This is a genomic window from Pantoea sp. GM_Pan_4 (assembly GCF_026541005.1).
Lineage (GTDB): Bacteria > Pseudomonadota > Gammaproteobacteria > Enterobacterales > Enterobacteriaceae > Pantoea > Pantoea dispersa.
Genome location: NZ_JALNUZ010000002.1, coordinates 56,740 through 172,082, shown reverse-complemented (window position 1 = coordinate 172,082; position 115,343 = coordinate 56,740). Strand labels below are relative to the sequence as shown.

Here is a 115,343-nt window from a genome sequence, read left to right as displayed (position 1 = left end):
GCTCTGCGAGAGCTGGGGAGAGAGACGCTGCCATTTGTGATTTTTTGTGCCGGTATTTTCCTGGACGGGGTCAGGTGGCCAGTAGCCCGGCGAACGCTGCCCGGTGAGCGGGCTGTAGACATGCAGCTGTCCCTGTCGGGTGATAATGTCAGCCACGCGCTGTACCACAACGGCCGCCGACTTGTAGCTGTCGGTCTGAGTGACAAAGCCGCTTCGGGGGTAGACATTCCCCCACATGTTGCCGCTGGCCGTGCTGCCAATCTCACGCTGTCCCGGGATTAACGCCTCCGGGTAGAGCGATTCCGGTACGCCGGTGCGCCAGGCAAGCGCATCGAGGCTGCTTGTGAAGTACGGCATAAAAGGCGTGGCGGCACTGTCACAGGAATAACCCGGCACCATTCCGCCGATGAGTCTGGTAGCTGGATGGCCATACGCATCGCCGTAGTAAAAGTGCAGGTTCTGCTTACGATCGCCGGGTGCCTTCATTTCCTGCCGTCCGCCACCGGTCGCCACACCTGCAGCGCCTCCCAGGAGCGCACTCTCGGCGCCATCAGCCAGGCTGCTGACGGCCGACATCTCCGTCCAGGGATTGGCTCCAGGGCTCAGGTAGGCTGAAACCACGGCTTCCGGAATGAAATGAGTGACCTTCACGGAGGTTTTAACGGAGCAGCCGAAAGGCGTGCAGAATAGCCAGTAACAGATACCGCTGATGCGCCAGCTGATACAGTCAGGACTGGCGGCGCTTGAGAGCAGGCTCGCGGTATTGACGCTGGCCATCGTGCCGGTGCAGGCCATTAACGTGGCGAGTGCCAGCCGGCGCGGGCGGGAGAAAGACATTTTCACTGTGCGGACTCCTTCCGGGCGTTCAGCTGCTGCGTTGCCACGCCGACGTCCGTGGTGCCGTAGACCACCCACTTATCGTCAAACACCACCGCGGGGTATTTCTCAAGACCCAGCGACCAGGCGTGCGTGAGACCAGCATAGGTTCCGGCAAGGTCCTGCTGACGCTGCTTAAACGCAGGCGAACTGATGACAGCCCGCGCCTGCTGTTCAGCCTGTGCCGGGTCTGCCGGCAGCGGGCCGAAGAGATCCGCCTGCAGCCGGTCAGGCGCATCCAGCATAATGACAGTCACGTCAGGCCTGGGGTTACCCGTTACGGGGTGGGCGCTGTCGGTATAAATAACGGTGCCGGCATGGGCGCCGGCGGTAAGTAACAGTGCTGCGAGGCAGCAAAATGAAAATTTCATGGAGAACACTCCCTGAGTGAGTAACCTGCTCAGGGTGCGTTCAATAACAGGGGCCGGTCAGTAATTAACTCTGAGCCCGGCGCTGATAATTTCTCAGCGCGCAGGCTGGTTGAGAAAACCGTGATTCCGCATGATCAGGATGCCCCGCCGACGGTGCTGTCGCGGCGCCACTCCAGATAATCCATTTTACGGACAAAACCTGCTGCAGCTGCGTTACGCTCTATGCTCCATCGGGTTTCGCCCTCCACGATAAATGGAAGCCACTCTGCAGGAAGGCTTTGTTCAGGAGGGTGTTCAGCATCCTGTTCATGGAGGTCTTCCGCTTCAATGCTGGCTGGAGTATTTCTGGCAAACCAGAGGTCGCTGTTTTCCCAGGCACGCATGGCCCACGCAGCACGTGCTTCCTCATCTGAATCGGTCGCAATGGTAAGGAATTCAACCACCAAGTCTTATTTTTTATTACAAAAAACCAGGTGCACTTTGATTTTTGTTAAGACTTAAATATTTACCTTTAAACAAGCTTGGAAGTTTATGTACTTCAAAAAAATTAGACATCAATGTTAATTTAAAAGCTCTGAATTTATATTCATAGTAAACATCTTTACTTATCTCTCTAAAGTCATTCACTAAAACATCTCGGTTGATATATCTTATGAGATCATTCACAGTGAAATATTCCCCCTTCCATGTTCTGTAAATGCCGTCATCCATAACCACTTCACCTGCTTTTATAAAATTAATCAGTTCGTTGGCATGAAAGACGCTGATGTTATCCTCTGTTAGTCCACACAAAACACGATTGGCATTTATTACGCCATAGTGTACTTCTTTAATGCTCTCATGTTCAAATTTGGCCTTGTGCAATAACTGCCTCAAGGATTGCTTGTCTTTAAGGATGTCTTTAATTTTTTTTATCTGATCAAAGCCCTTTATTATTTGATTATAAGTATTTCTTAACTCAAAGGGGTTGACTGGATGATAAGGATTTTTGCATTCAAAAACGAATAGGTGGCCGTCTAGGTAAGCTAAAATATCAATTTCAACTTTTCCATATTGCAGGTCATTCACTACGGAAAAGCCTGATTTAAGAAGTTGATTCTTGATGGAGTTGACCATTGCATCTTTTTTTTCAATAATTGACAGGTGGACTTTTTCATTGAGTGCAAAGGCTCTGATAAGATTAGAACTAGAGAAGATGGTTGGTAGTATGAGGCTGGCATTCCCCATTTTAACAATAGCGGAATATTGAAGATCGATGACACTTTTAGGATCATCAAAATTAACACTTATTCTATGAATAAAACTTGTACAATCCTCAATGGAGTGCCCTGTTATTCTGTGTAAAGCATCAGCTAAATCCTCAGTTTTCATCACCGGCAAGAGTGACCTTTTTCTCAGAACTTTAGCTTTAGTGGCATCTATTTTTGAAATGTTTTCATAAGCCTTTTTATATACATGACTAATGTAACTGAAAAATCTTTGTATTTTTAGTATATCTAAAGCCGTGAATTCTTTATAAAGATTTATGTTGGCGAAATCACTGGTATAATTTTCATTTGATAAAGTCCATAGCATCAATATTTCTTCAAAGAAAAGCGTATCTGTACAAAATAGATCTTTATTCTCCTCGTAATTCAAGAATAGTGCTTTAGCCACGATTCTTTCAATTGGTTCCTCCTTTATTTCATAAAGAAACCTTTCAGCAACTTCATTATTGAATAAATCATCCATTATGATCTCAAGCTTAGGGAAATCCTTAACTTCTTCATTGTTGTAAAACTGAGAGAACAATGATGACCATCTTAACTCTGACTTGGCATATCCCGAACGAACATAATACTCAAACTCACGGTTTTCAATTATTAAATTATTGTTATCTATGAGAGTGGCATCGTAATGGAAGAAATCAACATTAATCTCTGACTCTTTAAATATTTGTATCAGATAAGCATCACGAAAAATATTCAGATACGCTTTATCCATACTAGTGCTCTCGACATAAATACTATCGCTGCTTAAAATTTCATTTTTAACCTCCTTGTACAACTGTAAAGTGTAAGATATAGAGGACAAGAATGTTTCTCTGCTTAAGGAATAAAGATGATCTTCAACATTATCTGCTCTATTGCTATTCCTTAAGCCCATGTCGATAAATTCAGTTTCAGCTATAGCAAGAGAGTTCTTTAGAAAGTGAGGTCTGGATTTTATAAAGGCCTGTATTTTCGTCTTTAAACACAATACCTCGGGGGAAAACTTAACTAATGCCAGTACATTATTAATATACTTTTTATCTTCATCAATGAATGTTGTGATTTTGCATAAATCTTTTATAACAAGTTTAAGTAAACTGGTTTTGTAACCATACTTTGAGGGTCGGAAGGCGCCTAACTCTTTAATGGTTTTTAATGGCGTATCTAAGCCAGACAAAAAAATGAATCTCGCGACACCGATAGACAAATCATGATTACTATCCTTAATGCTTATCATCATCATTTCAACTGCTGATTTCAAAAGCACTAACTTTTCTTTTTTTGAAAGCTTGCTTACTTTTTTACTAGCATCCTTTAATATTTCATTTTGCAAAATATCGCTTTGCTTGATACCTGAGATAATTGAAGCACAGTCCAGTAATTCATCCATAAAAATACTCTTTTGGCGAGGGTAGGTTTCGTTTGTGTGAATGTTTAATAAGAACACCTAAGTCATTATATATTTAGCTTGGTCTTAATAACTCAAATGTAACTTTGTTGGCTATAACTGAATGACTAGAGGGCATTAATTAAAAACTAAAATAAAATCTAATGCAAACTTAATCGCGGGCTCTATGCCGCCCGCACCCGCAGCCTGCCTGTTTGTCAGACAGCTTGAAACCGCTGACTGACAAACAGGCAGGGCCGATTTAACTGAACACCTCGCCGTCTGTAACTCTTTCGATCTCCTTCAGCACCCATAACATATCGGTGGCATCCGGCACGCAGATATTCCAGCGCAGACTGCTTTCGAACTCAGCTTCACCAGGCCACAGCGTGTTACCGGTTACCGTGATGAGAATATCCAGTTTTTTCCCGCCGGCATCTGTCAAATGTACCGCCACGCAACTGCGGCGCCCAACGCGGTGAGGGAAGGCTGAAATCAGAACCGGCTTATCAAGCCGACTTGTGATCTCGCGCTGCAGTATTTCCAGTGAGACACTGTCGGACTGACCAATTGATGCCGTCCCCTGCGGTGGTACGGTAAAAATGACAGACGCAATCAGCGCCTTATCCGCTACGACCACTGGCGGTGCCATAGTCAGTTTTTTCATGGGTTCCCCTGTCAGATACTCAGTCCGCGATTTTCATCAAGCCGGCGCGCAACGTGAAACGCAGCCTCAAGTTCACTGCAATTTAATTCGTTCATGATTTGTCGTCTCTCGGCTTTCTCTGGTTTTTCAGTCATCCCCAGCGCCAGGTAGAGACTAGGGGGAACCGCACGAAAGAGCGCCTGCACCTTCTCTGAAATAATGACGCCTTCAGTATATTTCCGGGGGACCTTCGTCGCTGAAAGCAGCATTTCCCGTTGTTCTGCTGTCAGCGTCTTGAAGCGGGCAATCTGCTCGACCTCCTGCGGAGGCATTACCAGACAGATCCACCACTCCGCCATGTTCAGCATTTTTTTAGCGGTATCAGGGAAATCCTCGAGGTTCTGGGTGAAAATCCAGAGCCAGGTGCCCAGCTTACGCCACATTTTGGCAATTTTTGTCGCGTAAGGTCCGAGCAGCGGGTTAGTCGTTACGATATGTCCTTCATCAATGGGCACAATAATATCCCTGTCGCTGTACTGATCGCGCTCAGCGATATTGTTGATTGAGTTAAGCAGAGAAATGACCGCAACGGCCATCTGCGCCTCATAGCCCTCACGGGCCAGCGTACCCAGGTCAACGATCGTGACATCCGCCTCTGGCCAGGGGGTTCCTGGACGGTTGAAGAGTTCGCCTTCGAAGCCTTCAGTGAACATCCGCAGCGCCTCGGACATTTCTTCCGCGCGTGAACGACGTGCCGCAGTTCGCTTTTCCCGGCCGTCTTCTCCCTGGCTGCTATCCCGGGCAATATTCTGCAACGCAAACATCAGGTCTTCAGGCATCATCTGCCGGCTTTCCTCAAAAGCCGTGCGGGCGGCGATCATGATGGCCTCACGGATCATGCCACGGTCTGCGCGTGTTAATCGTGATTCTTCTGCAGCTTCTCCGCCAGTGATCATCAGGCGGGCGGCAATTTCCATTTCACCGAGTACGTCACGCTCTTCATCCTTATCTTCATCGTCATCAATATCCGGAAGAGCGTCTTCACTGATGATCAGTTCATCCGGTTTTGCCTGCATCAGCAGATGTGAGTCACCGAACGGTGCGAGAGAAATAACTTTACCGGGTTTGATACTGACCCGATGTACGCTCAGTCCCAGGGAGGCGCAGTAATCACCAAACAGGCCGAAGCTGTTGCCTGCTTCTATCAGGAAAATACGTGGGCGATAGATGGCCATCATCTGAGCAAGCTTGACCAGCGCGGTTGCGGACTTGCCGGCACCGGTTGGCCCAAACAGCATTAGATGCGCGTTCTGCGTGCGGTCATTTCTGTTAAGCGGATCGACCGAGAGAGGGCCACCGCCCCGGTTAAAGAAGGTGAAGCCCGGGTTGCCGGTGCCGGTATCACGACCATAGACCGGTGCCAGGCAGGCAAAATGCTGCACGAACATCAGGCGCGTATACCAGTTATGCCGGTCCTGTGCCGGATTAAAGCACATGGGTAATGCGCGCATATAGGTGCTGAGCGGACCGATATCATGCTCCGGGTTAACCGGCTCAAGGCCGCAGTTGAGCAGCTTGCTGCTGAGATCGAGATAGCGCTTATCCAGCGATGGAAGGTCCCGGGCTTTAATCAGCAGGGTAATGGCAGCCCGATACAGTTTATGTTTATTACCCAGGTAAGTGCGGGCTGTGGCGGCATCCTCGCGCGCGCGCAGGGAGTCCACGTTTTCACCCATTGAATCGCGGCTCAGGCGGGCAAAGTTTTCCTCCAGCTTATCCTGAGGGTGAATGACCAGCGTCAGGGCAAGCACGGTGCCTTCAGGCAGCAGGTCCATAATGGCATTAATATGTTCACCGCGTTTGACCTCTCCCGTCAGGTGACCTGTTGAGGGCGCATTACGCAGACGCGCCACGGGAACAGCTTTATGCGCCACATCATCAAACCACCAGACACCTTTCTCCCCGTCGCTGCGCGGGCGGGTGAACCACAGGCTTTCACTGAAATCGTTCAGCAGAGGTAATTCACCCGGCGCATCGTCAGTGTGTTTTGCACAACGATAAAGTGTCGCTTTATCCACCCATTTCGGATCGGGATTGAACCAGCGCAGCAGCCAGCTGTGGATCTGCTCTCCGTTCTGACGCCGGCACTGGATACCCGCACCACTCATTGCAGAGGTCAGACGATCGCAAACCTGTTTAAGCAACACCTCGGGCGCCATCGGGTCGCGATACGGTGATTCAACCCAGCGGTAAATCACCATACGTGTGCGTCTGATCTGGCCGCGCCAGGGCGCACCGGTAACAGCCTCATCCAGAAACAGGCCTTTTTCGCTGGCCACGTTCTGCAGATGCCGCTCCTGCTCAGTCAGCCAGGCTTCCGTAAAAGCCGTTCCCTGAGCATTGGGCTTCACATACCCCCTGATTCCGTCCATGTAGACTGTCAGATCTGACTCGTCCTGGCAGTAAAACTGCACCACCCACTGGTGAGCATCCAGCTCCGGGAGACTGTCCTGCAGGGCGTTTTCCACCACGTCACGAATTTCATCGAGCCGTGTGTCAGGTCGTCCCTCGGTCCCAACCGGGATCACTTCGTAAACGGCGCCGACCGACACGCCATCATCAAGCAGAATGCACTGTTGCTCAGGAAGATACTCGCCCCAAGGGATGTGGTCGATAATGGAAGGCGCAGTATCATACAGCTTAGCTTCATCACGGCGGGTAAGCCGCCCCTCCCGCGTCAGCGGTTCATGCCCGTTAATCGAAAACGGGCCATCTCCAAACTGATGCGGCGCCTGCGCGTCGGCCCGACGGCGAAAAAGAGAAAAAGCCATTACAGATCCTCCGTGCGCTCACCAGGCAGCGCATACTGCACCTGGCTGTAAAATGGGAAAACGCTGCTGTAGCCGGGCACCGGCGTATTGCCGTCGGCCAGGTGCGGGAAAACGTACATGACCATGTCGGGATTAGGCAGGCGCGGAAACGTCTGCTGTATTTCATTTTCCTGCGTGCGGCTGTAGCTTTCGCGCGTCTGTTGAGAAATCACGCGTTCGCTGTCCGTAACCGGGCGGCGCAGTGTCGTGCGGCTTTCGCCGGTTGCATGTGTCGCAGAGGCGCCATCATTCCAGAGCTCAAACATGCTGCTGTCTCCGGGCGGCAGCATCTCGTCTTTGGACGTGCTGCAGCCGGCCAGTGATAACGAGAGCATCAGTGTCAGAGGCAACACCAGGCGGGGTTTAGCGCTGTGCATTCGCGTCCTCCATTGATTCAGGGTCTGTAATGACTGCAGACACACGCATTACCCGACCGTCAGGCAGGGGAAACAGCATATCGGTCTCTTCCCGGGCCAGTTTCTGGCCAACCGCAAACATGGCCCAGTCGGTCACCTCATGGGGTGATCCCTCCCACTTTCCATTATCTTTCCGGACATAACCGGCATACAGGCGTCCACTGAGTGGGGTATACCCCACCCGATACTCAAGGTTGGTGTTTTGCATTGAAATCCCCGTCAGTCCATGCCTGTGCCATTGCCGGCCAGGCTGAAGTCATATTTAACCTTGCGGCCTTTTTCTTCGTAATCGATGGCCAGCTGTCGCGTGATATGCAGCGCCACCTTTTTACCCGGCGGTACATAAATGGCGTCGAATGTCTGTCCGTAGCGGGCTTTTACCCAGTCGATCGTTTCCCGCATGCCGCCGGAAAGCGCCTTGCCCAGCACGGCCTGACCGGCATCACCCGTGAGAGTTGAAGTCACGCCACCGTAGGCGTTGGTCTGGCCGGTATTCTGATTTTCCGCCACGGCATCACCCGCCGCACCGGCGGCCGCAAGTGTGGTGATGGTCGGCAGGTAGGTTGAGGCGTTGCTTTTACGCGTGCCTGAAATGCAGGGAATGCCGTTGTCGTCTGACAGCCAGCCAATGCTGCTGTTATTACCGTTCGCGTTGCCGCTGTTCTGATTGCCGCCACTGTTCTGGCCATCCGGAGAAGGCAGCGTCCTGACGGTGCCGTCGGTAAAGACAAACGTGATGCTGGTAATTGACCCGCGCACGCACGACAGCGTCCAGTCCCCCGTAGCGGTACCGGACACGATTGCCCCCTGAACATCGGGAAGCTCGATGCCGTTCGCCGTCAGGTTATCCCTGCCGATCATGACCTTGAAAGGATAGGGATCAGTGACTTTACCATCGATGGGAATACGCCCCAGTAAGGCGGTCATCGCCTGACTGCCTACAAGCGTGGAGTTTTCCGGAAGCGTAAATACCGGGACGGTCGCCTTCTGCGCATCCGTAAGCTGAGTCTGAACCATTGCGGTTGCTTTTCCTGCCGCCTGTTTTCCTGCTTCACCCGCTTCGGAAAACGAAGTGGCAAAGGAGAAACCGGTCGCGTTGTTTCTGTTGCTGTCGGTCACCGGCCGGCCGCTGGCATCAACGGATACCCCGTCTCTGGGCTCAACCCACTGCAGGCCATCAGAAGAAGACGATACGCCGGAAGCGCCGCTGTTCAGCCCGCTGTCGTAGCCCAGCCCGATCGGAATATCACTGCCGGGGCTGCTGGTTTTTCCGGAATCCGTGCCGGCACCGCCATTCTGCAGCTGATCCATCAGCCGTTTGACCTGTGAGCTGAGATCCGTGACCTGAGCGCTGAGCTGCTGGCGTTTCTGCGCTTCCTCATTGCGGGCATTGCTCACCGCCTGGCTGATCTGTGCGTCCACGTTGCTGTTGGTGGTTTTCAGGGCTTTATTTTCGTCAGTGAGTTTTTTGTTATCGTCCGCGAGCGAATCAAGACGGTCCTGAACTTTGCGGAAATTTCCCACCACCGTGCGAAGCGTGTCCTGCGGCGTGTCACCCTCGATCCCCGCAGCCTTGAGGTCTTCCGGCGACAGGTCTTTCAGCGCGGAACTGGCTGCGCTGCCTGTCATCGCCGGATGATTTCCGCCCCCTGAGCAGGATTTCATGCCGACGACAATGGCACCGGCCAGCACCACGGGCACGGCAATTTTAACGATGAGATTAGAGGCAGGTGCTTTCATTATTTTTTTCTCCGCTTACGGCTGTCAGCAGGCTGCTGCGACGGCGGTTCGGCAATGAATGCCCCCTCCGGGCGCCCGGACGTAACCAGATAAAGAACCGTTGTATCCTCGGGCGTACCTGCACGGCCGAGCCAGCGGTGCTGGAAGGTGGCCGTAATAAACTGCCCCTCCAGCGCGCGCGGATCGAGAATCACTTTGCCGGCTGAACGGTTACGGACCTGCAGCGCAACCACGCTGCTGCCCTGCAGGCTCCATCCTGCCATCGGCGTAACGCTGACGGGTTCTGAGGGCATCAGTGTGGTAACAGCGGACGGCAGCTTCAGTGAAACCGGACTGATACCCGGCACCGGCTCAACTGTTCGCAGCGGGCCGTACATGTTCTGAGCCGCATAGCGGGTCAGAACAACAGGCAGAGGGGCATTGAGTTTAGCGGGCTTACGATCCTGCTGGGGAGCATCCACATCCGATTGCTTCGCCTGACGCCCGGTGATGTCCCCGTCGCTGCTGACGGACTGCCTGTCACTGGCTGATACGGTGGCCACTTCACCGTCATAGACAATTTTCACGGGTTCACGCGTGGTTTTACCGGGTGCCGCAGAGACATCCAGCAGGATAATCTCACCGTTCTCTTTGTTCTGCAGCTCAAGTCGCGTCACCGGAAACGCTTCGCTGGCATCAAGATAGACCACGCCGCCGTTGCTCTGGATACGCAGCTTGTTGTTGAGCGAGGGCGGAAAGCCAACACGCACGTTTTTATTCACAAAAACGATACGCTCCTGGCCCACCGTCAGGGGGACCTGCAGCGGGATACGCTCCCATTTCATCAGCTCAACGGCGTTCGCCACACAGGGAAAACATAGGCTGACGAGAAAAATGAGTGAATACTTTTTCATCCGGTTTCCCATCACTTTTTCTCCGGCTCAGGCAGGGTGACAGCTTCAAGCCGCTGAGGCGTAGCCGCATAGCAATCCAGCGCCAGCCCAAAGGGATTGCGCTCCGGATCGCCTTCCCAGCGCACCACTTTCAGGGGATACCGGACCAGCGCGCGCTTGACCGACTCGGTGTGGTAATACTCGTCTGCCACTAAATCCAGCTGCGCGATCCAGTTATCCTGATCGAGAATGGTGACGCTGCGGCTGCTGTAGCCACGGCGGGGAATTTCATACACTACGCGTACGCGGTCCCGGAGTTCATCGCTGTTTTTACGCATCTCTGCGTCTTTATTCAGAAAGTCCTGGCAGGACGGCGTCAGATAAGGGCTCATCTGGGCAATTTTGGCCGGATAATCCACCTCACCATTTTTGGGCCATGAGTTCAGCTGCTGAAAGATATAGAACGCAAAGCTGTATACGGTGGACGGCGGAACCTCCCACCATTTTCGCGTGCTGCCCGATCGCAGGTCCGGTGGGTTATGGATGGTGAGTTCGGAAGGCGCGCGCATCCAGCCAATCCCCGTGACCAGCAGGCCGGCGAACAGCAGCACACAGGCGATGCGAAGCGAAATGATGTGATTATCACGCGCGGTCATACCGTTACGAAACCGGCTCATCGCTCACCTCTCTGCGGCATGGCCCGGGTTCGCTTCATCTCCCACGCCCGGCTGTCGAGTACCAGTGAACGTGAAAGGCGGGCCCGGCAGCGGATTTCCTCCAGCCGCTGCCAGATGTAATTTTCCGGCTTGCCACGTTTATAGCCGGCAATCCAGCCGCCACCCAGGAAGATGACAATGAGCGGCATCAGCAGCATGCAGGTGGGAAATGCCAGCCAGCCGATAAATGGCACCAGCGCCAGCGGCACCGCCAGGGGAATGCCGGCGACGACGCCAATGATGGCCGCCAGAAGAAACTCACCAGACGTGAAGCCTTTCCACACCACGGGCGGATTGTTCAGACGATCAGGAAGGAAGTCGATGACGGCCATGCTGGCTCCTTACAAAATGTCAGAGGCTTTAGTGGCCAGATAGATGACGGCGAGGATGAGAATGATGCCAACCACCCCGTAAAGCAGGAATTCCGTCCAAGAGCCTTTACCCTTACGGATGTCGTGGAAAGAGGTAATGACGGCATGGGCGACCGCGAGGAAGGCCCCAACGCTAATCAACAGCCCCAGTGCCAGCCCGCCCATTTTGGCGTACCCCATCATGGTGTTATAGGTGCCACCGCCACCGCCGGTCGTGGGCTGCTCAACCGGCGGCAGATCAGCAAGCGCCTGACCACTGATGAGAAAACCCATCAGCAACAGCCCGGCGCGTGCGAATGCAGAATGGTAAAGCCTGAGTAATGTGGATTTCATTGAGGTGTCCTTTTAGTGGAAAAACAGAAACAGCGTTGCTAGGTAAAGCACGATTAGCCTTACCGCAAGTTCATTGAACTGACGAAACGTCACGGATTTGGAAGCAATCCCGCGATAGGCCTGAACCAGCGCCCAGGCGCAGAACAGAAGAATGACGACGGCCAGCACCCCCAGAATGAGGGTGTTAAGTTGTCCGGGCGTTAAGCTGCTGCCGGTGCCGGCGCTCCACCCGTTCAGTTGCGCGCCGTTCATCGCCATGCGGGTTCCTCAGCACGATACTGGCCGGTAACAGCGAACTGCCGGGACGCGGGTTGTGCCCTGGAGGGTTCCAGATAGGCGGAAATACCCTGCTTCATGGTGGTGATATCGCGTGTCGCCTGCAGATAGTCGAAATAAAAGCGGGCATCCTGAGTCTGGTTTGCCGCGACACGGGCCCGGTCAAGCCCGGCCTGCACCTGATCCAGCTGACGCATGACAAGCGCCAGCTCGTCTTTCTCGGAGGCGTGACACTGCAGGACGGGAAGTGTGGTTATCAGCAGGGCAATGAGGTTTCTGGTGTGGCGCATGAGGCTCTCCCGGTTATCTGGTCGTCGGGAGAGTGACGCAAAGCAGCGATGCTTACAGCAGGAAATTCTTTATGTACTGTCGAAAATTTAGGTGTAACTGCCCGGGTGCTCAATTTACTCAACGTGCACGTCTTAACATTCAGCTTAGTATATAGACCGTATCATCGGTCACTAAGAGATGTACCAGCTCAGACTTAAACAAACAGTCTGCTTTGAGCGAAAAGCGGACATAACCCCCTTTTACTAACACGCCTGTTTAGCCGAGCACTATTTTCTTTGTAGTCACGATCGTACCAGCAGGCTACAGACTGGCACAATTAGGGGATGTTCAATGCCTATGCTCTGCAACGCATGTAGGTGTTGTTTACGTTCTTTTTCAAGGAACCATGTCGCTGTCCAGGTCGAATTAGGCTGCACGTGTTGTTTAATGGCAGCGAAGTAAGGCATGTCGACCGCCGATAAAGAGTGTCCAACAATGATCACCTCGTTTACCGCGTTGAGTTGAGAGAAAAATGCTTGGCCTGCATACATCACTTCCTCTGTATTTTTGAATGAATGTGTAAAGTACCGATTCAGAGTCTGTTTTCCGCTTTCATATGCAAAATCGTAATTATCAGACATGTGCTGATACCACTGTTCCAGCTCCTCATCCGTTACGTCCGTGGGCGGTTCTTGAGGATGTTCTTTGAAATTTTCTGGATCAATACCATGTCCCAGAATAAGCCTATCCCCAGGTAAGGATGCATTGCCGTGGATGTAAAGAATCTGGCTACTTTTTATGCCGTAATAGCACTCAATAGTTCTGGTATAATTAAAATTTATAAATAGAGCGTTGTTGCATAGTTGCAGTGTTTTATCAGCGGTAAGCTCTGGATATTTAACCTGGGAAATAAACGACGTAAACTGGGTGAAAAGACCATCAGTCAAATTTTCAAGGATTCGCTGCATTTCAATATCAAATGCATGCCAGTCCCTATCACGAAAATCTGGGTCACCCAGATTTGGGAGATAATCGGTAAATGCATCCAGTAAGGCCTGAGAATCTAACCTTGCCAGATTGCTTTCAAATTCACACCACAGAGGATGTTCATCCTTATTCAGTTTATCCATATTTTCAGGCAGGTCCGTGAAACCAACAAACTCAACTAAGTTGTTGTATGAATCCCTCTGGCGCGAACGCAGAAAATAGGCAAAAGAAAAATAGCTGGTATCAAGACCATGGTGTAAATCAAACCCGTTTCCAGTTACGTAAAGCTTCATGGTGCGATGATCCTCTCTGTAATTTGGGGCTCCACCATTTATTATTACTTCTTTTGTATATTAACAGATCTTTGTATTTCTGATGGTATCTTATTTATGCGGATTGACGCTACACTACTACTCGGTATAACCAGAAAAGATGTATCTTATGTCCGCTCCTGGCCCGACGCTGGCTTATTCACGGAGCAGAAGGTCTGCTCTGAGCGATCTGCGTACAATCACTTCCGCTAATTAGCCACTACTTAATTAAAATTCACATTGAAAGCCTGAACTTTTCTATTTTTTGGCCAATAATGTCAGTGGTTGTTCCAGTTGAAGAAGCAATCAGCATATTTTCAACATCTTCATCATCGAAAACTAAAATTAATTTCCCATGTAATATCCATTGTTCTCTTAATGTGGTTTCGCATCCACGGCTATCTCCGCCTTTGCGAGTAAATATCATTCCAAACATTCCTGCACCATGAGGTTTCAAATAATTCGCTATCTGAAGCACCTCATCCTTTTTGATTTTATTAGAATAATTTTTTGCGTCGACCACAATGTAATCAGCTTTGTAATTACTGCGAAGAAATTCCCAGAATCCATCTTTGGCATAGTTTGATAATATAAAATCCCTTCTATTTGTCTTTAAGTAATCGCTGTTTTCAGGCATAGGGGATTGCAGTGGAGGACAAAAGATCTCAGCCAGAATTTCACCTATCAGTTTTTGATATATAGACCATTCTTTCTTTCCAGGTGAGCATTTTTTAAGCCTGTTACTTAGATTTCGAATCTTAAGATTAGATTTACTTTGGCCAACACTCCCAATCAGTAAGTTTAGATATGGGTTGTTCGATTTTCCTATTTCATCACTAAATTCATTAAGTATATAATCAATATCCCAAGCAAAAATATCATGTCTTACAAGTATTTCTTTTATTTTTTCTGGAATTCTTGAAGGGGTTGCAAATATTATTTTCGCGCTAGGGTATATGCTGTTTATTGTTTCAAGTTCATCAATGACCTTATCTATATAAAATTCTGAAATGGCTCTTAAGGATTTGCATTCTACAATTATTTCCTTTTTATCCTCACGAGTCTCCGTAAATTCTGCGTAAATATCAACCTCGATCTTAATCTGATTACCTAGCTGTTTGTTTGTTTCAATGTTCTTATATTTATGGGAGTTCTTTAAAAGATCAATAAGTGCAGTTATGAACTCTCTTTCGTTGAGGATGGACTGATACAATTTAAAATGACAGTTTGGGCAAACTAGAATTAAATTTTCTTCTGTGCTTTCCCCACCAAAAGATTTAGGATAAATATGACTAATTTCCAGTCGTACGTCTTCGTTTGATATGCCACATATTGCACATTTGCCGCTATATTTACTAAAAATCATTTTTTTAAGATTATTATTTATGTTCCTTCTTTCCATTATCTTTTCCTTGTGAGCTTTTTATTCATTTATGTAACATAATCAATGATTACTAAATGAACTTTACACTTAGGTAAATTATCATGCAAGATTCTTTAATCCACATTTTCATCAGCACATAAGTGATAAAGCTACGGTTAAGCCGAAGTTATTGGACAGCGCTAACTGGCCAACTCCTCTTTAGCCAATGGAAGGCGGACTTAACAATGTCCGCTTCTGGCACAAAGCGGACAGACGCGGAGCAAGGTCCGCTATGAGCGAGAAGCGGACACTCGCAGTTATCCGACAGCAGATAAACAATCTGTAAATGAAGCCATGCATTCATTTACAGAGGGCATGTCAAGCTACTGCCTAAACATTTCGATAAACATGTTTACTGCAGGATTGCGTCTGACGCTAGACCAGGCTACAGCGGTTGTGATGACCTTAATATCATTGTCAAGCGGCAGAGTAACGACGTTTGCAGGTGACAGTCTCTCAAGCGAAGAAGGAACGAGCGCAATGCCCTGTCCACAGCTTACAAAGGCAATCTGTGATGCAACCGAGCGCACCTCATGAATGATTCGGGGCGAAAATCCGTGCGCATGGCAGGCGGCAGTAATGCTGTCGAAAAATACAGGGCTCAGCCGTCGTGCAAACATTACCCATTCTTCATCGCATAATGCGTCAAGTGAAACACTGTTCTTTCCGGCGAGATGATGGTCATAGGGCAACGCAACGACCAGGTTATCGCTGGCCAGCGGCAGGGACTCAATATCACTGCCGAGCTCGCCGGTAAGACGCGCAAAGGCCAAATCTATGTCCCCGCTTTGCAATAAAGGTATGGCCTCAGCGCTGTCTATCTCTTTTACCGAAATGGTCAGTTCAGGCACCGCCTTTTTCATTCTTTCCAGGTAAGCCGGCAGCACGTCAAGCATGGCTGTACTGATAGCCCCTACAGTAAGAACGCCCGTATGACCGGCAATAGCTTCGCGAATGGCCATATCGAGGCGTTCAACCTGCTCAGCGAATTTTTTTACTGCAGGAAGGATCGCCTGCCCTGCAGGCGTCAACTGAATCCCTTTCCTCGATCGGTCAAACAGCTGAGTTTTTAGTGAATTCTCCAGCACCTGAATTTGCTGCGTCAGCGGAGGCTGGGTCATACCGAGCCGTTTAGCCGCGCGCCCAAAATGCTTCTCTTCTGCCACAGCCAGAAACAGCCACATGTGCCGTAATATGCGGAAATTAATCATACGCCTCCGATATTTTTTTAATATTAAAACCATCTTCTTTAAATATTTTACCTATCACGATAGTCGTTCAATAGTGTTGTTAAATCAAACACCACAATGGATAGCGTCATGTCATCTCATTCCCTGCTAGACAGACTTGCCCGCCTTGATACCAATACCGTTTCCGACGCGCTCGATTTCCTGGAGCTTCCGGGGGCGACCTACGGACTGCGACCGCTCTGGAATTGTCCCAAAATCGCTGGACGCGCCAGCACCATTCAGCTTGGCCCCAAGACTGATACCAGACCTACTGTTCATCTCATTACACCTGTCATCGATGCGATTTCGACCGACGATCGCGTGCTGGTGATTGCCGGGGGTAAGGAAGGCATCTCCTGCTGGGGAGACATCATTGCTAACGCGGCAAAGGTTAAAAACGTACGTGGTTCAGTTCTGGATGGCATGAGCCGGGACATTGAAGGCAGCGAGGAGATTGGCTATCCGGTGTATGGCCGTGGCATCACCATGATCAGCGCCCGTAACCGCGTCATTCAGGTCGACGCCGGCAATCCGGTCAGCATGGCGGGCGTCACGGTGAAAGAAAATGACTACGTGATAGCTGACCGCTGCGGAACGGTCTTTATTCCGGCTGAACGTGTTGAAGACGTTATTACGCTGGCTGAAAAAATCGCGCAACGTCAGAGCGGCATGGTAGCAGCCGTACGCGCAGGCCGTTCAGTCGCGGAAGTCATGCATGACAGTCAGTTTGAAGCGATTAACCGGGATGACAAGTCATGAACGAAACAGAAAAGCAGCTCCTCGAACTGTTCAGAGGACTTGATACCGCAGGTGTTTCTGACGCGCTCGATAAACTCGGGCTAAGCGGACAGTGTTTCGGCGTCATGCCGCTTGATAACTACAAGCAAGCTGTCGTGGGTTTTGCCTATACCGTACGCTACGAGCCCGCCAGCAATCCTCCCGGGACAGTGGGCGATTTTATCGACGATGTGCCCGCCGGGTATATGGTTGTCATTGATAATAACGGCCGCACTGACTGTACGGTCTGGGGCGATATCATGACGCAGCTTGCCGGCAGCAAAGGCATAAGCGGCACCGTCATTGATGGCGTATGCCGTGACGTGCATAAAGCGTTAGGTGACGGATATCCAGTCTTCTCCAAAGGCCGCTTCATGCGCACCGGTAAAGACCGCGTGCAGGTCAGTGCCATTAACCAGCCCGTATCGATTGGCACGGCGCGCGTGGAAGCGAACGACATCGTAGTAGCGGACGCCAGCGGCGTGGTGATAGTCCCGCGCGGCAGGGCTGAAGAGGTCGCCCGCGTGGCGCATGAGATAGAAAAAACGGAGTCAGCCATTCGTCAGGCACTTACCGAGGGTAAATCACTGCGCCAGGCGCGTTCAGAGCTGGGCTATCACCTGCTGCAGAGGAAAGCATAATGTCATTTTATACAGAAGAGCAGGCACAACGCGCGCTGGATCTGGGCAGCTCAACGCTGTTTGAAGCTTCCGGCCTGAATTGTGCCGCAGACCCGGCAATCAGGGCGGTCTGGCGTGGCATGGGCGTCGCGGCACCTGCTTATCCGCTTGCCTGTTCACCGGGTGATAATCTCGCGCTCCATCTGGCGCTGGAAAAAGTGCCGGAGGGCAGCGTGATGGTTGTGACAACAGATAACTTCATCGCAGGCTACTGGGGGGAAGTACTGACGGTCGCCGCGCAGGCGGCTGGAGTTAAAGGCCTCATTATTGATGGTGGCGTGCGGGATATCGTCGCCGTACAGAAACGCGGCTTTCCGATTTACTCACGCGGTGTCGCGGTACGCGGCACGATTAAAGCGAGCTACAAATCGGTTGGCGAACCCGTCAGCTTTACCGGCATTCCCGTTGTGGCCGGGGATTTAGTGGTTGCCGATGATGACGGCATTGTCGTTATTCCAGCGCAGGAGGTGGTGCGCGTGCTTGAGGCTTCAGAGCAACGTGAGGCAAAAGAGCGGGATATGATGCAGAAACTGGAAGCAGGCAGCACCACGGTTGACCTGATGGGCCTGGCGCACTGGAGAACATAATGACAGCATTGAAGCAGCTTAATCGCTACCTTGAGCGTAGCAATCCGTCCGCCACTTATCGCATCATGGACAAGGTAGCAGAACTAAGGGCGCAGGGACGCGATGTCATTTCACTGAGCGCCGGCGAGCCTGATTTTCCGACGCCAAAACATATATGTGCCGCGGCGATGATGGCGATTCAGAATGGCCATACACGCTATACGCAGGTAGCCGGGCTGAGGGCATTACGCGAGGCCGTGGTGAGCAAATTCCGGCTGGAAAACGGGCTTGACGTCAGCTGGCAGGAAACCCTTATCAGTAATGGCGGAAAGCAGGCTATTTACAACGCTCTGGCCGCCACGCTGAATGATCATGATGAAGTCATTATTCCGGCGCCTTACTGGGTAAGCTATCCGGAAATGGTTCAGTTGTGCGGCGGAACGCCCGTTACGGTAGCCTGCGGACAGGAAAGCGGTTTTAAAATCACGCCTGACTTGCTGGAGGCCGCAATATCGCCGCGTACGCGCTGGATTATTCTGAACTCGCCCTCCAATCCAACCGGTGCGGTTTACAGCAGGGATGAACTGGTGGCGCTTGGAAACGTTTTGCTCAGACATCCGCAGGTTCTCATCCTGTCGGATGATATTTATGAGCATCTCATCTTTGATGACATTGAGTTTGCCACAATGGCGGCGGTTGTGCCCGCGCTCAGGGATCGCACTCTGACGATGAACGGCGTATCGAAAGCGTGGGCCATGACCGGCTGGCGTATCGGGTTCTGCGCAGGACCGCGCTGGCTTATCAGCGCTATGGAGAAGTTGCAGGGGCAACAAACCTCCGGTGCCAGCTCCATTTCTCAGCATGCCGCGCTGGCAGCGCTGACAGGTCCGCGAGATTTCCTTACAACTTCCCGGCAGGCATTCTCAGCACGCCGCGATTTGATGGTCCGCATGCTGAACAGTGCTCCGGGACTGCACTGTGGCATGCCACAGGGCGCGTTTTATGCCTTTGCAGACTGTAGTGGTCTCATCGGTAAAACATCTGAAGCTGGCAGGTACCTCGCTACGGATGAAGATGTGGCAACCGCATTGCTGGAGGAAAAAGGCGTATCCGTCGTCCATGGTAGTGCATTTGGCCTTGGGCCTTATATTCGTATCGCCTATGCCATTGACGACGCTATGCTGAGCCAGGCCTGTCAGCACATCATTGATTTTTGCACAGAAGCATACTGAGAGGCTGCGCTGCAGCAATGCCGCAAGGTTTTGAGGATAATAAAATATGAACAGTGAGTTTCAGAGTCAAACATACACGTTTACTGTCGGCAAAACCGCCCTGGAGGTAGCCGCTATCCAGCGTGCGGGTCAGGGGGAACCAATAGTTTTTCTGCACGGATTTGGATCTACTAAAGAAGATTATGCAGATATTGTTCACTACAGTGAGTTTAACGGGAGGCCTTTCCTGGCCTTTGATGCACCGGGTTGTGGTGAAACGAAGTGTAGTGACCTGACTGCCATTTCTATTCCTTTTCTGGTTGAAACCGCTATTGAGATGATCAACAAGCTCGGCTTTGAACGCTTTCATCTTGTCGGCCATTCGATGGGAGGGCTGACAGCCCTGATTCTTGCTCATCGCTATCCTGAGAGAGTGTTGAGTTTTGTAGATATCGAAGGAAATATCGCCCCTGAAGACTGTTTTTTGAGCCGACAGGTCATTAATTATCCGGCAGGCAGCGACGAAGAGTTTTTTGATAACTTTATTGAGCGCACCCGGCACGCTCCTGCCTGGGCAAGTGCACTTTATTCCGCAAGTCTGCGCTATAAAGTCCGCTCAGGAGCTGTAAGGTATATTTTCAAATCAATGGTTGAATATTCTGATCACGGTGAACTTATGTCTAAATTTCTCAATCTTCCCTGCCCCAGAATGTTCATGTATGGCGAACAGAACGCAAGCCTGAGCTATCTGGACTACATTCAGCAGCGCGGCGTGCAAGTGGCAGAGATTCCCGTTTGCGGGCATTTTCCTATGTATTCAAATCCTGCAGTTATGTGGCATAGCATAAACGAATTTCAGCAGTCATCTTCCTCTGAAGTGATACCATATTGATAGTTAATCAGTTAAAGATAATTTCAACAGTCAGGTGTTCATGCTTATATGACCGCCTTTGTAATCCCTGTTGAGCAATTGCTTTAAATTTTCACTGCTATGTCAGCTTCTGCGCATGAAGTTGACGTATGTTCAAAGCGAGGTTCGTGATAATCGGCAGAAGATTATGAACAATCCGCATCGGGCGTAAACTAATAATGTTATCAGTGAAGTTCTGATGGGTATGGGTAAGCATTACCAGAGTAATTACAGGAGCACTTTGATGAAAGTAGAACTTAAGAACACAACCGGAGAAAACCAGCTTCATGAAGTGGCCTCTCTGGTAATCACGCTGAGTAATGGTGAAACCATAGAAATCAGTGAAGAGAAACAGGGCCGCCCTGCACACCTGGCGGAAGGAATAACCATTTGGGGAGGGCGGATACCGCAGGAGAATGCCAGCCTTGAGAAGCTCAAAGAATCAACACGAATGCTGGGAATATACCCGCTGGCTGCTAATACTATGCATGTTTACCCTTTGAAGAAATAATTTGTAATGACATAAAAACCTCTGCGTGCTGTTTACAGAGGGATGATTAGTGTTTAAATGTCCGCTTCTGGCACTTAACTGCCTCAGATGGTGTTCAGAAATGGTGACTTCACCAGCTTAGCCCTAAGGGTTTACTTACTGGGCCCGATTATAAGGCACTGACCACATTAATGATTATTTGCCGGCTTTAAAAAAACGTGTTAGATGCCTTCCTCAATCAGCATCATGATCATGAACCCGACAAAAAAATGCAGTGTTCAGGGGGCTCGATCTCTCATGCCACTTAACAACATAAAAAAAGCCCGCACCAGCTGCGGGCCCCCGGGGAGCATCCCGAAAATGGTACAACGCGCGGTATCTTCAGAGGTATTTCTTGAATGACCCAGTAACCACGGCAAGTACGCCACCAACCAGCAGTGCTGAAGGCAGTAACAACAGATTTGGCCATACCGCCGTAGGCCATGCGAGGTAGAGCATGCAGGGACCGTACAAAGCGGGTTTAATAAAGCGCTTGGCGTGGTGATAGACAAAGCTTGATTCATAGCCGGCGCCGTATCGCCGTAAATCACGCCTGACCAGACCGTCCACCACGCCCATGATGATAACCAGCGCAAACAGCGGCAGGCTGAGAAAAAGGATCATGACCCGGATGAAGAAAATCAGCGAGACCCAGACCGTGGCCTGAAGGTACACACCCAGCCAGCTCACCAGTGAAGCACCCAGTCCATTCAGTGCCGGAATAAGCCCGCTGCCTTTTTCGCTCAGGGCTTTAAATGACTGCAGCCAGCCGCTGAATCCGCTGTCCACGAACAGCCACTGCCACGCTACATGCACCCAGCGGCTGACCGTCTCAACCGGAGCGGCCATCAGCAGGCTGCGTGAATATCCCTCCGACAGCCAGTGACTTTCAGCCACCATCACCCGGTAGCTGTGGGCGGCGCCTTCCTCCGGCCACAAAAGCGCGATACAGACATACTCAATCAGCAGGCTGACGAGCAGTGATCCGAGCAGCACGCCGATAAGGCCCACCGGAAAATCCCACAGAAGCAGCTCAATCGGTCCGGACTGCCGCTGGCGTGCAGGTGCGCTGCGTTGTCTGCTGTCGCCGTCATGCTGGGACATCGGGGCCTCCTGCAAATGGCATATCGCCACCCGTCCACCATGTCTCACCGGTGTGGTAGTTTTTTTCCATGTTGTCAGCCAGTTGCTTCAGACTGGCTGGCATATGTGGATCGTCATTATCTGCCGGCAGCGGCATGCGAATTTTCCACAACCGCCCCCCTTCAAGTAACGCAAAGGCCTGCCCCTTTGGCAGGTTGATGATATCTGCAGGGCTAATCATCGGGACTTTAACCAGACTCACCTGGTCATTAACGTTGCTGTTAAAGTCTGTTCCTTCCCCGGGACGGGAAACATCCGTGACGCCGGAAGTCAGTGTTTTCTGGTAAACGTCCACTTCAGGGAGCTGATCGGTGAGCAGCATGGCGGTGTTCTTCTCGCGCACGCGGAGCATGACCAGCGTGTTGAAGTTCCCCACCACCTGATTTGCTTTAGCCGTGCTGCCGATGCGCGCCTCGATATCAGACAGGGTCTGGGTATAAGCGGTCACCTGAAAGCCGGCGCCGCCCCCTTTGTTAATGAGCGGAATGAATTCATCCCCCATCAGCTCGTTGAACTCATCGCAGTGCAGGTTGATGGCCACCTTTGCGGATTTTCCTTCCTCCTCATCGCCAAGACCGAATTTATAGATGTGACCGCCCTCAGAGACTAAATCAGCAAACATGCTGTTGCCGACGGCCGCGGCCACCACCGGGTCAGAGAGCGCATCGAGGCCGACATACACCACGCCGCGTGACTTGATGATATTGTGCCAGTCCAGAATCGGGCGCGGATCGTCCAGGTCAGTGTAATCGGGCGCGAGAAGCGTAGCCGTTTTACCGGTGGTAAGTTTCTCCAGCAGCGGCAACAGGGAGGCCACAATTTTATCGAAGTAGGTGCGATCGTACTGGACTGCGCTGCGCAGACCATCAAGCACCGGGTCCCAGAGTTTTTTCCCCTCCGGACTGCCCAATACCTGCTCCGAGACCCAGATTTTGGCGCCGTTAGGCCTGCCCTGAAGATGACGCGGCAGGTCCTTATCGCTGATCCCGCTCTGCATCATAGCTTCTGCGGTATTAAGCAACTGCGGCGCCTTTTCACTCAGCAGGTTATCCACGTAGGTTTCATACAGCTCACCGATATTGGTGACATAGCGGAGAATGAGGCCGTAATCCGGACGCTGACCGAGAGCGACCAGCGCGCGCGTAATGATATTGACGAAGCGCCAGGCAAACTCCCGGAATGCGGCGGAATTACCTTCACCGGAGAGCTGTCCGGCCACGCGTGACGCCACCTCCGAAATACGGCTGAAGCGTCCGACGGCGTTGTACCGTGCGCTGATATCGGGCCAGCCAAGATGAAAGACCCAGAAATTATCCTGACGACCTGCGCGGTGCGACTCCGCGTACATCCGGCGCAGCAGGTCAGCGTCCCCTTTAGGGTCAAACACGATGACCACCTCATGGTCACCGGCGGCGTTTTTACGTCGTATATCCTGGGTGATGAGCAGCTCCGCCAGACGGGTCTTGCCCACGCGGGTGGTGCCGATAACGAGCATATGTCCGACGCGTTCGCCGAGATCGTAGGTCACAGTCGTCTCATCAGGCTCGACGCCGTGATAAATCGGGCTGCCGCCGACCGGAGGCAACGGTCGAAAAGGGTTGAGCGCCATATCTGCACGGGTCAGCCGGCACAGCCAGGGGAGGCTGTATTCCATCCTTTTTTCCATTTCGCGTGCCATGCGGTAGAGCACGGAGGGCTGCACGTAGATTTCGCATTCAGGACGACGCGCCTCCATCAGTCGCTGGGTATGACGTGCCGACCACTGAAACCCTTTGCCCAGAAAAAGATGGCGCCGGCTAACCGGGATCTGATCGCTGGTCAGCACGTAACGGGGGAGACGGCGGATATTCTGCCGGTAGCGCAAAATTTTCATGCCCTGACGGGTCCGCTTTAGGGCAATGACTCCGAAGCCGGCAGCCGTAACCCAGCTTACGGAAGGCGCGAGTGCCAGCGCCCAGGGGGCGGTCAGGCATATGCAGGTCGCACTGGCCGCAACCGTAGCGGAATAGAGCTCTACCGCCGGGCGCAGCAGTGACTCCATGACATAACGATCGCTCATGAAAACTCCCTGCTGGTCTGCCAGCCAGAAGAGCCGGTAAGCTTTGCTGCAGCATTCATTTTGCGGTCAACCTCTGCCGCGCTTTGCAGCAGGTTGTCATTCTTACTCGCCATAAAACCAGACATTGTTATCTCCCTCTTAATCATGAACAGTTGTGGAAGAAGCGTGTTTTTCTGGGGGGTGTTGTCGCGGGGCCTGACAGTGTGACTGGGTGTACAGGTAGTCCATCCAGCGCCGATCGCCAGCCAGCAGCCACAGTAGCCGCTGGCCACTGATGAGGGTGATGCCGCTGTAATGTCGTAAGGCATCCCGGCTCACCTCACCTGTCCGGCCGGTATGAATAAACAGACCAGAGCAGCGTTCGCGCTCTGTCAGCAACCCGAATGCAGAAACGTGTGCCGCACTGATGGTTGCACTGTACCGCTTGGCCTGAATCAGAAAGCGGCGACCATTGATCCAGACGGTCCCATCGGCCCCCCCATCACCGCTGTAACGGGCATTGCGCTGTATACGCAGCCCCTGCCGTGACAGCGCTGTCAGTAACATCTCTTCAAACACATACGGATTCATCTTGCGAAGCCAGCTTATCCGCGCCGGCTCGTCGCGCAGCCGGGACAGGCGAAGCAGCGCCCGGGCAGCCTGTTTCTGATAGCGACGATGACGGCGCTGGGTGACAGAACGGCGCGCTGATAACAGAAGGCACAGTGCAGTCGCAAAAGCGATTAACAGGACAACCAGCCCGCGATGCTGGCTGAACAGCTCCGGGAAAAGGGTTGCCGGAATCACTGTGAAATTCCTGTTGCGGTGATCAGCGCCGGATAATGTGTCAGCGCCAGCCGGCGGGCCAGATCTCCGCCGCTGACAGGCACCATTTCAACCGCCGGGGCTATCTGACGCAGCGATTTCAGGCCGCTTTCATCCTGCACGTTGATAATCATGCCGGTTGCCTGCATACGCATGAGCTCAGCGGCATTCTGCTGCAGCCAGCTGCGGGATGAGGGATCGTCACCCAGCACAAATACCGGTGGCATCCCCGGCAGGTTTACTGGTCTGGCAGTCACGGTGCCAGGGGACATTTCTGGTGTGCTGACGGGCAGCATATCGGAAATAGAAAGTGACACAGGGGGCGGAGGAAGTGCTGTTGCGGCCGGATTGCCCGCAGGAGCCGCGTTAATTGCGTCGAAGAAAGGTGCGGTACTTTCACCGCCAAGATCCCCGACAACGGTGAGCGCTGCAAACGCACTGAAGGTTGCCATCAGCATGACAGGGAGGAGCGTCACAGGCAGGATATTACGGATTTGAATTTTCATTGAGGTTCAATCCAGGTAAGTGTTGAACGGGCAAGGGTGACAGGCTGCTCACTTCGGGAGGGCATATCGGCTGGCGCAATCTGGCTGAGCTTTCGGCGCACTATCGCCATATAGGTTGCGGCGTGCCGCCCGCCCGCAGGATGATGGTAGCAACCTGCAGCCTGCAGCCAGCTTCCGGGACGGGCGTCATAACAGGCCCGCAGAATACGGGCAGCAGCGCGAAGATTGGTATAAGGGTCAAATGCATCACGATAGGTGGCAAAGAAATGGCCATTCCATCCCAGATTCACCTGCGCCAGCCCGACATCGATATTTTTCAGTGGCCAGCGCTGCATGAATCCGAGCAACGCCGTGAAGGCTTCCTCCCGGGTATCATAGTGATATCCCCTGCCTGCCACGTTGATGGTCCAGGGCCACGGCTTTGCTCCCCATGCGGTACTGCGCGTACTTTCAGCCATAGCGAGCGAGTACAGCGATTCAGCAGGTACCCGCTCGGCTGCAGCAATTTCACGGTAAGCATCCGGAATGACCTGGAGTGCCGGCGCACTGTGAGCTGCCGATGCCAGCAGCAGACCAGATGCAACCATCAGAACGCGGCGAGCTGCCATCCGTTTTCCCCCTGCTGCAGAATCACAGGCATCTGCCCCTGTCCGTAACGCAGCCAAAGGCCGCCGTCGTGGTTAAGTGTTATCTGGCGACTGCGAACCTTTTCCACCGGAATGTTATGCCGGATAGCCCAGGCGCGGATGGCCTCATCGCTGTTTCCGCCGACCAGATAAATATCAACCGGGCGATCGTCTGCAAGAACAGCCGCAAGACGCGCATCGCAGCGGGAGCAGTTCTCTTTAACAAACAGTGCAAGCCGTCCCTGCGTATCGTGTGCTATCCCTGCAGCATTGCTGCCCATATTTACGGCCAGCGTCTCGGGATACAGGCGGAGCCAGGCGGCATTGATCTCACGCTGGAAGGCCAGTTCTTTTTCAGTTCGCTGATATTCATGCCTGACCCAGAGCTCGGCCAGACGACGACGCTCAGCGCTGTTGCTGGTTTCCACGCCCAGAGCAGTAAGAGGATCGAGACCGGGAGACATAATGCCGCGCTCGCCCCGCATGAGCGTCTGATAACGGCTCCAGTCGCTGTCAGAAAGTCCCCACTGCTGCGCCTGCTGCTGAGAACTCAGCGTGCCCGATGAGGACTCCTGCAGCGGGGATTCGCTGCTCTGCGCTGACGGCGTCTGAACCGTTGCCGCATCTGAGAGAAATGACATCAGAATCAGCACGGCAGGTAAGCTTTTTTTAATCACAGATCTATCTCCGTTCATTCAACATGCAGCCGTTGCTCGCTGCCGTTAACCGTAAAGAGCGCGGTGCTACTTCCCTCTGTTGACCGGAGTGTCCAGCCCAGCAGGGAATCACCTGGTGAAAGCAGGCGCATGGCGGATATCTGTGAAGCACCGCGCGGAATGACAACGGCGAAGGTCTGCCCGCCACGGCGTTCAATGCCGGTCAGCACAAACGGTGCAGCCAGCGTCACCGTGCGCCTGGCTGACCGGTTAATCTTTTTTGCAGGAGTCGCCGCGCGGGTTTTAGCTGCTTCGATGGCGGTCCGGCTCTTCTCAGGCTCAGCCGCTTTCTGCGCCAGCTGGCGGTTGAGCTCACTCAGTGCGGAGGATGACTGCTGAACATCGTGCTCAAGAGAACTTAAGCGCGTCTGCAGCTGAGCAACCACCTGGCCGTTACTACTGCCGGCGTCCTGCAGCTGACTGACTGCGTTTTTCAGGCTGGCCTGTTCATCACCGGCCGACTGCAGTTTCACGGGGAGTGAGGCTAAGGCGGCTGTCTGATGCTCAAGTGTTTTCAGGCGCGCTTCCATCGATGAGACATTGGAGGCAAGCTGACCAATCTGGCCGCTGCGAAACGCCGCATCGAGTGTGTTAACGCGTATAGTCAGGTCTGATACCTGACGCCCCATGACAACCAGCGCGATCAGGGAACCCGTCAGACTGACAGTAAGCAAAACGATGCTGCCACCTTTGATGATTTTTCGGTGGTTAAACGGAAGCCGGATTCGGGGCTTATCCGCAGCGACGGGCTGCGCCTCTGACTCTCCGGCCTGATGTTCAGGAGCGTCAGGGAGCAGTTCCTCGGGCGAGGCATGACTGAGTGACATACAGGGATTCCTTATGGCTGCACAGCAGAACGGCCATAAGGTGCAAAAATGCGCGGGGAAAGACGATGGTTAAATCTTCAACCGGTTACGAAAATTTAAATCTGACGATACCGGCTGAAGATTAATTTGAAACAACACCGGACGATTAAGTCGGTCTAGTCATTAGAATGAATCAGTACTTGTGTGCTTTTTGGATTAAAAACTGTCGCATTATCTGGAATGTGTCTGTTCACAAATGTTCCAGCGCCAATAACAACATTGTTTCCTATGTTTACATCACCAATAATCAATGCATGTGCGCCAAGATCGACATTATCCCCAATGATGGTTCTTCCTGATACGTCTCCATTGGTCTTCCTGCCAATGGTGACTCCGTGGCGTATATTAAGCCTGCTCCCGATTTTACATTCAGGTCGGATAACAATTCCGAAGCCATGATTTATTTTCATGCCGGGACCGATCTCTGCATCCAGAGCTATGTCGATTGAATATTTTCTGCATAAATTTCGGTTGATCTTCCTGGCACGCTTTCTCAACAGTTTATTGTCAGTCTGGTGGAAATATGAAGCCAGCCTCCACCAAAAATAAAAACGTTTATCCGGGCTGGTTAACAACCTGTGCATCACTCTAAGCCAGCTGAATTTTTTCTTACCTGCTCTGTTAATGACTTCAATTCGCAAGCATTCTTTGAGAAAGGCAAGTTGAGGCTTACCGGATTTTGAATCAATAAGTGTGTCTACTTTTGAGAGGGAAGGTCTCATTTCCATATTCGACTAAATGACCATATCAAACATTGTGGGCATGCCATTAATTTACTGCATTTGCGCATCGCCCACCACCACTTATCATCAACGAAATTACATACAAAAAATTTCACTTAAGTACCTATATAATGTGAGCCAATATTCCTTTAATAGTTCAGCATCACTTTTATACAGCTACAGTATCCTTGTGGTGACTGACCAGGTGAGATAACGGGGCAATTATCATCAGTTCTTGGCGTGTAACCAACATAATCGTCTGAACGTCCCTTATCAAATGATGTCCTGCGGCAATAATATCCCGGCACGCCAGAGGCATTTTTCTTCCACGTCCAATCCTGGCACGAAAGTGTAGCTCCGCTCGAATCATGACTGATCGCGCCAATAATGCTGCAACCTGCACCTATCGAGTTGACCTGGTCCTGGTACAGAAGTCCGCCTGCAGACATGTCCCCCTCCGCCCGCACGCTTCCGCCACGAACCTGACCGCCGGTATAAATGTTTTTATTATTAACCGAGCGGACCCAGTCATTATCCGACATGTAAAAACCTCCACCGTATGTCTCGTTAAGCCAGCCCTTAGAACCCCGCGTAATCATCCAGCCATTATTAGACCTGATATCGCTATTCGCGGTAATCGCGTTACCAGCAGTGACGTTGGCGCCTGCTGAGACGCCGGACCCTGCGGTGACGTTCTGGCCCGTCACAGTTCCGTTAGCAGTGATGTTGCCGCGTGCAGTAACGTTACTGCTGAATGCACCGTTAACCGCGTTAACCGTAGCCGCGTTATTCAGGTTGTTTCCCCCCATATCAATGCTGGTATGCATCGTGTTCAGGTCTGGCTTACCGGTAACGGAAAAACGATACAGACGATCGCTCTCACCCTGCGCGGCACCCAGTTCATCCGTGGTCAGCAGAACGGCGATATGGCCCTGCGTGGTGCTGACGCCAAATTGTGCGAGCGGCATGCTCCAGCTGCTCATCGCGCCGGTCGCGATCCCTGACGTCCAGATATAGCCCCCCATGCCAGAGGTGATATCCATTGATATCTGTCGCAGTGCCAGAAAGGGCAGCGCGGAACCGTTCTGTGTAAAAATCAGCCCCTGCAGCTGGTCCGTGTTAGTTGCATTCCGGACAAGCGCAGCGCGATATACCTGGCCATCGATAGTATTCTCACTAAAACCCTGCTCCAGAAAACCGGTGTTTTTCAACATCGCCGGCGTCACGATAACGGGGGACGTTGTCGTGGCGCTGGAGAGCAGCGTATCGTAATAACGTCCCGTATAGCTTTTGACGGCCTGCGTAAAACGGGAAACCTGCGCAGCAGTATTCATCCAGGTCCGCTTATCCATCCAGTCACTGATAAGCGAATACCCCCAGACGCTGACGAGTAACAGAATAATCAGTGCGGCACCGGTGCTTATGATCGCCCAGCCCCTGTCGTTTTTTTCAGTCGATTTCACAGGCATCACCATGTAATGAGTGGATGATAAAGTTTGATAAGCGCGACCAGCATCGCGCCGGCGCACAGCCAGGGCCCCATAGGTCCTCCCTGCTGGACGCGGCGCACCAGAAGCTGCCAGAGCACAAATAAAAAGACGCCTGTGAGCAGTGCATAAAGACCCTCACAACCACCGAGCCAGGCCGCAACAGCGCCGGCCAGCCAGACGTCGCCAAGCCCCAGGCATTCTCGCGCAGAGACTTTTCCAGTGACGTAGCGCCAGAGCCCGAATAACCCCAGCGCCGTCGCGGCAGAGAATGCATGCCCCCAGAGGCCGGGGGCAGCCAGAGCACCAGCCAGGCCGGCTATCAGGCAGCTCACCGTCATATAACGGGGCAGAAATCCGGTGAGCGCATCGATGAGCGTCATCCTGAAGAGAAAAAGGCTGAACAACAGCGCCATCAGCCGATCCAGAGCCGGGGCCGGTGACAGTACGATGCAGGTTGCCGCTGCAGCAAAAAGCCAGGTAATGCCGGCGGGGGCGGGATTTAAAATAATGGCCAGCCATTCTTTTCCATCATCGGTGGTCAGATAGCTGAGGCGAACCAGGTTCGCCATAAAACAGAACAGGCACAAGCCAAGCGGAAAAATGATGATAAGCATTGGCCACGGCATGCTCAGCGTCAGCAGCGTCACAGTTTAATTCCCCGTTCTTTCAGTAAAAGCTGGCGGTAAATGGCATATATGCGGTTGGCATAGGACTCGCGCGTTTCATGGCGGTCTTTTCTGAACCCGGCGTTATACGAGCCGAGACAGTTCCAGCTGTAGCCACAGACCTGAAAATGTCTGGCAAGTATCCAGGTGCCGATTTGCACATTGAGGCAGGGGCGCGTCAGCAAATCCTGTGGACCGCTGATGACCCCCTGCGCGATCAGCCCCGGAATATGTGAGGAATTGATCTGCATCAGCCCATAGTCCGTGCTTAGCGCCCGCCCGGTTTTTTTATCCCGATTAATATTCGTTATTGCCGGCCGGAGGCTGCTCTCGCCCGTAGCGATGGCTTTAAGCAGGAGCGGATCGAGATGGTACTTCGCACCCGCTGCGTCAAAGCAAAACGCCCCCGCACGGGGGCAAAGCAATATCAGGAACAGAACCGTGGACAGGCGCAGCATGTCATCAGCCGTTGTGCGTAAAGACGAGCGTGTTATTCCCGGTCGTGCCACTGTCAGCCGTGCAGGACTTTCCTGCCGCTTCCGCGCTGACAATGCCGTCGCTGAAATCCGTGCTGTTAATGCTGATTGCGCTGAATGCACCGCCGGAACCGAGCTGGGTGGCAATAGAAATGCAGTCTGCCTGCGGTACTTTCTGTGTCGTAACGGAAAATCCGTTATTGAACCCGTTGGTCGCCACCGGTGCTATCACGACCTGGCCACCATAGCTGTTCCACATCGTCGCCGTGCCGGAGCTTGACGTTCCCTGAATGGTCCAGCCAGCTTTCGGCGCGCCACCCTGCTGGATCAGGGTGCCGGTCATCGTGGTGCTGCTGGTAAAGTTATACCCTCCCTGAGTCTGCTTAAGCTGCTGAGCATTGGTCACGATAAACTGAAGATTGGATACCTCCACGCCTACGGACTTTTTACCCCACAGGCTCCAGATCCATGCACCCACGATACAGATAACAACGATGGTGAGCAGTGCAATGGCGCCATGCTCAAGAACGCCCCAGCCGCGATCGGGCTGGCGATGATGTTGCGGGAATGCATTTGATGACATGATGTTTCCTTAATGTGTGCTGAAGGTGTTCATATCCTGAATCTGCATCACCATCAGCAGTATGAGTAAGAAGAAACTCATAATCAGGACGAGAGAAAAGAGCTTGGTAACGTTCGCGCGGCGGGCAACGCGCGCCAGCGCCTGCTCCAGCCAGCGATCGGCATAGTTGGTGATCAGCGATGCTGCGCTATTGCCTTTATCGAGAAGAGAGAGGTAGTTCACCGCCTCACGGCTGGGGAAGTCATATCCGCTGTTGCGCATTGCGCGGCCCAGAGAATCACCCTCGCTCATGCAGTCCATCGCGCCCTCGATGCGCTCCTGCAGCCAGGGCGGAGCGAATCCGTTAAGGATCTGCAGCGACTTAAGCTCCTGCACACCGGCGCCCAGCAGCGCCCCGATATTCATCAGGAACACAGCCCCCTGCAGGTCTTTGTAAACCGACCAGGGCATGAGGTAATCAGCGAAACGACGCAGTCGCCCCCGCCATCGGGGCAGGGACCAGAACGCCAGCGCAACAAGTGCTGCGGCCGCGCCGGCAGCAGTCAGTCCCCAGCGGCCGCTCCACTGCGCAACGCCATTCATAAATCCGAGTGCGCCAGTCCAGCCTGCGGGATCGGACATTTTGCTCAGGGTGGGGACCAGCGCCAGGTTGTTGGCCAGCAGCAACCCCGTCCCCAGCAATACCAGCACGATCGGAAATACGGAGGCGAATACCACCTGGCCGAGAATGCGACGACGAGCCACAATGAGTTTATCCGCCTGCATCAGGGCGCCGGGAATATTGCCGGTTTCCATTCCGGCGCTGATAAGTGCGGCCTCTTCATAAGGTGCCCAGGCGGCCAGCACGTCCTGAAGCGCGCGACCGGGGCGGTTATCGTTCACCCCTTCAAGACAGTCCTGAACCAGCTCGTGGTAAGGATGCCAGCGGCTGCCAAAGTCGGTGTGCACCTCGCCAATCATGGTCAAGGCCTCTTTGAGCTGTTTGCGGTTTTCCAGCAGAAAGCGCAGGGTCTCGTAAAACGGCTGGCGGTACTGGCCGGTGAATGTTGCCCTGACCAGGCGGTAGCGCAGGTTTTCTGCTACCGACATATGCCTGTCAGGGGTGAAGCGATCAGCGGATGCCATCGGGTACCTCGCACTCCATCACCGAATCTTCATCCAGCGGACAGATAAGATCGCCTTCCAGCGGGTCAACCCGCCCCTCAGCCAGGTATCTCATCAGGTGCATGCGGCGGGTAATACCGCCCTGATTGACCCAGTACTGACGGGCAACGGACGGGCCGTGTGACAGCCAGAGCTGCATCAGGCGGGCATCGGTCCGTATCACTTCGGCAATGGCCGTGCGCCCGGTCACACCCCGGCTGATGATGCGTCCGGTCAGCGGCACCGTTTTCTGACAGTGGGGGCAGCCTTCGTGATTGCGGAAAAAGAGTTTGCTGGTATCGCAGAAGCCCTCAACAGTGCAGTACCGTTCAAGGCGTTCCCGCGTATCAGCGTCCAGCTCCGGGGCTTTTTTCTCCCACGGCACCCGGCAGTGTTCGCACAGCAGCGGCACCAGACGCTGGCCTATTAAGCCCGTGATGAGTGCGGCATCTGCGAGAAGGTGGCGGTCAATACCGAAGTGCTCCATACGACGCAGGGAGCCAATGGGGCTCTGCGTGTGCAGGGTGGAGAACAGCGCGTGCCCGGTTTCACTGGCGTAAATTCCGGCGATAAGGGAGTGCAGGTCACGCATCTCGCCGTTCAGAATGGCATCAGGATCGAGACGCAGCGCGGAGGCATTGGCGTTAGTCCAGGCGCGGCTGATGGCCTCCGGCGAGTTATCGGCAGGCATGACGGCCGTCTGTATGGCACCCGGAATCCGACCCTCAGGCGGATTTTCCAGCGTCAGCAGGCGCTTTTTACCGCCCGTCAGTTCAAGCCAGATGTCACTGAACACGCGCAGCGTGGCGCTTTTGCCCGAGCCGGTTGGCCCGGTGAGCAGCACCATGCCTTCCGGAAGGCGAAGGATCTGCATAATGAGCTTTATCTGCTCCGGCAGAAAACCCAGCTGCGGCAGCGTCGGTATGTTGTCACCGTCGTCCGGAATAAGACGCATAACCACTATCAGCCCGTCGGGCGTTGGACGATGCTCGTATCGCGCGCCATAAAGACCGGCGCGGCGGGCAAACTTTGCATCTATGCGTCCTGACTGCTCGCGACCGGCAAAAAATGACTGTTCGCGCACGTCGCACATGGAAAGATATGAGGTAGAGGCCAGCGTCATCCCCTCCACATCTTTCACTTCATCCACGACCTCCAGCTCGCCGTGAATACGCAGCTGGACGATGGAAATCTTGCGGTCACTGCTGATTTCCATATGAATATCAGAGGCATTGAACTCGTGACCGAGCCTCATATAGCTGATGACCTTATCCTGCGATACGCTGATGTCGCGCTTGTCCAGATCGCCCTCGCTGACGCTCCGGGACAGGCTCAGGCCGCGCTGCTCTGCCACTTCACGCCGGCGGTTCAGCTCACTCAGCGTTACAAACTCGGTTTTTGCCGTGGGATGCGTCCGGGTGACGTCCATCACCCAGCGTTGTATGGCCGCTTCTTTACGACGGTTGCCGTCGATTAACAGTGTTACGCCACCGGTGGCATGCAGCTCGGCGAACACAAAATCCATTATCTCTTTATCAGGAGTCATCGTGGCCTCAGAAGGAGAGTTCAGAATTGTCGTTGAGGCGCACAAGCGTTGACGTTACCTCAGTGACGCGTTTAGCCGTGCCCGGGATTTGGTCGCCTTTTACCACCTCCGTTACCCCGCCGTCAGGCAGGACAATGCGCGCGCGTAACTGATTACCACGCCCGTAAATTTCCTGCAGGCGAACGCTGCCGGCGCGCTTCTCCGTGCCGGCAGACGCGATCTGCTGAGAGGGGGCAGGCTGCGCCATAACCGGCATGGCCGGCTGGCTGGCGGTGGCCAGATAATTCCGGTCAGCACTCTGTCCGGACTGACTTTCCCGCAGCTGCTGCTCCAGCCGGGCCGTCTGCACTTTCTGCTCCAGAATCAGATTGCGGGCCTGCGCGGCTTCCAGCTCCCCGAGTGTGACATTCGGCGGCAGCACATCGCCGGCAGTGGCCGCAGGCGCGGGTCCGCAGAGCAGAGCGGACAGAAGCAGCCCAGGCAGGGCGGGATTAATTCTGCGCATAGATGCTCCCCTTCATGGTGTAGTCGAACTGCCCCTGCGGGCTCATGGTGATCGAAAGGCTGCTGAGGCGAAGCCCCGTGGCATCAAAATCCTGCAACAGTCGCTCGGGCTGCAGACGTGAGCTGACAGAAAAGTTAAATTCCCGCCAGTCCTGTATAGGGGTAATTTTTTCCTCACCCGGCGCGACCGGCGGCGGCTTCACCTCGGTAAATTTCACGTCGAGATTGCGGCGCTGCAGATGGGATATAAAGCGCATAAGCTGAGCATCAGCACCGGGCAGAGCTTCGTCAGTGAACCCGGTGGGGGTATGGTTAAAGGGAATGAAAACATCACCGTTTTTACCGCCTTCCTGCAGATTGAAGACGGCTGAGTGACCGAGCAGCTCACGGGCGCGGCGGGAGAAATCCTCGACCGTTGCACCCGGGGTGGCAACAAAGCGCAGGCGCAGGCCCTCCGGGACGCATTCCCCGTCGGTAAAGCGCCAGCCGGCAACGGATGCGAATACGGGCTCTCGCGTGAGCCAGCAGTTGCTTAGCAGCACTGAAACAGGAGGCAGTGAGGCCCACGGGTGCGGTGCGCGTGCGGTTTCAGCCGGCTTTTCTTTCGTCAATGCCATGCGGGCGCGAAACGCTGCCATTGCAGCGGCCTGTTCAGCCTTTTCCGATGCCGCATCGAACCAGTAAACGCCACAGGCCACCGCGAGGCTGACGGCGGCTGCCGGGATAATGACCGACAGGGCGGTCACGCGCTTATGAAGCCGGCAGCGTTTTACCTGCGCCCGGCTGAGTCTGTCGGTCAGTGTGCCGGCGTGCAGGTTGTCGTCTGCCGTTGCGGCACAGCGTAAACGCGGCGAATCAGCATCATTAAAACGCAGGAAGTTTGCCGCCGACTGTTCAATGATGGCGCGGGAGCCGGTCACATCGCCCATGACGGATAACTGCCCGCCGATAGCCGCGAAAAAGACCCACGAATCCTCGGTGTGACTCAGGCGGTAAATACCCCAGGCATTTCCGCCCTCGGCCAGCAGGAATGCCACGGCCAGCGCGTGCTGGCTGCGGCGCACGCGCCCCGGGGAAACCAGGCCGCGCATTGAAGCATTTCCTCTTCCGGCAGCGGCATAATGCGTATCAGGCGACGCTTTACTGCGAAACCGGGTACTTAACGCATTACGCTGCGGCTCCCAGTGCAGACCTGCCATCCAGTCCCGCCGCTGATGCGTCAAACGGATGCCGGCCCGGAGGCTCATTTTTTTTAGTACTGACATGGTTTACCTCAGCAGAACAGGGGTGATCATGATGACGAGCGTCGTGCGGCCGCGGGAGCCTGTCTGGCCGCCGCCCAGAATGAAGTTGTTTGGCGTAAGGGTGCCCTGTTTGTCTGCAGAAAGGTTCTGCTGTTCCGAACCGGTCAGCACCAGCGTCTGACCAGAGCGCAGATTGACCTTGCGGGCCAGCCCTTCGGTTGAGGTTGTCGGCAGATCGTTACGGGTATTGCCGTCAGCGCTGAGGAATTTCTCAATCTGCGGCGGGCTGGTATAGCTGAAGGCGAACTGCAGCTGCACGTCGCCGTTTTCCTGAATGAACGGCAGCATGGTCATGAACAGGCCGGTGGTAATGGTCGTCGTCGTCATCGATGAGGTGACGCCCACGTTCGCCGTTGCGGTTGTGCTGGAACTGGACAGGATGCCTTTCTGGCTTGAAAGCTGATACGCCACCGGCGTCAGGTTGGCTGTAGGGTCAGTCTGGTTCAGTGCCATGCTGACATTACCCTGCTCGGAAAGGGCTTTAATAAGCAGGCTTGATCCGGAGAATTTAGCCGCATTACCTGTGGCCGTATCGAGGATTGAGATACCGGCGCTGGCGGCTGATGTGGAGGCATTGGCCATTGACCCTGTCAGGCTGGCGCCAAAGTTATGGAGGGATTTATAAACCAGCCCCCAGTCAAGGCCCAGCTGCTCGTTGCGTGTCTGGCTGACGCTGACAATCTGAATATTGAGCTGTACCTGACGGCTCAGAACCTTGTTCTGATACTCGATATAGCGACCGATGCGGTTAAGCACGTCAGGTGTATCCGTCACGCTCAGCGTGCCGGTGGCGGCCGAAAGCCAGAATCGCCCGGATTTTGGGGTCACCATCTGCTCAACCGTTTTACGAATATCATCGTAAAGGTCGCTGTTCATGCCGTAATCAGTTTTCTGATTAGAGCTGATATCGCCTGTCGTACCGCCGGTCGTCCCGCCGCCGCTGCCCAGCTGATTGCCTGAGCCGGAATTGATCGAGGCGCTGCTGTTAACCTTTGTATTCAGGATAACCAGCTGAAAAGTGCGGGTATCCTGAAGATAGAAATACACGCCGCTGCTGTCACTTCGCCAGGACAGGCCGTATCCGCTGGCTTCAATATCAAGAAGATCGCGGACATCCCCCTGGAACTTAAGGCCACGCGCAATCATGGTGCTTTGCTGAACAGGCGCGGCCTGCCCTGCAGAAGCGCCGATCTGTGAAAGCGGCACACGACCGTTATCATCGGGTGCTGGCAACGCACCGCTCATCGGGGAGGTGACAACACCTCCGGTTGTGACATTGCTCAGCGCTGCATAAGCATCGGGGGTGATCGACACCCGGATGCCACAAAGCGCGGTGATGCGCTGACCCAGCTCCGGCAGTGAAATCCCTTCCGGCCGGTTAATCGTTATCTGACAGGAAGGCAGTTTCTTTTCATCCGGCGTGGACACGACCGGTGCAACCGGCTGCAGGTTCACCCAGGGTTTATCAGACCAGACAACGGTAGGCTGAGATAAAGCCTGGCGGCTCTGCAGCACCCGCTGTGCCGTTTCAGCCTGACCTGTGGCTTCCTTATCCATTTTGCTGATTTCACTCAGCGAACATGATGACAGCACAAACGCGGCGGCCAGCGCTGTCAGGCAGAAAGGTAAACGCGGCATCCGCAGCCCCCTGGTGATGTTAGTTAAGGTAAACAATGCTGCCCTCCGATACGCCGGACGGCAGAGAGAGATTCATATCGGTGCCATCCGCCATGCGCAGACGGCCACCGCTGACGGTCAGGGCCAGCGCTGAGGTCATGGACCTCGCACGCAGCGCGACAAAAACACCGTCAGTTTCAGGCACCCATATCCAGAGGCGCCCCCCCTGGATAACGGTCTTAATGCGATTGTCCGGGAGCGGCACCATACCTGTCTGAGCAAGTGATACCGGACCATCAGCCACCGCTTTTCCGTAGCGCCAGTTATTTACCGCGTCCGCGGTGCGCAGCATGTCGCCGGCAAGCCGATCCGGCAGGGTCTGCTGCATTGAAAGCCGGATGTGTTCAGCAGAATGGCGCTGCGCATCACCCGCCATCAGCGAAATGACCAGACAGAACACGAGTATGGGCAGCGCAAACCCCATCTCAGCGACCTCCTCCCGCTGGCGTATCGCTAACGGAAATCAGGCACTGAATACGATTGGCTTCAGCGAAAAGGGGTTTTTCGGCTTTGCGGTAGAGGTCAAAAACCTGAACCATGACCGACTCAAAGTTGCCGTGGAAAACCAGCGGCGCATCGATGCGGTAATCAAGCGTCACGGGCCAGATAACGACCCAGTTGCCGCCATTACTGCACTGTGCTTTCGAAGCCCAGCTGGTCAGCGTCTCTTTCAGGGTCGAACCCGGTTCCGCCCGCCAGGTCTGCCCGACGGGAAGCGCAGCAACTGGCGTACCCGGCGCATAAGAAGATGAGGCCTGGCTGCTGACGGGAGGAGCCGGCGGCAGCGTTGTAACGGGGCTGACCGGTGCCGACGGTGAGGTGCCGTTCACTGTAGTCTGCAGGGCGGTCGCCGGGCGCGCTGCGGCCACAGTGGGTTTCTGCGACAGCGCTGTTCTTCGATCAGGTGCATGAGTCGCAGCAGGGGATGACACCGGTTTGCTTTTTACCAGGGCCACCGAAGGGATTTTCTGTGGTGCCGACACGTTCGCCGCCGTCAGCACCGGAGACGGAACTGCGAGATTCTGCGGTTTGAGCGACGTTTCCGGGACGGTGGCCGGGGCATTGACGCTGATGGTGTCACCGGTAAAAGGATTGTGTGAGACGGTATTGCCTTTTCCTGTCACCACCGGGGGCTGAACAGGCTGCGTCACAACCGGACGATTCACATTTACAGCCTGTGGCGCGCGCGAGATCGGCACCGTCTGGGTGATAGCAAAACTACGAAACTGGTCACGCAGCTCAAAGCAGATTTCACGGTTCACTTCATCCACCTTCAGGCGCCAGGCTGGACCGGCCAGCACCTGCAGGGCTTCGCTCAGTTTCACAGGGCCGATATCGCGCTGTACGGCAGGAAGGGGGCGGCTAAGCAGTTCTGAAAATGCTGAAGAAGTGGCTGAGCACAGTGAATAGCCGGATTCCAGCAGGAGATAACGAAATCCTTCTCCCACTGAGTTAACCAGCTGAGCAGGCATAGTGATATCGATTATCTGATTAAGCGGATCGCGCTGCGCATCATCTGGGCGTGTGCTGACGAGCGTGTAACGGTCGTAGCGCACCACTTCAGGGGAACGATTTCGGTAAATGTCATCGAAGCGGGCAGGCTGCTGATAACGGCCATTGATTAATGGCGTTGCGTCAGAGGCCGGGTTGCTGCAGCTGGCCAGCATGACAGAGCAGGCAAGCAGTCCGGCTCCCGTTGCCGCGCGTCTTGAAGGTACTGCCATCAGGATTCACCCCAGGAATAGTCTTAGTCAGGAGTGCTATTCTCGCGGTGGAGGAAAAACGGACAATGCGAAACTATGTCTGCGGATTAAAGAATTAAGTTTTGCAAACCGATAGAAGAAAAGTGGCAGTCAGTCACTTTATCAAAACAGTCAAAATGAGGATGACATGAAAAAAAGCATTTACGGTGTTTACCTTTACTTAGCACTGGTCGCCGGAGCAACGGCTGCAGGCAACGATAACGTACAGTTAAGTAATCTGCATTTTCAGAGCACACAAAACGGATTACAAATAATTCAGGGGCTGGGCCAAAATACCAGTTCAAAGACCCTCGCAAATGTAATCATCAAAATCAACCTGCTTAAAGATGATGTGGTTATCGGTCAGGCGGGAGACTTTGTCAGTAACATTGAGCCTGGTCAGAAATTTGTTATTAACGCCAGCTTCAACAGCATTGAACTGCACCCTGACTCGTTCAAGGTTACAGAGGTAACGGCTTTACAGAAATAATCCCCTCCGGGGCAACCTCTTCGGTCCATAAAAGCAAGTTTTACGTACCGAAGGGGTTCTCGATTTTCCCGCTGTTTCAGGTTGCATTGGATAAAAAAAGCGCCCGAAGGCGCTTTCTTGTCTGGCATAGTGGTTACTCATTCAGGATAAAATTCCTGAGACAGAATTTGTTCCATATCCCAGATACAGTCCTCGGGAAAGACGTCAAGTTGCGTTTCCTGAGTTGCAGAAGATACAGCATCGGCCCATACAGCAGCTATCCAGTCACGATCAGAGAGCGCAGTTTTCAGGCTGGGTGTGCCTTTGATGTGTAATGCCAGTGCTTTTCTTTGTTCTTTGATGGTTCGCTGCCAGCTGGAACCTCGGCGGCCCGGCTGAAACTTCCATTTGAGAAGATGCGCCAGCAGAACGGCCATACGACTGGCAAGTTCCCGCTTTTCGCTTTTGCCCACGTCCTCGATCTCCTCGGCGATATTAGCAATATCAATCTCAGAGAACCGACCGGCACGCAGTAAAGCTGCCTGCTCCTGAGCCCAGGCAACAACATCAGCTTCGTATCGTGTGTTCATGGTAGATCTCCAGTGACATTCCTGATTAATGAACATCATTATAGAAGAAAAAAGCGCCAGACTGAACCGGCGCACTTTAGGTCTTAATTATATGAATCCATTACGAAATGGCGTAAATGGCTTTCCGGCATATGCCATAACCGTGTCCGAGGAACGGTATGTCATCGTCAAAATCCATTGGTGGCTCATTCGCCGGATTCTGTGGCGCTGACTGAGGCTGCTGGGGTTGCTGAGGCTGGCCCCATGCACTCTGCTGACCTGACTGCGCATTGTTTCCACTGGTGTTGGTGCCATTGTTACGGCCTCCGCCCAGCATCTGCATCGTTCCGTTTATTCCCACAACGACTTCGGTAGTCCAGCGATCGGTGCCGCTGTTATCCGTCCATTTACGGGTGCGTAGCTGACCTTCGATATACACCTGTGACCCCTTACGAAGGTATTCACCGGCAACTTCAGCCAGCTTGCCAAACAGCACGACGCGATGCCATTCGGTAATTTCCCGGTTTTCACCGGTCTGTTTATCACGCCAGGTTTCAGAAGTGGCCAGGCTTAAGCCGGTCACCGCTTTGCCATCTGGCATGTAACGAACTTCAGGGTCCTGACCGAGATGACCGACCAGAATAACTTTGTTGACGCCGCGTGCGGACATAATGTTTTCCTCTCAGAAATATGGGGTGAGAAACACGACCACCGGGATGTTCCGGTGGTGTGTCCGTAACGCTTAGAACGAATTCGGATCGTACTCTTTCTGAGCCGATGAGCCGGATTCTGGCGTCTGGGAAGCATTGGGTGCCTGATAGACTACGTCCTGACCTTTCTTGATGAACTCCACCTTGATCAGGCGGGCCTTCAGGGAAGGACGGCTTTCACCAGCATGATCACCCGACTGAAGGGTAAACACATCGGCTTTGAGTCCGCTTAGCACGAAGCCAATCAGCACTTTTTCTTCTTCATCAACGGCTTTTTGACAGCGATTAATGAGTTTGGTGGTATCCGCGCCAGCGACTGTGACATCGAAGCGGGTATAGGACGCATTATCAGTAGGGCCGGTCAGAGCATTAATAACGGCGCAGGTGAATTCGCCATTGGGTCCCTGAACACGACGTATCGAATTGAGATATCCGATACCGCTGACGTTGAGGTTGAAAAACTCTTTTTTCTGATTAGCAGATGCAGAGCTGTTTGAAGCAGGGGTATTGGTGGTTGCAGTCATGATGATTTCTCCGGAGTAAAAACTAAACAGGTTGCGGAGAAACATCTTTCCCTTACGGGAAGTGTTTCCCGCAGGGATGTCAGCAAAATTTGCCGACTGGCTGAATTGGTGAAATGGACCTTAACCTGTAGATCAGGTTCCTGTTTTCAAAGGTTAAACAGGTTTGAACCGCCCGAAAGCGCCATCTCTCAGGTTATGATGGCATTGGCATGTGATTACCCGAAGGCGTTCCTCTCAAATCACCGGAACATTGGCAGTTGTCGGAACGACAACGATTAGCCACTTAATCATTCATTCAGACGCCGCGGATGTCAACGTCGCAGCGTGCAAAAAATCATCAGCACATAAAAATAAAAAAAGCGGCACCCTGCGGCACCGCCCTCTGAGGTCTGCACCATCGACCTGATGTTAATCTGCTTAAAGCAGTTGCTCCGCTGGCGTGTTCAGTTCCCGGCACGGGTTTCACGGAGTTTTCGTGCCTTACCGGCTCCCGTTCAGGTGTGGACAGGGCCGGTCAGACTGTATTCCGTCAGCACATGCATTAGATGCTGACGAAACCCGCAGTCACGGGGTGCGGCTTCAGAGCCGGTGCCACAATAGCAAAGCCCCTGACGGCCCGCAATCGGAGACGACGGATTAATTCTTCTTTGATTCAGCAGACTTAGGTTTCCGGGAACGCTTGTTTTTACTGCCGCTGATGTTGATGACGCCTTTGCACCCAGGGTAGCGCTGGCAGCTCCAGAACTCCCCCCTGTCCCCTTTGCGTAGGCGGGTTTTCCCTCCGCACATCGGGCAGGCTGGCGTGGGCGGAACCCGGATACGGACCTGCTGCTGAGCCCCGTGGCTGACCAGGTTGCGCGTCCAGCCGGCCTGGCGCTGCAGAAAGTCGTCCAGCGACATACGGCCGGCGGCAACTTCATCCAGAGCCTGTTCCCAGAGCGCGGTCATGCCCGGCTCGGTCAGCTGGGGCGGCAGGGCATCGATCACATCGGTTCCCAGTTCGGTCGCCATTATTTTGCTGCCTTTACGCACAATGAAACGCCGGTTCAGCAGCTGCTCAACGATGCCTGCCCTGGTAGCTTCGGTGCCCAGCCCCGCATTGTCTTTAAGCACTTTACGCAGCGCAACGTCCGTAACAAAAGCGGCCGCATTCATCATAGCTCCAATCAGGGTGGCAAACGTATAGTGTGCCGGCGGACGGGTCATCAGCTGCGCCACCTCAGCACCGGTCACCGCACAGCGGTCATTGCGGCTGAGCGGCGGCAGGGCAGCAGCTGCGTCATCGTCCTCATCAATATTAATATCCTGATCTTTTTCAAACAGGACCTTCCAGCCCTTTATCACCTCCGTTCGTCCGGAGCTGCGGAACAGCTGCCCGCCAATGTCGAACTGCAGCCGGGTGATATCGGACTCATGCTGAGGCAGGAACTGCGCCAGGTAGTTACGGCGAATGAGCAGATAGACGTTACGCTCCGCCTCAGACAGCGCAGACAACTGAAACGCATTGCGCGTGGGGATAATGCCGTGGTGTGCCGTTATTTTTTTGTCGTTCCAGATGCGCGAGACAAATTCCCTGTCGAGGCCTGCCAGCACCGGTGCACATTCCGGGTCGGTACGGCCAATGGCATCGAGCACACCGGAAATCTCTTCCCGCATGGATTCTGGCAGGTAACCGCAGTCGGTGCGGGGGTAAGTGGTTGCCTTGTGCTTTTCATACAGGCTCTGCGCGGTATCAAGCACCTGCTGGGGTGACATATCCCACATCCTGCCACAGGCCTGCTGCAGGGTGCCCAGCGAAAAAGCCAGCGGAGCGGCGGATTTTTCGCGCTTAGTGTCACATTCTGTCACCACAGCGTGCCCCGTCTGACGGCAGAGCTGCGCCACCTGCTGCGCGATGTTCTGGTGAACACAGCGCTTTTCTTCGTCGGTATACACCTTCGCCGGCACCCACTGAGCCGGAAAGGTGATGCCGCCGGCCGAAATAATCGCTTTAACCTGCCAGTAAGGCCTGGGCACGAAAGAGGCGATTTCCCGGTCCCGGCGAACAACCAGCGCCAGCGTCGGCGTCTGCACACGACCTACAGAGACAACGCCATCGAAGCCTGCCTCGGCTGCACGCAGGGTATAAAGACGGGAGAGGTTCATGCCTATCAGCCAGTCGGCCCGGGCTCGCCCGAGACCGGCGTGATACATCCCGAGCGTGGCTTGGCCGGGGCGAAGGTCCTTAAGTGCTGCGCGGATGCTGATTTCATCCAGAGCGGAGAGCCAGAGCCGCTGCACCGGGCCTTCCCAGCGGCAGTAATCCAGCAGCTCGCGCGCGATGACTTCACCCTCACGATCAGCATCAGTGGCAATCACCACGTCGTCAACCTGACGCAGCAGCCGCTCAATGACTTTAAACTGATCCTGCGTCTCCTTCTTAACAACGACCTGCCAGGGGGCCGGCAGGATGGGAAGCGCAGAGAGCGACCAGGGCTTACCATACTGCTGACCATAGGCCTCCGGCGGGGCGGTTTCCAGTAGGTGGCCTACAGCCCAGGTGACGGTGACGCCACTGCCTGACAGAAACCCATCGCCGCGACGGGTGGCGCCGACTACCTCTGCCAGATCGCGCCCCTGAGAGGGCTTTTCACAGATATAAAGGCGCATAGCCACCCTCCTGTGAGTCAGACTGCCTGATAACGCATGCGCAGCAAATTTACGCTCGCTTCATTCACCGGCGGTGAAAAGGCTGAGCGCTTTTCGCCGAGCAGAACGGCACGATCGGGCTCACCTGCATCCTGGCAGGCCTTCTGCCAGACAGCATTGTTTTCTGCTGCATCCAGGCGTGTTGCATCCACCCTACGGTAAGATAAAACAGTCCCGTAAATCTGACGCAGCAGCCGTCCACCTTCACTGAGATAACTGTCCCGGTCATTTCGCGTGATCAGTCCATAATGCGATGCCTGAAGCACCTTTTTGGCAAATTGGTCAAATCCTACCAGCAGAAACACGCACCGGTAGCCCAGCGGAGTACGCGTATAAACATGAATATCCAGTGGCTCTGCCGAAGAAACTTCCGTCAATGTTACGCCCTGTGGGAGCGCACTCATATCTTCATCCAGCTTACTGATAAGCCCGGACATCGTTTCAGATGCAGATTTCAGCTTTTCTTCCAGACGGTACATAGCTTCATCAGCCCAGGGATTGTTACTCAGCGAATCCTGGTTAATTTGTGTTGCGCGCGCGAAGAACTGAGGCATTCCGATAATGCCGTGTTTCGCAGGCGCGTCTCCCTCCGGCTTCTCCCGTTTGCGCCCCAGCCACAAACCAATTGCATAATTGGTATGGAGGGCAATTGTCATTTCAGACTGAAGAGAACCTGTCTTTGTTACCTGTTTATCTGCCATCGTTATCGTCACCTGTATTCAGTTAAGAAGAGCTGGCATAGTCCTGAATCAGATGTATTCCCAACAATGTGAAACTCATAATTACGGATAAGAAATTAACGGCGGGTTAGATTTTGATTTGATTGCGCCCCGCAACACTGCTTACTTTTTAGCCGCTGTTGCGCCCCGCAACACTGCTTGTTTTTTAACCGCTGTTGCGCCCCGCAACACTGCTTGTTTTTTAGCCACTGTTGCATCCCGCAATACTGCTCGTTTATTACCGCAGGGTAGATTGTGTCAGCTGCAAGTGTCTTACCGGATGGAGGTAAGCTGAAGCTTCAACCGTCTAATTATTTGCTAACACTCTGGCGTATGCTTTCAATCATCGCCCTGACATCCTCCTTAGAAGGCCGGCTCGCAGGCTTTACAGGCAGACTGGCTGCTGGTACAGCACGCGGGACGGTTGTACTGGAATTGTTGCTGCCGGAACTGCCATGTACTGCGGTTTCATGCAAATTCAGCTCACCGCAACGGGCACGTCGCAGCATCGTGAACAACCAGCCAACCGGGTTATTAAGCCTGCCAAGTCGCAGTTGTTCGCGCAGCATGTCAGCCAGCGCCTTCGCTAGCGCTTCCGGCAGTGAGGCCATCTGGGTGGTGAGCATCTGTCGATCCTCACTGTTCAGCCCGTTAACAAAGTCTTCAGGCAAAAAATGCTCTCCACCCGGTACGTACGTTTTTTTATTCACACTCTGTGTGAAAGAACGTACGTTACAGTCCGGATTTCGGACTCCGGTGTAAGTCATTGATTTCAGGCTGAGTCCGGATTCCGGACTCGGCGTTTTCTCCATTAATGAATTACTGAGTCCGTTTTCCGGACTCAGTGGATCTGGTTGATTCTTTGCACTTTTCTGACTGAGTCCGGAATCCGGACTGCGGGTCACAGCCTGGCGATTGCAGACCATCTGCTGAGGCGTGGACGGCGCGCTCAGGCGACTTTCGATAAGGGCCAAGCGACTGTGGCGATGACGCATCCCGGGGTCCTGCAGGATATCATTCACCACGGCCAGCGCGGTCATCCGGACCGCTTTATTACGATTCTGGCAGCTCTCTTCAACAAGCGTCAGCCAGCCCGGGTCAAAGGTTTCGGCGTCACGGTAACCCAGCGGCTCATCATGCTGCGCGTAGATATTGCCCCTCACGCGGCCACGGTCATCACGCACCCGCTTACACAGACTGAGCCAGCCGGTCAGGCGCAGCATCAGCAGAACGCGGCTCACCGTATCGCGTGAGGATTTTTCGGAATGCGCGGAGGCCAGCTGAACCTGTAGCTCGTCATAGGTCGGAAAGATGGCTCCCTCATTCTGCTGCGCATAAAGCCTGATCATCACCCAGGCGGTTTTATCCAGCGGTGACAGACGCGTATCAAGAAACAGCCTGCGCGGGAACGCATCGTGCACGTTTCCCATAAATAGCAGCCCGCTGCGTTCCTGGCTTACATCGCCGTTATCAGCGCGCCGCTCAAGATTCTGCTGCATTCTGCCAAGCGTATGCGCCACGATACTGTCGGCGGGAATGGTCATTTTATGCTCTCCTCTTCTGCCTGAGACAGCACTGTGCCGGGATAAACCCGGCACAGTGTGGTCATTAGCGGCAATCCGTTACCGGCGTATTTCACGGTTGTATGTCTCATGATCCATCAGCCACCACTGCCGGCCACCGTCCTTGCTCAGGATGCGCCAGAACGGTCCAACATCTATCTTGAGATATCCGTTCATGGCCAGCCGGCGGAACACTTTCTGGCCGCAGCAAAGTGCATGGAATAACTTTTGCGCCCGGCGGCGTACCGCCGGGGAAACCTGCTGACGAGGAGAAAAATCTTCCAGTTCCATCACGCCTCCTTACGTATTTGTGCGGGCGCAGTGCGGGCAGTGGTACCCGCCTCCCGGCACCACTGACATACGCGGCTCCAGACTGCTGTCAGGGAAAGACCCAACTGCTCCGCCGCGAGCATCATCGCCTCAAGCGCCTGATGGGAATCAGGAGATGTCAGACCTGAGGCTTTCCATTCAATCCAGAGCGCTGCGTCCTGAGGCTCTGTCAGGGCCTGAGTTCGCCCCTGCCGGGACTCAATGCCCATCAGACGGCGGCGTGCACTCACTTCTGAGGGTGACAGGCCAAAGTACCGGTCGATAAGCTCCATTGAGCCGCCGAGTTCAAGTGCACGGTCAATCATCATGAACCGCTTCTGCTCGTTCCGGGCCTGATTCAGCATTAGCCAGAAATTTTCATGATTGAGGGAGACATCTAGCACGGAAACGTGTGACTGGCTGAGGTAGTGCAGTTCGTCAAGACTAAGGTGACTTAGCGCACGGATCTCTTCAACGGACATACCCAGTGACTCGCAGCGGCGGATATTGCCGTTTTTGATGTCCATCAGCAGTGCGGAAAGAATGGCCGTGGTAGCCTGAGAGAGATTAGAAAAGTTATGCTGGCTCACAGGCCACCTCCTGAAATCGCCTGGTCGGCGACGAGCAGAACATCAAAAAGCCAGCCCGACAGGCAGGCACACCATAAAAAAACATCAGTCATGAGAGCCTCCCCCTGCTGAAATCTGCCGGGGAGCCTGTTCACCACTGAGGCCATGATGAAGGTCGGCATCCCGGCCGGCGAGAAAACCGGCCATCCGGGCAGCGCTGTCACCGCGGCAGCTTCCCGCCTCACGAACAGTCACGTCGGCCAGTGCGTCTCCGGCATGGCGCTTTGTCAGCCAGCGCTGAAGTACGGTATTTTCCTCCTCAGAGGGCGCAAATGAACGCAGCACCTGCCAGACGCCGGATACCCAGCCCTCCCTGAACTGATCTGTACGACGACGGCGCGTACGCAGCAGCATTCGACGGGTACGATACTGTTCCATGTGCGTTTCAGACGCGGCGCGCAGCTGGCGCTGCAGAACGGTATAGATGTAGAGCGCCACCTCGGGTCGTTCGCTGAAGCCATAAAAGTGAAGTGAACGGCGAACGCTACTGGTTCCCTGTGAACTGACATGAACATGCCAGCCAAACCAGCAGCGACATCCTGTGGCCATGCAGACCACTGTTGCCAGAGAGCTCAGCCAGGCTGGCACTTTATCTGCATTGCTGGTCAGGCTCAGGCAAACTGACTCGGTGATGCCACTGAGAGAAAGCATGTCTGGCGTCATACCATGACGCTGCATAAGCCGCTGGGCCAGTGCAACCGCACGGGCGGCTTCATGAGGATTACTGTTGCGCGTGCCCAGCGCCATCAGGCGGCGGATACGGGCTGTGACTTTTGCGTTATCCGACATAGCGCATCCCCCTGCTCCCGGTAGCACGGTGACGGTCCTGTTTCTCTTTGACATCCTGACAGCCAGCACAGAATTCCACGCCCGGCACAGCCTGCTGGCGAGCGACCGGTATGTCTGCTCCGCAGCATTCGCAGAACGCTTTTGACGGTTTTACAGAGTGCACCTGCGCCCGGATTGCATCTATGCCGCGCTGGGTGAACAGAGCCGTACTGGCTTGCGCCATTTCATCGTTCAGATCATCAGACATTTTCCCCTCCCTTTGCAGCAAGTCGCTGCAGCTCACGCAGACGGCGGATAATGCGGATAAGACGCATTGTTTTCACAACCGTAATATCGTCGAATACGGCCACGTCAGCCGGAGATTGAGTACCAAAGAAATTCAGACAGAACATAAACATATTGAACTGTTTGTTGGGGAGTGAGCCGGACAGGCCTGCCAGGAAGAGGACAAATTCGCTGCCGGTTTCGGAGACGGCAAAGCCTGATGACTGAGGGTGTTTATCCTCCCGCACGTTGTCCGCACAGCCCATCGCCTCAGCAATCTCGAAGACAAGCCGGTAGGCCATATCCTGCAGATGCTCGATATCATCCTGGAGTGCCGGGATGTGCCAGATATCGCTGACGGGCTCAAGGCCGGTAGCAGCGAAGGAGACTGAGCTGACTGACGCCGGCAGAGGGTCATTTTCCTCACCAATTGCTGATAACAGTGTGCTCTGACTGAAATCAGTAAGAGAAATGCTGTCCGTACCAGCCGTTTCACCGGTAATGACCGGCCGGCCGCCAAAAAGGTCATCCTGGACTTCGCGACGCGGTTCACTGCCGGCGGTTACCAGTGCGTTTACAGGTAGTTCAGCGCCTGCGTGCAGTTCCGGAGCTGGCTCGGGACGACCGCGTGTGATCAGGGTGCCGCTGCGCAGGCCCGTTACCGGGGTTTCGGAATCTGTATCCGGAGGCAGAACAGTGACATTAGACTTCGGGGATTCCCGGCCTGTCGCTCTTTCCTGTGGTGGCGACATTGCCGGCAGCGGTGGCGGCTCACCAAACTGCTCACGGCGCTTCTGTTCACGGGGGTCAAGCTCAATCAGCCATCGATCATAATTGAGGCTCGGATGGGGCAGAGCTTTAACCAGGAGACCTATTAATTCATCGCGCAGGTGATCAAAGGAGAAGCTGTCAGGATCATTAAAATTCTTGCACGCTTCACCAAATACCCGCTCAAATTCATCTGTCGAATCATCGGATACGTCATATTTAGTCCATACTTTCTCAGCCAGAATTCTGAGGTTGAGGATGGGGAGGGCCTGCCCACGACTGAGTCCTCTTTCCAGAAGGTCAGGCATGTGCGGATGAAGATATTTGAGTGTATCCTCCATCCGGCTGATACTGGATGCGTGAACAGGATAGCCTTCATCGTTCAGGAGTTCAGACAACTCACGAAGTGAAACAGGCCTTCCCAGCTGCTCTTCCTGAATAATTCTCGCATTGTGAATCCCAAATGCTTTGTCAATGAAGCTCAGATCTCCCCTGACGTCGTTTTCAGCCAAATGTCCGACAAGACATTTCAGTCGCCCGGGCCACGGTTTAAAAATGGTGTGTATGCGATAGAAACGTTCATCGCCGGTTTCCTGCCATAACTCACAGAGAATCTGATATCGGGTGTTGCCGCCGTCGCTGAAGATGTAAACGTCTTCCCCCTGAGGATCGCGGGTCACTTTTGGAATGGAATCCAGCCCGCGAGCACGCACGGAGGCTTTGATTTCTTCATAACGCGGATTGCGGCCTTTACGGGGGTTGTCCGGATTCGGGCGCAGCTGATCCAGAGTCAGTACCATTGCCATTTCGCTGACCGGCAACGAAGCGGCATCCATTGGGTCAGTGATCTGAGAAGGCGATTTACCCCGTTGCAGCATGGCAGCACCGATGTTCAGGTTACGAACGTTACTCATGCTGCTGTCCTCCCTGCGCTGGCCGTCAGGTCAGAAAATCGGGTGAAACGACCTTCATATTGCAGGCGAATTGTGCCTGTAGGCCCCTGGCGTTGTTTGCTGATGATGATTTCAGCGACGCCTTTATCATCCGTGTTTTCGTGGTAGACCTCATCACGGTAGATAAAAACGATGACGTCAGCGTCCTGTTCAAGAGCCCCGGAATCGCGAAGATCACCATTATTCGGACGTTTATCTGCGCGGCTCTCAAGCTGTCGGTTCAGTTGTGACAGCGCGACAACAGGGCAGTCCATTTCTTTGGCCAGCGCTTTCAGAGAACGCGATATTTCTGCAATTTCCTGCGTGCGGTTTTCCTGATCCGGGCAGCGCATCAGCTGCAGGTAATCAAGACCGATAATCGATGGATGACCATAGCGCCGCGCGTTGCGTCTGGCGCGAATACGAAGCATCGCGGGCGTCAGTGAACCGGTGTCATCAATGATGAGGCGATCTTTGAGGTCCCCTGTTAATAGCCCATAAGCGTTTGACACTCGCGCCCAGTCTTCATCATCCATTAACCCACTCTTGAGGTGCGTCAGGTCTATGCTGCCCAGTGAAGCAACCATGCGCATCAGGATCTGTTCTGTAGGCTGTTCAAGACTGTAAAACTGCCCGTTTGACTCCTTTTTTTTCATTAAGGAATTAATCAGCAAACTTATTAGCAACGCCGTTTTACCCATCGATGGACGTGCCGCTATAAGCACTAAGTCGCCAGCCTGAAGACCGCTGGTCATAGCATCGAAGTCTTCAAAACCTGTAGGCGTACCGGTAATACCGTCAGGGACATTGCACCGGCGCTCCAGCTCAACCAGCAGCTTTTCCATACCATCAATGAGAGTAACTGCCTGTTCAGGTTCAGTTCGCTCGGCAAGTCGGGTGATTTTCTGCTCGGCAATTTCCATTACCCTTTCAATATCAGCACCCGGTTTTTTTACCGATTCAGTGATTTCTGTACCAATTGCGGCTAACTGACGACCCTGACTGTATTTTGCCACGATGTCACAGTACGCAACGATATTTGCCGCGCTGGGCGTATTCTTAGCGAGCTCTGCCAGGTAGGCAAAGCCACCGAGTTGGTCAAGGGCATCTTTACCACGGTTTTCAATACTTTCAGCCAGCGTCACGAGGTCTATGGGCTTACTGGCCGCCACCAGACGCGTCATTTCCTGAAAGATGGCTTTATGAACCTTATGGAAGAAATCACTGGCGCTGAGGCGGATTGCTACTTCATCCCAGCGATCGTTATCCAGCATCAGGCCACCGATGACAGACTGTTCAGCATCAAGAGAAAACAGACCGGGGATATTTCTGCGATTAGAGGTCATCTTTACGCCCCCCTTCTGCTGCAAGCTCGTCAAACTTCTCTTTCCATTCGGGAAAAAGTTCGCATGCAAGGTTGTGCATGGAATCAAAGGCCGAATCACTTTTACGGCTGGTTTTCTTCTCGAGTCTGTGAACTGGCTGCCCTGCTGCATGACCATGTTTATAGATATCCAGGTCATAGATTCTGGTCTGAAGCATCTCAATAACTATTTTGTCCGAATGCTGACTGTAATCACCGCCTGAAATGATGGCTTCAGCATGCTCAACGGTGGTTTTGGCCAGCACCGTATAATCCATACAGTTAACCAGCATGCGTATCTGCGGGAGTTTGATACCAAAGGCCAGATAAGGAAGGAGCTCTTCCATAAGAGCAACTGTGCCGCGCATGAATTCGCGGACATCGGGCAGAACGGGCTTTACCATGCCGATCATTTCACCGGTAGCGGCAAGAATAATCAGTTCCGACATCACCGAACGTGAACCCTGTGAATCTATCAGGATGACGTCATACCTGCTGAATACTGGATTCGCCAGCGCATTCCGTAGGCGCACGCGTCCGTCGGCAACATTGAGCATGTAGGTAGGTAAAAGGTTGCGGGGATCATTGGAGACAATGACGTCCAGATTATCGATCTCGGTGCGGGAAATTATGTTTTCTGGCCGTGAGAGGTCTGCAGTCTGCATGAGCAGCTCATAGAGACCGCAAGGCGCTTCATATGCTAAGGGATAGATACTGCTGGCAGTTGGCTGAGCGTGATCCCCGTCGATAATGAGGGTTTTGATGCCCGCATCCGCGAGAAAACCGCCGAGATTTGCGGCCTGGGTTGATTTACCCTCGCCACCTTTAGTTGAAACAACTGGAATCACTTTCGGTCTGGCACCAAGTGATTTGTAATTATCTGATTTTAAATGCATTTATAACACCTGAAGTTTATTCAGGTGAGATAAGCAATTTCACAACAATCAAAGCGGAAAAAATTAACACTTACACACGGGGATTGAAAATCCCCGTGTCCGTGGTTCGATTCCGCGTCCGGGCACCACTATTCAGAAAACCCAGCCTTATGGCTGGGTTTTTGCTTTTCTGCGCCGGCATATTGATTCGCTACATTGCCGGTCTTAGCGCTAAAAATTCGCAGCTGTATCGCTGCTATTTCTCTCTTTCCAGTCCCTCATTTGCGCGACGCGTCGCACACTTTTGCGATTGCGCCCAAACCTTTCCAGCGAATTGCGCCACCGGTCACGCCGCGTTGCGCGTGTCGATGTTAAAAAACTGTTAATCGTAGTACCTGCCTGCCGTCGTGGCTTTTGTTCTTAACTCTGCGTCTGCTGCATCTCACCGTGCCGGACGCTTTTGATACACCGAATCGTGTCGCCAGAGGGAGTAATCGTGAACCTTCGTCGCCTTAAATATTTCATCAAAATCGTCGACGCGGGCAGCCTGACGCAGGCCGCTGAAAGTTTGCATATTGCGCAACCAGCGCTAAGCCAGCAGCTTGCCACGCTGGAGGGAGAAGTGAATCAGCAGTTACTGATCCGCACCAAACGCGGCGTAACGCCTACCGAAGCGGGGAAAATGCTTTACCATCATGCCTTCACTATTTTGCATCAGTGCGAACAGGCACAGCGCGCCATTGACCAGATCGCCGCAGCAACTGCAGAAGGCATGCGCAGCGGCTCCCAATAAAGCACGGATGCCGCCCCGCTGCCTCGCACTCCGGTTAAATTTCGTCAGCCAGTCAGCACTCAACCCACACCGCACCGGCATCCGCCGATTTGACACACTGTTCCACCCAGCGTACCCCCATCAGCCCGGCGTGCACGTCCGGATACCAGAAGTCCTGCAGGAAGGCGTGATCGCCGCGGTCGGTGGCATCCATCGCCAGCGCAAAACGGCGATAGAGATTCGACCAGGCTTCAAATAATCCTTCGGGATGGCCGCCACCAATACGGTCATCGGCCAGCGCGCTGGCGTGCAGATAACCCATGCCGCGCTCAAGAATCTGCACCGGCTCGCCCTGCACTTCATAGCGCAGCTGGTTTGGCTGTTCGTCCCACCACTCCAGACTGGCTCGGGCCCCCACCACGCGAATTTTCTGGCCGTGCATCGATCCGCAGTTCACCGCTGACGCCCACAGCGTACCGACCGCACCGTTGTCATATTCCATCATCACAAAGGCGTTATCTTCCAGCGGCGCACGCGAGGCCACAAAGCTCTGGCGGCTGCACAGCAGGCGTTTTATTTGTAACTGCGGCAACAGGGTTTCAGCGATAAACAGCGGATGGGTGGCCAGATCGCCCAGCACATAGCTCGGGCCAACAAAACGCGGATCGACGCGCCATTTGGTGCTGGCATTCTGCAGCTCCACCGCTTCGTGATGAAAGCCGTGAGCAAACTGCATGTTCACAATCCGGATCTCACCCAGCAGCCCGTCAGCAATCATGGTGCGCGCCTGCTGAATCAGCTGATGGCCGGCATAACCGTAGGTCACGCCGATGATCTTCTGCTGCGCTTTACACAGTTGCTGCAGTTCCTCAGCTTCAGCGGAGGTGAAACACAGCGGTTTTTCACACACCACGTGCAGCCCGGCGCTGAGCGCGGCGCGGCAGATAGCAAAGTGCGTATTGTTCGGCGTGGCGATGGAGACGGCTTCAATGCCATCAGCGCGCGCGGCTTCTGCTTTAAACAGGGTTTCGTAATCGCTATAGCAGCGCTCCGCCGCCACGCCCAGCGCGCGACCAAACGCCCGCCCGCGCTCCGCATCAATATCAAACGCACCCGCCACTAAGGTAAAGTTGCCGTCGCGTAAGGCTGCGGAACGGTGGATGTAACCGATCTGGCTGGTGCCGCCGCCGCCCACCATGCCCCAGCGCAGCGCGCGATCCAGTACTTTGCTCCCGTTAATCATGCTGTTCTCCTCAGAATCCGATGGAATGCAGGTAGTGCAGGCTGGCCGTGACGTCCTGCAGACTGGTGGCGGCGTTGCGCGGATCGCGCTCCTGCTCAATGGTGATCCAGCCCTGATAGTGACGTTCAGCGAGAAACGCCCGCAGCGCCGGGTAATCAATCGCGCCCTGGCCAAGCGGGCACATCACACCCTCGGCACAGGCAGTGAAAAAGTCGACACCGCGCGCAATCACATCGCGCCAGACAGCCGCATTAATGTCTTTGAAATGCAGATAGTCGATGCGCGACCAGTAGCGTTGCAGCCAGGTCTGCGGATCCATGCCGGAATAAAAAAGATGGCCGGTATCGAGACACAGTCCGGCGACCTCATGCGGGATGTCCTGCACCAGCTGTTCCAGTTCATCGGCAAACTCAATGCAGCCACCGGCATGAGGATGAATCACCGGTCGCACGCCGTAGTCATGCCAGGCGATGTGACTGAGCTGAGTGATGTGCTGCATCATGCGCTGCCAGTCTGCGGGTGCCAGGCGCGGCGCTTTCTCTGTCTGGCCAGCAAATTGCGCCCGCTGCGGGTTACCGAAATCGATAATCACCAGATAGGGCGCGGGCCGGTTATCACCGTGCGTGCGTGCCGCGCACGGCACCTGCGACAGGTTGCGGCAGATGTTGTGCGTCAGCTCAACCATCGCCGGGAAATTCGCCTCGCTGACCAAATCATCAAAAATGGTGCCGGCCACCAGCGACAACTGATGCGCTTCCAGCTGCTGGCGCAGTTCGGCGGCATCGGTCGGCAGATAGCGCCACGGCCCGAGTTCAATGCTGCGGTAACCGGCCTGGGCCGCCTCGCGCAGCACCGTTTGCCATGGCGGCAGGAAAGGATTGTCAGGATCGTCTACGCCCCAGCTGCAGGGCGCATTGGCAATGTGTAGGGTCATGATGGTTCCTTATGATGAGGGCTGGCGTCAGTATCAAATAGATATTTCACCAACCTCAATCATGGAACTTTCATTCTTTGATAGCGATCATAAATTTAATTATCAAATTTTTGATAATTTTTTATCAAATGCTGTCGTCATGCGCGCGGGCGCGGCTGTTGCCCGGTGAGCGATAACAAAGGGTGACGGCGCTACGTCTCAAACATTTTCCCGCATGACGATCTCAAACGGCAGGGTGACCTGAGAAAAATGGTCGCTGCGCTCAGCGTGACGTTGCAGCACGGTTTGCGCCAGCTGTCGTGCCATGTCATCGATCTGGTGGCGCAGCATCACCGTGATGGTGCCATCTATCAGCGCCAGGTCGCCATCATTGACCGGGCCGTGACAAATCAGCGCCACCTTACGCTGCGGCTGCTCACGCAGCGCCTGAACGACCCCTTCAATGCCGCCGCACGGCGCGTAGATCAGCGCCAGATCGGCATGCTGCTCCAGCAGCTGGCGGGTCGCCTGATAACCACCGGCAATCGATTCGTGGGTTTTGAGCGGTTCCAGCACGCGGCGTGCACTGTCCTGCTCGCGCAGATACGAGCGAAAACCACTCTCGCAGTTCTCCTGACAGATAAAGCGGTGATCCCCCAGCAGCACGCCCGCCGGACCCGGCTGATGCAGCAGATGGCTGGCGATCCAGCCCGCGCTGCGCCCGGCTTTCTGATTATCCAGGCCGAAATAGCCAGCATGCCCACAGGGCGAGAAGTCAGAAAACAGCGCGTAGACGCGCACGCCCTGACGCGAAACGTGCGCTATCGCGTGGCGGATCAGCGGATGATCCAGCGCCACCACGCCGATAGCCTCCACCTGCTCAGCCAGCCGGTAGAGCGAATCCACCACCGCTGCCACCTCATCAATCTCGTGCCAGACAAACAGCGGCTCGCTGCCGGCCGGATGAAATGGCTGCGTCTGCTGGCGCAGCGCATCGGTTAGCGTTTGATAAAAAGAGTACGAAGCCGACAGCAGGATAAACCCCATACGCAGCGTCACGCCGTCGCTCTGTGCACTGAGCGGGGCGTGGCTGCTGCGGTAACCCAGCCGATGCGCCGCTGCCAGTACTTTCTGTTCGGTTTGCGCCCGCACCGGCGCGCGGCGATTGAGCACCCGATCCACGGTGGCGATCCCCACCCCGGCAGCGGCGGCAATCGCGCTCATGGTAATTTTGCTCATCGTTAAGCCCCTAAATGATAATAAACTATCAAAAATAATGCCTGACGTTATGCTTTCACGCCATATAAGCCGGTGTTTATCCCTCAATAAATGAGTAGATCCTCTCATTCTTTTGATCGCTGTCGCACAAACACCATCATCCGTTTCATTTCTCACGCAAATAGAATAATTATTTGGCAAACGATCGCCGCAGCGGGTCGCCGGCACTGATGGAAATGCATCAGCAAAGCATTAGAGCCGGTGCCGGGCTGTTTTTATAGTTGACGCGACACCAGCCGCCGATTGCGGTGGTGGGTAACGTAACGCGCAGGAGAACAACAATGAAAATCGCTTTTGATGTGGATGTTATCCGCGATCTCGGCATCACGCGTATGGTGCATCAGGTCGCGGAGTGGGGTTATAAATACATTGAACAGTCGCCGCATCCGCAAATCAATCCGTTCTATAAACACCCGAAAGCCAGCCGGGAGATCATGCGCGAGTACAAAAATGCGCTCAACGCTACCGGACTGGAAATCTCCTCGTTTATCACCGTCTATCGCTGGTCGGGACCGGATGAGCTGCGGCGCCAGGCGGCGGTGAAAAACTGGAAGCGAATGATTGAGATTGCCGTGGAGATGGGCGTGCAGGTGATCAATACCGAACTCTCCGGTAACCCGAACGAACCCGAAATCTGCGAAGAGATGTTCTATCGCTCAATGGACGAGCTGCTGCCGATTTTCGAGCGTGAAGGGATTCGCGTGGAAATTCAGGCGCATCCGTGGGATTTCTGCGAAGAGAGCAATGAAACGGCCGATATCGTCAAGTCGTTCCGCAGCGACAACGTCAAATACATCTATAGCGCACCGCATACGTTCTACTATGACAAGGGCAAAGGCGACGTGAAGAGTATGCTGCATTACGCTGGCGACGATCTGTCGCACATGCTGATTGCCGATACCATGAACCACACCAAACACTGTCGCTACATCGTTAACCCACCGGGCGTCGATGCCACCATCCACCAGCACGTGGCCGTTGGCGAAGGTGAGGTGAATTTCGACGCGCTGTTCGAAGCGCTGCGCGAGATGGATTTCGCTAACCGCCACTATAAAGTGGGCGGCGAGTCGATTATCTCCGCCGCGCTGTTTGGCTATCCGGAGAAGATGAAGTATCAGGCGGTGGAAACCCGCGAGCTGATTGAGCGCGAGCTGCTGAATCTGTAAATCGCCCGCCCTTAGCCCCCTTTCTCGCCAATGACAGCTGGGCGCACAATCAGCCCCCTCTCCCGCCTGCGGGAGAGGGTTGGGGTGAGGGCAAACGCCATCGCCCATTCCCCATCACACCGTCACCCACTCCACCTCCACAAACTCGCCGCGCGTCAGCGACAGCTGCGCCGCTTCCGCGATGGCCTGCGCGCGCAGCCCGTCAATCAGCCCCGGCAGACCGGCCACGTTCTCGCCGCCAAGATGGCGCACAAACGCATCGAGATGGCGGTAATAGGTCTCCTGTACCCGGCTGAACCAGTCCGCATACAGCCCCGGCTGGCGGATGTGCTGCCCCTGATACAGCGTTGCTCCGCGCACCGCCTGGCTTTCCGATGCCAGCATGCCCAGACTGCCCATCACGCTGATGCGCTCGTCATAACCGTAAGCGGTACGACGGGCATTATCGAGCTGCGCCAGCGCGCCCTGCTGCAGGCGCATAATCAGCACCGAGGTATCGACGTCAATGTCGCGGATCGCCGGCATCGCCAGCGCGGCACCGAGCGCGCCCACGGTGACCACTTCATCCTCAGTTAGCCAGCGCAGCAGATCGAAAAAGTGGATGGCCTGGTCGCGCATCTGTCCGCCGGACGCCTGCAGATAGCTCAGCGGCGGCAGTTCAGAGGCGCGGCACACCATCTGGATGAGCTCGCTGCGTCCAATCACGCCCTGCTGCAGCTGGGCTTTCAGTTGTGCATGGCTGCGATCAAAACGCCGATTGAATCCTACCGTCACCGGCACCTGCAGCGGGGAAATGCTGGCTACCACTTCCCGGGCGCGTGACAGCGACAAATCGATCGGTTTTTCACAGTACACCGCTTTGCCCGCCAGTACCGCCTGCTCCAGTAGCGGAGCGTGGGTCGGCGTCGCACTGGCAATCAGCACCGCATCAATGGCCTCACTGCTCAGCGCCTGCGGCACGCTGGCGGCCCGCGCCCCAAACTGCTCTGCCAGCGCAGCGGCGCGCGCGGTGTCTATATCGCACACCAGCGCCAGCTCAACGCCGGGATGGCGCGCCAGGTTTGCGGCATGCACCTGGCCAATAAATCCACAGCCAATCAAGGCAAAACGTTGCGCACTGCGCATGATAACGCTCCTGTTGCTCACACTTCGGCATCGTCGGTCTTGTCAAAATATCGCTTTCTGGCAGGCTGTCTGAACGCGGTTTTTGATGGAATTCACTCAGATGAAAACAATGACGCTGGCCGAACTGGCTAAGCGGGTGGGTGTGGGCGTCGCCACGGTAGATCGGGTGCTGAACGACCGGGGCGGCGTGTCGCCCGCGATGACGAAAAAGATTTTACTGGCGGCGCGCGAAGCGGGTTTGAAACGCATCCTGCCGGAGGAGCACCGCCACGCGTGGCAGATAGAGGTGCTGCTGAGCGGTAACGGTTCCTTCTTCTTTCAACAGCTGGCGCAGGATTTTGCCCGGCTGGCTGATGAGCTCGGCTATCGTCGCCTGCGGCTGCACCGCACGCTGATTCCGGAGCATGCGCCCGAAAAGCTGGCGGCGCATATCGAAGCCAGCAGCAAAAAGATGGACGGGCTGATTGTTTTCGCCCATGAAAATCCGCTGATTTACGCGGCGCTTGAGGCCTGTAAAGCGCGTGGCGTACCGGTCATCACGCTGGTGGCCGATCTGCCTGATGCGCCGCGCCTGTGCCATGTCGGTATTGATCAGCTGAAGGCGGGACGCACCGCCGCGCTGATGCTCGGCAGCATGCTGCCCGTGGCGGGAGATGTGGTGCTGGTTAGCGGTCGCGCTGATTACGCCGCGCACCGTCTGCGCATCGAAGGGTTTCAGGCAGTGCTGGCGGAGCGTTTCCCGCATCTGCGGCTGCGGGAGATCATCGCAGGCCAGGACGAGCGCGAGCGCATCAGCCGGCTGCTTGAGAAAACGCTGGCCGCATCGCAGCAGATTGTCGGCTTGTACAATACCGGCATGGGCAACACGCAGATTCACGAAGCGCTGGCGCGCCACCGGCTGTGCGGCAAGGTGGTGTATGTTACGCACGAACTTTACCAAACCACCCGTGAGCTGCTGGCCAAACGCGTGCTGACGCTAACGCTCGATCAAAACACCCTGCGTCACGCACAGCTGGCGCTGACGCTGCTGCTGCGACATCTGGAAGAGGGTGAGCAGCCAGAGACCTATCAGCCCGGCAAAGTCGACTTTATGCTGTTTACGCAAGAGAATTTTGCCTGATTCGACTTTGTCTTTTATCGCCAGCGCGGTTAAATCGGCGTGATAGCGTGCTGCTACACTCAGTAGCAGCAAAAATCTTCTCACAACAAGGCGAACGCATTATGTCGGAAAATCAGTATCAGCCCGCGAAAGTCTGGACCTGGGACCCGGAAGCCAAAGGTAACGGGGCAAAGACTAACCGTCCAACCGCCGGGCCGACGCATGAGCAAACGCTGCCGGTCGGTAAGCATCCGCTGCAGCTCTATTCGCTGGGGACGCCAAACGGCCAGAAAGTGACCATTCTGCTGGAAGAGCTGCTGGCGCTCGGCGTGCAGGAAGCGGAGTATGACGCCTGGCTGATCCGCATCGGCGATGGCGATCAGTTCTCCAGCGGCTTCGTTGAGGTTAACCCCAACTCAAAAATTCCGGCGCTGCGCGACCACTCGATCACGCCGCCACTGCGCGTGTTTGAATCCGGCAATATCCTGCTCTATCTGGCAGATAAATTCGGCCACTTTATTCCCTCTGACGTGGCGGGCCGCACTGAAACCCTGAACTGGCTGTTCTGGCTGCAGGGATCCGCGCCGTACCTTGGCGGCGGTTTCGGCCACTTCTATCACTACGCACCAGAGAAAATTGAATACGCCATTAACCGCTTCACGCTGGAAGCCAAACGTCAGCTTGATGTGCTGGATCGCCAGCTGGCGGACCACCGTTTCCTCGCCGGCGACGAATATACCATTGCCGATATCGCAACCTGGCCGTGGTACGGCAATCTGGTGCTGAACAACCAGTACGGTGGCGGCGAATTCCTCGATGTGCAGTCGTACAAAAATGTGGTGCGCTGGGCAAAAGAGATTGCCGACCGTCCGGCGGTGATCCGCGGGCGTAAAGTGAACCGGGCATTTGGCGCCGAGCCGCAGGATCAGCTGCTGGAACGGCACGATGCGAGCGATTTTGATACCAATACTGAAGACAAGCGTCAGGCGCGAGGCGAACAATAATGGCCGCATATGTCGTTATGATTAAAGACGAAACGCTGGACAAAGACGAGCTGGCCACCTATTCGCAGAAAGCCGGCGCGGCGCGTGGCGATCACCACATCACGCCACTGGCTTTCTACGGCGATCTGGAGGTACTGGAAGGGCGCGATGCTGAAGGCGTGGTGGTGCTGCAGTTTGAAGATGCCGAGGCCGCCAAAGCCTGGTACTTCAGCCCGGCCTACCAGGAAGCCAAAGCGCATCGCCTGAAAGGCGCCAACTACCGCGTACTGCTGGTGAACGGCGTGGCGTAATGGATGACGTAACCCGTTGCTAAGCAAGGGTTATCCGCGGCGCGATCCCTCGCGCCGCGATTAAACCCAGCGCGGTTAATCCAGCGTAATCCGCACCACGCTATCCGGCCCTTGCGGCGAGCGATCTTTATTGAGCCCCTGCTTCACCGTCACGTAAAGCGTCTGACCATCTGGCGACACCAGCAGGCTGTTAGGGTGGGTCGGCAGCGTCCAGCTATTTTTCACTGCGTAAGTCGTCGCGTCCAGCTGCAGCACTTTGCCGCCGAGTCGCTGGCTGATGTAAATCTCGTTGCGCTTCGCATTGAATTTGATGCCAAGCGAATCGCCGACATCCAGGCGTTTGATCACCTTACCGCTGCGCTCATCAAATACCAGCGTGGTTTTGCCCTTAGAATTGTCAGTGACGTACAGGCGGCCATTGGCGGCATCTTCCGCCAGATTTAACAGCAGATACTCCTTGCCATCGCCTGGCGTCCAGCGCTGCTCAATTTTGTGACTGCGCGGATTAATCACCAGCACTTCGCCACTGCCGTTCGCCGCGTAAATACGGTCGGTTGACGCCGAATAGAGCAACCCGGTCACCCACTTACCGGCGTTTTTGATGGTGGTTTTCAGCCGCAGCGTATTCGCATCGACCACCCAAATCATCGCCGGATTCTCAATCGCACCGATGTACAGCAGGCCGTCATGCAGCAGGATTTCACGCGCGCCAACCGGATTGCCTTTGTCGTTTTTCAGGCCAAACAGCAGACGCTGCAGCACTTTACCGCTTCTGGCGTCCACTTTCGTCACGCCACCGTCCAGCGTGTTGGTAATGTACAGTACGCTGCCGTCCGGTGAAGCCGTCATGCCAAAGTTTTTCAGATCGGTATGGGTTTCGCCCAGCGTCGCCAGCGTGCGGGCATCCAGGCGATACAGCACGCCACCGTTGACGGTTTTAAACGCCTGCGCGCTGGCCACATACAGCGCAGCCGGATCGCCCGGCACATAGGCCATTTCATACAGGCCGTCGCCCAGTTCACGCTGCTGTACCTTCTCCGCTGCCGCTGGCTTAGCCGCGGCGGCAGGCGCTACTGATTTTTTAGCCGGCGCCTGACAGGCGCTCAGGCTCATGGCTGCCAGCAGCGCCAGAGCCAGCGCGGTGGCGCGCGGGCGTAATGATGAAGTCATTGCTGTCTCCGGTAAGGACCGATGGGTTACCTGCGCGAGCAGGAAGCACAAAAAGGAATGAGAATCATACGCATTATTGTATCAGTCGTAAATGTGCCTGATCGGTGGCAGGAGGCGCAGAGCTGCGCTGCGTCAATGCCCTCCCCTCAAATTGCTACTTGTAGTATGCTTGACGGCATTCCTGCCACAGATGTTGATTTAAAAAATGATGGTTCCTGACTATTTAATCAGTGTGTTGCTAACGGCCCATAACAGTGAAAAATTTCTGCCTGACACGCTGGCGAGTTTAGAAAAGGCCTGTCATGGTGTTGAGCAGTATATTGAATTTATTCTTATTAATGACGCATCCGTCGACAACACTGCAGCGTTACTCGATGATTTTTCCCGGCGGCATCCGCAGGCGAAAGTATTTAATATTGATTACCGCAACATTGGCCGGGTGCGTAATTTTGGCGTTCAGCAGTGCAGCGGTGAATATATTACGATGCTGGATGGCGACGATCAGTTGCTGGCCGACGCCCTCGCCGATATTGTCCGCTACCTGAAAAGCCATCGTCCGGACGCACTGTTCACGGCGCTTAATGAGGTATATGAATCCCGGCCTCAGCACATCACATGGCAGGGCCTGCAGGCGGAAACACTGTCACGGCATCAGGCCATTGAAAAATTCCTGATTCATCGCGATTTGCAGGCGCACTTTATCGGTCAGTTTATTAAGCGCACCATGCTGCTGGCACATCCCTTCCCGGATTATACCTGCTACGAGGACGCCTGGCTTTTCCCGGAAATCCTGGTCAGCAGTGATGCAATCGCTTATAGCCGCCAGAGCCCTTATCTCTATTTTAAACGCGGCAACAGCTTATCCAGCCAGCTGGATAAACACAAAATTTCACTCTTAGTGAGCGCAACGCAGCATATGGATAAGGTGTTGCAGGAGCGCTATCGCAATCTGCTATCCTGCCACTGGATTAATATTGCACATAAACACCGGCAAGCCCTGGATAATCCTGACGACAGAAAGCAGGTTATTGAGGCGATCACTAAAATCAGGCCGCTGTCTTTTCTTTTCGATAGTAAAATCAGAACCAGCTTTAAAAAGAAATATCTGGCTCTGAAGTTAAACAAACCGCTGTAACTACCGGGCGCTATGCCAGCGCCGGTTTATCAGGACGATGCTTTCTCAGGCGGATGAATCATGGCATAGCTGATGATAATCGCCATCACCAGTATCAGCACCGAACCACTCTGAATTAACACCGTGTCGGTCAGTCCAAAGATGATAATTGACAGCGGCAGCAGCGTTAATCCGGCGACGCCGCGGCGTGCGGCTAATATCAGCAGCACCAGGTAAAAAATCAGCAGGGAAAGTGCGCCAGCTATCCCCTGCAGCGAAAGCGTTTCAAGGAAATCATCGTGCAGGTGATACATGACGTTTTTATACGCTTCGGGATTGTGACGCTCATGCTGCGTGATGTATTCCCGCGCTTTTGCCGTACGCTGATCCGGACTTTGCCCCAGCAGCGACCACGAAACGCTGTGCCAGCCGCCTTTCCAGATAGAGAAACGGGCGCCAATCGAGGTGTTGTTGTTGGTCTGATAAGTATCGACTTCATTGTGGATGCTGTCTAAGCGCTGCCAGACGCTGCCCGGCATAAATAAAGCGCCTACGATAATAAACAGCGCTAACACCACCAGCGAAATTTTACCCGCCCAGCGGTGGGTAAAATAAAACCAGGCCAGATAAATCAGTGGCAGGGTTAATACGCCGGCGCGTGATTCGGTCAGAATCATCAGCAACATATTCACGACAAAAACCGCGCTGAATAAGATTATTTGTCCGCCGCGATGGGTGATTACCCGGTAGCCGGTATACAAAGTACAGAGCGCCAGCGCGGTAATCAGATAGGAGACGGTACCGGCGGAATCGGTCAGCAATCTGATGCGGGTCAGCGTTTTTGCGTGTTCACTGATAGCGAAACCTAACGTCACCAGCAGCCCGACAAATAAGATGGCGCTGCAGGTTATCAGGAGTGGACGGCTAAGATAGTGGCGCCAGGCAACGATAAAATAGCTGAGAAAAGCCGCGATAATAAACAGCTTACCGCCCTGGAAGTAGTTATTCACCACATCACTGAATTCAGCGTGGGAAAACATCTTTGCCCAGATGAGCCTGACCAGCCCAATCAACAGCAGCGGAAGCGCTACCGTTATGGCCGTTTTATCTGTTAGCCACTGTTTTTTCACCGCCAGAATTACTAAATACAGAGCCACCAGATAACTGGAAAAATAGAATATTTTGCGCGGTAAGGCTTCAACCACCAGTGACGACGCCAGCGCGATACTCAGCAGCACAAAACAGAGCTGGTAAATATTTTTTCCCGTCATCAGCTGGCGAAAAGCGTGAGCTTGCACTTAACAATACCTCATCTTGATATGTTTCAGGCGCCACAGCATGGCCTGCCACCATCTTTTTTGACGAAAAAGCGACTTATACATTCTTTTTGCCTGCTGCGCATTGGCTGGCTGGTCAAACGCCATCGTGGACAGCGGTGAATCCTGATAAATATCGCGATAATGGTGAACCACAAACTGTTGATTCCATACCTGCCAGGGCTTATCCGCACCGGCATAATGAATCAGGCAGGTTTCCGCCGGCACGTCGAGCGTATAGCCACGATCGTCATGGGCCAGCATGGTCAGGGTATTGAAGCGAGGAGAAACAAAGGTCACTTTATCTTCCAGTAAAATATTCAACGCATCCTGGTCGAGATACTGGAAGTCTCGCCCGTGTTCGGACAGTAAAGTAAACGCGCGTTCGCTGATATGGTCAGCGCGCCATTGCGCCACATCAATCAGCATCATACCGGCGTTAAAATAGCGCTCGCCGCGCAAGCCGGCATTCTTCGCCAGCACCGGCTGCAGCGAGGCAATTTCACCGACCACCAGCGCAACCGCCTCGGGGCCGGTCGGGATCTGCCACAGTTCATTGAGCGGATTAATGCACACCATATCGGCATCAAGATAGAGCAGTTTTTCCGCCTGCGGCAAAATCAGCGGTGCCAGAAAGCGATAGTAGGTCGCACGGGTAAAAAGTTCAGTGACCGGCAGCGTGGCAAACAGCTGGTCCGGCAGATGATGCAGCGTCACGCCGTGGCGCGATCCCTGAAACAGCCTGGCCAGCCGGGGGTTATCGGCCGGTGTCAGTTCTGACGAGATCAGATGGAAATGATACACGCGGTCTCCGGCGTGTTTCATGATGGACAGCATCGTGATTAGCGCATGCGCTTTAAACTTTCCGTCAACGCCAAAAACAACATGTTGATCGCTCTGTACCGGAAAAAGTGGTTCGGCGTTTATCTCCTGAAGAACATCATGATTCATTGCGCGCTTCTCTGCTGCGGAGCGCTACACTCCGTAACCACTTAATATGTAGACAATAAAATTGAATTTAGCATAAAACGGTAAAAGATTACCACTTTGGTAAACCCAAAGAAAGCGTAGCACGGTAAGCCAGGAGTTTTCGCAGACGAGACAAAAGCAGCCTCTCCCATCCTGTTATTTACGATGAGAGAAGCACGCTGGAGAATAAAGCTACAGCGACGCGCCGCCGCAAATTACCAGCTCCTGTCCGGTAATGGCAGCGGCAGCCGGCGACAGCACAAAGCCAGCCAGCGCGGCCACCTCTTCGGGATGGATATAGCGTCCGATAGGCGGCAGTTTCGGCGGCGAGCTGGCGCGGTCCGGCTGCAGCAGCATCGGCGTGGCGGTGGCACCGGGAGCAATCACGTTGACCGTAATGCCCTGCGGAGCCAGTTCGGCGGCCCAGCTGCGCGCCATGCCCACCATCGCCGCCTTGGTGCTGACATACTGGCTGCGATTCGCCGCGCCGCGTGACGTGCGGCTGCCGAGCAGCAGAATACGATCGCCGTGGCCCATCTGCGGCAGCAAGGTGTTGGCCATGATTTGCGCCACCTGCACGTGCAGATACCACAGCCGCGCCCCCTGCTCTTCCTCCAGCTCACCCAGCGGCGCGGCCAGCATCATGCCTGCCGCGTGCACCAGCGCATCCACCTTCGCCAGCCCGGCCAAAGCCCGTTTCAGCTGACCGGCGTCAAACAGGTCGACGCTGACGGAGGTAAACGCCGGATGATCTTTCTCCACCGGCGTACGGCTAAAACCGGTGACCTGCCAGCCCTGTGTCAGCAGCTCATCGGCAATCGCCGCACCAATGCCGGAACTGACACCGGTCACCAGCGCATGGCGGCTCATGCTTTGTCCCTCACCCAGTTCTCCTCCACGCGCACGTACTTGATGGCCTGGCGAAAATAGGTGTAGGCAATGTGCAGTGCGCCGTCCGCGCTCTGCTTAATGCTGGGATAGGAGAACTCACGGTTCAGTTTCTGCTGTGAATTGTTGGTCATGCAGTAGCCGTCCCCTTCATCCAGATTACGCTGCCACGGCCAGCTCACCCCGCCATCGGCAGAAATAGCCAACGTCATCGGTGCGCGCGGAGCCCCCCAGAAGGCGGTGCGTGCGCCCTGAACCACCGGCTGCGCCGCCACGGCCACCGCCGCGTCATCTTCGTCTTCGATTTCGTCGTACAGTGACAGGCGACGCTCGCTGGCATCACGTGCGCTCATGGCGTTAAACACCAGCGCCAGATGGCCGTTGTGCAGCGTGGTCACCTGAATCGATGAGTTATTATTTGGCAGATCGGTCGCCTGTGGCGCGCTCCAGCTTTCACCGCCGTCGTCCGAACGACTCTGGTAGATATAATCAGCCCAGCGGCTGCGATACAGCGCCAGCAGGCTGCCATCCTGCAGCAGCGTAATGTTCATGTGCACGCAGCCGAGGCTGTCCGGCACCGCCACATCGCGCCAGCTCTGGCCTTTGTCACTGGAGATTTTTACCGCACTGATGTCATCATTGCCCACCCATTTCACTCCCGGCTGGGTGCGACAATAGAACACCGGCAGCAGCCAGTTGCCATTCGGCAGTACCACCAGCGGCTGGCGGATAAACGTGCCCGGCTGATCGAGCAGCGTATCGATGGCACTCCAGCTGTGACCCAAATCGTGTGACTGGCGATAGCGCACAATCGCCGTGTCCTGATTACCGGACTTCTGCGCGGTCCACAGCAGCCACAGCACGCCCTCGGGATCGAGAAACAGCACCGGATTCTGTTCCGATCGCGCCGGATCGTCGGATAACTGTTGAGGATCGCTCCACTGTGCGCTGCCCTGCGCCAGCCGCGAGCACCACACCGAAATATCCGCGATGCCTTCCTGCGTGCCGCCAAACCACACGCACAGCAGGTCGCCGTTCGGTAACGGCAGCAGGTTAGCGGCGTGATTCTGCGGACAGACCGAAGGCAGCATCGCCGTGAGCTGCTGCGCGTCCTGCGCGTGCGGATGAAGCTTACCGTTACGTTCGACGGTAATGGTTGAGTCGGTCATGTCAGGCTCCACTGTTTTGCATTGATGAATCAGGTGCATTTTTGCGCTGCGGCTGGCGTGACGGGATCAGGCGGTCAATCAGCATGATCACCGCCGGTGTGACCAGCGCGACGTACATATTGTTGATGCCGAACGGATCGCCCAGCAGATACCACAGCGAGGTCATGACGCAGGCACCAATCAGGCCGGCGTTCGCGCCGCGCGTACTTTTATAAAACGGCAGGTAGAAAGCGATGATCGCCACCACCGAAATTGACAGGCGAATGGCGCGGGTAAAGAACGACAGCTTCAGCACTTCCGGTACGAACAGCACGAAGATCAGCGGCACGAAACCGATCAGCAGTGACAGCCAGCGCGTCATGCGAAATTCGCGTTCCGGCGTCGGATTACGGTACGGCACATAAAAGTCCTTCACCACCAGTGAGGCGATGGCCAGCGCCACGGTGCTGACGCTGACAAAAATCGATGCCACCAGCGAAGTGGTAACAATCCCTGCCAGCCACGGGCTCATGTCCTGCAGGAACACCGGCAGCGCGTACAGGCTGTTAATCTCCGGATGCAGATACTTTGCTGCCACGCCAATCAGCGCAATGGCGATGGCAATCGGCATACAGAAGAAGAAGGCGACCCAGGTGGCGCGCTTCGCAGACGCCGCACTTTTGGTCGAGGCAATGGCCTGAATCACAAACTGGGTGCAGAAGATCGACCCGATGGTGCCAATCATCCAGGCAAAAATGGTGCTGGGCCCGACGTTACCGTCCCAGGTCCAGTAAAAGTGCGGCATCTCTTTGATCATCGGGCTGACGCCGCCAGTCATGTGCAGCGCCACGCCGAGAATGACCAGAATACCGATATATTTCAGGCCGCTGTGCAGCAGCGTCACCCAGGCGATGCCTTTCATGCCGCCGAACATAAAATAGAAGGTGCTGACCAGCGCGGTGATCACCGCCGCCGTGGTGAGATCAAGGTTCAGTACCGTAGAGATCGCCGCCGCACCGCTGACATAGTTACCGACGTTCACCAGCAGCAGCGCGTAGATCATGATGATAGAAATAATATTTTTGGTGGAGTTGCCATAGCGCTCGGCAATCGCGCCGGAAATGGTAATTTTGCCGGTGTTGTAGATGCGTTTGACCAGCAGAATACCAAACAGCGGAAAGCCGATGGCGGCACCGATCACCGACCAGGACGCGGCAAAGCCATCCTCAAAAGCCGCCTGCGCCGTACCGATGGTTGACTTGGCGCCAATGTATTCAGACATCAGCATTACGCCGACCACAAACGCTGGCATCACGTTTGAACCCGCCATAAAGTCGCCGCTGTTTTTACTGCGCAACCGCCAGGTCAGCCAGGTAGTGAACAGGATGTAGGCAATGACAATCCCGACAATAATCACCATCCCTTCTGCAGAGAACTGTTTCATGTTCGCCTCATTGATAACGTAGGGTCGTGGTGCGTGCCGGGCTTCACACGCACCGTTAATGAGGCGGCCATGATTATTGTTGTTGCGTCGCTGCGCTGGCTACCCCGCACCGTGCAAAATGATTTACTTCACTCAAAAATGAATAAATTTACGCACAGGCAGGGCAATTTATAGATTAACTGGCGCTTAATTAGTTTGATCATGCTCACAAACAGTCAAATGTGATTAATAATAATCAAACCTGACTGTGTGAGATAGCGAGGCAGACGGCGTACCTGGCCACGGCCACCGCGCCGGGCAGCCGCGAACGTCAGGCGAGACTGTCGTTTTCCAGTTTCTGCCGTTTGCGCAGATGAGGGAATAGCGCCATCCACAGCGCCACGACCACCAGGGTGCCGACACCGCCAATCGCCGCTGCGGGCACCGCTCCGAACCATGCGGCCAACAGGCCGGATTCGAACTCCCCCAGCTGGTTAGAGGTATTAATGAAGATGGCGTTGACCGCATTGACGCGCCCGCGCATCTCATCCGGCGTGTCCAGCTGCACCAGCGCGCCGCGAATCACCATGCTCACCATATCGAAGCCGCCGAGTGCCGCCAGCGCCAGCAGCGAGAGCCACAGCTGCGTCGACAGCGCAAATACCAGCGTAGCCAGACCAAAACCGGCTACCGAGCCAAACATGATCATGCCCACGTGCTTTTCCAGCTTGTGACGGCTGAGCCACACCCCAACCAGCAGCGCCCCGACCGACGGGGCACCGCGCAGCATGCCCAGCCCCCACGGACCGGTATGCAGAATATCCTGGGCGAAGATCGGCAGCAGCGCCGTGGCGCCGCCCAGCAGCACGGCAAACAGATCGAGCGAGATCACCCCAAGCACATCTTTGCGCTCGCGGATGAAGCGGACACCGGCAAACATGGTGCTGAGGCTGGCCGGAATACGTGCCTGCGGCGGTCGTTCGTAGCGCAATCGGCTGACCAGCACAATCGACAACAGATAGAACAGCGCCGAAACACCGTACACCACCTCCGGCCCGGCCACGTACAGTAAGCCGCCCAGCGTCGGACCGACAATCACCGCCGCCTGTCCGCCCACCGAGCTGGCCGCCATGGCGCGCGCGAGGATGGGCGGCGGTACCAACGCTGGCAGCATTGAGGTGATTGCCGGCCACTCCAGCGCTTTAGCCAGCGAAATCAGGAACACCAGTCCCCAGATTTCAATCCGGCCCGCCCAGTGCAGCAGCGTCAGCGCCACCAGCCCGAGCAGCGCCAGCCACTCAATCAGCTGCCCCAGCAGCACGATGCGGCGACGGTCATACTGATCCGCAAGGTGACCCGCCGGCAGCGCCAGCAATACTGAAGGTAAAAATTGCATCAGACCGATCATGCCCAGCGCCATAGCACTGTGCGTAAGCGCATAGATTTGCCAGCTGACGGCCACGGAGAACATCTGAAAACCAAACGATGAACAGGTACGCGCCAGCCAGAAGGCGACGAACGACCTGTGTCGCAGCAGCGAATCTTCCGCTGCGGTGACCGGTGAACCCATAGTTTTATCCCATCCTGAAGCAGAACCGGCCGGCGTCATGGCACCGGCCTGATGAAAAGCCACCATCGGCTTTCCTTATGTTTTTCACGCCATAGAGTGCGATAACTGACCGGGGCAGGCAATGGCTGGATGTGCGCTGTAAAAACAGGTGCTTATCCGGATTGACAGTTAAACATGGCGTTCTGAATATTAGCAGACTGATTGTTTTACTTTGAAAATAGCCGAATCATTCCAGATAATTCAGTAAAGCGTTAATTAATGCCTGGCGAATCCTTTTTATCTCTTTATCAGAAACAGCTAAAAAAGGTGATCTTTGCCGGCGAATCGATCTATATTGCCCCCTGTGATAATCACAGCAGTCTTCCCGTCCTTATAATAATTAAGACGCTATCGTTCATTAATTTATTCATAGAGATAAATGGAAAACAATTCATACCATCCTTATGTCACTGAGCGTGTCTGTCGCTTCGACGGCACACCTATCGGCGCATGTTATTCAGCGTCCTTAATGCATTGCGTGCCGGAACGTGATGCATTACTTCACGAAGGCGAGATAATTACTCAACATTATCAGTCAGCGGATGCTGCGGGATTAATAATTATTCCACTGGCGGGAAATAGTGTGATGTCCTTTTTGCATGACGTTGATAATTATTCCAGCCTGCAACATGAGAATGTAAGACTGGCGATCAACTATGCCACTTTACGTCAGGCAGGATCCGCCTTACGCGCTGTGGCGTCTCGTTTTTCCTTCTGGCTTTACGATCTCGCGCCGCCGGGAACCGAGTGGAAAAATATTACCGATTTTCCCTTCAGCGGTATTGTTCTGAGCGATGACTTCTTCCGCGAAAATTATCTCAAGTTCAGCTTTCCTTTTCTGCTCGCTTCGCTGCGGGAAACACAAGCAGAGGTAATATTACGTACGCCTCAGCTTCAATTACCGGCCGAAGATTACCTGCATTTACAGCTAAGCGGCTGGCAAGCGCAGCGGAGCTGTCATCCGCTCTTCCCGGGGTAAACGTTTACACAAAATTCTGCGCGTCGGCGTTATCACCCGATTACGCCGGACAGGATGGCGCAATATCCTCATAAAATGTCGTGTCACTGCCTGATAAAAAGAGCAAAGCGCTAAAAAAATCAAACCTGTTAACGTTTTTAAGATAAAATTTAACGCAAAGGGATCATCCTGCTTAACGGAAAAGCACTGACAGAACACCTTAAGTCACTTCGTACTCTATGTCGGGATACAGCCTAATCGGTTGTTTCCTTTGATTTTATGGCAAAGAAAGAGGTCAATATTATGGGGAAAGCTTCCTCATCTTTTGGCGTAATTCGCTTCCTGACGGTGCTGTTTGCACTGCTGACGGGCGCATTTATGCTGATTGGCGGCGTTTGGTTAGCCGCCATTGGAGGTTCCTGGTACTACGTTATTGGCGGTGTGATTATGCTGATCACCGCTGTCCTGCTGTGGCGCCGTAGCGGTTCCGCACTGCTGCTGTATGCCCTGTTGCTGCTGGCAACGCTGGTGTGGGGTGTATGGGAAGTCGGCTTCGACTTCTGGGCGCTGGCCCCACGTACCGACGTGCTGGTGATCTTCGGTATCTGGCTGATTCTGCCGTTTGTGTATCGCGGCCTGAATCATGCGGGTAAAGGTGCGCTGGGTGCGATGGCCGTTGCGCTGGTAGCCAGCGTACTGGTGCTGGCGTGGGCAGTATTCCACGATCCGCAGGAGCTGAATGGCAACCTGCCGGAAGCCGCTAACGTCCCGCAGGCCCAGCCGCTGAGTAACATCAACGATGCTGACTGGCCAGCCTATGCGCGTGACCAGCAGGGCACCCGCTTCTCGCCGCTGAAGCAGATCAACACCAGCAACGTGAAAGAGTTGCAGGTTGCCTGGCAGTTCCAGACCGGCGATCTCAAAACCGCCAACGATCCGGGTGAAATCACTGACGAAGTGACGCCGATTAAAATCCGCGACACGCTGTACCTTTGCTCGCCACACCAGATTTTGTTTGCGCTGGATGCGACGACCGGTAAGCAGAAGTGGAAATTCGATCCAGGCCTGAAGCCGAATCCTACCTTCCAGCACGTGACCTGCCGCGGTGTTTCATACCATGAAGTGCCTGCCGCTGCCGATGCCGCCAACAGCCAGCCTGCGCTGTGCTCACGCCGCATCTACCTGCCAGTGAACGACGGTCGTCTGTTCGCGCTGGATGCCGATACCGGTGCCCGTTGCCCATCCTTTGGCAACAACGGTGAGCTGGATCTGCAGCACAAGCAGCCGGTACAGACGCCAGGCCAGTATGAGCCTACGTCACCGCCGGTTATCACTGACACCACCATCGTCATTGCTGGTGCGGTCACCGATAACTACTCTACCCGTGAGCCGTCTGGTGCCATCCGTGGCTTCGACGTCAACACTGGTAAACTGCTGTGGGTGTTCGACCCGGGCGCGAAAGATCCTAACGCGATTCCGGCTGATGAACACACCTTCACCATGAACTCGCCGAACTCGTGGGCGCCGGCGGTATACGATCCAAAACTGGATACCGTTTACCTGCCAATGGGCGTTTCCACCCCGGATATCTGGGGCGGTAACCGCACACCAGAGCAGGAGCGCTACGCGAGCAGCGTTCTGGCGCTGAACGCCACCACCGGTAAGCTGGTGTGGTCGTATCAGACCGTGCACCACGATCTGTGGGATATGGACCTGCCGTCACAGCCGACGCTGGCCGATATCACGGACAAAGATGGCAACACCGTACCGGTGATTTATGCCCCGGCGAAAACCGGTAACATCTTTGTGCTGGATCGCCGTACCGGTAAGCCGGTCGTGCCTGCACCGGAGACGCCGGTACCGCAGGGCGCGGCGAAAGGTGACCACGTGGCACCGACCCAGCCGTACTCCGAACTGACCTTCCGTCCGAAACAGAATCTGACGGACAAGGACATGTGGGGCGCGACGATGTATGACCAGCTGGTGTGCCGCGTGATCTTCAAGCGTCTGCGCTACGAAGGTCCGTTCACGCCGCCGTCTGAGCAGGGTACGCTGGTGTTCCCGGGCAACCTTGGTATGTTCGAGTGGGGCGGCATCGCGGTTGATCCACATCGTCAGATCGCCATCGCTAACCCAATGGCGCTGCCGTTTGTTTCTAAGCTGATTCCGCGCGGTCCGGGCAACCCGATTGAACCACCGCAGGGCGCAGAAGGCGGTTCCGGTACTGAAACCGGCATTCAGCCGCAGTACGGTGTGCCGTTTGGCGTCGAGCTGAACCCGTTCCTGTCGCCGTTTGGTCTGCCGTGTAAACAGCCGGCCTGGGGTTACGTTTCAGCGATCGACCTGAAGACCAACGAAACCGTGTGGAAGAAACGTATCGGTACCGTTCGCGATAGCGCACCGGTTCCGCTGCCGTTCAAAATGGGTATGCCAATGCTGGGTGGCCCAATCACCACCGCCGGTAACGTGTTCTTCATCGGCGCGACCGCAGATAACTACCTGCGCGCGTTCGATACCAACACCGGTGAGATGCTGTGGCAGGCTCGTCTGCCAGCGGGTGGCCAGGCTACGCCGATGACCTATGAAGTGAATGGCAAGCAGTACGTTGTCATCGCGGCCGGTGGTCACGGTTCGTTTGGTACCAAGCTGGGCGATTACGTGATTGCCTATGCGCTGCCAGATACGAAGTAATTTTTCGCACTGAAGTAAAAAAGCGGGCAATGCCCGCTTTTTTTTATATGCCGATCGGCATTACGCTCGATCCTGCGGTTGAGGTTTACGCAGCACCCGCGCATTCAGCAGCGCGCACAGCGCCATAATCACACAGGTGGCGAGAAACACCGGGCGCATGCCAAATGCGCCGCCGATAAAGCCACCGAACAGCGGGCCGCTCACCTGGCCGACATACTGGGCTGAGGTCGCATAGCCCAGCATTTTCCCGACCTGCCGCTGCGGCACATTATGACGAATCAACGCCGTCACGCAGGGCATCAGGCCGCCCAGCGCCATCCCCATCAGGAAACGCAGCAGCACCAGCTGCCACGCCGCGCTAATAAATGCCTGCGGAATCAGCAGCAGCGCGCAGACCAGCAGGCCATAAATCAGCACGCGCGCATGTCCGATGCGATCGGCCAGCCGGCCAAGGCGCGGCGCGGAGAGAATGCTGCCCAGCGCGGCGGCCGCCATAACCAGCCCGGCCGTCACCGTCACCGCGTGATCGCCGTGAACAAACTGCGCGATATACAGCGTGATAATCGGCTCAATCGACATATTGGCAAAAATCAGCAGCATGCCCGACAGCCACATCAGTCGCACCACTGGCCGGTTGATCGACGCCTCCGGCTCATCACCCTCCCCGGCTGCGGCTTTCTTCGCCGCACGTGGCGCTTCTTTCAGCAGAAAAGTGGTGGCGAGAAACGCGAGAAAAATCACCGCACCGGTGAGCCAGAAAGTGTGGCGGATACCGATCAGCGGTGGCAGCACGCCGCCCAGCAGCGGGCCGACCACATTCCCGGCCATGATGCCGGAGGACAGTACGCCCAGCGCCCAGCCGGTCTGCGCTTTCGGCGTTTGCGCAGCCACCACAATGGTGGAGCCCGACGCATAGCCGCCGAGCAGGCCGGCCAGCAGGCGCAGCGCCACCAGCTGCCACGGCGCGGTGGCCATACCAATCAGCGACATGGCGACGGCCATTCCGAGGCTGGCGCGGATCAGCATCAGCTTGCGGCCATAGCGATCCGCCAGTTTGCCCCACAGCGGTGCCGTCAGCGCCGCGCTGAGAAAAGTGGCACCGTAGGCGGCGCCTGACCAGCGCGCAATCGCAGCCGGTTCCTGCACGCCCAGCTGCTGCACGTAGAGGGGCAGAAAGGGCAGCAGCAGGGTCATGGCGACGATAGTGCTGAACGAACCCAGCACGCAAACCCACAAATTGCGCCGCCAGTGTTGCTGCTCAGGTGCTAACGCGATAGAAGGGTGCGACATAGTGATATCCCTGTTTTTGGCTTTTTTAGCAGGCTATCAGCGGTAGCACACAGAAAACAGGGAGAAGCGGATATTTGCCAGCCAGCGCGCTATTGTTGCCAGAAAACAACAATCACGGCGCACCCAGCGTAGTGATCAGCGCGTCGCAGAGCAAGGTGACCGGTGACGAGGGCTGCGGCTGCTCTTTCAGCAGCAGGTAACTGTGCAGGCGATCCATCTGCCATTCCGGCAGCACCTGCTGAATCTCGCCGCGCGCCAGCGCCTCCTGCGTCATATAGGCGGGCAGATACGCCACGCCGGTTCCGGCCAGGGCCGCATTGAGCAGCGCCATGCTGTTATTCGCGCGAAAGCGGCTGTGCACATCCAGCGCCAGGCGCTGCTTATCACGGCGAAACGGCAACGCCGCCGTGTGTGCCGGGCCGTGAAACAGCAGCAGATCGTGGCGCATCAGACGTTCAGGATGATCGATGGCCGGATGCGCGGCCAGATACGCTGGCGACGCATACAGTCCCCAGTCAATGCTGCTCAGCTCGCGGTAGTTCGCCACCTCCGGCGCACGTGCGCGGATCACAATCGCCACGTCCGCACTGGGCTGCGGATCGTCGCTGGTGGTCAGTTCGAGATCGACGTTGATGTGAATGTGACGGCGGATAAAGGTATTCAGCGTCGGCACCACGCACTGGCAGCCGAAGGTGATCGGCGCCTGCAGCCGCACGTTGCCGGCAGGCTGCTGATGCACCTGCTGCACAAACGCGTCGGCGCGATGCATCTCTTCCAGCATGCGGGTGCAGAACGGATAGTAAGCCTGACCCAGCTCGGTCAGCGCCACTTTGCGCGTGGTTCGCTGCAGCAGTTTGATACCCAGCCGCACCTCCAGCCGGGCAATTTCGCGGCTGACGTGCGATTTTGATACCCCCAGCGTACGGGCCGCTTCGCTGAAACTTTGCCGCTCAACGACGCGTGCAAACAGCATCATGGCGGTGAGATTATCGCTGTTGTCCATGTTCTCTGGCTGATTCGAAAGAGTGAGAACCGCAGCTTAAAAGCAAAAACGCGAATGCGCACCCGATTTCCCGTTACGCAGCGGCCACGGGAAATCGGGCGAGGGATGTCACACCGCCACCGCTAACGGAAACAGCAGGCGATCCGGCTCGACGCGACGCTGACGCCGCAGCTGGCCTGGCGTGACGCGAAAATAATTTTTAAAGGTGCGGGTGTAAGCCTGTTGGGTATCAAAGCCGTAGCTCATCGCCACCTGCAGAATCGCCTCATCACTGTTGATCAGCGTGAGCGCTGACTCAGTCAGCCGGCGCTGGCGAATGTATTCTGCCAGTGAAAAACCGGTGTGCTGACGGAACAGACGTTGCAGATGCCAGCGGGAATATCCCGAGCGGCGTGCTACTTCATCCAGATGCAGATCGTGCCCTAAATTTTTTTCAATCCACTCCAGCAAACTACGGATAAATTCGCGCTGATTCATGACTTCCTCCGGCGTCGGTAAAATGTCCAGTGACGTCACTGTAGCGCGTTAAATTTATCCCTTAATTAGCAGAAAATTAGCGCAGAATTAGCAAGCAAAAAAACGGCTTTCCCGACGAAACAGCGCGCCAGGTTAATTCTGCGCTAATTATCGGGCGCTACACTGCGACAAGTTATTCAGGAGGGCATCATGCGTGTGCTGCTGGTAGAAGATGATGAAATGATCGGCGCCAACCTGCAGCAGGCGCTGGAGGCCGCCGGCTGGTCGGTGGACTGGGTGCGTGACGGCGTATTTGCCAGCAACGCCTGGCAGGAAGGCGGTTATACCTGCGTCCTGCTCGATCTCGGTTTACCGCGTGAAGATGGCATCAATGTGCTGCGCCGTGCGCGCACGCGCGGTGACATGACGCCGGTGCTGGTGCTGACCGCGCGTGATACCGTGCAGCAGCGCATCCAGGGCCTGGACAGCGGCGCCGATGACTACTTACTCAAACCCTTTGATCTGCAAGAGGTTCTGGCGCGTATGCGAGCCATCACCCGACGCCGCCACGGTGCGGCGGACTCCCTGCTGGGCAACGGCGACGTGCAGCTCGATATGATGACGCGTGAAGTGCTGTACAAAGGCCAGCGCGAGCAGCTAACCGCACGTGAATACGCCCTGCTCTATGCGCTGCTGGAACGCCCGGGCGCGATCCTGTCGCGTGAGCAGTTAGAAAACCGCATCTACGGCTGGGGCGAAGAGGTCACCAGCAACGCCGTGGACGTGCTGATTCACGGCATGCGGCGCAAACTCGATAACGAAGTGATTCGCAACGTGCGCGGTCTGGGCTGGCGGGTGCCGGCAATATGAGATCTTTTACGTTTATGCGGTCGCTGCGCAACAAACTGCTGGCCACGCTGGTGCTGCTGCATCTGGCGATGATCGGCGGTGTCACCTGGTATTTCTACCACTGCTATGGCGACATGATGGGCACCATGAAGGACGACCAGCTCGCCAAAATTGCCGATGCCTGGTCAAGCAGCCAGCGTATGCCAGCGCTGATGCCGATGGTGATGCAGCAGGAGAAGCTGAAAAGCACCTATATCGTTCAGCTGTGGGACACCCGTAACCATCTGCGTGCCAGTTCCTGGCCGGCGCTGCATGCGCCACTGCAGAGCAAGAAGGGCTGGTCGGATTTAAAAGTCGGCGACTGCGGCGATGACTGCCAGTGGCGCGTCTATACCCGACCCGGCGAGCTGGGCAGTGAGATCGGCAACATTCAGGTATTGCACAATGTCGGCTACATGAAGAGCCTGATGGTGAAACGCGTGCTGTCGGCCATCATTCCGCTGATCCTGATGATGCCGCTGTCGCTACTGGTGATCTGGCTGGTGGTGCGGGCTATTACGCGCGATTTGCGCGTGGCATCGCGCCAGATTGCCGCGCAGGAAACCCTGCATCCGCATAGCGTATCGCCGGACGGTCTGCCGGACGAAGTGCTGCCGCTGGTCGATGCCTATAACTCGCTACTGGATAAACTACGCGCGGCCTGGTCGTCACAGCGCCAGTTCCTTGAGGATGCCGCGCATGAACTGCGCACGCCGGTCACCGCCGTCACGTTACAGCTGGAGAACCTGCGTCAGCACATCCTGCCGGGCGAAGCCAGCCGCCAGTTTGATCAGCTGGAAGCGGGTGTGACGCGCACGCGCCATCTGGTGACGCAGTTGCTGAATATCTCACGCCAGGAGGATCAGTCCGTGGTCGCCAGCGTCGAGACCATTGAGCTTGATGACCTGCTGAAGGAGAGCATTGAGCAGCTGATGGTGGTGGCGGACAAGCGCGGCATTGATATCGGCTTCAACGGCACCGCGCACTATCGTCTGCACGCCAGCCGCTCCGATCTGCGTAGCCTGTTCGATAACCTGATCGGCAACGCCATGCTGCACACGCCGGAAGGCAGCCTGGTGGATGTGCTACTGCATCGCGTCGGTCATCATACGGTAGTGGATATTGTCGATAACGGCCCCGGCATGCCGGAGTCGTTTATCGAGCGCGCCTTCGATCGCTTTACCCGCTCGCCGGATGTCCAGGCGCAGGGCAGCGGCTTAGGATTGTCGATCGTGCGCAGCGTGGCGCAAAAGCATCAGATGCAGGTGGCACTGTCGAATTGCCTTAACCCGCAGGGTGAGATCTGTGGATTACAGGTAAGAGTGACACTACCGTAAGGTTTGAGCGGGCGCAGCCGCAGGATTAACAGGGCCGTAAACATCAAAGGTTAGAGCTCTATGCATATAGCATGGCAAGACTCATTATTGAGCCTCAGACATGCCGTTTTCCATTCCCTGCACCCAACCATGTCAGAGGTATAAAACATGCGTCTTTTTCCTGACATTGAATATATCATGACTCAATGCCTATAAAATTCATTCACAATGACATGAAAGAAAATTATAGTTTCTTTTTAAACATGAATGCTTTGAAACCCAGCTTCATGGGTGTCATAAAATAAATTATAGGAATGACGACCAGCATCGTAAAAGAATATGACAGAATCTCTGCTTTATCGCCATTGAAAATATAAAAAATCCACACGGAAGTCAAAATAGCAAGCAGGACACAAGAAACGATAAATCGCCCCCTTAACTCTCCAAGCAATGACGGATACGTTGCACCATCTTTCCCCAGATATTGCCGCATCGCGGCAATATCTTTGCCGGTGAAGCCGTTTCTGGCAAGTGTCTCTTCAAATTCGATATTGTTCATTTTGTAGCCTCTTCATTCTGAGAAAGGCTACGTATACGGGGTGTCAGTGACAGACCATATCCAATACAGCCAACAGCCAGAATCACGTGAAAAAGAAGCACTGCGGGTTCTTCCGGGCGGGTGAACACATTCAGTAGGGTCTGCACACCCACGGCAGCGCCGCCAATAATACTCCAGAGCCTCAGCCGTTTCGTCTTATGCAGCAGTTTACCCGCATCTTGCGGCTTAGTTTTATCTCGCTTCATCCTTGTCCTTTCCGTTAACTGGCCGATATGCTGTGACTTAGTGCCTCATAAAACAGGTGATGTCAATAACGGGAAAAATGATCCGCTTATCGGTCAACAGCTCTTCACCCTTTCATACCCATCAAAGTCCGCCTTCGGAGCGGGCTATATGGAAGCGTTAGCTGAAAATTTAAATCAATGCGCGCAGCCATCAGAGTTTAAATAGCTGAATCCTTTATTACAACGCGGACTGGCATCGCTGAGCGCAGAAACTATTTCAGGTCGAGCCAACAGAGTGTCGGTGAAAGCTGGCGTTTAACCCTGTCTGGCAAATCACTGTCGGTCCAACGAAGGCAATTACACCTCTCTCTTCGGGTTCAGACAAGGTTCCGCATAATCCCGACAACGTAAACGGTTGCGGGGTTCCGTTCGTTACACGGCCTTTATGTGATCAAGTTCACATATTTACTGAATCGAAATGCAACACTTTTTGACAAACGTGATCAAAATCTATTTTCTATCGCTCTGTTACAGGCACATTACGCGGGCCTGAAAATCCGGCGCGTCAGACCGGCGACAACAGCACACTGCCCATCCCCTGGGATCGATTTCACCCGATCGCAGCATTTGCGCGGCGATCACGAGCAAGTGGTTAAAAAATAATGAAATTTAAAACGTTGATAGCAGGGGCCTTACTGGCCAGTAGCTGGACCGGCGCCGCACAGGCGGCGGAAAGCGATCCGCAGTACCTTTCTGACTGGTGGCATCAGAGCGTGAACGTGGTAGGCAGTTATCACACCCGCTTCGGACCCCAGTTCAACAATGATGTGTACCTCGAATACGAAGCCTTTACTAAAAAGGACTGGTTTGATTTCTACGGCTACCTTGACCTGACCAACTTCTTTGGCGTGGGTAACAGCAATGCCAACGGTATTTTTGACCACGGTTCGCCGATGTTCATGGAAATTGAGCCACGCTTCTCCATTGATAAGCTGACCGGCACCAGCCTGGCGTTTGGACCGTTTAAAGAGTGGTACTTCGCCAACAACTACATCTACGACATGGGTCGCAACAGCGACAGCCGTCAGAACACCTGGTACATGGGTCTGGGTACTGACATCGATACCCATAGCGATATCGGCCTGTCTCTGAACGTGTACGCGAAATACCAGTGGGAAAACTACGGTGCGGCGAACGAAAACAGCTGGGATGGTTATCGCTTCAAGGTGAAATACTTTGTGCCGATCACTGATCTGTGGGGCGGCAAGCTGAGCTACATCGGTTTCACCAACTTTGACTGGGGCTCCGATCTGCGTGACAAATCTGACCGCTCACGCACCAGCAACTCAATTGCCTCCAGCCACATTCTGTCGCTGAACTACGATCACTGGCATGTCTCTACCGTGGCGCGTTACTTCCACAACGGCGGCCAGTGGGCTGATGGCCAGGAGCTAAACTTCGGCAACGGTCCGTTTGAAGTGAAATCAACCGGCTGGGGTTACTACCTGGTGGTGGGTTACAACTTCTAAACCGCTTCCGGCGTGGCCGCCTGCGATCGCGGCCACGCCAGTCGGTTACGCCTGTGGCTTCACCACGTTGATGCGCCATGGGATGCCAAACTTATCGATAAACATCCCGAAGCCGTTCGACCAGAAGGTTTTCTGCCATTCAGTGGTCACTTTGCCGCCCGCAGAGAGCTTATCAAACCAGGCTTTACCCTCCGCTTCATCTGGCGTGGCCAGGCTCACCGCATAACCGGCATGCTCGGACGCCGGTGGCTGGGCGGTATTGCCATCACTCAGCATCAGCTCGCCCTGACCAATGCGCAGATGCGCATGCATAATCTTTTCCGGCGGCAGCGGCGGCGCCGACCGATCGCCCACCTGCTCGCCCTGCTCCGGCATATCGCCAAACGTCATTTTTTGCAGAATTTCGCCGCCGGTGACCTCCAGATAGAAGGCAATGGCTTCTTCACAGCGGCCGTAGAGAAATAAATAAGGACTCACCTGCATCGTAACCTCCGTTGAGAGTGCGTTAACGCGTGTCGTACACCTAAAGTGTAGACGATGCAGTTTTTCACCCGTCACGGCTGGCAGTAGCGGCGGAACAGCTGCGCCATGTAAGCGCTCATCGGCGTCAGCGCAGTGTCTTTACGCTGAATCAGATAGAAGGTGGCTTTCGGCAGCGGATCGTCGAGATCCAGCGCGATCAGCTGCCCGCCGTGCGTAGGGTCTTCAATCACGTCGCGCGCAATGATGCTGACAAAATCACTCTTTGCCACCAGGCTGGTGCAGGCCATAAAGGTCTCGCAGGTCACCGCGATTTTGGGTGCCATGCCGCGCTCACCGAACAGGTCATGCAGCAGTCGGTAATAACTGCCCTGCGGCGTCGGCATGGTCCAGTCGCAGTGTTGCAACTCGGCCAGCGAGCGCGCATGCGCCATCGGATGCCCTTTACGCATCACCACCTGATACTCGCGCTGCATCAGACGCTCGAAAATCAGCTCCTGATCGAAGTGATGCCGGTCGTAGGTATTGATGGTGAAATCCAGCGCACCCTGCCGCAGTTCATGCACCATCGACACCAGCTGACCCTCAACGATACGCACTTTCACCAGTGGATACTCACGATGAAACTGGGTTATCACCTGCGGCATCACGGTACGCGCAATGCTGCCGCCCACTCCAATATTCACTTTGCCACCGGCCAGACCGAGCCGCTGCTGGATATCCTCCTGCGCCACGCGCAGTTCCTCCAGCACCAGACAGGCATGACGAAAAAAGGTTTCACCGACATCGGTCAGCATCACGCCCTGCTGACGACGCTCGAACAGGCGCGCGCCCAGCGCCAGCTCCAGTTCCTGAATCGCTTTGGTTAATGCCGGCTGTGACAGGCCCGACAGCCGGCTGGCGGCGCGAATACTGCCCTGGCGCGCCACGTCAACAAAGGCGCGCAGCTGATGAAGTTTGAGATTGGCCGCCATGATCAGGTGATAACCATTGTCTATCGGTCACAAGATATTCGCATCTTATGCACCCTAATACCATTGTGTAGATTCGGTTGAATGCATAAAAAACCAACACTAAGGAACAGCCGATGAACACCCTTTCCGACCTCGTCAACGCGCGGATACCGCAGATGCAGACATGGCGCCGCGACCTGCACCAGTATGCTGAATCCGGCTGGCTGGAGTTCCGCACCGCCACGCTGGTGGCGGAAGAGCTGCATCGTCTTGGTTATCAGCTGCAGCTGGGCCGTGAGGTGATTGATGCCGATGCGCGCATGGGTCTGCCGTCTGCTGAAGTGCTGGCGCAGCAGGAAGCGCGGGCGCTGCGGCAGGGCGCGCTGCCACAGTGGCTGCCCCACTTCTCCGGCGGTTTCTGCGGCGTGGTGGCAACGCTGGACACCGGACGTCCCGGTCCGGTGATGGGCTTTCGTGTTGATATGGACGCGCTCGACCAGACGGAAAGCGCCGCCGCCGATCACCTGCCGACGCGCGAAGGCTTCGCCTCGTGCAATCCCGGCATGATGCACGCCTGCGGCCACGATGGTCACACCACCATAGGTCTGGCGCTGGCGGGCGTGCTGATGGCGATGAAGCACCAGCTTAGCGGTCGCATAAAACTCATTTTTCAGCCGGCGGAAGAAGGCGTACGCGGTGCCAAAGCCATGGTGGCCGCGGGCGTGCTTGATGATGTCGATCTGTTCACCGCCATTCACCTTGGCACCGGCGTGCCGCCCGGCGAGATCGTCTGCGGCAGCGACAGCTTTCTCGCCACGACCAAACTGGACGTGCGTTTTACCGGGGTCGGCGCGCATGCCGGTGGCAAACCGGAAGAGGGACGCAACGCGTTGCTGGCGGCGGCGCAGGCCACGCTGGCGCTGCACACTCTGCCGCAGCACAGCGGCGGCGTGGCGCGCGTTAACGTTGGTGTCTTACAGGCCGGCAGCGGACGCAACGTAGTGCCGGATGTTGCCCTGATGAAGGTGGAAACGCGCGGCGCGAGTAATCAGGTTAATGACGACATCTATCAGCAGGCGCTGCGCGTGATTGCCGGTGCCGCGGCGATGTACGGCGTTGAGCACGAGGTCACGCTGATGGGCGGTGCACGCAGCTGCACGCCGAGCCCGGCGTGGGTCAGTTTTATCCATCAGCAGGCCGAAGCGCTGGGTCTGTTCAGTTCGGTGATAGACAGCAAACAGCAGGCGGCCGGTTCCGAAGATGCCACCTACATGATGGAGCGCGTGCAGCAGCGCGGCGGCCAGGCGTCTTACGTTATCTTCGGCTGCGATCTGGCGGCGGGCCATCACAATGCGCGGTTCGACTTTGATGAAGCGGTGATGGCCACCGCCGTGCAGATGCTGGCTACGCTGGCGCTTAACCAGACGCAATTCGGCGGTGCCCGATGAGCGCACACGACTTCATCGATCGCTACATCGACCAGCATCAGGCGCGTTTCAGTGCCCTCAGCGATGCCATCTGGGACGTGCCGGAAACCCGTTTCGAAGAGACGCAATCGTCTGAGCTGCTGGCCGATGCGCTGGCGCAGGAGGGGTTTGAGGTTGAGCGCGGCGTCGGCGGTCTCGACACCGCATTTATCGCCTCAATCGGCCACGGCCAGCCGGTGATCGCCATCCTCGGCGAGTTTGATGCGTTGGCCGGCCTGAGCCAGCAGGCGGGCTGCGCCACACCCAGCCCGCTGGTGGAAAACGGCAACGGTCACGGCTGCGGCCACAACCTGCTCGGTACCGCCGGCCTGGCCGCCGCTTTCGCCATCAAAGCCTGGTGGGCAGAACAGGGCGGACGCGGCACGCTGCGCTTTTACGGCTGCCCTGGCGAGGAGGGCGGCTCGGGTAAAACCTTTATGGTGCGCGAGGGGCTGTTTGATGATGTCGATGCTGCCGTGACCTGGCACCCGGAAGGCTTCAGCGGCATGTTCAACCTCAGCACCCTCGCCAATATTCAGGCGGCGTTTCACTTCAAAGGTGTGGCTGCGCATGCCGCTAACTCGCCGCATCTCGGGCGCAGCGCGCTGGACGCGGTGACGCTGATGAACACCGGCGCGAATTTTCTGCGCGAGCACATCGTGCAGGAGGCGCGCCTGCACTATGCGGTCACCCAGACCGGCGGCGTATCGCCCAACGTGGTGCAGGCCGATGCCGAAGTGCTGTACCTGATTCGCGCGCCGCAGCTCGACCAGGCGCAGGATATCTATCAGCGCGTGATTAACATCGCCAAAGGCGCGGCGCTGATGACTGACACGCAAATGACGGTGCGCTTTGATAAGGCCTGCTCCAACTATGTGCCGAACCGCGCGCTTGAGGCGGTAATGGAACGCAATTTGCAGCATTTTGGTCTGCCGGACTACAGCACGCAGGAACAGGCGTTTGCGGCACAGATCCGCGCCACGCTGAGTAAAGACGATCTGCGTAACGCGCGACTGAATGCGGCGCGCACCGGCGGCGAAGCGGGTATCGCCTGGGCTGAAGCGCTGGGCGATAAAGTGCTGATGGACGAGGTAGCGCCCTATGCGGTCACGCGCGAGTTTCTGTACGGCTCAACCGACGTCGGCGATGTCAGCTGGGTGACGCCGACAGCGCAGTGTTTTGCGCCCTGCTTTGCCTTTGGCACGCCGCTGCACACCTGGCAGCTGGTGGCGCAGGGACGCACATCGATTGCCCACAAAGGGATGTGCCTCGCCGCCAAAGTGCTGGCCGCCACCGCGCTGACGCTGCTGCAGGATGATGCCGCGCTGGCGCGCTGTCGTGAAGAGTTCGACCGCGTGCGCCGCGAGCAGCCGTACGTGTGCCCGATTCCGGCCGGCATGCAGCCATCGACATTAGCATCCTGAGTTCAGCAACGCATTACGCCAGGTGCGCATAAATGCGCACCCTACGAGGGCGTGACCGGTGGTCACCGCTCCTTATCGTGTAGGGTCGCCATTTATGGCGACCTGGTACCAACGCATCACCATTAAAAAAATATAAGCATTACGCAAACATAACTGACAAGACGACTCATGAGGATCTACCGATGGAAGTGATGACCGAAAATCGCAGTCCCGGCAAGCTGTTCAGCTGGATTGAGCGGGTCGGCAACAAAGTGCCGAACCCGTTCTTACTGTTTGTCTACCTGATCGTGGTGCTGATGATCGCCACCGCGCTTCTCAGCAGCCTCGATGTGACTGTTAAAAATCCGGCCAATGGCGAACTGGTGCGGGTCAATAACCTGCTCAGCGTGGCGGGCATTCAGTGGATCCTGCCCAACATCATCAAAAACTTCAGCGGTTTCACCCCACTGGGCTCCATTCTGGCGCTGGTGATCGGGGCCGGGCTGGCGGAAAAAGTCGGGCTACTGCAGTCGCTGATGGTGAAAATGGCGTCGCGCGTCAGCCGTCGCTACGCCAGCTATATGGTGCTGTTTATCGCGTTCTTCAGCCATATCTCTTCCGATGCGGCACTGGTGGTGATGCCGCCGCTCGGCGCGCTGATCTTCCTTGCCGTCGGGCGTCATCCGGTGGCGGGTCTGCTGGCGGCGATTGCCGGCGTCGCGTCGGGTTTTACCGCGAATCTGCTGATCGTCACCACCGACGTACTGCTCTCCGGCATCAGTACAGAGGCCGCCAAAGCGGTCAGCGACACGGTCCACGTCAGCGTGATCGATAACTGGTTCTTTATGGCCAGCTCGGTCATCGTGCTGACCGTGGCCGGCGCGCTGCTGACCGATAAATTTGTCGAGCCGCGCCTGCCCGTCTGGAACAGCGGCCACCACGATCGCCTGCCACCGCTGACGGCGCAGGAGAATCGCGGCCTGAAGGCGGCCGGTCTCGCCGCGCTGGTGTTCATCGGCGTGATGGCGCTGCTGGTGGTGCCGGAGCATGCGCCGTTGCGCAACCCGAAAACCGGCGGCATCATCCCTTCGCCGTTTATTCAGGGCATCGTGCCGATCATCATCCTGTTCTTCTTTGTGGTGGCGATTGCCTATGGCGCGGTGACGCAGCAGATTCGCCGCGCTGACGACATCCCCCGACTGCTGGTGGATCCGATGAAGAGCATGGCCGGCTTTATCGTCATGGTGTTTCCGCTGTCGCAGTTCGTGGCGTTCTTCAACTGGAGCAACATGGGCAAGTTTATGGCCATCGGCCTGACCGATATGCTGGAGAGCGCCGGCATCAGCGGTGCGCCGGCCTTTCTCGGCCTGATGTTCCTCTCGGCGTTTCTGTGCATGTTTATCGCCAGCGGCTCGGCGATCTGGTCGATCCTCGCGCCGGTGTTTGTGCCGATGTTTATGCTGCTCGGCTTTCACCCGGCGTTTGCCCAGATGATTTTCCGCATCGCCGATTCCGCCGTGCTGCCGCTGGCGCCGATGTCGCCGTTTCTGCCGCTGTTCCTCGGTTTCCTGCAGCGCTATCAAAAAGACGCGCAGCTCGGCACCTACTATGTGCTGATCTTCCCGTATCCGCTGGTGTTCTTTGTGACGTGGATCGCGCTGCTGCTGGTGTGGTATCTGCTGGGCCTGCCCATCGGTCCGGGCGTTTATCCGCATCTGCCCTGACCTGGCGCCATGGACGGCGTACCGCTTTCTGTGAACTGCAACGCACGTTGCCAAAATGTCACCGCTGCGCCTCTCGGCAACCCCGGACGAATTGATTATTCTGCTATTTCTTCGCTTGCTAACGGTTAATGATTTCTGACAAACCACCACCGGGCGGATCCTGCAAACACCGAGGTAACAATCATAATGACAACCACCTATTCGACAGGGGTGGCGACCGATCGCATCGCGACCGAACGCCAGACGCTGGCCGGGCGCATCGACGCTCTGCCCTCTTCCGCCGGGCTGTGGCGCTTTATTACGCTGCTGGCGCTCGGCGGCTTCTTCGAGCTGTACGATCTGTTTGAAACCGGCTACATCAGCGCCGGGCTGGTCGCCGCAGGCGTGTTCCACACCGGCACCGCGGGCGTGTTTGGTATCGCCGATCAGGCGGCGTTCGCCTCGGCGACCTTTCTCGGCCTGTTTGTCGGTGCCAGCCTGCTGACGCCCTATGCTGACCGCTTCGGCCGTCGCCTGACTTTTATGTGCGCGCTGGCGTGGTACGGTGCGTTCTCACTGCTGATGGCGTTCCAGCACAGCGCGGAGATGATTATTCTGTGCCGCTTCCTGGTCGGCATCGGTCTGGGCGTCGAGCTGGTGACCATCGATACCTATCTGTCGGAGTGGGTGCCGGCCCATCTGCGCAGCCGCGCGTTTGCCTTCTCTTTTTTCGTTCAGTTCCTGTCGGTGCCGACGGTGGCGCTGATGTCATGGTGGCTGGTACCGCAAACCCTGCTCGGCCTCGAAGGCTGGCGCTGGGTCGTAATCGCCGGTGCGCTGTGCTCGCTGGTGATCTGGTTTATCCGGAAAAACCTGCCGGAGTCGGCGCGCTGGCTGGCGCAGCAGGGGCGGCATCAGGACGCGCACCGGGTGCTGAGCGAGATGGAAAAACGCTGCGGCATCGCGCCGGGAGACGATTTCTCTCAGCGTGATGCGGCGGCACAGCTGCCGAAAAAAGGGCGCTTTAGCGAAATCTGGGCACCGGCTTATCGCCAGCGTACGCTGATGCTGGTGGTGATGAACTTCTTCCAGGCAATTGGCTTCTTCGGCTTCGGTAACTGGCTGCCGGCGCTGCTGTCCGGCAAGGGGGCCACCGTTACCCACAGCCTGCTGTACGCCTTTTTCATCACGCTGGCCTATCCGCTCGGCTCGCTGATCTGCAGCCGCTACGCCGACCGGCTGGAAAACAAATGGCAGATCGTTTTTTCATCGCTGATGACGGTGGTGTTCGGCACACTGTTCGCGCTGACCAGCAACCCGCTGCTGATGGTGGTGTGCGGTTTCCTGATCACCTACAGCAACGCCTGGCTGACCTTCAGCTATCACGCGTATCAGACTGAGATCTTCCCGACGCACATTCGTGCGCGCGCCGTGGGCTTCTGCTATTCATTCAGCCGGCTGTCGACCGCTTTCAGCAGTATTCTGATTGGCCTGATTCTGCAGTATGCCGGCAGTCAGGGGGTGATCGTGTTTATCGTGCTGAGCATGCTGATGGTGATGCTGTCGGTCGGGATTTACGGGCCGAAGACGCGGGGACTGGATCTGGAGAACATTTAAACCGGATGGGCGCAGGGTGGGCGGCGGCCGGTTCAGCCCGGCAATGCGCACAATTTGGGGGCGTATCCGCCCCCATCGGTTTTACACCAGCTCGGTTTTTACACCGTCCTGGATCAGCACGTCGGCGTCCACGCCGCTGTGGCTGTAAACCTGATACTTCACGCCAGCCACCGTGGTGCTGCCCTGCTGTTTCACCCAATCGCCCACGTCACCGCCGTCGCCGAGGATGTCATCCAGTTTCACCACGTCCTGCGCATCGCCTTTGATCAGCAACTGGGTTTTGCCGTCTTTCACGAACAGATCCTGACTTCCAACCTGCAGGATATCGTCAACCGTTACGCTCAGGACGTTTTTGCCGTGACCCGTCATATCGATGGTGCTGCACTGCTTGCCCTGCGCCAGCACATCGCTCAGGGAAACGGCGAATTCATCGCCCAGCGTGATGACGGCAGGAACATCAAAGGCGGTGATACCGACATGATCATCATGCATGCCCCATTCAACGTCACTGATGCGCACGCCGCCCGGATTGTTCACCGAATCCACTTCAGCCGGATTGACGCGCACCACAGCTGAACCGATCAGCTTACCGGCCGGGGCGTGGTACTCGACAATGTCGCTTCGCAGGGTGCCCGGATGCGCCTTCAGCTCATAGCTGTGCAGCAATTTACCTTGCGTGTCATAGAAATCGATGTAATTGCCTTTGCTGTGCACATAATCCGATTTCAGCACCACTTTCTCCGCCACGCCGTCGAAATCCAGCTTCATCTGGCCGCCACGGCCAACAATGATTTCGCCATGCTTCAGCGTTTTTTGCTCGCCGCCGATATTCGGTCCTTTAATCAGCGTCATTTTCAGACTGTCATCGATGGTATAACTGACCCCGGTTTTAAAATCGATATAGCGCGGATGACCGTTAGCGTCTTTCACCAGATCAGGTTGTCCACGAACCCGGCTGATTTCTTTAACCCCGATGTTATCGATAGCGAAATCGTTGCCGTTACCGTTATTAACCTCATTGGTTACCGCCACGCGAACCACTTCTGTTTTGCTGGCGGTATACAGTCCGCTGAAATGATTCCAGGCAGCATCCAGCCCCATATTAGGAATTACTTTCTGTCCATTAACATCCAGACCGATTTTTGGATTCAGGCTACCGCCAGGAATACGGTAGCCATCAAAATCGAACTGGTAGGTTTTACCCGCTTCGACCTGAATATAGCGATAAACCACTTCTCCTTTGAACCCGTTGGTGTTTGAACCGTTGGTCATGGAACCCAACTCATAAGAGGAATTGCCTCCACTCCAGCGCTTAACCCCGATGTTGTCATTTTTGTGATACAGACCGCTGGCGATCCAACCCTGCTGGGTACCGTCGTTGAAATTCCACACTAGCCCCTTGTGATCGACCTTCGGCGGATCGACATTGATCTCCAGCAGAAAGGTTGGCGCATTCACATCACGAATGGCGCTATTACTGACCTGAAATTGCGTCAGTCCTTTCCACGGCGAGCGATCGTAAGACTGATAGCTCCAGTTACCCGTAGCATCCGCTGTGACCGAGTCCATTAATACCCAGTGGCCCTCAATATGGCAGCCGAAAATGTACACCACCTTATTGGGTGCAGACGTGCCTTTCAGGGTTGGCGTCATATCATCGGTGATATCACCGCTTTTCAGCTGGCCCTGCTTTGGTCCGTTATCATCCCACGCAGAAATAATCTCCGTCTTGCCGGAGATAATCGTCAGGTCGAAAACGTCGGCGGCGGCGTCACGCACCGGGCTGTCTGAGACCTGGAACTCATATTTGCCAAAGCCGCCGCGTAACGCGCGCACTTCGCTTTGCCAGTGACCATGAGCATCCGCAACGGCGCTGCCGAGCGTCACCCATACCCCGTTCACGTGGCGGGCATAGATATAAACCACGCTGTTTGCTGCAGCATGACCTTTCAGCGTTGGCGTCAGGTCATCAGTGACATCGCCCTGATGCAGCACGCCGGTCTGCGCGCCAAAATTATCCCAGGCAGAAACGATACCGGGTTTTTCCGGCACCATGTTGAGACTGAACACCTCGGCGCTGGTGTCGCGATCGAGGGTTTTGGCAGCCTGAAACTCATAAGTGCCGTATCCCCCGCGCAGCGCACGCACTTCCGTTATCCAGTTGCCCCAGGCATCGGCCTTAACGCTGCCTAACACTACCCAGTGGCCATCAATATGCCGCGCATGGATATACACCATGCTGTTGGCTTCGGCTTTGCCCTGCAGCGTCGGCGCCATGTCATCGGTGGTGGCGCCGTTGATTAATTTGCCCTGCTCGGGCCCGACATTATCGTGTGCCGCGTTGATGGTGGGCTTCAGGCGGGTGCCGTTGTCTGACACATACAGGTCGAACAGCGGCGCAGCGGGATCGCGCGTCGGGCTGTTACTGGCCTGGAAGTGATACGGGCCGGCACCACCATCCAGTCGGGCGATTTCCACCTGCCAGTGGCCAAAGGCATCCGCTTGGGTGCTGCCTTTCAGCCACCAGCTGCCGTTTTCGCGTGTGGCATATACATAGACGATACTGTTGGCTTCCGCCGTGCCTTTGAGCGTGGGGGTGAAGTCATCAGTCAGCGCGCCGTTTTCCAGTTTGCCCTGTGCCGGGCCAAAATTATCCAGCGCATACTCAATCTTCACCGGCGCGGTGGGCACCACCGTATAGGTAAACGGCTCGCTCGCATGGCTCAATTCACCACGGTTATTTTGCGCGCGGGTAGTAATGGTGTTTTCACCGTAGCCCAGCAAATCAACGTTGCTCTCCCAGCGCCACTGCCCGTCAATCACCGGTGCCACGCCGACGCGTACCCCGTTGACGAAGATGATGACGTTTTCTGCGTCCAGCGGCGCGTTGCCGCTCAGGCGCGGGCTGCGATCGTCGCTTTCGCTACCGGCTTTGATCACACCGGTGTTCACCCCTTCATTATCATAGACTTCCAGCAGCTGCGGCTTATCGATGCGCGGCGAATTGACGTAAAGCGTATAGACCGGGGAATCAAAACTGACCTGGCCGAATTTATCGGTGGCGGTGACGTACAGGCGCTGTTCACCGTCACTCAGTTCCGGCGTAATGGTCCACTGGCCGTTTTTCGCCGCCTGCACGCTGCCAATCAGCACGCCGTTGCTGTACAGGCGGACAATGCTGTCCGGCTCGGCATAACCGGAAATGGCTGGCGTTTTATCATCGGTGAAGCCTTTGTTGCCAACCGGGCCCTGCACCGGTCCGAAATCATCCAGTACGCGCATAATTGCCGGCATATCGGGCGGGCTGAGATCGACTTCCAGCCGCGTCTGGAACGGAATCCCGGCGTTGCCGGCCCGGTCGAAAAAGCGGATGGTGAGATTGTGGCTCCCCTCTTCCAGCCGCAGCGGCAGCTGATACTCCCAGCTGCCGTCCGTGTTTACCTGCGTAGTAAACAGCTGGCCGTTAATGGCAAATTCGATATAGCTGACGCTCTTATCTTCAACCACCCCTTTCCAGTATTGATAAGGTGAATTGACGTAGTTCTCCTGCCCCGGTTTGGTCGGGTCGTAATAGCCTACAGACATATGGTCATCCTTTTCGCCAGAGTTAATATCGTTAAAGTAACGCTTAATAAGCGGCAGGGATTTTTAAACGTGGGGGAGAAATCTCTTACAAGAAACGTCTGAAAGGAAAATCTAAGATAATGAATTTTAGTGGGATTTTTCGCACCCTTCAGGCCATGAACCGCGCCATGACCTGAAGGGAATGCTTAAGACAGACTTACTGCTTTTCCAGCACCCGGATATCCGCGCTGCCCTGTTTTGGCTGCACGCTGTCATCCTGGCGCAGTTTCGCCACCTGTTTCGCCGTGACTTTGGTCTGCACGCCGTTGCCCCAGCTGCTGCGGATAAAGTTCACCACATCAGCCACCTGGCTGTCGTTCAGACGCCAGCCAAACGCCGGCATAGTGATCGCGGTCGGTGCGCCTTTCACGCCCGGCAGCGTGCCGCCTACCAGTACGATGTGAATCAGCGACGTCGGATCCTCTGCCATCACCACCGGATTCCCGCGCAGTGCCGGATAGAAGCGTTGATAGCCGCTGCCGTCGGTTTTATGACACGCCGCACAGCTGTCGACATACACGCCGGCACCCGGCTGGCTGTCGTCACCTTTCCACAGCGCCCGGGCCACTGCGTCATCCTCACGGAACACCGCCTGAGACGGATCTTTCGCGCCGAGCGATTTCAGGTAACGGGCAATCGCGCTGATATCCGCATCGCTGAGATACTGCAGGCTGTGCTGCACCACCTCGGTCATGCCACCAAACGCCGCCGTGTGATCGTTACGGCCATAGCGCAGGAACTGCTGCAGATCCGCTTCGCTCCAGCGCCCCAGACCATCGCGATTGTCACCGCGCAGGTTGCTGGCGGTCCAGCCGTCAATCGGCGCGCTGCTGCCGGCAAGGTAATCATTGCCCTGGCCGTTATTCAGCGCCTTCTCCTGCATAGTGAAGCTGCGCGGCGTGTGGCAGGCACCGCAGTGGCCCAGTCCTTCCACCAGATAGCGACCGCGTGCCAGCGCCGGATCTTCCTGCGCGGCCGGCTGGAACGCCTTCACATCTGGCGCAAACAGGCCGCGCCAGATCGCCAGCGGCCAGCGCATCGACAGCGGCCACGGAATGTCGCTCTCTTTGTTAGCCTGCGCCACCGGTGCCACGCCGTGCATGAAGTAGGCATACAGCGCCTTCATGTCGTCATCGCTGACCACCGCATAAGACGGATACGGCATCGCCGGATAGAGCGTGTCGCCGTTTTTCGCCACGCCATGACGCACCGCTTTCTGGAAGTCGTCATAGCTGTAGTCACCAATGCCGGTTGCCTTATCCGGCGTGATATTGGTGGAGTAGATGGTGCCAATCGGCGTCGCCATCGCCAGGCCGCCGGCAAACGGTTTACCGCCTGCGGTGCTGTGGCAGGCGACGCAGTCACCGGCACGCGCCAGATACTCACCGCGCTGCACCAGCGCATCGGCGGCGGTGTCCTCCGCCAGCGCGACGAACGACAGGGTGCCCAGCAACAGTGCTGTTAAACTTTTGATCATCGCCATGTTCCTTATGCCTGTACCAGCGGGCCGGGGTTCTTCAGATACTGTTCACGAATCGCTTTGGCGGACCAGTAGCTCAGCGCCGCCACCATGCCGGTGGGGTTGTAGCCCAGTCCCTGCGGGAAGGCAGAAGCGCCGGCGACAAATACGTTCGGCACATCCCAGCTTTGCAGATAGCGGTTCACCGCGCTGGTTTTAGGATCTTCGCCCATGATGGCACCGCCGCTCATGTGTGTGGTCTGGTACACGGTGGTATCGAAATGGGCACCTGGCCCTTTCGCGCCGCCAATGATCATCTTCGGATTCATCGCTTCGGTGATTTTGCGCATCTTGCCGATCATGAACTGCGCCATTTTGATGTCGTTGTCCTGCCAGTCAAAGGTCATACGCAGCAGCGGCTGACCGTAAGCATCTTTGTAGTTGGGATCGAGATCGAGGTAGTTAGCGCGATACGACTGGTGCGCGCCGTGCGCATCCATCGACACGTGATGGTTATAGGTATCCGCCACCGCCGCTTTCCACTGGCTGCCCCAGTTCGGCGTGCCTGTTGGCGTCGGCAGGCCGGAGATCGGCTTGGTGCCCGCCTGGTTGACCCAGAACGGTGAACCGCCGACAAAGCCGTAAGGACCATGGTCAAAGTTATCGGCGTTGTAATCATCCACCGCCACGCCCGCGCCACCGGCACCGATGAACGGATTGGTGGTGGTGTTTTTATCAAACAGCGCCTTCAGCGTGGAGATGTTCTGGTAGGCAAAGTTACGGCCGACCACACCTTCGTTGCTGATAGGGTTGTACGGCTTGCCGATGCCGGACAGCAGCATCAGGTGCACGTTGTGGAACTGGAAGGCGGAGAGGATCACCAGATCCGCCGGCTGCTCCACTTCACGTCCCTGACCGTCCAGATAGGTGACGCCGGTCGCGCGTTTTTTATCGTCGGTCAGGTTGACGCGCAGCACATACGCGTTGTTGCGCAGCTCAAACTTCGGCTCCTGGCGCAGCGCGGGCAGAATGTTAACGTTAGGCGACGCTTTGGAGTACATGTAGCAGGCGTAGCCGCTGCAGTAGCCGCAGAAGTTGCACGGCCCCATCTGCGCGCCGTAAGTATTAGTGTAAGGACCGGAGGTGTTGGCCGACGGCATATCGTAAGGGTGATAGCCCACCGACTCTGCCGCCTGGGCAAACAGCTGAGCCGACCAGGTGCGCTTCTGCGCGGGCAGCGGGAAGTCGCTGGAGCGATCCGGCGCATACGGGTTGCCGCCTTTCTCTTTGCCCACCACTTTGCCCTTGATTGACCAGGCGCTGCCGGAGGTGCCGAACACTTTTTCCGCCTGATCGAAGAACGGTTCCAGCTCGTCATAGCTGACGCCGAAATCCTGAATAGTCATGCCTTCCGGGATAAAGTTTTTGCCGTAACGCTGCTCGTAGTGACTGCGCAGATTCAGCTCGACCGGGTCGACGCGGAAGTGCACGCCCGACCAGTGCAGGCCGGCGCCGCCGGTGCCGGTGCCCGGCAGGAATGCCGCCAGCTGACGATACGGTACGGCGGTTTGTGAGGCATCGTGACGGATAGTTACGGTGCTTTTTGACAGATCCTGGAACAGCTTTTTGCGGATGTTATACGTCAGTTCATCAATCGACTGTGGATAGGATCCATCCGGATAGGTATCGCGATGCGGCCCGCGCTCCAGCGCCACCACATGCAGACCGGCCTCGGTCAGCTCTTTCGCCATGATCGCCCCGGCCCAGCCGAAACCGACGATCGCCACATCCACTTTTTTTAACGCATTTGCCACGGTTACGCCCTCTCGCCGCGAATATCAACTGACGGGAACGGATAACGTTCGCCGCGCTCTACCCAATCCATAAAGTCGGCGCGTGCGCCAGGGAAGCCGATCAGCTTCCAGCCCACCATGCCCTGATTGCCGCCGTGGATCGGATCGCTGAAGTAGCCCTCGCGGGTGTTTTGCAACAGAAAGGCGAAGAAGGTTTTGGCCGGCACCTGCGGGAATTGCGCGCTGCCGTTTTCGAAGGCGCTCAGCAGCGCGTCCTGCTGCGTGGGCGTCAGCTCAGCAAATACCTTGCCGTGCTGCTGTTTGCTCCAGCCATCGGCATCGGACAGGCCGAGACGGTAGATCTGCTGCGGCACCAGCGGCAGCTGATAGCCGAGCTCTTTTGGCAGATCCGGATTGAACGGTCCCTGCATATACCAGTTGCTGCCGGTGGCATACGGCGTATTCATCTGGCGATCGATAAACTCCGGTACGCCAGCTTCCAGCGCGCCAGGACCACGTTCATCGTTGGGGATCAGGCGCGCCACGGCGGCTTTGATGAAGGCAAACTCTTCGGCGGTAAACCACACCGGCTGATACTCGCGCGCCTGCTGCGGCGCAGCGGCCGACGACGCTGCCGCACCGGCGGCCATTGGCGCGACCAGTGCACCCATCGCCGTACTGCCTACCGCCATTGCCGGCGCCAGGGTGATGGTTCTCAGCAGGAAATCCCGGCGAGTGTGACCCTTTTTTTCTTCTGACATGACATTGCCTCATTACCGCATATAATGCGGCATGAAAGTTAAGTAGTTGCGTTGTAATGATTTTTATTGGCGTTTTAAGGGATACAGCAAGACTGTTACCGGTAACAGTCGGCGTAGTGTAACACCATCGCCGTTAATAATTTAGTTTCCCGAAACAAATGAGCACAAAAAACTTAACAACTAACTCTGCCGCTTTACATAAATGCGGCGATGCTGTCATCGTCGGATACAACCGACAACAGACAGATAAATGCCGGAAGCGGTATAAAGAGTACACACAACAGCGGAGTGCCTATGTTTAAGTCCTATTTTCCGCGGCCGGCGCTGTTTTTCAGCTCGGCCGCGATTTGGAGCCTGATTGCCATTTTTGCCTGGTTTGGCTTTTTCAATGATTTTCCGGCGCGCTTTCCCGCTTTGCAGGCGGCGATGCAGCAGCCGCTGCCGACCAACGCCAGCCGCTTTATCCACGCCAGCCAGCTGTGGTTTTATGCCTATTACTGGATCATGGGCGGCGCCTTTGCGCTGGTGTGGCGCATCATCGACAACCATCCGTGGCAGCGCTGGTCGGTATGGGGATCGTTACTGATTATCTTTGTCACCTGGTTTGGCGTGCAGGTTGGCGTCGGCGTTAACGCCTGGTATGGTCCGTTTTACGACATGATTCAGCAGGCGCTGACCAAAGCCGGCTCGGTGAGCATCAATCAGTTCTATGTGCAGGTGCTGGCGTTTCTCGGCATTGCGCTGATTGCGGTAGTGATCGGCGTGATGAACTCGTTTTTCGTCAGCCACTGGGTGTTCCGCTGGCGTACCGCGATGAACAACTACTACATGCATAACTGGCAGCGCCTGCGTCTGGTAGAAGGTGCCGCACAGCGTGTGCAGGAAGACACCATGCGCTTCGCCAGTACGCTGCAGGACTGGGGCATTAGCTTTATTCAGGCCATCATGACACTGGTGGCGTTTCTGCCGGTGCTGGTGACGCTATCGCATCACGTGAAAGAAGTGCCGATCCTCGGCAATATCCCTTATGCGCTGGTGATCGCCGCGCTGCTGTGGTCGCTGTTTGGTACCGCGCTGCTGGCGCTGGTGGGGATTAAACTGCCGGGGCTGGAGTTCCGCAATCAGCGTGTGGAAGCCGCGTACCGTAAAGAACTGGTGTACGGCGAGGACGATCCGCAGCGCGCCGCGCCGCCTACGGTGCAGGAGCTGTTCAGCCGCGTGCGTCACAACTATTTCCGCCTCTATTTCCACTATCTCTATTTCAACATCACGCGCATTCTCTATCTGCAGGTGGACAATGTGTTCGGGCTGTTCGTGCTGTTCCCTTCGATTGTTGCGGGCACCATCACGCTGGGGCTACTTAACCAGATCACCAACGTGTTCGATCAGGTGCGCTCCTCCTTCCAGTATCTGATCACCTCGTGGTCCACGCTGATTACGCTGATGTCGATCTACAAACGTCTGCGCAGCTTCGAGCAGATTCTGCAGGATATTCCGCACGACGAGATGCTGCGCGAAGCCTCGGAGTAAGCGGAAAAGGCTCAGGGGCAGGAGCGCGCGCTGTACGCCGACATCGCTCCGGACAGTCCCCTCTCCCGCCCGCGGGAAAGGATTAGGGTGAGGGCCGGGTGCAGAACCGCGCTGTACTCCGGCATCGCTCAGAACAGTTCCCTCTCCCGCCCGCGGGAGAGGATTAGGGTGAGGGCCGGGTGCAGAACCGCACTGTACTTCGACATCACTCCGGACAGTCCCCTCTCCCGCCCGCGGGAGAGGGTTAGGGTGAGGGCGAACCCCGCACCCATCCGCCCCATCCTCAGCCCGCCAGCACCGCAAACACCCTCTCGATGGCGTACGCGCCCGGATCCTTCACGCCATCCAGGCTCTGCTGATTGAGATAAGCCGAACGACCTGCCTTCGCACTCTGCATCTGCGCCGTCGCGTCGGCACCCTGTTGCGCAGCGGCCGCCGCCGCAGCCAGCGACTCTCCGGCCGCTAACGCCTCCAGTGCCGGCTGTAGCGCATCCACCAAGGTGCGATGTCCCGGCTGCGCGCCGCCGTAGTGCTTCATCCGTTCCAGCCCGTGCATCAGCGCCTGCGGCAGCGTGCTGCCCTCCTCCAGCTGCTGTCCGGCCGAAGTAAACAGAATCGACATCAGCACGCCGCTCGATCCGCCCATCACCGTCGCCAGCTGTTCGCCTACCAGCGCCAGCAGCGTAGGCAACTCATCCAGCGGTAGCTGCTGTTCACGCAGGCCGCGCTGGATTTTCTTCGCGCCGGCGGCAAAGGTCGAGCCAGTATCGCCATCGCCGACTTTGGCGTCCAGCGCATTCAGCTCGCTCTCCAGATCGATCAGCGTCTGCGTCACGCGCTCAACCACCTGCGCCACTTCAGCGTTATCAGAAGGATCGAAATCCAGCACGCTGCCGATGCGTTCAGCGCGCTGCAGGCTGATGGGCGCAAAGTCGTACATCGGCGTCCAGCCCAGCACCTGCACCGGCGCATGCAGCGCCTCGAAAAACGCCTCTTCCAGCGCCAGCAGCGTCAGCGAAAACCCTTTCATATCCAGCGCGCTGACCAGGGTTGCCGGGCCAATTAAATGAGTGACGCGTGCCGCCAGCGGCGACTGCAGTACCTCGCGCGTGAGCAGCGCCAGCTCCAGCTGGGAAAAGCCGCCGAGATTGTTGATCATCAACAGCGCCTGTTTGCCGTCGGGCAGCGCCTGCGCCAGCTGATCGGTCATGATGCTGGTAATTTTGCGGCTGTTTTGCGTGTCCAGCGTGATTACGCCCGGCTCACCGTGAATGCCCATCCCCAGCTCGCTGTGACCGGCTGCCACACGATCGTCGCGCTTTTCACCCGGAATGTGACAGGTGGCAAACGCCAGGCCGATGGAGGACGTGGCGTCGATGGTGCGCTGCGCCAGCGCTTTAACCTCGTCGAGCGATTGGCCGTGCTCCGCAGCGTAGCCGGCGATTTTGTGCACCAGCACGGTGCCGGCAATGCCGCGCGGCTGCGGATTTTCCGGCAGCGCGATATCGTCCTGCACCATCACCAGCTCCACCTTGTAACCAAGATTTTTCGCCTTCTCCGCTGCGAGGCCAAAGTTGAGGCGGTCACCGGTGTAGTTCTTCACAATCAGCAGACAGCCCGCCTCACCAGTGACGTTAACGATGGCGTTCAGCACCGCATCAACGCTCGGCGAGGCGAAGATATCGCCGCACACCGCAGCGGTCAGCATCCCTTTGCCGACAAAGCCCGCGTGCGCCGGTTCATGGCCGGAGCCACCGCCGGAAATCAGTGCGACTTTGCTTTTATCCCAGTCCGAACGCACCACCACGCGAATCTCATCGCCCAGATCGAGACGGGTCAGATTGTGCCACGGTGTGCTGAGTAACACGCCTTCGATCGCTTCGTTCACCAGATCGTTTTTTTCATGCATAAAAAACTGGCTCATTGCACTCTCCCCTTAGGTGTTGTCGTCCTAAAGGTAGCGTAAGCCGGGCGGGAAAGGGGGGATCAAGGCCGGAAATGCAAAGGGCGACACACGTCGCCCCTGAGTTTCGGATAATTACGCCCTACAGCGCGATGCGTAACACGCTGTCCGGGTTTTTTGGCGGTTCCTTGCGTGAGCCCGGCTGCTTGATGCTGACGAACAGCGTGTTGCCATCGGCGGAGAGCGCCAGGCTGTTCGGCAGGCCCGGCGCTTTCACCGTGCGTTTCACTTTATAGCTGCTGGCATCGATGATGCTGATCTCACCGGCTTTACGGTGCGTGACATACAGCTCGTCACGGTCAGCATTGAACAGCACCGCCAGCGATTCCGGTACCTCAATACGCTGAATCACCTGCTGTGTCCGGGTATCCAGCACCAGCACCTGCGGCTGCTTCGCATCGCTGAGGAAAGCGCGGTGGCCTTTGCTATCCAGCGCAATATTCAGGAAAAAGTGCTCTTTATCACCGTCAATTTTCTGGCGCTTTTCAATCGCGTTCAGGCGGGTATTGATGGTGACCAGCTCGCCATCGGCATTGGTGACATACAGTTTCTGCGCGGCGGCATCCAGCGCCAGCCCGGTGCCCATTTTGCCGGTATTCGGGATAGTGCTGATGAGCTGCAGCGTTTTGCCGTCCACCACCCACACCACGCTTTGCGCGCCGAGACCGGTGATGTACACGCGATTGGTTAGCGCATCCGCGACCAGTTCACGCGGCTGCAGCGGACGAACCGTGTCACCGCGCTTGCGGCCATCCAGCACCAGCGTGTTGATCACCTTACCGCTGCTGGCATCCACTGCCGTCAGCGCGCCGTTGACCGTGTTGCCAAAGTACAGCACGTTGGTGTGCTGATTGATGGCGGCACCAAAGGTCTTCAGCTCAGTGCTGATGGTTTGTTTCACCGCCAGATTCTGCGGATCGAGACGGTAAACAGTACCGCCCTGCGGATTGCCGGCGTTTTGCGCCGTGGCGAGGAACAGCGCGTTGTCGCTGTTGCTGAAGGCCAGTTCGTAGGCGCCTTTGGCGATCGGCTGATTGAGCGGCTGCGTTTCCGCCGCCTGCAGTGCACTGCAGGACAGCAGCGCCGTGGCCACCAGTAGCGGACGCAGCGCCCACTGCATTGTTTTATTCGCTTTCATAACTTCTCCATAGCAAAACCACCGCCGTGCGGCAGTGAAATGAAAGCCCGACATTGCAACCAATAGGAAATTCAGCCCGAGGCGAGCCGATAAGGATGTTAGTTTTTGCGAATAATAATCATTTATGCGGAAAAGGGACAGGATTTTATGGCGTTAGCAACGCCGCCAGGGCGCCCGAAGGCACCCTGTCAGCACAGAGGGTAGGGCAAACTTATTGGGTCAGTTCTGCGGTCATGTGAACGCCGTTGTTGAAGTTGGCTTCAGTCACTTTGTAGGAAGCACCAAGTTCCTGGGCTTTAGCAGCGATTTGCGCTTCAGCACCGTCAAGCGTAGAGGCGGTAGCGGTCACGCTTTGCGCGAAGCTGGCAAATGGCAGAACAGAGAGAGCAATAACAGCAGCAAAATTTTTGATGGTTTTCATGGTCATTTCCTTAAAGATGTTTGATTGAATAAGGCGACATCGCCTTGATGTGAGATATAATAGGCCGGCAACCGATCAAAAAAAAGCGCAGAGATTTGCCTAAGTCATTCGAATATTTTGACTATAAAAAGCACATTTAGCGCAACCTGTGCGCAAAGGGTTAAAAAACCACGATTTGAATAAAAGGCAGGATTTATTGCTGCGATTGGTGAGACCAGGCATCGGCGGCAAAAGCGGCGCCGCGGCTCCCCTGAAGCGAGTCGCGGCGCGCCGGATGGCGGTAGACGGATTTAACCGTGATGCCGCACGCGGGTAAAGATGGTGATGGCGGCCAGCAGCATCAGCACGCCGCTGGCGAGGAATACGCCGCCTGCACCCTGCAGATCGAACATCCAGCCACCGGCTGCCGCACCGGCGGTGATCGCCAGCTGAATAGTTGCCACCAGCAGTCCGCCGCCCGATTCGGCGTCGTCCGGTACCGCGCGCGACAGCCAGGTTGACCAGCCAGTCGGCATTGAACCAAACGCCAGCCCCCACAGCGCGACGCCGCTCGCCACCAGCCAGGAGACGTGGCCAAAGCTCACCAGCAGCACCGCCGTCACGCTCATCACCAGCGCCATGCCGGTGAGCGTCAGCGACACGCTGCGCGTCACCAGCCACGCAGCCAGCGAGGTGCCGAAGAAGTTCGCCACGCCGAACGCCAGCAGCACCAGCGACAGCTGATTCACATTCAGCTGCGCGCTGGTTTCCAGGAACGGACGCAGATAGGTAAAGAAGGCGAAATGGCCGGTGAACATCATGATCACCGCCAGCATGCCCCAGCGCATCACGCTCTGGCGCAGCAGGTCCAGCACGCCGCCGCTGCGCGTTTTGTTCTCCGGCGGCATCGACGGCAGGGTGAAGAACTGCCAGAACAGCGCCAGCACGCCCAAAACACCGGTCAGCAGGAAGATATTACGCCAGCCAATCAACCCGCCAAGATAGCTGCCCAGCGGCGCGGCAATGATGGTGGCCAGCGAAATACCGCTGAACACAATCGACAGCGCGCGCGGCACCTGATCGGCGGGCACCAGCCGCATGGTAATGGCGGTCGACAGCGTCCAGAAGCCGCCAATCGCCATGCCGAGCAGCACGCGCGCCAGTAAAATCATCGGCAGATTTTCGGCAAACGCCACCAGCAGCGCCGAGGCGATGAGCAGCAACGTGAACGCCAGCATCACCAGGCGGCGGTCGAGGCGGCGCGTGACGTTACCAATTACCAGGCTGGTCAGCAGCGCCACCAGCGCGGTAACCGTGACCGTCTGGCCCGCCTGCCCTTCGCTGACGCGCAGCGAGTCGGCAATCGGTGTCAGCAAGCTCACCGGCAGAAATTCTGCGGTGATCAGGCCGAAGACGCCAAACGCCATGGCGAACACCGCGCCCCATGCGGGTTTCTCTACCGCAATGCTTGTTTCCACTACTTCAGTATCCAGACTCATCTGCGATCCCCATCACAAAATATCAGGCTGTAAGCATAGAGAGACGATGCAAGACGATCTATGATACAGAAACTTTGTTTTTTGATAATTCGTCTGGATTGTATGAGCCGCTATGAAGATTTGACCAGCGAACTGCTGATGGGCATGCGCCTGTACGGCGTCAAATATCAGCGCATCGCGCTGCATGCGCCGTTTGGCCTGCAATATGATGACGCGCCGGGCAAGGCACAGCTGCACTTTGTTGGCCGCGGCTCGCTGCTGATTCGCTCCGCTTCCGGCACCGTCTATCCGCTGCAGGCGGGCGATGCACTGCTGATTCCGCACGGTAAGCCGCACGCGCTGATCTCCGGCGAAGATGCGGTGTGCGTGCCGATCGCTACCTTTAACAGCAAACCCATCTGCGACAGCGTGTGCGCCATCAACGATGCGCCGGATGCGGATGCCTGCCCGGATGACAGCGATGTGATTTTATTCAGCGCCTGCATGGCGTTTGAGCTGGGCGGCATGCAGCCGCTGGTGCACACCATGCCTGACGTGATGCTGGTCAGCACGCTGCTGGCGCAATACCCGGAAATCCAGCCGATTCTGGATGCCATGGAGCGTGAAACACGTCAGCGCAAAGCGGGCTTTGCCGGCATTTTGTCGCGGCTGGCCGATGTGGTGGCGGCGCAAATTGTGCGGGGCTGGGTGGAGAATGGCTGTGGTCAGGGCAGCGGGCTGGTGCAGGCGCTGCGCGATCCGCGCCTCAGCCTGGCGATGGCGGCCATGCACCGCGCGCCCGGCGAAAACTGGACGGTGGAGCGGCTGGCGCGCGAATCCGGCAGTTCACGTTCGGTGTTTGCCGCGCGTTTTCAAAACGCCACCGGCATGACGCCGCTGCGCTACCTTACCGAACTGCGCATGCGTCTGGCGGTGGAGCGCATAGTTAACGATGGCGAAGCGGTGGAGAGCGTGGCGTTCCACCTCGGTTACGGTTCACTGGCCGCCTTCAGTCGCGCCTTCAAACGCATTGTCGGCACACCGCCCGGCGCACTGCGCGCCGGACGTGAAGCGTCGTGAAACTTAGCGAAACACGCTGATCGCTTCAACCAGCCGGTTGGCCTGATGCGCCATTCGGCCGGAGGCTTCTGCACCTTCCGCCACGCGCGCCGCGTTCTGATGGGTGATGTCGTCGAGATCCTCCACCGCGCTACTGACTTCGCTCAGCGCGATGGATTGTTCGGCCGTCGCCGCGCTGATTTGCGCGATCAGGGCGGTGACATTCTGCACCTGATCGACAATCGCCTGCATCGTGTGGCCGGCCGCATCGGCGTGATCGCTGCCCGACTGCACACGGCCGGCGCTGGTTTCCACCAGGTTTTTGATCTCGCTGGCGGCTTTGGCGCTGCGCTGTGCCAGATTGCGCACCTCACCCGCTACCACCGCAAAGCCTTTACCCTGCTCACCGGCACGTGCCGCTTCCACCGCCGCGTTCAGCGCCAGAATATTGGTCTGGAAAGCGATGCCGTCGATCACGCTGGTGATGTTGGCGATACGCTTCGAGCTGTCGGCAATTTCCGCCATCATGCCGACCATCTCCTGCATCACTTCACCGCCTTTTATCGCCGCTGCGCTGGTGCTGGCCGACAGCGTATTCACTTCGCTGGCAGTTTCCGTGTTGCTTTTGACCGTGGCAGTCATTTCGTTCATGGTCGCCGCCGTTTGCTGCACGTTCGCCGCCGCCTGCTCGGTGCGACGGCTCAGTTCATCATTGCTGCGCGCGATGGCGTCGCTGGCGCTCAGGACGTTGATCGCCTGGCCGCTGACGTCATCCACCAGCCAGCGGAACATCAGGCCCAGCTGGCCGATAGCGCGCTGCGTCATGCCGATCTCATCCACCCGATCTATGTGCTCGACTTTGTGGCTGGCGCCGGTGGCCACGCTCAGCGCCTGACGGCACATGCGCTCCATCGGGCGCGAGATCTGCTGCTCCAGCCACAGGCTGGCCAGCAGCAGCAGCCCGGCCATGCCGCCGCTGAAGCAGCCGATCGCCAGCGGTGCCATGCCCAGCAGCCAGACGCTCAGCACCGACAACGGCAGCAGCGCGATCAGCGTACTGCGGATGCGCCAGCGCAGCGGCAGCGTTTTCAGCACTGAGGTCAGTCGCCGCCAGCCGCTGCCGACAATCAGCCCTTTATGGAAGCGACGCCCTTTGGCACGTCCTTCACGAAAATCACGGTACAGCGCCTCGCACTGACGGACCTCCTCCGACGACGGTTTGGTGCGTACCGACATATAGCCCTGCAGCTTGCCCTCGCGCACCACCGGAATGGCATTGGCGCGCACCCAGTAGTGATCGCCATTCTTGCGCCGGTTTTTGACCAGCGCGGTCCAGGGTTCGCCCTGCTTCAGCGTGCTCCACATATCGGCGAACGCTTCCGGCGGCATATCCGGATGACGCACCATGTTGTGTGGCTGGCCGTTGACCTCCTCCGGGCTGAATCCGCTGACCTCAATAAAGGCGTCGTTGGCGTAGGTGATGTGGCTGTTGAGATCGGTGGTCGACATCAGCGTGGCGCGATCGTCGAAGACGAATTCACGCTGGGTGATGGGCTGGTTATTACGCATGTGTGAGTCCTTGCAAAACGCAGGCTGAAGAGAAATCGATAATACTTTTTTACCTTTTCGGCAGCACAATGGCCTGGCTTTAGCGCGGCTATTTAATTTTTGTTCTTAATAAAGCCGGAGTGCGCGGCGCTTCACAGTTCTGGCCGCGGGCGGGATCGATAAAAAATCATTTAGGGTAAATGAGATCGAGCTTTGGCTGAACGCAGTGTCGGCAGCGGTGCGCATGAATGCGCACCCTACAGAAAAACGTGCCATCACCGCATCCCTGCACATCCCACAGCATGCCCCATTCTTGTAGGGTCGCCGTTCACGGCGACCGCATCCCTGCGCATCCCGCAGCATGCCCCATTTTGTAGGGTCACCGTTCACGGCGACCGCATCCCTGCACATCCCGCAACATGCCCATTCTCGTAGGGTCGCCGTTCACGGCGAACGCATCCCTGCGCATCCCGCAGCATGCCCCATTTTGTAGGGTCGCCGTTCACGGCGACCGCATCCCTGCGCATCCCGCAACATGCCCCATTCTTGTAGGGTCGCCGTTCACGGCGGCCGCGTCATGTGCATATACTGTCAGAACTGCCAGCGCACGCCGAGGTTGTAACGCCAGCCTCTGGCGCCGTTACCGTCGATCTCCTTGCGGTAATCCGCTTCGGCGTACAGCGACACATCCTGCTGCAGCGTCACCGTGCCGCCAGCGCCCACTTCCCACATCTGGCCAAAATTACCGCTGCTGAAGCTGGCGCCGAGCGCCGGGTTATCGGCAGCCGACACCGATGTCTGCGCCGTGCCGCCCCAGCCTTTGTAATAATTCGCGCGCAGATAAGGCGTGTACTGGCGGTTGCTGTCATCGGTCCAGCTGCGGTCGAGACGCGCGCCGAGACGGCCAATTGTCTGGTGATAATCGCCATAGCGCACCTGGTTATTGTCCTCATCCGTGAAATCGTTCATGTTCAGTTTCAGGTACATCAGCTGCGCCTGCGGCTCCAGCTTGTAGCCCTCGCCGAGTTCAAACGGATAACCGCTCTCCAGCGAGGCGGTCCAGCCGTGGCCCTTCAGCTTTGCCTCGCGCTGCTGGCGCGCAATGTCGGTTTCACCACGATGCCAGTCAAACGACAGCACGCCGTCAAGGTAAAAGCCGCTCTGGCGCTGCCAGGTGCCGTACAGCGCCAGGCTGTCGCTATCGAAGCTGGTGCTGCTGTAACCGTCTGCCGCCTGCGGACGGATGCGCGTATTGCCGCGCGTGTAGGCCACGCCGCCGCGCAGGCTGTCCTGCTCACCGTCGAGACGCAGCAGATTGCCGCCAAGCTGCACCGCGCTGTAGTCGAGGTCAAACCCGTAGCCGTAATCGCTAAAGCTGCGGTCGCTTTTGTATTTCAGGTTCGAGCCGATATAGCGCAGGAACATCTCACCGCCTTGACCCGCCGGGCGCGTCTGCTCGTGACGCAGTTCGCCAAGACGCTTGTGCAGGTCATCAATAATCGCGGCGGTGTAATAGGCGAGGCCAACCGGTGCCGAAATGTACGAGGGCACCTGCGGCACCACCGCCGGACGCGCATCGTATCGCTGTGGCGTGCCAAATCCGCTGGTCACCAGCGCTGGCTGGCAGCTGTCGCTGTCCTCGCACACGTAGTAGTTTGCCAGCCGGTAATCCCAGTAATTGTTGCCGCTGCCACTCAGCAGGCGCTGCGCCGGATCGCTGCTGCCCGGCGCGAAGCTGTACAGCCGGTACTGCCACGGTCCGGCACCGAGATAGCCATCCCTGAGCGCAAAGCTGTTCTGGCCGGCGTTGCCGCCCACCTGCGCCAGCGAAATGCCTTCATTGCCCTCAATGCCGCCGTTGCGGTTGCGATCGGTGAGCGCCGCACTGCTTGCCGCATCCAGCCTGACGTTGAGCAGCGTGGTGCCGCTGGCGTTACCGCTGACGTTGATGTGGTCGGTGAACTGGTTGCTCAGCGCGCCGCCGTCATTGAGGCGCGTCACCAGATTCGCCTGACCGCCCATCGACGCCAGCGAGCCGTTGATGTCCAACGTATTACCTGGCGAACCGCCGCCATTGGTGAGGTCCAGCGTACCGCTGTTATTCACCTGCAGCGAATCCGCTGTGCCGCCCGCCAGTGTGGGATGCACGTTGTCACCGGCGTACAGCGTTGAGCGCCCATCAATGTTGATGGTGCTGTGCGCCAGCTGCAGGTTGTCGGTCAGCGTCCAGCGGCTATCCGCGAAGTTAATGATGCTCCAGCCGCTGCCGAGGTTAACGCCTTTACTCAGGTCATCCGCGCTGAAGCTGCCGCCGCGCGCCGTAATCTGGTCGAAGGTCAGGCTGTTACCGGTGCCGTTGCCGCTGGTGAGATGGTAAGTAGTGCTGAGATCGACGCCGCTGACCTCGGCGATATTGTTGTTGTCTGCGCCCATGGTCAGGCTGCCGTTGAGCGTGCCGCCGGTCCAGCGGAACGTGTCGCTGCCGCCGCCAGGATTGATGTCGCCCAGCACGTCACCCTGGGTCAGCAAAATCACATCGTCGGCGTTACTGCCCGCCACCGCCACGCTTTGCGCCGTGGCGGTTACGATTGTGCCAAGGTTTTCGAATACCGTTTTGCCGCCGCGCAGATCGACCACCGGCGCCGTCAGGCTGCTGGAGCGCAGTGTGCCGCGGTTGACGATGGTGCCGGCGGTGCTGGAGACCAGCGCCGAACCGCCTGCCGCATTAGTGATATTGACGCTGGCGGCGGTGAAGATATTTCCCGTGGTGTTGGCGCGAATCCCGGTGCCGCCGGCGCCGGTGACATTGAAAACGTAACCCGAACCCAGCGTCAGATCGCCGCCGGTGGTCGATCCATCGGCGTTGGCGATAGTCAGGCCGTTACCGCTGCCGGATACATTGGTGGTCACGGTGGAGGCGGGATCGAACGCGACGGCAGTGCGGATGCCGTTGCCATCGCCGACGTTAAGCGTCAGGTTGCTCAGGCTAACGTTGTCCAGCTCCGCGCGGTTTTCGATGCCGTTGCCGCTGCCCAGTACGTTGATGGTGGCGTCGCGCGCGCTGAGCGCCGCCGCGCCGCTGTCGAGCAAAATGCCATGCGCCGTGCCGCGCGTGGTGATCAGCGTATCGCTGCCGGTCAGCGCCAGTTGCGCGCCGTCGCTGATGCGCACGCCGGCCACGCCGTTATCGACATTGATGCTGCCGCCCTGTGCCAGCGTGGTGCCGTTGCCGCCGACATCTAACCCGGTGCCGCTGCTGATGTTAACCACGCCATTGTTGGTCAGCGTGCTGCCGGCGCGCGAGCGCATGCCGATGCTATTGCTGCCGGTCAGCGTCACTGCGCCATTGTTCTCGAGTTCCGCGCCGTTGGTCAGGTCAAAGCCAACGGCACCGTTGCCAGCGCCGCTGATGCGGGCGTTGCTGGTGACGCGGGTGGCGGCAGCGCTGCCGTCCAGCACATTGCTGAGATCGCTGCGCAAGGTATTCACCAGCACGCCCACCGCGTTGTTGCCGCTGAGCGTGATGGTGCTGCTGCCGTCGAGCGTTGCCGCTGCGCCGCCCTCGACGCGCACGGCGGTGCTCTCCTCGCCGCTGGCGGTCAGATTGAGGTTGGCGCTGTTGAGGCTACTGCCGCTGCCGGAGACAATCACGCCGGTGCTGCTGGCGGCGCTGGCGCTCAGGCTGTTCGGCGTGCTAAAGCTCAGTGCCGCGCCGTCGTCAAGGCGGTAGCCGGTCGAGCCACGCGTGCTGACATCCAGCGCGCTGGTGGCGGCGCGGATGCGCGAACCGTTGCCTGCAGCGTGATAGGCGATCTGGTCGCTATTGTTAAAGATCGGCGTCGATCCGGCGGCGATATTCACCAGCGCACCATCCAGCGCTTCGGCGCCGATGGCACCACTGCCGTTGAGCGTGAACGTACCGCCGTTGAGGTTCGCCACCGCCTGGCTACCGCTGGCGCTGACGCCGCGCGAACGGCGGGTGGTGCTGCCGCCATTGACGTCGATGTTGCCGCTGTTGCTGGCGATGGTGGTGAAGGTGCTGCCCGCGCTGTTCACCGCGATACCGGTGCCGCCGTCGCTGATGCTGATATTGCCGCTGTTGCTGCCGGTCGCCCCGCTCTCCACGCGCAGGCCGGTGGTATTGGCCCCGCTGAAGTTGATGTTGCCGCTGTTGCTGAGCTGCGCGCGGTTGCGCGCCAGATAGCCGGTGATGCCGTTTTGCGCCGAATTGAGTTCTGCGGCGGAGGTCAGCCGCGTGCTGGCGACCGGCGCACGGCTGTTGGCACCGGTCAGCGTATGTTTCTGCCCGTCGGCAATCGCGCCCGTGGCGTTGCTGCCACTGAGGGTAATGGTGGTCGCCGCGTCAATGTTGCCCTGCGCACCGCCCTCGATATTGACGCCGGTGGCGCCGGTGCCGCTGACGTTAATCGTGGCGTTGTTGGTCTTCACCAATGTTCCGCCACCGCCGGTGCCGTTCACCGCCACCGCACCCGCGCCGGAGGCGGTCAGCGTGGTATTAGTCCCGTCAAACGTCGCGCCCTGTTCGATGCGGAAAAGCGTCGAGTTAGTGGTGGTGACGTCAAACGCGTTGTTATCGTCTACGTTGATCAGCGCATTCGGGCCATAGGCAAAAAAACCAATTTGATTGCTGCCGGTGCTGAAGCGGGGAATGGCATTCTGCGTGACGTTAACCGTGGCGTTGCCGCGCGCGTGCACGCCAATCGCGCCGTTGCCGGTGAGGTTAATCGGCCCGTCCACGTTTGCTGCGGCAGTGCCGCTGCCCTGGCCTTCCACCCATACGCCAAAGTTGCGCGTGCCGCTGGCCGGATCGGCTCCGCCCGCCACGTTGATGGTCCCGGTGGAGCTGGCGGCGGCGCTGTTACCACTGGTGGCCAGCACTTTCAGGCCGGTGCCGTTAACGCCATTGAGGTTGATGGTGCCGCGATTCTCCAGCGTACCGTTGCTGTTAGTGACCAGCATGCCGACGTTCTCGCGCGGCACGCGCGCGGCGCTGCCGTTGACGTCGATGGTGCCGCTGTTGATCAGCGTGGCATTGCTGGCACCGCTGACCGACATCCCGGCGGCGTTCTGTACGCGCGAGCCAATCACAATCGCCCCGTCGTTGGTGGCGCTGCCGTTGGCCAGCAGCGCAATGCCGCTGGTCAGCCCGCTCTGGTTCAGGGCTGTCTCCGCCACGTTGTCGCTCAGGCTGTTCTGCGCGCCTCGCCCGAGGTAAATCGTGCCGCCGCTGGTGTTGGTAAATCGGCTGCTGTCGCTGGTGAGCAGCACGCCGGAAGTGGTGCCACGCGCGCTGGAACCGTTGACGCCCACGTTGATATTGCCGCTGTTAGCGGCCTGCGCATTGGCATCAAGGCGGATGCCCGCCACGCCGTTGGTCAGATTGCTGCCGGTGGTACCGAGGTTAAGCACGCCATTGTTGGTGAAATCACCGCCGTTTTGCACCGTTACCGCCGTGGCGTTGTTGCTGGCCGCGCCGACGCCGGTGCCATCAATACGGTTGAGGAAGCCGCCGTTGATGACGCCGCTGCTGCTGTTGGTAGCCGTCGCGCCATCCAGCGCCAGCGCGGTGCCGCGGCTCGCCAGTTTCCCGTCGATGGTAGCATTGGCCCCATTGGCCACGCGTACCGCGCCATCGCTGGCCCCTACCACTTCCAGCGTTTTACCGGCGGCGATAGTGACCTGCGAACCGGCGCCTTCGGCATTGATCACCACGCGGCTACCTATCGGCTGCGTCACTTCATCCGGCGCAGTGGCGCTGACGTTATAGACAATATCGCCGTTGGTGATAGTGACCGCCTGATTGAACGCGCTGAGGTAGCTGGCCGGCGCGAGATTGCCGGCCTGCAGCTGGCTCACCAGCCAGTTATTGTAGCTTTGCAGCTGGCTGGCATTGGTGACGTTGAAGGCGGTGGTTTTGCCATCCAGCGTCTGCACGCTAAAGCTGCCGTTATAGGTCGCAAGGTTTTGTACCGCCAGGCTGTCGGTCACCTGGCCGCCGGAGACGTTGGCCGCAGAACCGTTGAAGGTGATGCGGTTGTTGTTGTTCCAGTTGAGGGTGCCACCGTTACTGACCTGAAACAGCGTGGTGTTTTTGGCCGCCATGGTCCAGGCGTTGGTGCTGGCGCTGCTATTGGCGTTAGCCTGACCAATGCTGACATCCAGCGAACTGCCGCTGCCACTGACGTCGGCGATACGCGCGTCGATATACTGATTGTCATTCACGTTTTGCAGATCCGGCACCACCGTGCTGGCGGTAACCGGTGCCTGCGCCACCAGGCTGGCGGAATCAAACACCTGAAAGGTGGTGTTGCCGCCGGTAGTGGGATCCGGCACGGTGATGGCGAGGTTTTGCGGACCGGGATCGAGACGTGCCTGATTAAGGTATTGTGTGCCCGCCGCGATGGTCACCTGGCCGAGCGTGGTGTTGACCGCCCCGTCAATGCCCGGCTCAAACGCCTGATTACCGGTTAAGGTTGCGCTGCCGCCGTTAACGATCAGCGCGCCGCTCTGCTGGTCGTTATCGCGCGGATTATACGCGCCCAGTGTTGCCGCTTCCCCCACGACGGGGAAATAAAACACCGCCTGCGCAGCGACGATCCCTAACGCAATGGGATTCCGGGTGAATCTCATACAACCTCCAGTAACAAGCAATCAGCGACGCTGTGAAAGCACAGCGAAAAAAAGAACAAAGGGGCAGATGGGCGAACTCTATTTTCACAAAACGAATCAAGTGGTTAATTATGGGCACAGAGGGTGCCGCTGATGCGTGAAAATCAGGAGAAAGCTGTTGCTTATATAGACTTTATGGCTGCACAGATCAAAAGCGAGCCCGGAGATATTTATCGGAATGAAATAAGAATTTCGCAGAAAATGAAAGGCTATAACCCTGCTTTAAATAAGGCTTATAGGGATAACGCATTAATATTATGTGATTTATCTTCAGCCACTCCAGTAAAGTCTGGACGGGTGATAATTCTCACGCTCAATAATAAGCAGCGCTAACGAAATGCTGCAATTGTGAGCCAGCCCCCAATTGCAGCAAAATCATCCATTTAATGACATCAGACCTCTTGACGGTCTGCTCGCGCAGGCTTTTCTAGCTTAAATCGACGTTTTTGGTGCCGCCCCACCAGGTAAAGACGAAGCCGCCGATCCACGCCACGATCAGCCCCACCAGATAGACCGCCATACCGGCAAAGATGCCCTGCGAAGAGGTCATCAGCGGCAGCGTCACCAGTCCTGACGGGCCAAACACCGTGTTCATGCCCACCGGCAGGCCGAGCCACGCCACCAGTCCGATAAAGAAGCCGCCCAACGCACCGCCGAAGCAGGCGGTGATAAACGGTTTAAGACGCGGCAGCGTCACGCCATAGATGAGCGGCTCACCGACGCCCAGCAGGCCTGGCACGATGGCGCCTTTAATCTGGCTGCGCAGCAGCGAATGCTTGTCGGCTTTGCACCACAGCGCCAGCGAGGCCCCGACCTGACCGGCTCCGGCCATGGCGAGTATCGGGAACAGCGAATTGAAACCCTGGGTTTCCATCAGCGCAAAATAGACCGGAATAAAGCCCTGATGAATGCCGAACATCACCGCAATCAGGAATAAACCGGCCAGAATGGCACAGCCGAACGGGTTATTGTTCAGGTGGATAAACAGCCACGACATGCCTTTAAACAGCTCGCCGCCAATCGGCATGATCACCAGGAACGTCACCGCGCCGGTAATTAACAGCGTCAGCAGCGAGGTAAGGATCATATCGAGATTATCCGGGATAATTTTGCGCAGCTGTTTCTCCAGCCAGGCACCAAATATCGCCGCCAGCAGCACGCCAATAATATTGCCGCGCGGATCGATGGTCAGGCCGAAGAAATCCTGCATGCCGCTGTAATAGCCGACGGTCGCGTTCGGCACATACCCCAGCACAAACAGCGAGGCGATAATCGCGCCGTTCACGCCGGTGCCGCCAAACGCTTTCTGCGCGTTATAGCCGATTAAGATACTGAGGAAGGTGAACAACCCTTTGCCGAACACCTTCATATAAGCCACGGTATCCAGCAGCCAGCGGGCGTGTTCCCCGGGCTGATTAAGATGAAACACCTGCTCAATCAGCGTGGCAAACCCCAGCAGCAATCCGGCACCGATAAAACCCGGGATCAGCGGGGTAAAAATGGTGGCAAAGCAGGAGAGAAAACGGTGCAGCGCGCTGGTTTGCTTCGCTTTCATCTGCTGCTTCTGCGCGCTGGCGATGCTGTGCAGATCGCCCGCCGCCTCTGGCGTGGCGCTGTTCAGCATCGCCTGCATTTTTTCCGCTGCAGTTTGCGCTTTGCCAGGGCCGAGCACAATCTGCAGCTGGGCATCGCTGTCAATCACGCCCAGCACGCCGGGCAGCGTTTTCAGCCGGGCGCTGTCGACCCGCGAGGCATCGGCCAGCGTCAGACGCAGACGCGTCATGCAGTTACCGCAGTGCACGACGTTGCCAGCGCCGCCGACCGCCTGCAGGATATCGCGCAATAAGCTTTCAGTGATCGCCGCCATCATTGCGCTCCTGCGTGGTGTAATGCCTGGCGGATAAAGCCGTGGTTCTGCGCCAGCAGCGCCTGCGCGTCATCGGCGTTCAGGTCCGCCAGTATCATCACAATGGCGGTTTTACAGTGGCCGCCGCACGCTGCCAGCGCCTGCTGTGCGCGGGCATCGTCACATTCGGTGGCCTGCTTAACGATGTTGATTTGCCGCTGCACCAGTTTCT

Annotated in this window: 106 protein-coding genes and 1 pseudogene (2 of these 107 only partly in view); 26 read left to right on the top strand and 81 right to left on the bottom strand. The window is 56.3% G+C overall.

From position 1 onward, the window contains the following. The 18 genes from OXR61_RS06775 to OXR61_RS06690 form a co-directional block, all read right to left on the bottom strand. Positions 1 to 843: the 5' portion of a TIGR03756 family integrating conjugative element protein gene (locus OXR61_RS06775; protein ID WP_222985808.1), read on the bottom strand. It extends 129 nt beyond the left edge of the window; the window shows 843 of its 972 coding nt (coding positions 1-843); the start codon lies at positions 841 to 843; its stop codon lies off the left edge, out of view. Continuing rightward, the gene (locus tag OXR61_RS06770) at positions 840 to 1,247 is read right to left on the bottom strand and encodes a TIGR03757 family integrating conjugative element protein (RefSeq protein WP_267411496.1); all 408 of its coding nucleotides are present in this window, start codon (positions 1,245 to 1,247) and stop codon (positions 840 to 842) included. Before OXR61_RS06770 ends, OXR61_RS06775 begins: the two co-directional genes overlap by 4 nt. A gap of 134 nt (positions 1,248 to 1,381) precedes the next feature. After that, entirely contained in the window at positions 1,382 to 1,690 is a 309-nt protein-coding gene (locus tag OXR61_RS06765) for a hypothetical protein (RefSeq protein WP_267411494.1), read from the bottom strand. 16 nt (positions 1,691 to 1,706) lie between these two features. Beyond that, the gene (locus OXR61_RS06760; RefSeq protein ID WP_267411493.1) at positions 1,707 to 3,887 is read right to left on the bottom strand and encodes a hypothetical protein; all 2,181 of its coding nucleotides are present in this window, start codon (positions 3,885 to 3,887) and stop codon (positions 1,707 to 1,709) included. 259 nt (positions 3,888 to 4,146) lie between these two features. Next, positions 4,147 to 4,551, bottom strand: coding sequence for a hypothetical protein (locus tag OXR61_RS06755; protein WP_267411492.1), 405 nt, complete (start codon positions 4,549 to 4,551; stop codon positions 4,147 to 4,149). 11 nt (positions 4,552 to 4,562) lie between these two features. After that, positions 4,563 to 7,361 (bottom strand): conjugative transfer ATPase, encoded by a 2,799-nt coding sequence (locus OXR61_RS06750; RefSeq protein WP_267411491.1) that lies wholly within the window; start codon positions 7,359 to 7,361, stop codon positions 4,563 to 4,565. Beyond that, entirely contained in the window at positions 7,361 to 7,777 is a 417-nt protein-coding gene (locus tag OXR61_RS06745) for a TIGR03751 family conjugal transfer lipoprotein (protein ID WP_267411489.1), read from the bottom strand. The genes OXR61_RS06750 and OXR61_RS06745 overlap by 1 nt, the downstream gene beginning before the upstream one ends. Next, entirely contained in the window at positions 7,764 to 8,024 is a 261-nt protein-coding gene (locus tag OXR61_RS06740) for a hypothetical protein (RefSeq protein ID WP_267411487.1), read from the bottom strand. Before OXR61_RS06740 ends, OXR61_RS06745 begins: the two co-directional genes overlap by 14 nt. Positions 8,025 to 8,035: 11 nt before the next feature. Next, positions 8,036 to 9,556: a TIGR03752 family integrating conjugative element protein gene (locus OXR61_RS06735; RefSeq protein ID WP_267411486.1), complete on the bottom strand. Its 1,521-nt coding sequence runs from the start codon at positions 9,554 to 9,556 to the stop codon at positions 8,036 to 8,038. After that, a complete protein-coding gene (locus OXR61_RS06730; protein WP_267411485.1) occupies positions 9,556 to 10,449 on the bottom strand; it encodes a TIGR03749 family integrating conjugative element protein in 894 nt (297 codons plus the stop codon). The genes OXR61_RS06735 and OXR61_RS06730 overlap by 1 nt, the downstream gene beginning before the upstream one ends. A gap of 11 nt (positions 10,450 to 10,460) precedes the next feature. Further along, positions 10,461 to 11,105, bottom strand: a complete 645-nt coding sequence (locus OXR61_RS06725; RefSeq protein ID WP_267411483.1) for a PFL_4703 family integrating conjugative element protein — start codon at positions 11,103 to 11,105, stop codon at positions 10,461 to 10,463. Continuing rightward, a complete protein-coding gene (locus OXR61_RS06720) occupies positions 11,102 to 11,476 on the bottom strand; it encodes a TIGR03750 family conjugal transfer protein (protein WP_104187948.1) in 375 nt (124 codons plus the stop codon). Before OXR61_RS06720 ends, OXR61_RS06725 begins: the two co-directional genes overlap by 4 nt. A gap of 9 nt (positions 11,477 to 11,485) precedes the next feature. Beyond that, positions 11,486 to 11,848: a TIGR03745 family integrating conjugative element membrane protein gene (locus OXR61_RS06715; protein WP_267411481.1), complete on the bottom strand. Its 363-nt coding sequence runs from the start codon at positions 11,846 to 11,848 to the stop codon at positions 11,486 to 11,488. A 12-nt stretch (positions 11,849 to 11,860) separates the two neighbouring features. Beyond that, positions 11,861 to 12,106 (bottom strand): TIGR03758 family integrating conjugative element protein, encoded by a 246-nt coding sequence (locus tag OXR61_RS06710; protein WP_264240817.1) that lies wholly within the window; start codon positions 12,104 to 12,106, stop codon positions 11,861 to 11,863. Continuing rightward, on the bottom strand, positions 12,097 to 12,414 hold the full coding sequence (locus OXR61_RS06705) for an RAQPRD family integrative conjugative element protein (RefSeq protein WP_267411473.1): 318 nt from the start codon (positions 12,412 to 12,414) through the stop codon (positions 12,097 to 12,099). Before OXR61_RS06705 ends, OXR61_RS06710 begins: the two co-directional genes overlap by 10 nt. Positions 12,415 to 12,696: 282 nt before the next feature. Beyond that, on the bottom strand, positions 12,697 to 13,674 hold the full coding sequence (locus OXR61_RS06700) for a bacteriophage abortive infection AbiH family protein (RefSeq protein WP_267411471.1): 978 nt from the start codon (positions 13,672 to 13,674) through the stop codon (positions 12,697 to 12,699). A gap of 253 nt (positions 13,675 to 13,927) precedes the next feature. Continuing rightward, complete coding sequence (locus OXR61_RS06695) at positions 13,928 to 15,094, bottom strand: HNH endonuclease signature motif containing protein (RefSeq protein ID WP_267411469.1); 1,167 nt, start codon at positions 15,092 to 15,094, stop codon at positions 13,928 to 13,930. A gap of 344 nt (positions 15,095 to 15,438) precedes the next feature. Further along, the gene (locus tag OXR61_RS06690) at positions 15,439 to 16,326 is read right to left on the bottom strand and encodes a LysR family transcriptional regulator (protein WP_267411467.1); all 888 of its coding nucleotides are present in this window, start codon (positions 16,324 to 16,326) and stop codon (positions 15,439 to 15,441) included. Between the two features lie 108 nt (positions 16,327 to 16,434). Between OXR61_RS06690 and OXR61_RS06685 the strand changes: the two genes are divergently transcribed. The 6 genes from OXR61_RS06685 (at position 16,435) to OXR61_RS06660 (ending at position 20,999) form a co-directional block, all read left to right on the top strand. Then, entirely contained in the window at positions 16,435 to 17,103 is a 669-nt protein-coding gene (locus OXR61_RS06685) for an RraA family protein (RefSeq protein WP_267411465.1), read from the top strand. Further along, the gene (locus OXR61_RS06680; protein ID WP_267411463.1) at positions 17,100 to 17,762 is read left to right on the top strand and encodes an RraA family protein; all 663 of its coding nucleotides are present in this window, start codon (positions 17,100 to 17,102) and stop codon (positions 17,760 to 17,762) included. Before OXR61_RS06685 ends, OXR61_RS06680 begins: the two co-directional genes overlap by 4 nt. After that, complete coding sequence (locus OXR61_RS06675; protein ID WP_267411461.1) at positions 17,762 to 18,388, top strand: hypothetical protein; 627 nt, start codon at positions 17,762 to 17,764, stop codon at positions 18,386 to 18,388. Before OXR61_RS06680 ends, OXR61_RS06675 begins: the two co-directional genes overlap by 1 nt. After that, a complete protein-coding gene (locus OXR61_RS06670) occupies positions 18,388 to 19,599 on the top strand; it encodes a pyridoxal phosphate-dependent aminotransferase (protein WP_267411459.1) in 1,212 nt (403 codons plus the stop codon). Before OXR61_RS06675 ends, OXR61_RS06670 begins: the two co-directional genes overlap by 1 nt. Before the next feature lie 46 nt (positions 19,600 to 19,645). Continuing rightward, positions 19,646 to 20,470, top strand: a complete 825-nt coding sequence (locus OXR61_RS06665; protein ID WP_267411457.1) for an alpha/beta hydrolase — start codon at positions 19,646 to 19,648, stop codon at positions 20,468 to 20,470. A gap of 262 nt (positions 20,471 to 20,732) precedes the next feature. Beyond that, a complete protein-coding gene (locus OXR61_RS06660; RefSeq protein ID WP_267411455.1) occupies positions 20,733 to 20,999 on the top strand; it encodes a hypothetical protein in 267 nt (88 codons plus the stop codon). A 360-nt stretch (positions 21,000 to 21,359) separates the two neighbouring features. On the opposite strand, the gene OXR61_RS06655 is transcribed toward OXR61_RS06660, so the two are convergent. From OXR61_RS06655 to OXR61_RS06560, 20 genes are all read right to left on the bottom strand, one after another. Beyond that, on the bottom strand, positions 21,360 to 22,121 hold the full coding sequence (locus OXR61_RS06655) for a TIGR03747 family integrating conjugative element membrane protein (RefSeq protein WP_267411453.1): 762 nt from the start codon (positions 22,119 to 22,121) through the stop codon (positions 21,360 to 21,362). Beyond that, positions 22,108 to 24,219 (bottom strand): type IV conjugative transfer system coupling protein TraD, encoded by a 2,112-nt coding sequence (traD, locus tag OXR61_RS06650; RefSeq protein WP_267411451.1) that lies wholly within the window; start codon positions 24,217 to 24,219, stop codon positions 22,108 to 22,110. Before traD ends, OXR61_RS06655 begins: the two co-directional genes overlap by 14 nt. Next, positions 24,216 to 24,344: a hypothetical protein gene (locus tag OXR61_RS06645; RefSeq protein WP_255412135.1), complete on the bottom strand. Its 129-nt coding sequence runs from the start codon at positions 24,342 to 24,344 to the stop codon at positions 24,216 to 24,218. Before OXR61_RS06645 ends, traD begins: the two co-directional genes overlap by 4 nt. Before the next feature lie 13 nt (positions 24,345 to 24,357). Then, positions 24,358 to 25,002 carry a restriction endonuclease gene (locus OXR61_RS06640; RefSeq protein ID WP_267411761.1) on the bottom strand — a complete coding sequence of 215 codons (645 nt, stop codon included), beginning with the start codon at positions 25,000 to 25,002 and terminating at the stop codon, positions 24,358 to 24,360. Continuing rightward, a complete protein-coding gene (locus tag OXR61_RS06635) occupies positions 25,002 to 25,529 on the bottom strand; it encodes an integrating conjugative element protein (protein WP_267411446.1) in 528 nt (175 codons plus the stop codon). Before OXR61_RS06635 ends, OXR61_RS06640 begins: the two co-directional genes overlap by 1 nt. Further along, positions 25,526 to 26,137 carry a transglycosylase SLT domain-containing protein gene (locus OXR61_RS06630; protein ID WP_088515945.1) on the bottom strand — a complete coding sequence of 204 codons (612 nt, stop codon included), beginning with the start codon at positions 26,135 to 26,137 and terminating at the stop codon, positions 25,526 to 25,528. The genes OXR61_RS06635 and OXR61_RS06630 overlap by 4 nt, the downstream gene beginning before the upstream one ends. Continuing rightward, entirely contained in the window at positions 26,116 to 26,829 is a 714-nt protein-coding gene (locus OXR61_RS06625) for a TIGR03759 family integrating conjugative element protein (RefSeq protein ID WP_267411760.1), read from the bottom strand. Before OXR61_RS06625 ends, OXR61_RS06630 begins: the two co-directional genes overlap by 22 nt. 17 nt (positions 26,830 to 26,846) lie before the next feature. Beyond that, on the bottom strand, positions 26,847 to 27,698 hold the full coding sequence (locus OXR61_RS06620) for a plasmid transfer protein (RefSeq protein WP_267411444.1): 852 nt from the start codon (positions 27,696 to 27,698) through the stop codon (positions 26,847 to 26,849). A 155-nt stretch (positions 27,699 to 27,853) separates the two neighbouring features. Next, entirely contained in the window at positions 27,854 to 28,459 is a 606-nt protein-coding gene (locus OXR61_RS06615) for a serine acetyltransferase (RefSeq protein ID WP_267411443.1), read from the bottom strand. 149 nt (positions 28,460 to 28,608) lie between these two features. Further along, entirely contained in the window at positions 28,609 to 29,928 is a 1,320-nt protein-coding gene (gene pilV / locus OXR61_RS06610) for a shufflon system plasmid conjugative transfer pilus tip adhesin PilV (protein ID WP_267411759.1), read from the bottom strand. Then, positions 29,928 to 30,596 (bottom strand): prepilin peptidase, encoded by a 669-nt coding sequence (locus OXR61_RS06605; protein ID WP_267411442.1) that lies wholly within the window; start codon positions 30,594 to 30,596, stop codon positions 29,928 to 29,930. The genes pilV and OXR61_RS06605 overlap by 1 nt, the downstream gene beginning before the upstream one ends. Then, positions 30,593 to 31,072: a lytic transglycosylase domain-containing protein gene (locus OXR61_RS06600; RefSeq protein WP_058770081.1), complete on the bottom strand. Its 480-nt coding sequence runs from the start codon at positions 31,070 to 31,072 to the stop codon at positions 30,593 to 30,595. The genes OXR61_RS06605 and OXR61_RS06600 overlap by 4 nt, the downstream gene beginning before the upstream one ends. A gap of 4 nt (positions 31,073 to 31,076) precedes the next feature. Continuing rightward, entirely contained in the window at positions 31,077 to 31,673 is a 597-nt protein-coding gene (locus tag OXR61_RS06595; protein ID WP_267411436.1) for a type 4 pilus major pilin, read from the bottom strand. A gap of 9 nt (positions 31,674 to 31,682) precedes the next feature. Then, positions 31,683 to 32,798, bottom strand: coding sequence for a type II secretion system F family protein (locus OXR61_RS06590; RefSeq protein ID WP_267411434.1), 1,116 nt, complete (start codon positions 32,796 to 32,798; stop codon positions 31,683 to 31,685). Then, the gene (locus OXR61_RS06585; RefSeq protein WP_267411432.1) at positions 32,785 to 34,362 is read right to left on the bottom strand and encodes an ATPase, T2SS/T4P/T4SS family; all 1,578 of its coding nucleotides are present in this window, start codon (positions 34,360 to 34,362) and stop codon (positions 32,785 to 32,787) included. The genes OXR61_RS06590 and OXR61_RS06585 overlap by 14 nt, the downstream gene beginning before the upstream one ends. A 7-nt stretch (positions 34,363 to 34,369) precedes the next feature. Next, a complete protein-coding gene (gene pilP / locus OXR61_RS06580; protein ID WP_267411430.1) occupies positions 34,370 to 34,867 on the bottom strand; it encodes a type IV pilus biogenesis protein PilP in 498 nt (165 codons plus the stop codon). Beyond that, the gene (gene pilO2 / locus OXR61_RS06575; protein ID WP_267411428.1) at positions 34,854 to 36,131 is read right to left on the bottom strand and encodes a type 4b pilus protein PilO2; all 1,278 of its coding nucleotides are present in this window, start codon (positions 36,129 to 36,131) and stop codon (positions 34,854 to 34,856) included. The genes pilP and pilO2 overlap by 14 nt, the downstream gene beginning before the upstream one ends. A gap of 3 nt (positions 36,132 to 36,134) precedes the next feature. Beyond that, positions 36,135 to 37,808, bottom strand: a complete 1,674-nt coding sequence (locus tag OXR61_RS06570; protein WP_267411426.1) for a PilN family type IVB pilus formation outer membrane protein — start codon at positions 37,806 to 37,808, stop codon at positions 36,135 to 36,137. 19 nt (positions 37,809 to 37,827) lie between these two features. Further along, the gene (gene pilM / locus OXR61_RS06565; RefSeq protein ID WP_267411424.1) at positions 37,828 to 38,271 is read right to left on the bottom strand and encodes a type IV pilus biogenesis protein PilM; all 444 of its coding nucleotides are present in this window, start codon (positions 38,269 to 38,271) and stop codon (positions 37,828 to 37,830) included. Position 38,272: 1 nt separating this feature from the next. Beyond that, positions 38,273 to 39,403 (bottom strand): TcpQ domain-containing protein, encoded by a 1,131-nt coding sequence (locus OXR61_RS06560; RefSeq protein WP_267411423.1) that lies wholly within the window; start codon positions 39,401 to 39,403, stop codon positions 38,273 to 38,275. A 334-nt stretch (positions 39,404 to 39,737) separates the two neighbouring features. Between OXR61_RS06560 and OXR61_RS06555 the strand changes: the two genes are divergently transcribed. Continuing rightward, positions 39,738 to 40,079: an FxLYD domain-containing protein gene (locus OXR61_RS06555; RefSeq protein WP_267411422.1), complete on the top strand. Its 342-nt coding sequence runs from the start codon at positions 39,738 to 39,740 to the stop codon at positions 40,077 to 40,079. A 137-nt stretch (positions 40,080 to 40,216) separates the two neighbouring features. On the opposite strand, the gene OXR61_RS06550 is transcribed toward OXR61_RS06555, so the two are convergent. From OXR61_RS06550 to OXR61_RS06490, 13 genes are all read right to left on the bottom strand, one after another. Further along, positions 40,217 to 40,648: a DUF29 domain-containing protein gene (locus tag OXR61_RS06550; protein ID WP_267411421.1), complete on the bottom strand. Its 432-nt coding sequence runs from the start codon at positions 40,646 to 40,648 to the stop codon at positions 40,217 to 40,219. 100 nt (positions 40,649 to 40,748) lie between these two features. Continuing rightward, on the bottom strand, positions 40,749 to 41,297 hold the full coding sequence (locus OXR61_RS06545) for a single-stranded DNA-binding protein (protein ID WP_104187908.1): 549 nt from the start codon (positions 41,295 to 41,297) through the stop codon (positions 40,749 to 40,751). Positions 41,298 to 41,369: 72 nt separating this feature from the next. Beyond that, positions 41,370 to 41,861: an STY4534 family ICE replication protein gene (locus OXR61_RS06540; protein WP_058770118.1), complete on the bottom strand. Its 492-nt coding sequence runs from the start codon at positions 41,859 to 41,861 to the stop codon at positions 41,370 to 41,372. Positions 41,862 to 42,497: 636 nt separating this feature from the next. Beyond that, the gene (locus OXR61_RS06535; protein WP_267411419.1) at positions 42,498 to 44,510 is read right to left on the bottom strand and encodes a DNA topoisomerase III; all 2,013 of its coding nucleotides are present in this window, start codon (positions 44,508 to 44,510) and stop codon (positions 42,498 to 42,500) included. A 17-nt stretch (positions 44,511 to 44,527) separates the two neighbouring features. Further along, positions 44,528 to 45,250, bottom strand: a complete 723-nt coding sequence (locus OXR61_RS06530; RefSeq protein WP_166712271.1) for a PFL_4669 family integrating conjugative element protein — start codon at positions 45,248 to 45,250, stop codon at positions 44,528 to 44,530. 329 nt (positions 45,251 to 45,579) lie between these two features. After that, complete coding sequence (locus tag OXR61_RS06525; RefSeq protein ID WP_267411417.1) at positions 45,580 to 46,812, bottom strand: STY4528 family pathogenicity island replication protein; 1,233 nt, start codon at positions 46,810 to 46,812, stop codon at positions 45,580 to 45,582. A 78-nt stretch (positions 46,813 to 46,890) separates the two neighbouring features. Continuing rightward, on the bottom strand, positions 46,891 to 47,121 hold the full coding sequence (locus tag OXR61_RS06520; protein ID WP_058770063.1) for a hypothetical protein: 231 nt from the start codon (positions 47,119 to 47,121) through the stop codon (positions 46,891 to 46,893). After that, entirely contained in the window at positions 47,121 to 47,729 is a 609-nt protein-coding gene (locus OXR61_RS06515) for a DUF2857 domain-containing protein (protein ID WP_104187900.1), read from the bottom strand. Before OXR61_RS06515 ends, OXR61_RS06520 begins: the two co-directional genes overlap by 1 nt. An 84-nt stretch (positions 47,730 to 47,813) precedes the next feature. Continuing rightward, positions 47,814 to 48,557, bottom strand: a complete 744-nt coding sequence (locus OXR61_RS06510; RefSeq protein WP_267411411.1) for a DUF2786 domain-containing protein — start codon at positions 48,555 to 48,557, stop codon at positions 47,814 to 47,816. After that, the gene (locus OXR61_RS06505) at positions 48,547 to 48,804 is read right to left on the bottom strand and encodes a TraR/DksA C4-type zinc finger protein (protein WP_260642031.1); all 258 of its coding nucleotides are present in this window, start codon (positions 48,802 to 48,804) and stop codon (positions 48,547 to 48,549) included. Before OXR61_RS06505 ends, OXR61_RS06510 begins: the two co-directional genes overlap by 11 nt. Then, entirely contained in the window at positions 48,797 to 50,503 is a 1,707-nt protein-coding gene (locus tag OXR61_RS06500; RefSeq protein WP_267411406.1) for a ParB family protein, read from the bottom strand. The genes OXR61_RS06505 and OXR61_RS06500 overlap by 8 nt, the downstream gene beginning before the upstream one ends. Next, positions 50,500 to 51,867, bottom strand: a complete 1,368-nt coding sequence (dnaB-PI, locus tag OXR61_RS06495; protein ID WP_267411405.1) for an SPI-7-type island replicative DNA helicase — start codon at positions 51,865 to 51,867, stop codon at positions 50,500 to 50,502. The genes OXR61_RS06500 and dnaB-PI overlap by 4 nt, the downstream gene beginning before the upstream one ends. Next, positions 51,857 to 52,780 (bottom strand): ParA family protein, encoded by a 924-nt coding sequence (locus tag OXR61_RS06490; protein ID WP_267411403.1) that lies wholly within the window; start codon positions 52,778 to 52,780, stop codon positions 51,857 to 51,859. Before OXR61_RS06490 ends, dnaB-PI begins: the two co-directional genes overlap by 11 nt. A 475-nt stretch (positions 52,781 to 53,255) precedes the next feature. Here OXR61_RS06490 and OXR61_RS06485 point away from each other — a divergent pair. Then, a pseudogene (locus OXR61_RS06485) lies at positions 53,256 to 53,504 on the top strand (LysR family transcriptional regulator); the annotation flags it as partial. 100 nt (positions 53,505 to 53,604) lie between these two features. On the opposite strand, the gene OXR61_RS06480 reads toward OXR61_RS06485, so the two are convergent. Together OXR61_RS06480 and OXR61_RS06475 are read right to left on the bottom strand one after the other, a co-directional pair. Then, a complete protein-coding gene (locus OXR61_RS06480) occupies positions 53,605 to 54,774 on the bottom strand; it encodes a Gfo/Idh/MocA family oxidoreductase (protein ID WP_021507773.1) in 1,170 nt (389 codons plus the stop codon). 10 nt (positions 54,775 to 54,784) lie between these two features. Continuing rightward, the gene (locus OXR61_RS06475) at positions 54,785 to 55,708 is read right to left on the bottom strand and encodes a TIM barrel protein (protein ID WP_021507774.1); all 924 of its coding nucleotides are present in this window, start codon (positions 55,706 to 55,708) and stop codon (positions 54,785 to 54,787) included. On the opposite strand from OXR61_RS06475, the gene OXR61_RS06470 reads away from it, so the two are divergent. Continuing rightward, complete coding sequence (locus tag OXR61_RS06470; protein WP_021507775.1) at positions 55,707 to 55,877, top strand: hypothetical protein; 171 nt, start codon at positions 55,707 to 55,709, stop codon at positions 55,875 to 55,877. The two genes, OXR61_RS06475 and OXR61_RS06470, sit on opposite strands and share 2 nt — an antisense overlap. 29 nt (positions 55,878 to 55,906) lie before the next feature. Here the strand turns inward: OXR61_RS06470 and OXR61_RS06465 are convergent, their stop codons facing one another. Continuing rightward, the gene (locus tag OXR61_RS06465) at positions 55,907 to 56,926 is read right to left on the bottom strand and encodes a LacI family DNA-binding transcriptional regulator (protein ID WP_021507776.1); all 1,020 of its coding nucleotides are present in this window, start codon (positions 56,924 to 56,926) and stop codon (positions 55,907 to 55,909) included. A 320-nt stretch (positions 56,927 to 57,246) separates the two neighbouring features. Here OXR61_RS06465 and OXR61_RS06460 point away from each other — a divergent pair, with 320 nt between their 5' ends. Then, positions 57,247 to 58,131 carry a sugar phosphate isomerase/epimerase gene (locus tag OXR61_RS06460; protein WP_021507777.1) on the top strand — a complete coding sequence of 295 codons (885 nt, stop codon included), beginning with the start codon at positions 57,247 to 57,249 and terminating at the stop codon, positions 58,129 to 58,131. Positions 58,132 to 58,245: 114 nt separating this feature from the next. Here OXR61_RS06460 and OXR61_RS06455 read toward each other — a convergent pair whose 3' ends face one another. After that, on the bottom strand, positions 58,246 to 59,256 hold the full coding sequence (locus OXR61_RS06455) for a Gfo/Idh/MocA family oxidoreductase (RefSeq protein ID WP_021507778.1): 1,011 nt from the start codon (positions 59,254 to 59,256) through the stop codon (positions 58,246 to 58,248). Between the two features lie 100 nt (positions 59,257 to 59,356). Here OXR61_RS06455 and OXR61_RS06450 point away from each other — a divergent pair, with 100 nt between their 5' ends. The 3 genes from OXR61_RS06450 to OXR61_RS06440 all read left to right on the top strand — a co-directional run bounded on the left by OXR61_RS06450 (position 59,357) and on the right by OXR61_RS06440 (position 61,649). Next, entirely contained in the window at positions 59,357 to 60,376 is a 1,020-nt protein-coding gene (locus OXR61_RS06450; protein WP_021507779.1) for a LacI family DNA-binding transcriptional regulator, read from the top strand. Positions 60,377 to 60,477: 101 nt separating this feature from the next. After that, positions 60,478 to 61,359 (top strand): glutathione-dependent disulfide-bond oxidoreductase, encoded by an 882-nt coding sequence (gene yghU, locus OXR61_RS06445; RefSeq protein ID WP_021507780.1) that lies wholly within the window; start codon positions 60,478 to 60,480, stop codon positions 61,357 to 61,359. Continuing rightward, on the top strand, positions 61,359 to 61,649 hold the full coding sequence (locus OXR61_RS06440; RefSeq protein ID WP_021507781.1) for a DUF1330 domain-containing protein: 291 nt from the start codon (positions 61,359 to 61,361) through the stop codon (positions 61,647 to 61,649). Before yghU ends, OXR61_RS06440 begins: the two co-directional genes overlap by 1 nt. Positions 61,650 to 61,724: 75 nt before the next feature. Here the strand turns inward: OXR61_RS06440 and OXR61_RS06435 are convergent, their stop codons facing one another. Continuing rightward, the gene (locus OXR61_RS06435; protein WP_021507782.1) at positions 61,725 to 62,819 is read right to left on the bottom strand and encodes a YncE family protein; all 1,095 of its coding nucleotides are present in this window, start codon (positions 62,817 to 62,819) and stop codon (positions 61,725 to 61,727) included. A gap of 205 nt (positions 62,820 to 63,024) precedes the next feature. On the opposite strand from OXR61_RS06435, the gene OXR61_RS06430 reads away from it, so the two are divergent. After that, positions 63,025 to 63,954 (top strand): glycosyltransferase family 2 protein, encoded by a 930-nt coding sequence (locus tag OXR61_RS06430; RefSeq protein WP_021507783.1) that lies wholly within the window; start codon positions 63,025 to 63,027, stop codon positions 63,952 to 63,954. A 29-nt stretch (positions 63,955 to 63,983) separates the two neighbouring features. Here OXR61_RS06430 and OXR61_RS06425 read toward each other — a convergent pair whose 3' ends face one another. The 6 genes from OXR61_RS06425 to OXR61_RS06400 form a co-directional block, all read right to left on the bottom strand. Beyond that, complete coding sequence (locus OXR61_RS06425) at positions 63,984 to 65,231, bottom strand: O-antigen ligase family protein (protein WP_021507784.1); 1,248 nt, start codon at positions 65,229 to 65,231, stop codon at positions 63,984 to 63,986. Beyond that, positions 65,232 to 66,200, bottom strand: coding sequence for a glycosyltransferase family 8 protein (locus OXR61_RS06420; protein WP_021507785.1), 969 nt, complete (start codon positions 66,198 to 66,200; stop codon positions 65,232 to 65,234). A 210-nt stretch (positions 66,201 to 66,410) separates the two neighbouring features. After that, positions 66,411 to 67,088, bottom strand: coding sequence for an SDR family oxidoreductase (locus tag OXR61_RS06415; protein WP_021507786.1), 678 nt, complete (start codon positions 67,086 to 67,088; stop codon positions 66,411 to 66,413). After that, positions 67,085 to 68,275 (bottom strand): exo-alpha-sialidase, encoded by a 1,191-nt coding sequence (locus OXR61_RS06410; RefSeq protein ID WP_021507787.1) that lies wholly within the window; start codon positions 68,273 to 68,275, stop codon positions 67,085 to 67,087. The genes OXR61_RS06415 and OXR61_RS06410 overlap by 4 nt, the downstream gene beginning before the upstream one ends. A gap of 1 nt (position 68,276) precedes the next feature. Beyond that, a complete protein-coding gene (locus OXR61_RS06405) occupies positions 68,277 to 69,698 on the bottom strand; it encodes a sodium:solute symporter family protein (protein ID WP_021507788.1) in 1,422 nt (473 codons plus the stop codon). Positions 69,699 to 70,008: 310 nt separating this feature from the next. Continuing rightward, positions 70,009 to 71,247: an MFS transporter gene (locus OXR61_RS06400; RefSeq protein WP_031279748.1), complete on the bottom strand. Its 1,239-nt coding sequence runs from the start codon at positions 71,245 to 71,247 to the stop codon at positions 70,009 to 70,011. 418 nt (positions 71,248 to 71,665) lie between these two features. Between OXR61_RS06400 and OXR61_RS06395 the strand changes: the two genes are divergently transcribed. Next, complete coding sequence (locus OXR61_RS06395; RefSeq protein WP_031279749.1) at positions 71,666 to 72,265, top strand: hypothetical protein; 600 nt, start codon at positions 71,666 to 71,668, stop codon at positions 72,263 to 72,265. A gap of 282 nt (positions 72,266 to 72,547) precedes the next feature. Beyond that, complete coding sequence (locus OXR61_RS06390) at positions 72,548 to 74,935, top strand: glucose/quinate/shikimate family membrane-bound PQQ-dependent dehydrogenase (protein WP_031279750.1); 2,388 nt, start codon at positions 72,548 to 72,550, stop codon at positions 74,933 to 74,935. 60 nt (positions 74,936 to 74,995) lie between these two features. Here the strand turns inward: OXR61_RS06390 and OXR61_RS06385 are convergent, their stop codons facing one another. The 3 genes from OXR61_RS06385 to OXR61_RS06375 form a co-directional block, all read right to left on the bottom strand. After that, entirely contained in the window at positions 74,996 to 76,225 is a 1,230-nt protein-coding gene (locus tag OXR61_RS06385; protein WP_031279751.1) for an MFS transporter, read from the bottom strand. Between the two features lie 112 nt (positions 76,226 to 76,337). Next, entirely contained in the window at positions 76,338 to 77,228 is an 891-nt protein-coding gene (locus OXR61_RS06380; RefSeq protein WP_021507793.1) for a LysR family transcriptional regulator, read from the bottom strand. A 108-nt stretch (positions 77,229 to 77,336) separates the two neighbouring features. After that, entirely contained in the window at positions 77,337 to 77,705 is a 369-nt protein-coding gene (locus OXR61_RS06375; RefSeq protein ID WP_021507794.1) for a helix-turn-helix domain-containing protein, read from the bottom strand. A 189-nt stretch (positions 77,706 to 77,894) separates the two neighbouring features. Here OXR61_RS06375 and OXR61_RS06370 point away from each other — a divergent pair, with 189 nt between their 5' ends. Both OXR61_RS06370 and OXR61_RS06365 read left to right on the top strand, forming a co-directional pair. Then, positions 77,895 to 78,554 (top strand): response regulator, encoded by a 660-nt coding sequence (locus OXR61_RS06370; RefSeq protein WP_021507795.1) that lies wholly within the window; start codon positions 77,895 to 77,897, stop codon positions 78,552 to 78,554. After that, positions 78,551 to 79,909, top strand: coding sequence for an ATP-binding protein (locus tag OXR61_RS06365; protein ID WP_031279752.1), 1,359 nt, complete (start codon positions 78,551 to 78,553; stop codon positions 79,907 to 79,909). The genes OXR61_RS06370 and OXR61_RS06365 overlap by 4 nt, the downstream gene beginning before the upstream one ends. Before the next feature lie 223 nt (positions 79,910 to 80,132). Here the strand turns inward: OXR61_RS06365 and OXR61_RS06360 are convergent, their stop codons facing one another. Together OXR61_RS06360 and OXR61_RS06355 are read right to left on the bottom strand one after the other, a co-directional pair. Beyond that, positions 80,133 to 80,447 carry a hypothetical protein gene (locus OXR61_RS06360; protein WP_021507797.1) on the bottom strand — a complete coding sequence of 105 codons (315 nt, stop codon included), beginning with the start codon at positions 80,445 to 80,447 and terminating at the stop codon, positions 80,133 to 80,135. Further along, a complete protein-coding gene (locus tag OXR61_RS06355; RefSeq protein WP_021313567.1) occupies positions 80,444 to 80,692 on the bottom strand; it encodes a hypothetical protein in 249 nt (82 codons plus the stop codon). Before OXR61_RS06355 ends, OXR61_RS06360 begins: the two co-directional genes overlap by 4 nt. Positions 80,693 to 81,333: 641 nt before the next feature. On the opposite strand from OXR61_RS06355, the gene OXR61_RS06350 reads away from it, so the two are divergent. Further along, the gene (locus OXR61_RS06350) at positions 81,334 to 82,200 is read left to right on the top strand and encodes a nucleoside-specific channel-forming protein Tsx (protein ID WP_021507798.1); all 867 of its coding nucleotides are present in this window, start codon (positions 81,334 to 81,336) and stop codon (positions 82,198 to 82,200) included. A 45-nt stretch (positions 82,201 to 82,245) separates the two neighbouring features. On the opposite strand, the gene yjdN is transcribed toward OXR61_RS06350, so the two are convergent. Both yjdN and OXR61_RS06340 read right to left on the bottom strand, forming a co-directional pair. Then, positions 82,246 to 82,683, bottom strand: a complete 438-nt coding sequence (gene yjdN / locus OXR61_RS06345) for a VOC family metalloprotein YjdN (RefSeq protein ID WP_021507799.1) — start codon at positions 82,681 to 82,683, stop codon at positions 82,246 to 82,248. A gap of 71 nt (positions 82,684 to 82,754) precedes the next feature. Further along, positions 82,755 to 83,654, bottom strand: coding sequence for a LysR family transcriptional regulator (locus OXR61_RS06340; protein WP_021507800.1), 900 nt, complete (start codon positions 83,652 to 83,654; stop codon positions 82,755 to 82,757). A 113-nt stretch (positions 83,655 to 83,767) separates the two neighbouring features. On the opposite strand from OXR61_RS06340, the gene OXR61_RS06335 reads away from it, so the two are divergent. From OXR61_RS06335 to OXR61_RS06320, 4 genes are all read left to right on the top strand, one after another. Further along, a complete protein-coding gene (locus OXR61_RS06335; protein ID WP_021507801.1) occupies positions 83,768 to 85,081 on the top strand; it encodes an amidohydrolase in 1,314 nt (437 codons plus the stop codon). Beyond that, positions 85,078 to 86,523, top strand: a complete 1,446-nt coding sequence (locus OXR61_RS06330; protein ID WP_021507802.1) for a M20 family metallopeptidase — start codon at positions 85,078 to 85,080, stop codon at positions 86,521 to 86,523. Before OXR61_RS06335 ends, OXR61_RS06330 begins: the two co-directional genes overlap by 4 nt. A gap of 182 nt (positions 86,524 to 86,705) precedes the next feature. After that, the gene (gene abgT / locus OXR61_RS06325; RefSeq protein WP_021507803.1) at positions 86,706 to 88,226 is read left to right on the top strand and encodes a p-aminobenzoyl-glutamate transporter; all 1,521 of its coding nucleotides are present in this window, start codon (positions 86,706 to 86,708) and stop codon (positions 88,224 to 88,226) included. A 186-nt stretch (positions 88,227 to 88,412) separates the two neighbouring features. Next, a complete protein-coding gene (locus OXR61_RS06320; protein WP_021507804.1) occupies positions 88,413 to 89,822 on the top strand; it encodes an MFS transporter in 1,410 nt (469 codons plus the stop codon). Positions 89,823 to 89,903: 81 nt separating this feature from the next. Here OXR61_RS06320 and OXR61_RS06315 read toward each other — a convergent pair whose 3' ends face one another. The 4 genes from OXR61_RS06315 to OXR61_RS06300 all read right to left on the bottom strand — a co-directional run bounded on the left by OXR61_RS06315 (position 89,904) and on the right by OXR61_RS06300 (position 97,459). Further along, a complete protein-coding gene (locus tag OXR61_RS06315; RefSeq protein WP_021507805.1) occupies positions 89,904 to 93,407 on the bottom strand; it encodes an Ig-like domain-containing protein in 3,504 nt (1,167 codons plus the stop codon). A gap of 196 nt (positions 93,408 to 93,603) precedes the next feature. Next, a complete protein-coding gene (locus OXR61_RS06310; protein ID WP_021507806.1) occupies positions 93,604 to 94,923 on the bottom strand; it encodes a cytochrome c in 1,320 nt (439 codons plus the stop codon). Between the two features lie 11 nt (positions 94,924 to 94,934). Further along, complete coding sequence (locus OXR61_RS06305) at positions 94,935 to 96,719, bottom strand: GMC family oxidoreductase (protein ID WP_021507807.1); 1,785 nt, start codon at positions 96,717 to 96,719, stop codon at positions 94,935 to 94,937. 2 nt (positions 96,720 to 96,721) lie between these two features. After that, the gene (locus OXR61_RS06300; protein WP_021507808.1) at positions 96,722 to 97,459 is read right to left on the bottom strand and encodes a gluconate 2-dehydrogenase subunit 3 family protein; all 738 of its coding nucleotides are present in this window, start codon (positions 97,457 to 97,459) and stop codon (positions 96,722 to 96,724) included. Positions 97,460 to 97,753: 294 nt separating this feature from the next. Between OXR61_RS06300 and sbmA the strand changes: the two genes are divergently transcribed. Beyond that, a complete protein-coding gene (sbmA, locus tag OXR61_RS06295; RefSeq protein WP_021507809.1) occupies positions 97,754 to 98,989 on the top strand; it encodes a peptide antibiotic transporter SbmA in 1,236 nt (411 codons plus the stop codon). Between the two features lie 283 nt (positions 98,990 to 99,272). On the opposite strand, the gene OXR61_RS06290 is transcribed toward sbmA, so the two are convergent. The 4 genes from OXR61_RS06290 to OXR61_RS06275 form a co-directional block, all read right to left on the bottom strand. Further along, the gene (locus OXR61_RS06290) at positions 99,273 to 100,913 is read right to left on the bottom strand and encodes a dihydroxyacetone kinase subunit DhaK (protein WP_021507811.1); all 1,641 of its coding nucleotides are present in this window, start codon (positions 100,911 to 100,913) and stop codon (positions 99,273 to 99,275) included. A 121-nt stretch (positions 100,914 to 101,034) separates the two neighbouring features. Continuing rightward, positions 101,035 to 102,090, bottom strand: coding sequence for a YncE family protein (locus OXR61_RS06285; RefSeq protein WP_021507812.1), 1,056 nt, complete (start codon positions 102,088 to 102,090; stop codon positions 101,035 to 101,037). A 211-nt stretch (positions 102,091 to 102,301) separates the two neighbouring features. Continuing rightward, complete coding sequence (locus tag OXR61_RS06280) at positions 102,302 to 102,511, bottom strand: DUF1471 domain-containing protein (RefSeq protein WP_021507813.1); 210 nt, start codon at positions 102,509 to 102,511, stop codon at positions 102,302 to 102,304. A 290-nt stretch (positions 102,512 to 102,801) separates the two neighbouring features. Then, positions 102,802 to 103,989 (bottom strand): MFS transporter, encoded by a 1,188-nt coding sequence (locus OXR61_RS06275; RefSeq protein ID WP_021507814.1) that lies wholly within the window; start codon positions 103,987 to 103,989, stop codon positions 102,802 to 102,804. 102 nt (positions 103,990 to 104,091) lie between these two features. Between OXR61_RS06275 and OXR61_RS06270 the strand changes: the two genes are divergently transcribed. Beyond that, the gene (locus OXR61_RS06270) at positions 104,092 to 105,048 is read left to right on the top strand and encodes an AraC family transcriptional regulator (protein WP_021507815.1); all 957 of its coding nucleotides are present in this window, start codon (positions 104,092 to 104,094) and stop codon (positions 105,046 to 105,048) included. Between the two features lie 3 nt (positions 105,049 to 105,051). On the opposite strand, the gene OXR61_RS06265 is transcribed toward OXR61_RS06270, so the two are convergent. Both OXR61_RS06265 and OXR61_RS06260 read right to left on the bottom strand, forming a co-directional pair. After that, entirely contained in the window at positions 105,052 to 106,596 is a 1,545-nt protein-coding gene (locus OXR61_RS06265; protein WP_021507816.1) for a PAS domain-containing methyl-accepting chemotaxis protein, read from the bottom strand. Positions 106,597 to 107,166: 570 nt separating this feature from the next. Next, the gene (locus OXR61_RS06260) at positions 107,167 to 113,226 is read right to left on the bottom strand and encodes an autotransporter outer membrane beta-barrel domain-containing protein (RefSeq protein ID WP_021507817.1); all 6,060 of its coding nucleotides are present in this window, start codon (positions 113,224 to 113,226) and stop codon (positions 107,167 to 107,169) included. A 132-nt stretch (positions 113,227 to 113,358) separates the two neighbouring features. On the opposite strand from OXR61_RS06260, the gene OXR61_RS06255 reads away from it, so the two are divergent. Further along, positions 113,359 to 113,598 carry a hypothetical protein gene (locus OXR61_RS06255; RefSeq protein ID WP_155519911.1) on the top strand — a complete coding sequence of 80 codons (240 nt, stop codon included), beginning with the start codon at positions 113,359 to 113,361 and terminating at the stop codon, positions 113,596 to 113,598. A gap of 94 nt (positions 113,599 to 113,692) precedes the next feature. On the opposite strand, the gene murP is transcribed toward OXR61_RS06255, so the two are convergent. Both murP and murQ read right to left on the bottom strand, forming a co-directional pair. Continuing rightward, positions 113,693 to 115,132, bottom strand: coding sequence for a PTS N-acetylmuramic acid transporter subunit IIBC (gene murP, locus OXR61_RS06250; RefSeq protein ID WP_021507818.1), 1,440 nt, complete (start codon positions 115,130 to 115,132; stop codon positions 113,693 to 113,695). Next, positions 115,132 to 115,343, bottom strand: the 3' portion of a protein-coding gene (murQ, locus tag OXR61_RS06245) for an N-acetylmuramic acid 6-phosphate etherase (protein ID WP_021507819.1). It continues 700 nt past the right edge of the window; the window shows 212 of its 912 coding nt (coding positions 701-912); its start codon lies off the right edge, out of view; the stop codon is at positions 115,132 to 115,134. Before murQ ends, murP begins: the two co-directional genes overlap by 1 nt.

Coding starts and splice junctions, on each gene's coding strand:
- OXR61_RS06310 (WP_021507806.1), bottom strand. CDS start 94,923: ATGATCAAAAGTTTAACAGCACTGTTGCTGGGCACCCTGTCGTTCGTC.
- OXR61_RS06405 (WP_021507788.1), bottom strand. CDS start 69,698: ATGAAACAGTTCTCTGCAGAAGGGATGGTGATTATTGTCGGGATTGTC.
- OXR61_RS06300 (WP_021507808.1), bottom strand. CDS start 97,459: ATGTCAGAAGAAAAAAAGGGTCACACTCGCCGGGATTTCCTGCTGAGA.
- OXR61_RS06510 (WP_267411411.1), bottom strand. CDS start 48,557: ATGTCGGATAACGCAAAAGTCACAGCCCGTATCCGCCGCCTGATGGCG.
- OXR61_RS06590 (WP_267411434.1), bottom strand. CDS start 32,798: ATGGCATCCGCTGATCGCTTCACCCCTGACAGGCATATGTCGGTAGCA.
- OXR61_RS06280 (WP_021507813.1), bottom strand. CDS start 102,511: ATGAAAACCATCAAAAATTTTGCTGCTGTTATTGCTCTCTCTGTTCTG.
- OXR61_RS06520 (WP_058770063.1), bottom strand. CDS start 47,121: ATGGAACTGGAAGATTTTTCTCCTCGTCAGCAGGTTTCCCCGGCGGTA.
- OXR61_RS06600 (WP_058770081.1), bottom strand. CDS start 31,072: ATGCTGCGCCTGTCCACGGTTCTGTTCCTGATATTGCTTTGCCCCCGT.
- OXR61_RS06430 (WP_021507783.1), top strand. CDS start 63,025: ATGATGGTTCCTGACTATTTAATCAGTGTGTTGCTAACGGCCCATAAC.
- OXR61_RS06505 (WP_260642031.1), bottom strand. CDS start 48,804: ATGTCTGATGATCTGAACGATGAAATGGCGCAAGCCAGTACGGCTCTG.
- OXR61_RS06735 (WP_267411486.1), bottom strand. CDS start 9,556: ATGAAAGCACCTGCCTCTAATCTCATCGTTAAAATTGCCGTGCCCGTG.
- OXR61_RS06255 (WP_155519911.1), top strand. CDS start 113,359: ATGCGTGAAAATCAGGAGAAAGCTGTTGCTTATATAGACTTTATGGCT.
- pilP (WP_267411430.1), bottom strand. CDS start 34,867: ATGCGCAGAATTAATCCCGCCCTGCCTGGGCTGCTTCTGTCCGCTCTG.
- traD (WP_267411451.1), bottom strand. CDS start 24,219: ATGAGCGATCGTTATGTCATGGAGTCACTGCTGCGCCCGGCGGTAGAG.
- OXR61_RS06260 (WP_021507817.1), bottom strand. CDS start 113,226: ATGAGATTCACCCGGAATCCCATTGCGTTAGGGATCGTCGCTGCGCAG.
- OXR61_RS06275 (WP_021507814.1), bottom strand. CDS start 103,989: ATGAGTCTGGATACTGAAGTAGTGGAAACAAGCATTGCGGTAGAGAAA.
- OXR61_RS06770 (WP_267411496.1), bottom strand. CDS start 1,247: ATGAAATTTTCATTTTGCTGCCTCGCAGCACTGTTACTTACCGCCGGC.
- OXR61_RS06715 (WP_267411481.1), bottom strand. CDS start 11,848: ATGAAATCCACATTACTCAGGCTTTACCATTCTGCATTCGCACGCGCC.
- OXR61_RS06635 (WP_267411446.1), bottom strand. CDS start 25,529: ATGAAAATTCAAATCCGTAATATCCTGCCTGTGACGCTCCTCCCTGTC.
- OXR61_RS06740 (WP_267411487.1), bottom strand. CDS start 8,024: ATGCAAAACACCAACCTTGAGTATCGGGTGGGGTATACCCCACTCAGT.
- OXR61_RS06745 (WP_267411489.1), bottom strand. CDS start 7,777: ATGCACAGCGCTAAACCCCGCCTGGTGTTGCCTCTGACACTGATGCTC.
- OXR61_RS06390 (WP_031279750.1), top strand. CDS start 72,548: ATGGGGAAAGCTTCCTCATCTTTTGGCGTAATTCGCTTCCTGACGGTG.
- yghU (WP_021507780.1), top strand. CDS start 60,478: ATGTCGGAAAATCAGTATCAGCCCGCGAAAGTCTGGACCTGGGACCCG.
- OXR61_RS06595 (WP_267411436.1), bottom strand. CDS start 31,673: ATGTCATCAAATGCATTCCCGCAACATCATCGCCAGCCCGATCGCGGC.
- pilO2 (WP_267411428.1), bottom strand. CDS start 36,131: ATGTCAGTACTAAAAAAAATGAGCCTCCGGGCCGGCATCCGTTTGACG.
- OXR61_RS06545 (WP_104187908.1), bottom strand. CDS start 41,297: ATGTCCGCACGCGGCGTCAACAAAGTTATTCTGGTCGGTCATCTCGGT.
- OXR61_RS06415 (WP_021507786.1), bottom strand. CDS start 67,088: ATGAGCCGCCATGCGCTGGTGACCGGTGTCAGTTCCGGCATTGGTGCG.
- OXR61_RS06400 (WP_031279748.1), bottom strand. CDS start 71,247: ATGGGTTCACCGGTCACCGCAGCGGAAGATTCGCTGCTGCGACACAGG.
- OXR61_RS06315 (WP_021507805.1), bottom strand. CDS start 93,407: ATGTCTGTAGGCTATTACGACCCGACCAAACCGGGGCAGGAGAACTAC.
- OXR61_RS06690 (WP_267411467.1), bottom strand. CDS start 16,326: ATGATTAATTTCCGCATATTACGGCACATGTGGCTGTTTCTGGCTGTG.
- OXR61_RS06725 (WP_267411483.1), bottom strand. CDS start 11,105: ATGAGCCGGTTTCGTAACGGTATGACCGCGCGTGATAATCACATCATT.
- OXR61_RS06655 (WP_267411453.1), bottom strand. CDS start 22,121: ATGTCCCAGCATGACGGCGACAGCAGACAACGCAGCGCACCTGCACGC.
- OXR61_RS06705 (WP_267411473.1), bottom strand. CDS start 12,414: ATGCGCCACACCAGAAACCTCATTGCCCTGCTGATAACCACACTTCCC.
- OXR61_RS06285 (WP_021507812.1), bottom strand. CDS start 102,090: ATGAAAGCGAATAAAACAATGCAGTGGGCGCTGCGTCCGCTACTGGTG.
- murP (WP_021507818.1), bottom strand. CDS start 115,132: ATGGCGGCGATCACTGAAAGCTTATTGCGCGATATCCTGCAGGCGGTC.
- OXR61_RS06620 (WP_267411444.1), bottom strand. CDS start 27,698: ATGTCACTCAGTCATGCCTCGCCCGAGGAACTGCTCCCTGACGCTCCT.
- OXR61_RS06660 (WP_267411455.1), top strand. CDS start 20,733: ATGAAAGTAGAACTTAAGAACACAACCGGAGAAAACCAGCTTCATGAA.
- OXR61_RS06500 (WP_267411406.1), bottom strand. CDS start 50,503: ATGAGTAACGTTCGTAACCTGAACATCGGTGCTGCCATGCTGCAACGG.
- OXR61_RS06475 (WP_021507774.1), bottom strand. CDS start 55,708: ATGACCCTACACATTGCCAATGCGCCCTGCAGCTGGGGCGTAGACGAT.
- OXR61_RS06695 (WP_267411469.1), bottom strand. CDS start 15,094: ATGGAAAGAAGGAACATAAATAATAATCTTAAAAAAATGATTTTTAGT.
- OXR61_RS06330 (WP_021507802.1), top strand. CDS start 85,078: ATGAGCGCACACGACTTCATCGATCGCTACATCGACCAGCATCAGGCG.
- OXR61_RS06645 (WP_255412135.1), bottom strand. CDS start 24,344: ATGTCTGGTTTTATGGCGAGTAAGAATGACAACCTGCTGCAAAGCGCG.
- OXR61_RS06700 (WP_267411471.1), bottom strand. CDS start 13,674: ATGAAGCTTTACGTAACTGGAAACGGGTTTGATTTACACCATGGTCTT.
- OXR61_RS06265 (WP_021507816.1), bottom strand. CDS start 106,596: ATGCGTAATAACCAGCCCATCACCCAGCGTGAATTCGTCTTCGACGAT.
- OXR61_RS06730 (WP_267411485.1), bottom strand. CDS start 10,449: ATGAAAAAGTATTCACTCATTTTTCTCGTCAGCCTATGTTTTCCCTGT.
- OXR61_RS06760 (WP_267411493.1), bottom strand. CDS start 3,887: ATGGATGAATTACTGGACTGTGCTTCAATTATCTCAGGTATCAAGCAA.
- OXR61_RS06335 (WP_021507801.1), top strand. CDS start 83,768: ATGAACACCCTTTCCGACCTCGTCAACGCGCGGATACCGCAGATGCAG.
- OXR61_RS06360 (WP_021507797.1), bottom strand. CDS start 80,447: ATGAACAATATCGAATTTGAAGAGACACTTGCCAGAAACGGCTTCACC.
- OXR61_RS06680 (WP_267411463.1), top strand. CDS start 17,100: ATGAACGAAACAGAAAAGCAGCTCCTCGAACTGTTCAGAGGACTTGAT.
- OXR61_RS06540 (WP_058770118.1), bottom strand. CDS start 41,861: ATGACTGCAACCACCAATACCCCTGCTTCAAACAGCTCTGCATCTGCT.
- OXR61_RS06270 (WP_021507815.1), top strand. CDS start 104,092: ATGAGCCGCTATGAAGATTTGACCAGCGAACTGCTGATGGGCATGCGC.
- OXR61_RS06370 (WP_021507795.1), top strand. CDS start 77,895: ATGCGTGTGCTGCTGGTAGAAGATGATGAAATGATCGGCGCCAACCTG.
- OXR61_RS06355 (WP_021313567.1), bottom strand. CDS start 80,692: ATGAAGCGAGATAAAACTAAGCCGCAAGATGCGGGTAAACTGCTGCAT.
- OXR61_RS06670 (WP_267411459.1), top strand. CDS start 18,388: ATGACAGCATTGAAGCAGCTTAATCGCTACCTTGAGCGTAGCAATCCG.
- OXR61_RS06290 (WP_021507811.1), bottom strand. CDS start 100,913: ATGAGCCAGTTTTTTATGCATGAAAAAAACGATCTGGTGAACGAAGCG.
- OXR61_RS06385 (WP_031279751.1), bottom strand. CDS start 76,225: ATGTCGCACCCTTCTATCGCGTTAGCACCTGAGCAGCAACACTGGCGG.
- OXR61_RS06375 (WP_021507794.1), bottom strand. CDS start 77,705: ATGAATCAGCGCGAATTTATCCGTAGTTTGCTGGAGTGGATTGAAAAA.
- OXR61_RS06675 (WP_267411461.1), top strand. CDS start 17,762: ATGTCATTTTATACAGAAGAGCAGGCACAACGCGCGCTGGATCTGGGC.
- OXR61_RS06435 (WP_021507782.1), bottom strand. CDS start 62,819: ATGACTTCATCATTACGCCCGCGCGCCACCGCGCTGGCTCTGGCGCTG.
- dnaB-PI (WP_267411405.1), bottom strand. CDS start 51,867: ATGACCTCTAATCGCAGAAATATCCCCGGTCTGTTTTCTCTTGATGCT.
- OXR61_RS06470 (WP_021507775.1), top strand. CDS start 55,707: ATGATGGTTCCTTATGATGAGGGCTGGCGTCAGTATCAAATAGATATT.
- OXR61_RS06450 (WP_021507779.1), top strand. CDS start 59,357: ATGAAAACAATGACGCTGGCCGAACTGGCTAAGCGGGTGGGTGTGGGC.
- OXR61_RS06665 (WP_267411457.1), top strand. CDS start 19,646: ATGAACAGTGAGTTTCAGAGTCAAACATACACGTTTACTGTCGGCAAA.
- OXR61_RS06350 (WP_021507798.1), top strand. CDS start 81,334: ATGAAATTTAAAACGTTGATAGCAGGGGCCTTACTGGCCAGTAGCTGG.
- OXR61_RS06585 (WP_267411432.1), bottom strand. CDS start 34,362: ATGACTCCTGATAAAGAGATAATGGATTTTGTGTTCGCCGAGCTGCAT.
- OXR61_RS06535 (WP_267411419.1), bottom strand. CDS start 44,510: ATGCGCCTTTATATCTGTGAAAAGCCCTCTCAGGGGCGCGATCTGGCA.
- OXR61_RS06525 (WP_267411417.1), bottom strand. CDS start 46,812: ATGACCATTCCCGCCGACAGTATCGTGGCGCATACGCTTGGCAGAATG.
- OXR61_RS06480 (WP_021507773.1), bottom strand. CDS start 54,774: ATGATTAACGGGAGCAAAGTACTGGATCGCGCGCTGCGCTGGGGCATG.
- OXR61_RS06365 (WP_031279752.1), top strand. CDS start 78,551: ATGAGATCTTTTACGTTTATGCGGTCGCTGCGCAACAAACTGCTGGCC.
- abgT (WP_021507803.1), top strand. CDS start 86,706: ATGGAAGTGATGACCGAAAATCGCAGTCCCGGCAAGCTGTTCAGCTGG.
- OXR61_RS06550 (WP_267411421.1), bottom strand. CDS start 40,648: ATGAACACACGATACGAAGCTGATGTTGTTGCCTGGGCTCAGGAGCAG.
- OXR61_RS06465 (WP_021507776.1), bottom strand. CDS start 56,926: ATGAGCAAAATTACCATGAGCGCGATTGCCGCCGCTGCCGGGGTGGGG.
- OXR61_RS06460 (WP_021507777.1), top strand. CDS start 57,247: ATGAAAATCGCTTTTGATGTGGATGTTATCCGCGATCTCGGCATCACG.
- OXR61_RS06455 (WP_021507778.1), bottom strand. CDS start 59,256: ATGCGCAGTGCGCAACGTTTTGCCTTGATTGGCTGTGGATTTATTGGC.
- sbmA (WP_021507809.1), top strand. CDS start 97,754: ATGTTTAAGTCCTATTTTCCGCGGCCGGCGCTGTTTTTCAGCTCGGCC.
- yjdN (WP_021507799.1), bottom strand. CDS start 82,683: ATGCAGGTGAGTCCTTATTTATTTCTCTACGGCCGCTGTGAAGAAGCC.
- OXR61_RS06755 (WP_267411492.1), bottom strand. CDS start 4,551: ATGAAAAAACTGACTATGGCACCGCCAGTGGTCGTAGCGGATAAGGCG.
- OXR61_RS06555 (WP_267411422.1), top strand. CDS start 39,738: ATGAAAAAAAGCATTTACGGTGTTTACCTTTACTTAGCACTGGTCGCC.
- OXR61_RS06380 (WP_021507793.1), bottom strand. CDS start 77,228: ATGGACAACAGCGATAATCTCACCGCCATGATGCTGTTTGCACGCGTC.
- OXR61_RS06320 (WP_021507804.1), top strand. CDS start 88,413: ATGACAACCACCTATTCGACAGGGGTGGCGACCGATCGCATCGCGACC.
- OXR61_RS06440 (WP_021507781.1), top strand. CDS start 61,359: ATGGCCGCATATGTCGTTATGATTAAAGACGAAACGCTGGACAAAGAC.
- OXR61_RS06615 (WP_267411443.1), bottom strand. CDS start 28,459: ATGAGACCTTCCCTCTCAAAAGTAGACACACTTATTGATTCAAAATCC.
- OXR61_RS06420 (WP_021507785.1), bottom strand. CDS start 66,200: ATGAATCATGATGTTCTTCAGGAGATAAACGCCGAACCACTTTTTCCG.
- pilM (WP_267411424.1), bottom strand. CDS start 38,271: ATGGGGTTTGCGCTGCCCATACTCGTGTTCTGTCTGGTCATTTCGCTG.
- OXR61_RS06395 (WP_031279749.1), top strand. CDS start 71,666: ATGGAAAACAATTCATACCATCCTTATGTCACTGAGCGTGTCTGTCGC.
- OXR61_RS06720 (WP_104187948.1), bottom strand. CDS start 11,476: ATGGCCGTCATCGACTTCCTTCCTGATCGTCTGAACAATCCGCCCGTG.
- OXR61_RS06750 (WP_267411491.1), bottom strand. CDS start 7,361: ATGGCTTTTTCTCTTTTTCGCCGTCGGGCCGACGCGCAGGCGCCGCAT.
- OXR61_RS06410 (WP_021507787.1), bottom strand. CDS start 68,275: ATGACCGACTCAACCATTACCGTCGAACGTAACGGTAAGCTTCATCCG.
- OXR61_RS06530 (WP_166712271.1), bottom strand. CDS start 45,250: ATGGCAGATAAACAGGTAACAAAGACAGGTTCTCTTCAGTCTGAAATG.
- pilV (WP_267411759.1), bottom strand. CDS start 29,928: ATGCCTGTGAAATCGACTGAAAAAAACGACAGGGGCTGGGCGATCATA.
- OXR61_RS06340 (WP_021507800.1), bottom strand. CDS start 83,654: ATGGCGGCCAATCTCAAACTTCATCAGCTGCGCGCCTTTGTTGACGTG.
- OXR61_RS06630 (WP_088515945.1), bottom strand. CDS start 26,137: ATGGCAGCTCGCCGCGTTCTGATGGTTGCATCTGGTCTGCTGCTGGCA.
- OXR61_RS06570 (WP_267411426.1), bottom strand. CDS start 37,808: ATGCCGCGTTTACCTTTCTGCCTGACAGCGCTGGCCGCCGCGTTTGTG.
- OXR61_RS06710 (WP_264240817.1), bottom strand. CDS start 12,106: ATGGCGATGAACGGCGCGCAACTGAACGGGTGGAGCGCCGGCACCGGC.
- OXR61_RS06685 (WP_267411465.1), top strand. CDS start 16,435: ATGTCATCTCATTCCCTGCTAGACAGACTTGCCCGCCTTGATACCAAT.
- OXR61_RS06490 (WP_267411403.1), bottom strand. CDS start 52,780: ATGCATTTAAAATCAGATAATTACAAATCACTTGGTGCCAGACCGAAA.